Source organism: Actinomadura sp. HBU206391, assembly GCF_014323665.1.
Lineage (GTDB): Bacteria > Actinomycetota > Actinomycetes > Streptosporangiales > Streptosporangiaceae > Actinomadura_C.
Genome location: NZ_JABVEB010000002.1, coordinates 1 through 115,343, shown reverse-complemented (window position 1 = coordinate 115,343; position 115,343 = coordinate 1). Strand labels below are relative to the sequence as shown.

At 70.4% G+C, this 115,343-nt stretch carries 96 protein-coding genes and 1 tRNA gene (1 of these 97 running past the window's edge); 43 read left to right on the top strand and 54 right to left on the bottom strand.

The features are described 5' to 3' along the window. Window positions 1-555, bottom strand: the 5' portion of a protein-coding gene (gene ftsE / locus HKK72_RS02665) for a cell division ATP-binding protein FtsE (RefSeq protein WP_187232580.1). 135 nt of this gene lie to the left of the window's left edge; the window shows 555 of its 690 coding nt (coding positions 1-555); the start codon lies at window positions 553-555; the stop codon falls past the left edge of the window. 189 nt (window positions 556-744) lie between these two features. Between ftsE and HKK72_RS02660 the strand changes: the two genes are divergently transcribed. Next, window positions 745-936, top strand: coding sequence for a hypothetical protein (locus tag HKK72_RS02660; RefSeq protein ID WP_187232579.1), 192 nt, complete (start codon window positions 745-747; stop codon window positions 934-936). Window positions 937-1,003: 67 nt separating this feature from the next. Here the strand turns inward: HKK72_RS02660 and prfB are convergent, their stop codons facing one another. After that, window positions 1,004-2,119: a peptide chain release factor 2 gene (gene prfB, locus HKK72_RS02655; RefSeq protein WP_187232578.1), complete on the bottom strand. Its 1,116-nt coding sequence runs from the start codon at window positions 2,117-2,119 to the stop codon at window positions 1,004-1,006. 137 nt (window positions 2,120-2,256) lie between these two features. Here prfB and HKK72_RS02650 point away from each other — a divergent pair, with 137 nt between their 5' ends. Both HKK72_RS02650 and HKK72_RS02645 read left to right on the top strand, forming a co-directional pair. Next, entirely contained in the window at window positions 2,257-3,420 is a 1,164-nt protein-coding gene (locus tag HKK72_RS02650) for a hypothetical protein (protein WP_315987038.1), read from the top strand. Window positions 3,421-3,505: 85 nt separating this feature from the next. Next, complete coding sequence (locus HKK72_RS02645; protein ID WP_187232577.1) at window positions 3,506-4,525, top strand: hypothetical protein; 1,020 nt, start codon at window positions 3,506-3,508, stop codon at window positions 4,523-4,525. 120 nt (window positions 4,526-4,645) lie between these two features. On the opposite strand, the gene HKK72_RS02640 is transcribed toward HKK72_RS02645, so the two are convergent. The 3 genes from HKK72_RS02640 to HKK72_RS02630 all read right to left on the bottom strand — a co-directional run bounded on the left by HKK72_RS02640 (window position 4,646) and on the right by HKK72_RS02630 (window position 12,257). Then, complete coding sequence (locus HKK72_RS02640) at window positions 4,646-9,607, bottom strand: NAD-glutamate dehydrogenase (RefSeq protein WP_187232576.1); 4,962 nt, start codon at window positions 9,605-9,607, stop codon at window positions 4,646-4,648. Between the two features lie 140 nt (window positions 9,608-9,747). After that, window positions 9,748-11,439, bottom strand: coding sequence for a serine/threonine-protein kinase (locus HKK72_RS39660; protein ID WP_222720243.1), 1,692 nt, complete (start codon window positions 11,437-11,439; stop codon window positions 9,748-9,750). Window positions 11,440-11,537: 98 nt separating this feature from the next. Next, window positions 11,538-12,257 carry a hypothetical protein gene (locus tag HKK72_RS02630; protein ID WP_187232575.1) on the bottom strand — a complete coding sequence of 240 codons (720 nt, stop codon included), beginning with the start codon at window positions 12,255-12,257 and terminating at the stop codon, window positions 11,538-11,540. Window positions 12,258-12,641: 384 nt separating this feature from the next. On the opposite strand from HKK72_RS02630, the gene HKK72_RS41975 reads away from it, so the two are divergent. Continuing rightward, the gene (locus tag HKK72_RS41975; protein WP_187232574.1) at window positions 12,642-14,891 is read left to right on the top strand and encodes a transporter substrate-binding domain-containing protein; all 2,250 of its coding nucleotides are present in this window, start codon (window positions 12,642-12,644) and stop codon (window positions 14,889-14,891) included. 72 nt (window positions 14,892-14,963) lie between these two features. On the opposite strand, the gene HKK72_RS02620 is transcribed toward HKK72_RS41975, so the two are convergent. The 3 genes from HKK72_RS02620 to HKK72_RS02610 all read right to left on the bottom strand — a co-directional run bounded on the left by HKK72_RS02620 (window position 14,964) and on the right by HKK72_RS02610 (window position 16,586). Then, window positions 14,964-15,737, bottom strand: a complete 774-nt coding sequence (locus tag HKK72_RS02620; protein ID WP_187232573.1) for an HpcH/HpaI aldolase family protein — start codon at window positions 15,735-15,737, stop codon at window positions 14,964-14,966. Between the two features lie 115 nt (window positions 15,738-15,852). After that, on the bottom strand, window positions 15,853-16,290 hold the full coding sequence (locus HKK72_RS02615) for an SRPBCC domain-containing protein (protein WP_187232572.1): 438 nt from the start codon (window positions 16,288-16,290) through the stop codon (window positions 15,853-15,855). After that, a complete protein-coding gene (locus tag HKK72_RS02610) occupies window positions 16,287-16,586 on the bottom strand; it encodes an ArsR/SmtB family transcription factor (RefSeq protein WP_410050279.1) in 300 nt (99 codons plus the stop codon). Before HKK72_RS02610 ends, HKK72_RS02615 begins: the two co-directional genes overlap by 4 nt. 41 nt (window positions 16,587-16,627) lie before the next feature. Here HKK72_RS02610 and HKK72_RS39655 point away from each other — a divergent pair, with 41 nt between their 5' ends. Continuing rightward, the gene (locus HKK72_RS39655) at window positions 16,628-18,625 is read left to right on the top strand and encodes a DHA2 family efflux MFS transporter permease subunit (RefSeq protein WP_222720242.1); all 1,998 of its coding nucleotides are present in this window, start codon (window positions 16,628-16,630) and stop codon (window positions 18,623-18,625) included. 102 nt (window positions 18,626-18,727) lie between these two features. On the opposite strand, the gene HKK72_RS02595 is transcribed toward HKK72_RS39655, so the two are convergent. Beyond that, complete coding sequence (locus HKK72_RS02595) at window positions 18,728-20,731, bottom strand: acetoacetate--CoA ligase (protein ID WP_187232571.1); 2,004 nt, start codon at window positions 20,729-20,731, stop codon at window positions 18,728-18,730. A gap of 159 nt (window positions 20,732-20,890) precedes the next feature. On the opposite strand from HKK72_RS02595, the gene HKK72_RS02590 reads away from it, so the two are divergent. Then, entirely contained in the window at window positions 20,891-21,088 is a 198-nt protein-coding gene (locus HKK72_RS02590) for a hypothetical protein (protein WP_187232570.1), read from the top strand. Here HKK72_RS02590 and HKK72_RS02585 read toward each other — a convergent pair. The 4 genes from HKK72_RS02585 to HKK72_RS02570 form a co-directional block, all read right to left on the bottom strand. Continuing rightward, the gene (locus HKK72_RS02585; RefSeq protein WP_187232569.1) at window positions 21,066-21,800 is read right to left on the bottom strand and encodes an HAD family hydrolase; all 735 of its coding nucleotides are present in this window, start codon (window positions 21,798-21,800) and stop codon (window positions 21,066-21,068) included. The two genes, HKK72_RS02590 and HKK72_RS02585, sit on opposite strands and share 23 nt — an antisense overlap. A 186-nt stretch (window positions 21,801-21,986) precedes the next feature. Continuing rightward, window positions 21,987-23,615, bottom strand: a complete 1,629-nt coding sequence (gene pruA / locus HKK72_RS02580; protein ID WP_187232568.1) for an L-glutamate gamma-semialdehyde dehydrogenase — start codon at window positions 23,613-23,615, stop codon at window positions 21,987-21,989. Window positions 23,616-23,792: 177 nt separating this feature from the next. After that, the gene (locus HKK72_RS02575) at window positions 23,793-24,305 is read right to left on the bottom strand and encodes a DUF6912 family protein (protein WP_187232567.1); all 513 of its coding nucleotides are present in this window, start codon (window positions 24,303-24,305) and stop codon (window positions 23,793-23,795) included. A 199-nt stretch (window positions 24,306-24,504) separates the two neighbouring features. After that, window positions 24,505-25,548, bottom strand: a complete 1,044-nt coding sequence (locus HKK72_RS02570; protein ID WP_410050276.1) for a BadF/BadG/BcrA/BcrD ATPase family protein — start codon at window positions 25,546-25,548, stop codon at window positions 24,505-24,507. A gap of 133 nt (window positions 25,549-25,681) precedes the next feature. On the opposite strand from HKK72_RS02570, the gene HKK72_RS02565 reads away from it, so the two are divergent. The 5 genes from HKK72_RS02565 (at window position 25,682) to HKK72_RS02545 (ending at window position 30,591) form a co-directional block, all read left to right on the top strand. Then, window positions 25,682-26,668, top strand: a complete 987-nt coding sequence (locus HKK72_RS02565) for a MurR/RpiR family transcriptional regulator (RefSeq protein WP_410050275.1) — start codon at window positions 25,682-25,684, stop codon at window positions 26,666-26,668. Then, on the top strand, window positions 26,665-27,573 hold the full coding sequence (gene murQ / locus HKK72_RS02560; protein WP_315987037.1) for an N-acetylmuramic acid 6-phosphate etherase: 909 nt from the start codon (window positions 26,665-26,667) through the stop codon (window positions 27,571-27,573). The genes HKK72_RS02565 and murQ overlap by 4 nt, the downstream gene beginning before the upstream one ends. Before the next feature lie 54 nt (window positions 27,574-27,627). Beyond that, window positions 27,628-28,317, top strand: a complete 690-nt coding sequence (locus HKK72_RS02555; RefSeq protein WP_187232566.1) for an HAD family hydrolase — start codon at window positions 27,628-27,630, stop codon at window positions 28,315-28,317. A gap of 104 nt (window positions 28,318-28,421) precedes the next feature. Beyond that, window positions 28,422-30,044, top strand: coding sequence for a glycoside hydrolase family 3 protein (locus HKK72_RS02550; protein WP_261986474.1), 1,623 nt, complete (start codon window positions 28,422-28,424; stop codon window positions 30,042-30,044). 55 nt (window positions 30,045-30,099) lie between these two features. After that, the gene (locus HKK72_RS02545) at window positions 30,100-30,591 is read left to right on the top strand and encodes a hypothetical protein (RefSeq protein WP_187232564.1); all 492 of its coding nucleotides are present in this window, start codon (window positions 30,100-30,102) and stop codon (window positions 30,589-30,591) included. A 36-nt stretch (window positions 30,592-30,627) separates the two neighbouring features. On the opposite strand, the gene ptsP is transcribed toward HKK72_RS02545, so the two are convergent. From ptsP to nagA, 4 genes are all read right to left on the bottom strand, one after another. Continuing rightward, complete coding sequence (ptsP, locus tag HKK72_RS02540; protein ID WP_315987035.1) at window positions 30,628-32,367, bottom strand: phosphoenolpyruvate--protein phosphotransferase; 1,740 nt, start codon at window positions 32,365-32,367, stop codon at window positions 30,628-30,630. Beyond that, window positions 32,360-32,638 (bottom strand): HPr family phosphocarrier protein, encoded by a 279-nt coding sequence (locus HKK72_RS02535; RefSeq protein ID WP_187232563.1) that lies wholly within the window; start codon window positions 32,636-32,638, stop codon window positions 32,360-32,362. Before HKK72_RS02535 ends, ptsP begins: the two co-directional genes overlap by 8 nt. Before the next feature lie 114 nt (window positions 32,639-32,752). Beyond that, window positions 32,753-33,778, bottom strand: coding sequence for an SIS domain-containing protein (locus HKK72_RS02530; RefSeq protein ID WP_187232624.1), 1,026 nt, complete (start codon window positions 33,776-33,778; stop codon window positions 32,753-32,755). A 173-nt stretch (window positions 33,779-33,951) separates the two neighbouring features. Next, window positions 33,952-35,109 carry an N-acetylglucosamine-6-phosphate deacetylase gene (gene nagA, locus HKK72_RS02525; RefSeq protein ID WP_187232562.1) on the bottom strand — a complete coding sequence of 386 codons (1,158 nt, stop codon included), beginning with the start codon at window positions 35,107-35,109 and terminating at the stop codon, window positions 33,952-33,954. A gap of 163 nt (window positions 35,110-35,272) precedes the next feature. Between nagA and HKK72_RS02520 the strand changes: the two genes are divergently transcribed. Both HKK72_RS02520 and HKK72_RS02515 read left to right on the top strand, forming a co-directional pair. Further along, on the top strand, window positions 35,273-36,025 hold the full coding sequence (locus tag HKK72_RS02520; protein WP_187232561.1) for a GntR family transcriptional regulator: 753 nt from the start codon (window positions 35,273-35,275) through the stop codon (window positions 36,023-36,025). Window positions 36,026-36,148: 123 nt separating this feature from the next. Next, window positions 36,149-36,709, top strand: coding sequence for an Rv3235 family protein (locus tag HKK72_RS02515; protein WP_187232560.1), 561 nt, complete (start codon window positions 36,149-36,151; stop codon window positions 36,707-36,709). 64 nt (window positions 36,710-36,773) lie between these two features. On the opposite strand, the gene secA is transcribed toward HKK72_RS02515, so the two are convergent. Then, window positions 36,774-39,590 (bottom strand): preprotein translocase subunit SecA, encoded by a 2,817-nt coding sequence (gene secA / locus HKK72_RS02510; protein WP_187232559.1) that lies wholly within the window; start codon window positions 39,588-39,590, stop codon window positions 36,774-36,776. Between the two features lie 223 nt (window positions 39,591-39,813). Between secA and HKK72_RS02505 the strand changes: the two genes are divergently transcribed. After that, window positions 39,814-40,143: an HGxxPAAW family protein gene (locus HKK72_RS02505; RefSeq protein WP_187232558.1), complete on the top strand. Its 330-nt coding sequence runs from the start codon at window positions 39,814-39,816 to the stop codon at window positions 40,141-40,143. A gap of 135 nt (window positions 40,144-40,278) precedes the next feature. Beyond that, on the top strand, window positions 40,279-41,556 hold the full coding sequence (locus HKK72_RS02500; protein ID WP_315987033.1) for a winged helix-turn-helix domain-containing protein: 1,278 nt from the start codon (window positions 40,279-40,281) through the stop codon (window positions 41,554-41,556). Between the two features lie 18 nt (window positions 41,557-41,574). Here HKK72_RS02500 and HKK72_RS02495 read toward each other — a convergent pair whose 3' ends face one another. From HKK72_RS02495 to mtrA, 6 genes are all read right to left on the bottom strand, one after another. After that, window positions 41,575-42,276: a response regulator gene (locus HKK72_RS02495; protein ID WP_187232557.1), complete on the bottom strand. Its 702-nt coding sequence runs from the start codon at window positions 42,274-42,276 to the stop codon at window positions 41,575-41,577. Window positions 42,277-42,358: 82 nt separating this feature from the next. Further along, the gene (gene hpf / locus HKK72_RS02490) at window positions 42,359-43,039 is read right to left on the bottom strand and encodes a ribosome hibernation-promoting factor, HPF/YfiA family (RefSeq protein ID WP_187232556.1); all 681 of its coding nucleotides are present in this window, start codon (window positions 43,037-43,039) and stop codon (window positions 42,359-42,361) included. 619 nt (window positions 43,040-43,658) lie between these two features. Beyond that, window positions 43,659-44,480, bottom strand: a complete 822-nt coding sequence (locus HKK72_RS02485; RefSeq protein ID WP_187232555.1) for a ComF family protein — start codon at window positions 44,478-44,480, stop codon at window positions 43,659-43,661. Window positions 44,481-44,737: 257 nt separating this feature from the next. Continuing rightward, the gene (locus HKK72_RS02480; protein WP_315987031.1) at window positions 44,738-46,561 is read right to left on the bottom strand and encodes an LpqB family beta-propeller domain-containing protein; all 1,824 of its coding nucleotides are present in this window, start codon (window positions 46,559-46,561) and stop codon (window positions 44,738-44,740) included. Then, a complete protein-coding gene (mtrB, locus tag HKK72_RS02475) occupies window positions 46,558-48,189 on the bottom strand; it encodes an MtrAB system histidine kinase MtrB (RefSeq protein WP_315987030.1) in 1,632 nt (543 codons plus the stop codon). The genes HKK72_RS02480 and mtrB overlap by 4 nt, the downstream gene beginning before the upstream one ends. 31 nt (window positions 48,190-48,220) lie before the next feature. Further along, a complete protein-coding gene (gene mtrA / locus HKK72_RS02470; RefSeq protein ID WP_187232554.1) occupies window positions 48,221-48,898 on the bottom strand; it encodes an MtrAB system response regulator MtrA in 678 nt (225 codons plus the stop codon). A gap of 494 nt (window positions 48,899-49,392) precedes the next feature. On the opposite strand from mtrA, the gene HKK72_RS02465 reads away from it, so the two are divergent. From HKK72_RS02465 to HKK72_RS02440, 6 genes are all read left to right on the top strand, one after another. Then, window positions 49,393-50,610 carry a hypothetical protein gene (locus HKK72_RS02465; RefSeq protein ID WP_187232553.1) on the top strand — a complete coding sequence of 406 codons (1,218 nt, stop codon included), beginning with the start codon at window positions 49,393-49,395 and terminating at the stop codon, window positions 50,608-50,610. After that, a complete protein-coding gene (locus HKK72_RS02460; protein ID WP_187232552.1) occupies window positions 50,607-51,278 on the top strand; it encodes a DUF4129 domain-containing protein in 672 nt (223 codons plus the stop codon). Before HKK72_RS02465 ends, HKK72_RS02460 begins: the two co-directional genes overlap by 4 nt. A gap of 16 nt (window positions 51,279-51,294) precedes the next feature. Then, a complete protein-coding gene (locus HKK72_RS02455) occupies window positions 51,295-52,542 on the top strand; it encodes a DUF4350 domain-containing protein (RefSeq protein WP_261986473.1) in 1,248 nt (415 codons plus the stop codon). Window positions 52,543-52,724: 182 nt separating this feature from the next. Next, complete coding sequence (locus HKK72_RS02450; RefSeq protein WP_187232619.1) at window positions 52,725-53,648, top strand: AAA family ATPase; 924 nt, start codon at window positions 52,725-52,727, stop codon at window positions 53,646-53,648. A gap of 69 nt (window positions 53,649-53,717) precedes the next feature. Continuing rightward, window positions 53,718-55,010 carry a DUF58 domain-containing protein gene (locus HKK72_RS02445; protein WP_187232551.1) on the top strand — a complete coding sequence of 431 codons (1,293 nt, stop codon included), beginning with the start codon at window positions 53,718-53,720 and terminating at the stop codon, window positions 55,008-55,010. 112 nt (window positions 55,011-55,122) lie between these two features. Beyond that, window positions 55,123-55,689, top strand: coding sequence for a Uma2 family endonuclease (locus HKK72_RS02440; RefSeq protein WP_187232550.1), 567 nt, complete (start codon window positions 55,123-55,125; stop codon window positions 55,687-55,689). A gap of 74 nt (window positions 55,690-55,763) precedes the next feature. Here the strand turns inward: HKK72_RS02440 and HKK72_RS02435 are convergent, their stop codons facing one another. Continuing rightward, entirely contained in the window at window positions 55,764-56,141 is a 378-nt protein-coding gene (locus HKK72_RS02435; RefSeq protein WP_187232549.1) for a MerR family DNA-binding transcriptional regulator, read from the bottom strand. Between the two features lie 139 nt (window positions 56,142-56,280). On the opposite strand from HKK72_RS02435, the gene ahcY (HKK72_RS02430) reads away from it, so the two are divergent. The 10 genes from ahcY (HKK72_RS02430) (at window position 56,281) to HKK72_RS02385 (ending at window position 70,318) form a co-directional block, all read left to right on the top strand. Continuing rightward, a complete protein-coding gene (gene ahcY, locus HKK72_RS02430; protein WP_187232548.1) occupies window positions 56,281-57,711 on the top strand; it encodes an adenosylhomocysteinase in 1,431 nt (476 codons plus the stop codon). A 149-nt stretch (window positions 57,712-57,860) separates the two neighbouring features. After that, window positions 57,861-59,159 (top strand): adenosylhomocysteinase, encoded by a 1,299-nt coding sequence (ahcY, locus tag HKK72_RS02425; protein WP_187232547.1) that lies wholly within the window; start codon window positions 57,861-57,863, stop codon window positions 59,157-59,159. A gap of 52 nt (window positions 59,160-59,211) precedes the next feature. Then, complete coding sequence (locus HKK72_RS40525) at window positions 59,212-60,690, top strand: membrane-associated oxidoreductase (protein WP_187232546.1); 1,479 nt, start codon at window positions 59,212-59,214, stop codon at window positions 60,688-60,690. A gap of 75 nt (window positions 60,691-60,765) precedes the next feature. Further along, a complete protein-coding gene (locus HKK72_RS02415; RefSeq protein ID WP_187232545.1) occupies window positions 60,766-61,347 on the top strand; it encodes a hypothetical protein in 582 nt (193 codons plus the stop codon). Window positions 61,348-61,433: 86 nt separating this feature from the next. Beyond that, window positions 61,434-61,509, top strand: a tRNA-Leu gene (locus tag HKK72_RS02410). After that, the gene (locus HKK72_RS02405; protein WP_187232544.1) at window positions 61,509-63,815 is read left to right on the top strand and encodes a hypothetical protein; all 2,307 of its coding nucleotides are present in this window, start codon (window positions 61,509-61,511) and stop codon (window positions 63,813-63,815) included. The genes HKK72_RS02410 and HKK72_RS02405 overlap by 1 nt, the downstream gene beginning before the upstream one ends. Window positions 63,816-63,988: 173 nt before the next feature. Next, window positions 63,989-65,503, top strand: a complete 1,515-nt coding sequence (locus HKK72_RS02400) for a purple acid phosphatase family protein (protein WP_222720240.1) — start codon at window positions 63,989-63,991, stop codon at window positions 65,501-65,503. An 84-nt stretch (window positions 65,504-65,587) separates the two neighbouring features. After that, window positions 65,588-66,448 carry a fused MFS/spermidine synthase gene (locus HKK72_RS02395; RefSeq protein WP_315987029.1) on the top strand — a complete coding sequence of 287 codons (861 nt, stop codon included), beginning with the start codon at window positions 65,588-65,590 and terminating at the stop codon, window positions 66,446-66,448. A gap of 225 nt (window positions 66,449-66,673) precedes the next feature. Beyond that, window positions 66,674-69,775 carry a M14 family metallopeptidase gene (locus tag HKK72_RS02390; RefSeq protein WP_222720239.1) on the top strand — a complete coding sequence of 1,034 codons (3,102 nt, stop codon included), beginning with the start codon at window positions 66,674-66,676 and terminating at the stop codon, window positions 69,773-69,775. Window positions 69,776-69,859: 84 nt separating this feature from the next. Further along, window positions 69,860-70,318: a universal stress protein gene (locus HKK72_RS02385; protein ID WP_315987028.1), complete on the top strand. Its 459-nt coding sequence runs from the start codon at window positions 69,860-69,862 to the stop codon at window positions 70,316-70,318. A gap of 155 nt (window positions 70,319-70,473) precedes the next feature. On the opposite strand, the gene HKK72_RS02380 is transcribed toward HKK72_RS02385, so the two are convergent. Then, a complete protein-coding gene (locus HKK72_RS02380; protein ID WP_222720238.1) occupies window positions 70,474-70,743 on the bottom strand; it encodes an amidohydrolase family protein in 270 nt (89 codons plus the stop codon). 109 nt (window positions 70,744-70,852) lie between these two features. Next, on the bottom strand, window positions 70,853-71,881 hold the full coding sequence (locus tag HKK72_RS02375; protein WP_187232542.1) for an RDD family protein: 1,029 nt from the start codon (window positions 71,879-71,881) through the stop codon (window positions 70,853-70,855). A gap of 74 nt (window positions 71,882-71,955) precedes the next feature. On the opposite strand from HKK72_RS02375, the gene HKK72_RS02370 reads away from it, so the two are divergent. Continuing rightward, the gene (locus tag HKK72_RS02370; protein WP_187232541.1) at window positions 71,956-72,969 is read left to right on the top strand and encodes a stage II sporulation protein M; all 1,014 of its coding nucleotides are present in this window, start codon (window positions 71,956-71,958) and stop codon (window positions 72,967-72,969) included. Window positions 72,970-73,071: 102 nt separating this feature from the next. Here HKK72_RS02370 and HKK72_RS02365 read toward each other — a convergent pair whose 3' ends face one another. Both HKK72_RS02365 and HKK72_RS02360 read right to left on the bottom strand, forming a co-directional pair. Beyond that, on the bottom strand, window positions 73,072-73,746 hold the full coding sequence (locus tag HKK72_RS02365) for a response regulator transcription factor (protein ID WP_187232540.1): 675 nt from the start codon (window positions 73,744-73,746) through the stop codon (window positions 73,072-73,074). Then, window positions 73,743-75,287 carry a sensor histidine kinase gene (locus HKK72_RS02360; protein WP_261986472.1) on the bottom strand — a complete coding sequence of 515 codons (1,545 nt, stop codon included), beginning with the start codon at window positions 75,285-75,287 and terminating at the stop codon, window positions 73,743-73,745. The genes HKK72_RS02365 and HKK72_RS02360 overlap by 4 nt, the downstream gene beginning before the upstream one ends. Before the next feature lie 541 nt (window positions 75,288-75,828). On the opposite strand from HKK72_RS02360, the gene HKK72_RS02355 reads away from it, so the two are divergent. Next, a complete protein-coding gene (locus HKK72_RS02355) occupies window positions 75,829-77,022 on the top strand; it encodes a hypothetical protein (RefSeq protein ID WP_187232539.1) in 1,194 nt (397 codons plus the stop codon). An 88-nt stretch (window positions 77,023-77,110) separates the two neighbouring features. Here HKK72_RS02355 and HKK72_RS02350 read toward each other — a convergent pair whose 3' ends face one another. The 5 genes from HKK72_RS02350 to HKK72_RS02330 form a co-directional block, all read right to left on the bottom strand. Further along, complete coding sequence (locus HKK72_RS02350; RefSeq protein WP_187232538.1) at window positions 77,111-78,076, bottom strand: cation diffusion facilitator family transporter; 966 nt, start codon at window positions 78,074-78,076, stop codon at window positions 77,111-77,113. 2 nt (window positions 78,077-78,078) lie between these two features. Continuing rightward, a complete protein-coding gene (locus tag HKK72_RS02345) occupies window positions 78,079-79,236 on the bottom strand; it encodes an SIS domain-containing protein (RefSeq protein ID WP_187232537.1) in 1,158 nt (385 codons plus the stop codon). After that, complete coding sequence (locus HKK72_RS02340) at window positions 79,233-79,409, bottom strand: Trm112 family protein (protein ID WP_187232536.1); 177 nt, start codon at window positions 79,407-79,409, stop codon at window positions 79,233-79,235. The genes HKK72_RS02345 and HKK72_RS02340 overlap by 4 nt, the downstream gene beginning before the upstream one ends. After that, on the bottom strand, window positions 79,406-80,770 hold the full coding sequence (locus HKK72_RS02335; protein WP_187232535.1) for a phosphomannomutase/phosphoglucomutase: 1,365 nt from the start codon (window positions 80,768-80,770) through the stop codon (window positions 79,406-79,408). Before HKK72_RS02335 ends, HKK72_RS02340 begins: the two co-directional genes overlap by 4 nt. A 101-nt stretch (window positions 80,771-80,871) precedes the next feature. Further along, window positions 80,872-81,246 carry a DUF3499 domain-containing protein gene (locus tag HKK72_RS02330; RefSeq protein ID WP_187232534.1) on the bottom strand — a complete coding sequence of 125 codons (375 nt, stop codon included), beginning with the start codon at window positions 81,244-81,246 and terminating at the stop codon, window positions 80,872-80,874. Between the two features lie 190 nt (window positions 81,247-81,436). On the opposite strand from HKK72_RS02330, the gene HKK72_RS02325 reads away from it, so the two are divergent. Next, entirely contained in the window at window positions 81,437-81,901 is a 465-nt protein-coding gene (locus HKK72_RS02325) for a metallopeptidase family protein (protein ID WP_187232533.1), read from the top strand. A gap of 47 nt (window positions 81,902-81,948) precedes the next feature. On the opposite strand, the gene HKK72_RS02320 is transcribed toward HKK72_RS02325, so the two are convergent. The 4 genes from HKK72_RS02320 to HKK72_RS02305 all read right to left on the bottom strand — a co-directional run bounded on the left by HKK72_RS02320 (window position 81,949) and on the right by HKK72_RS02305 (window position 88,891). Then, a complete protein-coding gene (locus tag HKK72_RS02320; protein ID WP_187232532.1) occupies window positions 81,949-83,754 on the bottom strand; it encodes a DUF5719 family protein in 1,806 nt (601 codons plus the stop codon). After that, the gene (locus HKK72_RS02315; protein WP_187232531.1) at window positions 83,751-87,305 is read right to left on the bottom strand and encodes a glycosyltransferase family 2 protein; all 3,555 of its coding nucleotides are present in this window, start codon (window positions 87,303-87,305) and stop codon (window positions 83,751-83,753) included. Before HKK72_RS02315 ends, HKK72_RS02320 begins: the two co-directional genes overlap by 4 nt. A gap of 167 nt (window positions 87,306-87,472) precedes the next feature. Continuing rightward, entirely contained in the window at window positions 87,473-87,736 is a 264-nt protein-coding gene (locus tag HKK72_RS02310; RefSeq protein WP_315987026.1) for a WhiB family transcriptional regulator, read from the bottom strand. 186 nt (window positions 87,737-87,922) lie between these two features. Further along, a complete protein-coding gene (locus tag HKK72_RS02305) occupies window positions 87,923-88,891 on the bottom strand; it encodes a hypothetical protein (protein WP_187232530.1) in 969 nt (322 codons plus the stop codon). Between the two features lie 139 nt (window positions 88,892-89,030). Here HKK72_RS02305 and cofD point away from each other — a divergent pair, with 139 nt between their 5' ends. Together cofD and HKK72_RS02295 are read left to right on the top strand one after the other, a co-directional pair. Continuing rightward, complete coding sequence (gene cofD, locus HKK72_RS02300; RefSeq protein ID WP_187232529.1) at window positions 89,031-90,032, top strand: 2-phospho-L-lactate transferase; 1,002 nt, start codon at window positions 89,031-89,033, stop codon at window positions 90,030-90,032. A gap of 35 nt (window positions 90,033-90,067) precedes the next feature. After that, a complete protein-coding gene (locus HKK72_RS02295; RefSeq protein ID WP_187232528.1) occupies window positions 90,068-91,408 on the top strand; it encodes a coenzyme F420-0:L-glutamate ligase in 1,341 nt (446 codons plus the stop codon). A gap of 9 nt (window positions 91,409-91,417) precedes the next feature. On the opposite strand, the gene HKK72_RS02290 is transcribed toward HKK72_RS02295, so the two are convergent. Next, a complete protein-coding gene (locus tag HKK72_RS02290; RefSeq protein ID WP_410050278.1) occupies window positions 91,418-93,991 on the bottom strand; it encodes a bifunctional FO biosynthesis protein CofGH in 2,574 nt (857 codons plus the stop codon). Window positions 93,992-94,213: 222 nt separating this feature from the next. Between HKK72_RS02290 and HKK72_RS02285 the strand changes: the two genes are divergently transcribed. Then, window positions 94,214-95,107: a DNA-3-methyladenine glycosylase family protein gene (locus tag HKK72_RS02285; RefSeq protein WP_187232526.1), complete on the top strand. Its 894-nt coding sequence runs from the start codon at window positions 94,214-94,216 to the stop codon at window positions 95,105-95,107. A 378-nt stretch (window positions 95,108-95,485) separates the two neighbouring features. Here HKK72_RS02285 and HKK72_RS02280 read toward each other — a convergent pair whose 3' ends face one another. Together HKK72_RS02280 and HKK72_RS02275 are read right to left on the bottom strand one after the other, a co-directional pair. Then, the gene (locus tag HKK72_RS02280; protein WP_187232525.1) at window positions 95,486-96,613 is read right to left on the bottom strand and encodes a glycosyltransferase family 4 protein; all 1,128 of its coding nucleotides are present in this window, start codon (window positions 96,611-96,613) and stop codon (window positions 95,486-95,488) included. Window positions 96,614-96,689: 76 nt separating this feature from the next. Next, window positions 96,690-97,397: a class I SAM-dependent methyltransferase gene (locus HKK72_RS02275; protein WP_187232524.1), complete on the bottom strand. Its 708-nt coding sequence runs from the start codon at window positions 97,395-97,397 to the stop codon at window positions 96,690-96,692. A gap of 76 nt (window positions 97,398-97,473) precedes the next feature. Here HKK72_RS02275 and HKK72_RS02270 point away from each other — a divergent pair, with 76 nt between their 5' ends. Further along, on the top strand, window positions 97,474-98,421 hold the full coding sequence (locus tag HKK72_RS02270) for a lysylphosphatidylglycerol synthase domain-containing protein (protein ID WP_187232523.1): 948 nt from the start codon (window positions 97,474-97,476) through the stop codon (window positions 98,419-98,421). A 9-nt stretch (window positions 98,422-98,430) separates the two neighbouring features. Here the strand turns inward: HKK72_RS02270 and HKK72_RS02265 are convergent, their stop codons facing one another. From HKK72_RS02265 to HKK72_RS02250, 4 genes are read right to left on the bottom strand one after another with little or no spacing between them, the layout of a single operon-like run. Then, window positions 98,431-99,366, bottom strand: a complete 936-nt coding sequence (locus HKK72_RS02265) for a lysylphosphatidylglycerol synthase transmembrane domain-containing protein (RefSeq protein ID WP_187232522.1) — start codon at window positions 99,364-99,366, stop codon at window positions 98,431-98,433. Then, entirely contained in the window at window positions 99,363-100,223 is an 861-nt protein-coding gene (locus HKK72_RS02260) for a class I SAM-dependent methyltransferase (protein WP_315987025.1), read from the bottom strand. The genes HKK72_RS02265 and HKK72_RS02260 overlap by 4 nt, the downstream gene beginning before the upstream one ends. Beyond that, window positions 100,216-101,334: a glycosyltransferase family 4 protein gene (locus tag HKK72_RS02255; protein ID WP_187232521.1), complete on the bottom strand. Its 1,119-nt coding sequence runs from the start codon at window positions 101,332-101,334 to the stop codon at window positions 100,216-100,218. Before HKK72_RS02255 ends, HKK72_RS02260 begins: the two co-directional genes overlap by 8 nt. A gap of 1 nt (window position 101,335) precedes the next feature. Further along, a complete protein-coding gene (locus HKK72_RS02250; protein WP_187232520.1) occupies window positions 101,336-102,232 on the bottom strand; it encodes a glycosyltransferase family 2 protein in 897 nt (298 codons plus the stop codon). Between the two features lie 144 nt (window positions 102,233-102,376). Between HKK72_RS02250 and HKK72_RS02245 the strand changes: the two genes are divergently transcribed. After that, window positions 102,377-103,894, top strand: coding sequence for an LCP family protein (locus HKK72_RS02245; protein WP_187232519.1), 1,518 nt, complete (start codon window positions 102,377-102,379; stop codon window positions 103,892-103,894). A gap of 375 nt (window positions 103,895-104,269) precedes the next feature. On the opposite strand, the gene HKK72_RS02240 is transcribed toward HKK72_RS02245, so the two are convergent. The 6 genes from HKK72_RS02240 to HKK72_RS02215 form a co-directional block, all read right to left on the bottom strand. Beyond that, on the bottom strand, window positions 104,270-105,766 hold the full coding sequence (locus HKK72_RS02240; RefSeq protein WP_187232518.1) for a polymorphic toxin-type HINT domain-containing protein: 1,497 nt from the start codon (window positions 105,764-105,766) through the stop codon (window positions 104,270-104,272). Between the two features lie 168 nt (window positions 105,767-105,934). After that, window positions 105,935-106,366 carry a hypothetical protein gene (locus tag HKK72_RS02235; protein WP_187232517.1) on the bottom strand — a complete coding sequence of 144 codons (432 nt, stop codon included), beginning with the start codon at window positions 106,364-106,366 and terminating at the stop codon, window positions 105,935-105,937. Window positions 106,367-106,500: 134 nt separating this feature from the next. Continuing rightward, a complete protein-coding gene (locus HKK72_RS02230) occupies window positions 106,501-107,676 on the bottom strand; it encodes a polymorphic toxin-type HINT domain-containing protein (protein WP_187232516.1) in 1,176 nt (391 codons plus the stop codon). A gap of 573 nt (window positions 107,677-108,249) precedes the next feature. After that, on the bottom strand, window positions 108,250-108,474 hold the full coding sequence (locus HKK72_RS02225) for a hypothetical protein (protein WP_187232515.1): 225 nt from the start codon (window positions 108,472-108,474) through the stop codon (window positions 108,250-108,252). 13 nt (window positions 108,475-108,487) lie between these two features. Continuing rightward, on the bottom strand, window positions 108,488-108,721 hold the full coding sequence (locus HKK72_RS02220; RefSeq protein WP_187232514.1) for a hypothetical protein: 234 nt from the start codon (window positions 108,719-108,721) through the stop codon (window positions 108,488-108,490). A 7-nt stretch (window positions 108,722-108,728) separates the two neighbouring features. Further along, window positions 108,729-110,123, bottom strand: coding sequence for a polymorphic toxin-type HINT domain-containing protein (locus HKK72_RS02215; protein ID WP_187232513.1), 1,395 nt, complete (start codon window positions 110,121-110,123; stop codon window positions 108,729-108,731). A 214-nt stretch (window positions 110,124-110,337) separates the two neighbouring features. Here HKK72_RS02215 and HKK72_RS02210 point away from each other — a divergent pair, with 214 nt between their 5' ends. After that, window positions 110,338-111,186: a hypothetical protein gene (locus HKK72_RS02210; RefSeq protein ID WP_187232512.1), complete on the top strand. Its 849-nt coding sequence runs from the start codon at window positions 110,338-110,340 to the stop codon at window positions 111,184-111,186. A gap of 237 nt (window positions 111,187-111,423) precedes the next feature. Here HKK72_RS02210 and HKK72_RS42610 read toward each other — a convergent pair whose 3' ends face one another. Continuing rightward, complete coding sequence (locus tag HKK72_RS42610) at window positions 111,424-111,519, bottom strand: type II toxin-antitoxin system RelE family toxin (protein WP_410050274.1); 96 nt, start codon at window positions 111,517-111,519, stop codon at window positions 111,424-111,426. Window positions 111,520-111,616: 97 nt separating this feature from the next. Here HKK72_RS42610 and HKK72_RS02205 point away from each other — a divergent pair, with 97 nt between their 5' ends. From HKK72_RS02205 to HKK72_RS02195, 3 genes are all read left to right on the top strand, one after another. Then, window positions 111,617-112,486: a hypothetical protein gene (locus HKK72_RS02205; protein ID WP_187232511.1), complete on the top strand. Its 870-nt coding sequence runs from the start codon at window positions 111,617-111,619 to the stop codon at window positions 112,484-112,486. A gap of 140 nt (window positions 112,487-112,626) precedes the next feature. Continuing rightward, on the top strand, window positions 112,627-112,953 hold the full coding sequence (locus tag HKK72_RS02200) for a hypothetical protein (RefSeq protein WP_187232510.1): 327 nt from the start codon (window positions 112,627-112,629) through the stop codon (window positions 112,951-112,953). Then, window positions 112,910-113,248, top strand: a complete 339-nt coding sequence (locus HKK72_RS02195; RefSeq protein ID WP_222720235.1) for a hypothetical protein — start codon at window positions 112,910-112,912, stop codon at window positions 113,246-113,248. The genes HKK72_RS02200 and HKK72_RS02195 overlap by 44 nt, the downstream gene beginning before the upstream one ends. A gap of 1,227 nt (window positions 113,249-114,475) precedes the next feature. Here HKK72_RS02195 and HKK72_RS42605 read toward each other — a convergent pair. After that, window positions 114,476-114,724, bottom strand: coding sequence for a group II intron maturase-specific domain-containing protein (locus tag HKK72_RS42605; protein ID WP_410050277.1), 249 nt, complete (start codon window positions 114,722-114,724; stop codon window positions 114,476-114,478). After that, the gene (locus HKK72_RS39645) at window positions 114,721-115,107 is read right to left on the bottom strand and encodes a hypothetical protein (RefSeq protein ID WP_222720234.1); all 387 of its coding nucleotides are present in this window, start codon (window positions 115,105-115,107) and stop codon (window positions 114,721-114,723) included. Before HKK72_RS39645 ends, HKK72_RS42605 begins: the two co-directional genes overlap by 4 nt. Between the last annotated feature and the right edge of the window lie 236 nt (window positions 115,108-115,343).

Sequence of the window (115,343 nt, the reverse complement as noted above, 5' to 3'; positions counted from 1 at the left end):
GTTGATCCGGTCAAGCACCTTCATGATGCCGATCGAGGTGGCCGGGTCGATGTTCCCGGTCGGCTCGTCGGCGAGCAGGATCATCGGGCGGTTGACGAACGCCCGGGCGATGGCGACGCGCTGCTGTTCGCCGCCGGAGAGTTCATCGGGCATCCGGTGGGCCTTGCCCTCCAGCCCGACCAGGTCGATGACCTCGGGCACGACCTTGCCGATGAAGCGCCGGGGCTTTCCGATGACCTCGAGCGCGAACGCGACGTTCTCGAAGACGTTCTTGTTGGGGAGCAGCCGGAAGTCCTGGAAGACGCAGCCGATCCTGCGGCGGAGGTGTGGCACCTTCCAGTTGTTCAACCGGCTCAGGTCCTTGCCGGCCACGTGGACATGACCTTGCGAGGGCCTTTCCTCCTTGAGGACCAGCCGTAGGAAGGTCGACTTGCCCGACCCCGAGGGACCCACCAGGAACACGAACTCGCCCTTCTCAACGGCGACGTTCACATGCTGGAGGGCCGGTCGGTTCTGGCTCGGGTAAACCTTGGTGACGTTGTCGAAGTGGATCACGAGTGCATCACGGCGTGCCAGTCTAGGGTCTGTTGGACGACGGTGTCCTCATTTGGGACAAATGCCGCCGCGGGCCTCCGGTTTGGCGGTCCGGTTGGCCATGTCGCAGTCTAGAGGGGACACTGACATGGATAGTCCAACTTGGACTTAACCGGTCCCTCGATCGGGGATCCACGAGGAGGGCGCGGAATGAGCTGCGAACACTTGATCTGTGCTCGATGCTCCAGCCCGGTCGTCGAAGGACGCTGCCCCACCTGCCGGGTCGCCCGTGCGGAGATCCACCACCACCACGGCCCCGCGGTGCCGCCGAGTGTGATCCTCATCGCCCTCGTACTGGCGTTCGCCCTGGCCTTCGCCCTCGCGCTACAGCACCTCTCCTAGCCGGTCCTCGGCCGGCCGCGGGCCGGCGCAGGCGCCGACGGCGTCGGCGCGAGCCGGGGACGGCCGCTCACGAGGTGCCGCTCTCCTGCTGGCGCATCCAGCGGATCTCGGCCTCGATGAACTCGTCGATGTCACCGTCGAGCACGGCGGAAGGGTTGCCCGCCTCGACCCCGGTGCGCAGGTCCTTGACGATCTGGTACGGGTGCAGCACGTAGTTGCGGATCTGCGTGCCCCAGCTGCTCGTGCCCTCACCGCGCAACTCGGCCATCTTGTCGGCCTCCTCCTGCCGCTTGCGCTCGAGGAGCTTGGCCTGCAGGACGCCCATCGCCGAGGCGCGGTTCTGCAGCTGGCTGCGTTCGTTCTGGCAGGACACGACGATGCCGCTCGGCAGGTGGGTGATGCGCACCGCCGAGTCGGTGGTGTTGACGCCCTGGCCGCCGGGACCGCTGGAGCGGTAGACGTCGATCCGCAGCTCGCTCTCGTCGATGTCGATGTGGTCGCTCTGCTCCACGACCGGCACCACGTCGAGACCGGCGAAGGACGTCTGCCGCCGCCCCTGGTTGTCGAACGGCGAGATGCGCACGAGCCGGTGGGTGCCGTGTTCTCCGCGCAACGTGCCGTAGGCGTAGGGCGCCCGCACCACGAAGGTGGTCGACTTGATGCCGGCCTCCTCCGCGTAGGAGGTGTCGTAGATCTCGGTGGCGTAGCCGTGCCGCTCCGCCCAGCGGAGGTACATCCGCTGCAGCTGCTGGGCCCAGTCGGCCGCATCGACCCCACCCGCCTGGGCGTTGATCGTGACGAGGGCCTCGCGCGCGTCGTACTCCCCGGCCATCAGCGTGCGGACCTCGAGCAGCTGGATGTCCTTGCGCAGGGCGCCGAGCTCGCTCTCGGCCTCGCCGAGCACCTCGCCGTCGTCCTCCTCCCTGGCCAGCTCGAAGAGCACGCCGAGATCGTCGAGGCGGTTGCGCAACCCCTCGACCCGGCTGAACTCGCTCTCGAGGTAGGACAGCCGGCGGGTCACCTGCTGCGCGTGGTCCTGGTCGCTCCACAGCTCGGGATCGGCGGACTCCTCACGCAGCTTCGCGATGCCTCGCCGCATGCCGTCCAGGTCGAGCACCGCCTCGATGCCGGTGAGCGTCGAGTTGAGGTCCTTGAGCTGTTCTTGAGCATCGATGGCTGCCACAGGTCGAGTTTATCGGCGGAAGAGCACCGGTGAGCGACGGCACCGTCTCCATCCACCGGCGGGGGGTGGCAGAATCACGGATCAGCGAACGTAGATCATGACAAGCCCGGGGGCCTCGGACGGTGAAGCAGAGGACGGTGCGACGGCATACGCTCCGAACGATCGGACTGACGACGGCGGCCGCGCTGGCGCTCACCGCCGTCATGGGGTGCTCGGAAGAGCGCGAACGGCCCACGGCGCCGGCGGCCTTCGCCTCCAGCCCCGCGCCCGAGCGGCTGACCCCCGAGGTCGCCAGGCAGGCGTTCCGCGCGTACGCCATCAATGAGGACGTGGCGCGCGCGAGCGGCGACGAGCGGCTCGCGTTGTCGTGGGCCGGCGACGGTCAGTCGCAGCTGATCGCCGCGGCCTTCCGCAAGGCGGCCTTCACGGGCGAGCCCGTACCCCGCTATGACTACGGCACCCCCCGCCTCTACGTGCCGAGGCTGTCGAACTATCCGCACTGGTTCGTCGCGGTCGCCGACCGGACGACCAGGAGCGGGGACGGCGCAGGCGGCGACGCCGGAGCGGGGAACCGTGACGGCCGGAACGGCTCCCCCACCGCGGGCCGGGCGACCGCCTCGAAGCCGGGGTCCAAGCGCACCGCCCTCATGGCGTTCCACCGCGCGTCCCCGTCCGCCCGCTGGCGGCTCAGCCTCACGACGGTGCTGAACGGGAAGACCAAGGTCCCGCACGTCGCGGTCGACGGCGAGGGCTACGCGACGCCACTGGCGACCTTCGACGCCGGGCTGTTGATCCAGCCCCGCAGCGTCCCCGGCATCCAGGCCACGCTCGCGGCGGAGGGCGCCGGATCGGTCGCCGCGGGGGTGATGCGGACCGGCCCCTACACCTCCGGTTTCTACGCGCAGACGCGCAGGTCCAAGCAGCAGGGCTCGGAGGCCGGGCTCGCCTACGACACCGTCTTCACCGCGACCGGCTTCCCGATCTTTCCGCTGCGCACGACCGACGGCGGCGGCCTCGTGCTGTACGCGCTGAGCCAGAACACCGTGACGTTCCTCAAGAACAGGCAGAGCCACCTGTCCATCCCCCGCGACGCCGCCCACCTGCTGGACACGCTCGTGCTGAAGGACGAGCTCAACGTCACCCAGACGCTGCAGTTCGCCGCCACCGTTCCCGCTCAGGCTCCGGCGCGCACGCCGACCCAGACGCCGACCACGGAGGCCGGGCGGAAGTCGGCCCCCAAGGCCGAGGTCATCGCGCACGACGGCGCCGTCACCAAGGCGTTCACCCGGAAATCCGGGTAATCGCAATCTCCGCATTCACAGAGTGACGGTCCGATCACTCTGCGATGATGCTCCCCGGAATGCTCGTCTTCCCCCGGGGGGTCTCATGCGTCATCGCCAGGCCGTTCTCGCGGCCCTAACCGTTCCCCTGTCCCTGATCGTCGCCCTGACCTCGTGCAGCGGCTCGGGCGTCGGGCCCGGCGACCCGTCACCGGCGCCGCCGCTCACCTTGAGCGAGGCACGCGAGGTGCTCAACAAGTACGAGAGCACCAACAACCAGGCCAACAAGGCCCTGGACGACAAGCTGCTGGCGTCCGCCGAGACCGGCGCGCAACTGGACATGGACACGGCCGCGTACAAGCTGCGCCGCGCGACCAAGCAGAGCTTCACCCAGTTCAACTACGCCAAGCCGGCGTTCTTCATCCCCAGGCTGAACAGCCATCCCCGCTGGTTCGCCGTCGGCGCCGCCTCTCGTGAGGCCCGGACCGGTTCGCGCAAGGGAACCGGCAGGCAGCGTGCGCTCGAGCACCAGCACGCACTGCTGTTCGTCCAGGACAAGGCCGGTGCGGCCTGGCGGCTCGCCGCCGATCCGTACCCCACCGGCGGCCCGATCGGCGGAGTGGCCGTGGACAAGGACGGCTACGCGACCTCCGTGTCCGCCGGCGACCAGCAACTCGCCCTCGCCCCGTCGAAGATCGCCGCCGCACACGCGGCGCTGCTCACGAGCGGGCCCAAATCCCCGGCCGCGGCCGGGATCGGCGCGGGGCCGCACACCACCCAGGCCTACGAGGCGCTCAAGAAGGCCACCTCTCAGTTCTCCCGAGTGGGCGTGGGCCTGACCTCGCTGTTCGCACCGAGCACCGCACCGGTCTACGCACTCCGCACCACCGACGGCGGCGCTCTCGTCTGGTACGTCCTGCAGCAGAACGAGCGCTACACCGCGAAGAAGCCCGGGGCGATCTCCGTCACCGGTGATCTCGTCGGGCTCGCTCCACCCGGCAAGGTCAACGGACGGCTCGACACCACCGTGCTCGTGCAGTACCTGTCCAAGGTCCCGCCCAAGGACAAGGGCGCGGTGCAGGTCACCGGCACCTACCGCAAGGCCGTGCAGGCGGCAGCCTCCTGAACCCCGTTGGGCGCCGGCGTGCTCAGCGCCTCCTTGACCGCTGTGTGCTAAGCACACCGGCGCCCGACGGTGCTCGACTCAGGGCCGTTTCACTCGGGAGTGAACGTTCACTTGGACCCTTCACTTGGGGAGTGAACCGGCGGTGACCAACGTGCGGGTGGCGCCGAGGGCGACCGACAGGGTGGCCAGGTCGAAGCTGTCGCTCTCCCAGATCTCGCTCAACATCTGGCCGGCCCGCTCGACCGCCGCCGCGTTCTTGGCGGTCCACGTGGCCAGCCGCTCCTCGGGTCCCGCGCCGGGTCGGCTCGTGGCGAGGACGTCGCGGGTCAGCGCGGCGTGCGCCGTGTAGAGGTCGTCACGCAGCGCCGACCGCGCCATCGACTTCCACCGATCCGGCCGCGGCAGCGCGATGATCCGCTCCCTCAGCCGGGCCAGTTGCAGCCGCTCGGCCAGGTCGAAGTAGACCTCGGCGGTCTCCTCCACCGACCGTCCGGTGGCATGTGCGATCTCGACGAGATCGAAGGTGGAGTAGGCCGGGACCATCATCGCCACCTGCTCGGCCAGTTCGTCGGGGACGCCCTGCTCGGCGAAGCCGTCCCGGCGCTCTTCGAAGGCGGACAGGTCCCGTCCGACCAGCAGCTTGGGCAGGCTGGGCGCGAGCGCCACGGCGCCCTCGGCGAAGAACTCGATGGTCTGCCGGATGTCGACGGGCGGCCGCCGGTTGCGCAGCAGCCAGCGCGCTCCCCGCTCGGTGAGCTTGCGCGCCTCGAGCCGCATGGACAGCTGGGTCGACACGTCGACCTGCTGCGACAACTCCTCGATCGAGTGCCAGAACCGCGGCATGTCGAACACCTCGCGGGCCACCAGATAGGCCCGGGTGATGTCCTGCGGGGACGCACCGGTCTCCTCGTTCAACCGGAACATGAACGTCACACCGCTGTTGTTGATCAGCTCGTTCACGACCCGGGTGGCGATGATCTCGCGACGCAGCGGGTGCCGGTCCATGTAGCTCCGGAAGCGCTCGCGCAACGGCGACGGGAAGTAGTCGACCAGCCACGACGCCAGGTAGGGATCGTCGGGCAGGTCCGAGTTGATCAGGTCGTGGTCGAGGGTCAGCTTGGCGTAGGCGAGCAGCGTCGCGAACTCCGGCCCGAACAGGCCGGGCCCCGTACCCGCCGCACCCATCGTCGAGTCGCCCGAATGCCGGCGCTCGGCGAGCACCTTGTCGTCGGGCAGGAACTCCAGCCGCCGGTCCAGATCGCCGTCGCGCTCCAGCTTGCGCAGGTAGCGCACGTGAACGTGCATCATATTCGCGGCCTGCTTGCGGGCGGCGGCGAGCACGACGTTCTGCCCGTAGTTGTCGTCCAGCACCAGATCGGCGACCTCGTCGGTCATGTCGTACATCAGTTTGTTGCGCTGCTTGCCGGTCAGTTCGCCGTCGCGCACGACCTGATCCAGCAGGATCTTGATGTTCACCTCGTGGTCGGAGGTGTCGACGCCGGCGGAGTTGTCGATGAAGTCGGTGTTGACGAGCCCTCCGCCCCGGGCGAACTCGATCCTGCCGAGCTGGGTCAGCCCCAGGTTGCCGCCCTCACCGATCACCCGGCAGCGCAGATCGACGGCATCGACCCGGACCGGGTCGTTGGCCTTGTCCCCGACGTCGGCGTTGTTCTCCGACGTCGCCTTGACGTACGTGCCGATGCCGCCGTTCCACAGCAGATCGACGGGGGCGCACAGGGCCGCGCGGATCAGCTCGTACGGCGTCATCGCGGTGACGTCGCTCCCGATGCCGAGCGCCTCGCGGATCTGCGGGGTCAGTTTGATCGACTTGGCCGTCCGCGGGAACACCCCACCCCCGGCGGAGATCAGCGACGTGTCGTAGTCGGCCCATGAGCTGCGCGGCAGCTCGAACAGCCGCTTGCGCTCCTCGAACGACGCCGCGGGGTCGGGGTCGGGGTCGATGAAGACGTGCCGGTGGTCGAAGGCCGCGACGAGCTTGATGTGCCGCGACAGCAGCATCCCGTTGCCGAACACGTCACCGGACATGTCGCCGACGCCGACGACGGTGAAGTCCTGGGTGCGGACGTCCAGGCCGAGGAACCGGAAGTGGTACTTCACCGACTCCCAGGCGCCGCGCGCGGTGATGCCCATCGCCTTGTGGTCGTAACCGACCGATCCGCCGGAGGCGAACGCGTCGCCGAGCCAGTGTCCGTACGCCGCCGCCACCTCGTTGGCGACGTCGGAGAACGTCGCCGTCCCCTTGTCGGCGGCGACGACGAGGTAGGTGTCGTCGCCGTCATGCCGGACGACCTCGGGAGCCGGCGCCACCTCGCCGTCGACCAGGTTGTCGGTGATGTCCAGCAGCCCGCTGATGAACTGCTTGTAGCAGGCGATGCCCTCGGCCAGGAAGGCGCCTCGCTCGCCGGCGTCGGGCAGTTGCTTGCAGACGAAGCCGCCCTTGGCGCCGGCGGGCACGATGACGGTGTTCTTCACCGCCTGCGCCTTGACCAGTCCGAGGATCTCGGTCCGGAAGTCCTCCAGCCGGTCCGACCAGCGCAGGCCGCCTCGGGCGACCGAGCCGAACCGCAGATGCACTCCCTCGATCCGCGGCGAGTAGACGAAGATCTCGAACTTCGGCCGTGGCGCCGGCAGGTCCGGGATCCCCCGCGGGTCGAACTTCAGCGACAGGTACGGCTTGTACCGGCCGCTTCCGACCCGCGCGGACGCCGTCTCGCCCTCCGCCTCAGCGCCGTTGCCGCGGGCGTTCTCTCCGGTGCCGGCGGCCGTCCCGCCGCCCGGCCGCTGAAAGAAGTTGGTACGGAGCGTCGCCTGGATCAGCGCCAGGTAGGCCCGCAGGATGCGGTCCTGGTCGAGGCTCGCGACCTCATCGACGGCGGCCACGATCTCGGTGGCGATCTCTGCGCTGCGCTGCTCCTCCCCCTCGGTGCGGGACGGGTCGAGGCGCGACTCGAACAGCCGCACCAGCAGCCGGGTGATCGGCGCGTTGGCGCGCAGGACCTGCTCGATGTAGCTCTGGCTGAAGGTGATGCCCACCTGCCGCAGGTACTTGGCGTACGCCCGCAGGACCATCGCCTGCCGCCAGTTCAGCTCGGCGTGCAGCACCAGCGCGTTGAACCCGTCGCTTTCGATGTCACCTCGCCACAGCGCGGTGAAGGCCTCCTGGAACAACCGCTTGACCTCGGCCTCGTCGACGCCGGCCGACGGCGCGTAGCGAAGCCCGAGGTCATAGATCCACATCCCGGGCCGGTCAGTTCTGGCGATCTTGTACGGCCGCTCGTCGACGACCTCCACGCCCATGTTCTGCAGCAGTGGCAGAACATGGGAGAGCGAGATCGGCGGCCCGAGCCGATAGATCTTGAGCCGGCGCTCGCCCGGCGCGGCGTTGTATGCCTCGTACAGGTTGATGGAGGTGTCGCCGTCGTCGGTGAGCCGGTCGAGCCGCTTGAGGTCCGCCACCGCCGTACGCGCGGGGAAATCGGCTTTGTAACCCTCTGAGAAGGCGTCGCCGAAGCTGCGGAACAGCGCTGCGGACCGCTCCTCTCCGGTCTGCTCGACCAGCGCGTCGACGAGGTCGTCGGCCCACGACCGGATGGCGGTGGTGAGCTCGGCCTCGAGGTCGTCGGTGTCGACGTCGGGCAGCGGCTTGCCGCGTTCGCCCCGTACGACGACATGCAGGCGGGCCAGCACGGACTCGGAGACCATCGCGCTGTAGTCGACCGTCACGCCGCTGAAGGCCCGGCGCAGGATCCGCTGGATGCGCAGCCTGATCTGCGTGGTGTAGCGGTCCCTGGGCAGGTAGACGAGGCAGGACATGTACCGGCCGTAGTCGTCCTTGCGCAGGAAGAGCTTCAGCTTCCGGCGCTCGCGCAACCGGAGTACGCCGAGTGCGATCGGCACCAGTTCGTCGACCGACGTCTGGAACAGCTCGTCGCGCGGGTATGCCTCGAGGATCTCGATGAGGTCCTGGCCGTCGTAGCTGTCCGGGGTGAACCCCGCCCGCACCAGCACCTCGTCGAGCTTGCGCTTGAGCATCGGGATGTGCGAGATCGACTCGCTGTAGGCCACGTGGGTGAACAGGCCGAGGAACCTGCGTTCGCCGATGACCTCGCCCTCGGGGCTGAACTTCTTCACCCCGACGTAGTCGAGATAGCTCGGCCGGTGCACGGTCGCCCGGGAGTTGGCCTTGGTGAGGATGAGGATCCTCGTCTCACGCGCCTTCGCCCGCACCTCGGGCGGCAGCGCGGCGAAGCTCTTGGACTCCAGTTTGTCCGAGCGCAGGAGGCCGAGCCCGGTACCGGTGACCGGGCGCAGGACCGTCCCGTCATCGGTGAGGTTGTAGTCGCGGTAGCCGAGGAAGATGAAATGATCATCAGCCAGCCAGTCGAGCAGCTCGATGCTCTCGGCGATCTCCGTGCCCGGCAGCGGCGGGGCGTGCTGGGAGATCTCCATGGCGATGGCGCCGGCGAGGGACCGCATCTTCGGCTCGTCCTCGACCGCGACACGCACGTCCATCAGTACCCGATCGAGATCCTTCTCCAGCCGGTCGAGCACCGCGCGGTCGCTGGTGCGGTCGATCTCAATGTGGATCCAGGCCTCGTCGAGGTCCTGCGCGTCGTCCATCGCGCCGCGAAAACCCCTGAGGTGGCCGGCCACGTCGCGGTCCACACCGAACTGCGGGTGCACGATGAGATGCGTCGACAGCTCGTGCCGGCTCAGCTCCATCGTCACCGAGTCGATCAAGAACGGCATGTCGTCGGTGACGATCTGCAGGATCGAGTGGCCCGGATCCCAGCCGTGCTCCTCGATCGACGGGGTGAAGATCCGCACCTTGGCGCGGCCCTGGGGCCGCTCCTCCCCCAGCTGCCGGTGGGCCATCGCGGGGCCGCACACGTCCGCTGGGTCTCGGCCGAGCAGGTCCTCCGGGGCTACATGCCGATAGTAGAGTCGCAGGTAGTCAAAGGTGTCGTGGGCCCAGTCGGGTCTGGCACCGGGACTCTGGGCACAGGTCTCAGCCGCCCGCCGGAGTAGATCGTCCTTGGCCTCGTCGAGCTTCCCGCCCATGTCCCGCTCCCCATCGAGTGACCCCGCCACGCCGTTGTGGCACTTCGCTCAATGCGTCAGCGTAGTGGGGAATGCCGCTTTGTCCGAGCGCCGCCCCGACTCTTGATCATCAGCCTGTGATCAGCGGTGTCTCGACCCGATCATCCGGTTGCGGACTCGACCGTGCACTCCCCGGACCCGCAGGATGCGCCGGCCTTGTCGTCGGCGCCGCCCCAGCCGTCCGTATCGTCGGCCGGGGGCGGATCCGTCCAGGTGGGGGTGGGCGTCGGTGTCCACGTGGGCGAGTGGGTCGGCGTGACGGTGTGCGTCGGCGTCGGGTGCGACTCGTTCGTCGGCCTGGTCGGCACGGGGGCGATGCGCGTCGGGCTGGCCGAGGCCGGCCGCGGCGAGCCCGCACCGGTGTCGGTGGGCACGCTGTTCTGGTTGAGGGACGGAATGCCCGCCTGCGTACCCGGGCTCGACGTGGCGGAGGTGTTCCCCCCGTCCCGGCCCTTCCCGGAGTCCGCGGAGGCGACCAGCACCAGGCACACGGCCGCTGCCGCCGCTGCCAGGCCGCCGGCGCAGACCAGCGCGGCGCGCCGTCGGAGCCCGCCCCCGTGCCGTCCGCCGGTGCCGTACGCCTGATGCGTCTGCTCCTGGTACGCCTGAGCCTGATGAGTCTGAGCGTGATCTGTCTGGTCTGGGAAGGCCCGTGCCCACTGAGCGGCCGCATCGTCATGAGCGGCCGCGCTACCGGCACCGGCCGCGCTTCCAGGGCCGCCAGAGCCACCGAAACCGGCCGCGCCACCGAGACCGGCCGCCGCCGCATGACCGGCGACCGCCTCATGACCGGCCATCGGCCGGGTCCGGCCGATGGGCGCCGCGCCCGCACCCTGGGCCATCGGGGTGGTCGCTGCCGGGCCGAGCCCGGGGGTGAAGGGCATCCGGGGGGCGGCGAGGGTCGCCGCCTGAGCCAGCACGTCCGCACCCACCTCGCCGGAGGTCGCGTCCGCAGCCGCCGGCACCGCGTCCTCTTCGGCCAGCAGCCGCAGCAGGATCTGACGGGCCGACGGGCGTCGCTCCGGGTCCTTGGCCAGGCAGTCGTTCACCAGCGCGCGGACCGGGTCGGACAGGTCGCCGAGATCGGGTTCGTCGGACAGGATCCGGTTCACCACGAGCGGGATGGCGTCCGCGCCGAACGGCGGGCGACCGGTGCCGGTGAACACCATGGTGGCGGCCCAGGCGAAGACGTCGACGGCCGGCGTGATCGAGTCGCCCTGCAACTGCTCGGGGGCCATGTACGCCGGGGTGCCGATGATCTGGCTCGAGACCGTCGAGGTGCCGCTGAGCGCCTTGGCGATGCCGAAGTCGATGACGCGGGGGCCGTCGGGGGCCGCCAGCACGTTCGCCGGCTTGAGGTCGCGATGCACGATCCCGGCCTGGTGGATGGCGACCAGTGCCGTCGCAGTGCCGATCGCCAGCCGCTCCAACGCGGCGCCCGAGACCGGCCCCTGCTCTCTGACCAGGCGGAGCAGTGAGGGCCCCTGGACGTACTCGCTGACGATGTACGGACGGTCGCCCGCCACGTCGGCGTCCACCACCTGGGCCGCACAGAAGCGGGCCACCTGCCGAGCCGCCATCGCCTCACGGACGAACCGGCCCCGGGCGTCGGTGTCCTCGGCGAGGTCGGCGCGCAGAAGTTTGATCGCGACCAGGTCCCCGGAGGGCCCCCGGCCGAGGAAGACCGCGCCCTGACCGCCGGCGCCGAGCCGGCCGATCAGTTCGTAGGCGCCCAGCGTTCGCGGGTCGCCCGGCTGCAGGGGGTCGGCTGTCGTGTCGGCGGTCGCTCCCATGGCGAACCGTTCCTTTCAAAATCTCCGTGGCCGCGGTCGGAATGACCGTTCGGTCCCGTACGCAGTGAGATGCACCTGCCGACGTACGGGTTCGCGGCTTACGCCGGTTCTGCGACGGAGGTGAGGCGGAGCTGCGACTCCAACCGGCCGAGCGGGTCGGGAATGCCGGAGACGGTCATCCACGCGTTGACCGCCGACCCTTTGACCACGGCCGTGATCTGCCGGTAGCCAGCGGCGTCCATGGGCTGCGGACCGTGCCGGATGACGGACTCATACACCGACTCCGACGCCAGGAACACCAGGTCGGCCCCGGAGGCGGCGAGCGCCTCGCGGGCGGGCTGCGCGTCGACGAGGCGGGCGGCATGGATAACGGCCTGTCCGGATATTCCATGTTCGTCGCGGTGGACGGGGCCAACGTGCAGCGCCGCGCGCAACTGAATGCGGGCGACCGGGCTTGCGCACTTGTTGTACCGCCTGATCTCGGCCTGCAGCCAGACGGGCAGGGCGACGACCCGGTCCATCGGGATGGTCGGCGGGATGACCGACAGCGCCCCGTCACCGCGGTCCTCGTGGTAGCAGGCGTCCCAGGAGATGCCGGCCCGGTCGAAGGCCTTTCCGAGGATGCGATAGAGGCCCCAGCGCGCGAACATCTGAACGTCGTCGTCCCGGTCCGGGTCACCGAATCCGGCGATGTCGAAGAACAGGATCGGGCAATAGGCGCCCGAGGGAACCGGCTCTGGGCGGCCGGAGGTGCAGCAAGAGACGCAGTGCGGTCGCGCCGTGGGGAATGGCGGGGCCTGAGGACGAGAATGTTCCATTGGTACGACCTCCCGGAGACCCGTTCCGTGGGGGGTGGGACAATGCCGGCCGGCCGCTCCGGCGATGCCCCCGCAGACGCCGATGGCTTCGTGCTGGTGGTTTCTTGCCTTGTCGCACGAGTATGCGCAGGTGGTCATCGCGGGAAACGCGAGCTTCCCCACGGGTTCAGCCAGCTTCATCCGCGACTTTCAGCGATTGCCCGCAGTTGTCGCGACGCCTCCCAGTCCGTCCCGGGTTTACCCACCTTTACGAGCGCCGGGCGTCGGGCGGCATTTCGCCATCACACCGGTTGACGCCCTGGCTATCCTGCTTTTATCTGACCATCCCGATGTCTCCCATATTTCAGGGAGCAGGATCCGGGAGGCGGCGGGAGGTGTCGGGAGGTGCCCAGGACCCGGAGGGATGCCAAGCCGTCGACCACGCGGTTCATCGCCCTCCTGCGAGCGCTCGGGCTGGCCGTGAGCTCGTTCGGCGTGTCCCACGCGCAACTCGAACGGCGCCTGTGCGACCGGATCTCGGCTGGCCACCGCGCCCTGCGGGCCATGCAGGACGACCCGGCCCAGAACGAGCGCGAAGAACTGCGGCGCCTGATCACCCGTAAGTCCGCCGCCGAGGAGAGCGGGCTCGCCCGGTCCGACGGTCGTCGCGACAGAGCGGGCGGGCAGCGGATCGGCGAGCTGCTGGCCGGCAAGTACCCGCGGGACGCGATGCCGTCGCGACGGCGGGTCGAGGTGTGCGTCGACGTGCTCCTGGAGGTCGTCGAGGAGAAGGATCCCGACGGCTATGCCGATGGCCGGTACGGAACGCGGCAGATGTGGCAGGAGCTGTGGCTCGAGGCCGACCAGGGCCGGGTGCCCGCGATCGGTGCGGGGATGGCCAGGACGGTCGCCGGTTATCTCGACGTCGCCATCGAGCAACTGGCCAGAACGGCCGGTGTGAACGGCCCGCCCGGCACCGCACCGGCCGAACCGCCGGCCCTCCGGGAAGCCACGGACGCTCCGGCGACGCGACCGCCGGAGGCCTTGGGATCACGACCGGACCCGGCCACACCGGCGAGAGGCGACACCACCGAACCGAGCATGGCATCGGCTCCGGCCACCGGCACTCGCCACGAGACCGTCCACCGTCAGGACACTCCGCGGCTCCCATCGCAGGCCGCTCCTCTGGACTCACCGCAGGGCGCTCCGTCCGATTCGACGCAGGGCGCTGTGCCGGACTCGACGCAGAGCGTCCTGCCCGCCTCGACGCAGGGTGCTGTGCCGGACTCGACGCAGAGCGTCCTGCCCGCCTCGACGCAGCGCTCTTCGCGGCGTCCACGAAAGACGGCGCTCATCTGGCGGCCGGCGCGCATGCGATCGCCCGTACGGATGCGCACCTGGCTGGTGCTGGCGGCCTGCCTGGCATGCTTCATCGCCGGCGGCTTCGTAGGGCGGATTCCCACGTCCGCCGCACAGCCCGCGCAGTTGATCAGCACGCAGCCGTACCCGATCGTCGCCGGGCAGCCGATCACCATTCCGATCCGGCCGTCCTCGCGGCAGGACTGGTATCTGGACCTGCGCCTCAATCTCGGCCACACCAAGGAGCAGGGTCTGCAGTTCTGCAGTTACCGCGGCACGCTGACCTACCACGTCGAGGTGGACGGCAAGTCGTTCCCCACCGCCCGATCGCCCCGTGGCCGGCGCGACGTGGCGGTGAACGGCGTCCACGTCGGCCCGGTCACGAGCATGAACATCGTGGTGACGTTCGACACCGAGAAGCCGTACCGCACTCCCACGGCGCGCCAGGTCGCCGAGCCGCCGCGGTGCGAGCTCACCCTCGACCTGACCGGCTCGGTCCTGCGCACCGCCGACCACCCGGAAACCCCGATTCCGAGCCACGAGGTGCAGGGCAACGGGCCGCTCGCCGGGAAGAAACGACTCAAGATCGCCGTGAAGATCGACCAGCCGGGCATCGGGGAGATCGTCGACTACGACCGCCGGGGCATCGACATCGACGTCGCCAACTACATCGCCCAGAAGCTCGGCGCGATGCCCGAGTGGCACGACGTGACGTCACAGAACCGCGAGACCCTCATCGAGTCCGGTCAGGTCGACCTGGTCATCGCCAGCTACTCCATGAACGAGGACCGGCTCGACAAGATCACATTTGCCGGGCCCTACCTCATAGCCGGCCAGGACATCCTGATCCACAAGTCGGACGCCGACGCCATCACGGGCAGGGAGAGCCTCAAGGACCGGAAGGTGTGCGGCGTGTTCAACTCCGCGTCGACCGAGCGCCTCATCCGTCGGTTCGGGACGAGCTGGAACAGTCCTCGGCACCTGATCTGGCGGAACGGGTACGGAGAGTGCGTCAACGAACTCCTGGCCCGCAAGGTCGACGCCATCTCCACCGACAACTCGCTGCTGGCCGGTTACGTCGCGAAGTACCCGGACCGGCTGCAGCTGGTCGGACGCCCCTTCTCCACCGAGGAGTACGGCATCGGCCTGCCCAAGAACGCCACGCGTGACGCGAGCCGGATCAACGCCATCCTGCAACAAATGATCAATGACGGGAGCTGGGCCGAGAGCATCAGGCACCATCTCGGCCGCGAGGCGGAGCCCTTCGTCGAGACCCCGCCCAACCTCTACCCCTGACCCGGGCCCCTGACCCGGGCCCCTGACCTGGCCGCCCCTGAGCTGGCCACTTCTACCTGGCGCCCGGCGAGATCAGCCCGGGTCGCCGAGGGCCTGCCGCAGGTGTGCGGCGGCGGCCAGCTCCAGATCGCCCAGGTCGCTGCTCACCGTGGCGAAGGTGAATCCGGCGTCGAGCCGCTGCACCGCCGTCGCGCCGTCGCCGCAGTGCATCCCGCAGGCGATGCCCGCCGCCTCGGCGGCGGCCACGATGGTCTTGAGCGCGTCGGCGAGCGGGGCGGCGACGGCGAGATCACCGGGGGTGCTCCCACCCAGTGCCAGCGTGAGGTCCGACGGGCCCACATAGAGGCCGTCGAGCCCGTCGACCGCACAGATCTCCTCGACGTTCGCCAGACCGTCCGCCGTCTCGATCATCACGACACAGGCCACCTGCTCGTTGGCCTCCGCCGGGTCCGGCCCGACCCGCAGCGCCGACCGCATGGGCCCGAAGCTGCGCACCCCGTGCGGCGGATACCGGCAGGCCCCTACCGCCGCCGCGGCCTCCTCCGCGCTGTTCACGAGCGGCACGATCACCGCTCGCGCACCGACGTCCAGAGCCCGCCCGATCCACGTGGGGTCGTTGGCGGGTACCCGGACGATCCCGGCCGCCCGGCCGCCAGCGTCGATCGCCGTCATGGCGGCGAGCCAGCCGGCGTAGTCCAGCAGACCGTGCTGGCCGTCCACACAGACGTAGTCGTAGCCCGCCCGTGCGATCCGCTCGGTGCCCACCGGGTTGTCGCAGACGATCCAGTAGCCGAGCAGCCGCTGCCGCCCACGCAGCCTGCCCGCGAAGTTCTCCGCCGTACTCATGTCACCTGCCGAAGTCGATGCCCGCCCGATCGCGACGCCCGTCGCACTCACACCCTCCCACCCACCGGGGCGGCGTCGTGACCGCCCGCCCGTCCCGCGCCGTTCCGCGCGTACGTCATGGCCGCTCGGCGGTGGCGGCGAGGTGGCCGTCGAGTCTCCCGGCGATGCTCGCCCAGGCGGATCGGGCACCGCCTTGGACGCCGAGGTTCGGGAGCCGTTCGTGGATGATCGTCATCTCGGTGGTGTCATCGTCGGGCCGGAGCGTGACGGTGACCTGGGTGGTCTGGTCGTCGGTGCTGCCGGCCGACCAGGTGAAGACGAGCCGGCGGGACGGTTCGACGACGAGGTATTCGCCGGTGACCTCGTCCGCGCCGCTTTCGAAGATCTTGACGATCCGGTAGCGGCCGCCCACCACGGGATCGCATGAGGCTTCGGCGACGATTCCGGGGTCGGGGCAGAGCCACTGCTGGAGCCGGTCCGCGTCGGTCCAGGCGTCGAACACCTCCTCCGGCGAGGCCTTGAGAATGCGTTTGACCTGAACGACGCCGCTCATTTCTCCCCCTCGGCCGCGCGCTTCTCCACGTGCTCGACCAGTGCGTCCGCACGGCGCTCCCAGAAGCCGGTGTAATCGGCGATCCACTGCTCGGCCTCGGTCAGCCGCTCGGTCTCGGCACGCAGGTAGTGGTCCCGTCCCCTGATCTCCCGCCGCACCAGGCCGGCGCGTTCGAGCACCGAGATGTGCTTGGAGACCGCGTTCAGCGACATCGGCAACGGCCGGGCGATGTCCGTGACCCGGGCCTCGGCGTGCCGCAGCCGATGCAGGATCGCGCGCCGGGTGGGATCCGCCAGCGCCGCGTAGGTCAGGTCCAGGGGCGCCTGAGAACCTGCCGGTGCTGCGTACCGATCTCGGCGCGAGCCTGTCGCATCTGGAATGGACGATCAACGCCTACAACCTGGCCCTCGCGTGCCTGATCCTCACCGGGTCCTCGCTCGGCGACCGGTTCGGCCGCCGCCGGATGTACGTCATCGGGCTGGGGGTCTTCACCCTCGCCTCGGCGGCCGCCGCGCTGTCGGGGAGCGTCGAGGCGCTCATCGTGGCCCGCGTGGTGCAGGGTGCCGGGGCGGCCGTGGTGCTGTCGCTGACCCTCACACTGATCAGCGATGTCTTCCCCGCGGAGAAGCGCGGAGCGGTGATCGGGATGTGGGGAGGGGTCTCGGGTCTCGGCGTGGCCGCCGGCCCACTGGTCGGCGGCGCGATCATCGAGGGCATCTCCTGGCAGTGGATCTTCTGGATCAACATGCCGATCGGGCTCGTCCTCCTGCCGCTGTCCGCACGCCTGCTCAGGGAGAGCCGCGGTCCCCGCCCCCAGCTCGACATCACCGGCCTGGGTCTGATCGGCCTCGGGATGTTCGCGCTGACCTGGGCGCCGGTACGGGCGCCCGCGATCGGCTGGGACAGCGCCGAGGTGATCGGGGCGCTGCTGATCGGCGTCCTGCTCGTGGCGGCCTTCCTGGGCTGGGAGCGGCGGGCGACCCACCCGATGCTGCCGCTGCGCTACTTCCGCCTGCGCGGGTTCTCCACAGCCGACGGGATGGTCTTCTGCCAGTTCCTGTCGCTTCTCGGCGCCCTGTTCCTGATCACCCAGCTGTTCCAGATCGGGCTGGGCCACTCTCCGCTGGAGGCGGGCCTGCGCATCCTGCCCTGGACGGGCATGCCGATGCTGGTGGCTCCGCTCGCCGGCGCGCTCGCGGATCGGTTCGGCAACCGGCCCTTCATGGTCCTCGGCCTGTTCCTGCAGGCGGCCGGCCTCGCCTGGGTCGCGGCCGTCGTCGAGCCGGGAACGGGATACGGGGAGCTGGTCGGCGGCCTGATCGTGGCCGGGATCGGCATCGCGATGTGCTTCCCCACGGTCGCCAACGCCGTGGTCTCCTCGGTCCCGCTCGATGACACGGGCTTGCCCTGGGGCACCAACAACGCGCTGCGCGAGGTGGGCGGCGTGTTCGGCATCGCGATCGTCGCCGCGGTCTTCGCCGGCAACGGCGGAGCTCACCGGCCGCGTTCATCGACGGGTTCAAACCGGCGCTGTGGGTCTCGGCCGCCCTGGCGGCAGCGGGCCTGGCGGCCGGGCTGCTCGCCCCATCACATCCACGCCGCAAGCCCCCGGCCACCACGGTCGCCGCACCGGCCGCGGTGTCAGCGGGGGGAACGCGATGACCACGCTCTCGGGGAGCACCGCACTGGTGACCGGCGCGAGCCGCGGCTTCGGCCGGGCCATCGCCCGCGCGCTCTGCGCGGCCGACGCGGACGTCGTCGGCGACGCGGCCGATCCCGCCGTCGCGTACCGGCTCCTCGACGACCACAGGCCCGGCATCCTGGTGCTCAACGCCGGAGCGGCGCCGGTGTCGGTACCACTCCACGAGCACACCTGGGAGACCTTCGGCCGGCACTGGGAGGTCGACGTCCGGCACGCCTTCCACTGGACCCCGTCAGGCGACTGCTCCGCCCGCTCTCCCCCGGCAGCGTGGTGGTCACGATGTCCAGCGGCGCCGCGCTTCACGGGTCACCTCTCAGCGGCGGCTATGCCGGAGCCAAGGCCGCCATCAGGTTCCTGACCGCCTACGCGGCGGCCGAGGCGCGGCGAAGCGGGCTCGGCATCAGGTTCGTCTCCGTGCTTCCGGGGCTGACACCGGCGACGGAGCTGGGCCTGGACGCGGCCGCCGCCTACGCGGCCAGGGAGGGCGTGGACGTCCAGACCTTTCTGGAGGCGCGTGGCCCGGCACTCACCCTCGAACAGGTGGGAAAGGCCGTCGTCGACCTGGTCACCGACACCGGCCACCACCACGACGCCTACCTGCTCGGGCCTTCCGGTCTCTCCGTGGTGGAGTGATCGTGGTGGAGTGACCGTGGTGGAGTGATCGTGGTGGAGTGACCGTGGTGGAGTGACCGCGACGAAGGGACGGGTCGGTGCCGCGGCGGCCGACGGCCGAGATCACTTGGCCGGCATGAAGTGCGCGAGGACCTCGGGGTTGGCCAGGGCATCGAGGTTGGCGGCGCGTTCCACGGGGGTGCCGAGCAGGATCTTGCGGACCGGGACCTCCAGTTTCTTGCCGGACAGCGTGCGCGGGATTCCGGGCACCTCGGTGATCTCGTCGGGCACGTGCCGCGGAGACAGGGCGGAGCGCAGGGACCCGCGCAGCCGCCGCACCAGATCGTCGGAGAGCGTCGCGTCCGGGGCCAGCGTGACGAAGAGGAGGAGCCGGCCTTCGCCGCCCAGTTGCCCGGTGTCGACGACCAGGCTGTCGGCGATCTCGTCGAACGCCTCGACGACCCGGTAGAAGTCCGACGTGCCCATCCGCACCCCGCCGCGGTTGAGCGTGGAGTCGGACCGGCCGTAGATCACACAGCCGCCGTCAGGAAGGATCTTGATCCAGTCGCCGTGCCGCCAGACACCGGGATAGGTGTCGAAGTAGGACTCACGGTAGCGCTCGCCCTGCGGATCGCCCCAGAAGCCGACCGGCATCGACGGCATCGGCTCGGTGATGACCAGTTCCCCGACCTCGTCGATCACCGGCTCGCCGGTGGGCCCATAGGCCTCGACCTTGGCGCCGAGGCCGCGGCACTGGATGATGCCCGCCCGGACCGGGAGCAGCGGGGAACCCCCGACGAACCCGCTGCACAGGTCCGTGCCTCCGGAGAACGAGCCGAGCGGGATGTCGCCGGCGACGGCGTCGTACACCCACGCGAAGCCCTCCGGCGGCAGCGGCGAGCCGGTCGAGCCGAGACCGCGGAGCCGCGACAGGTCCAGCTCCTCGCCGGGGCGCAGGCCCGCCTTCATGGACGCCACGATGTACGGCGCGCCGACGCCGAAGTAGGTCACCCCGGTCTCAGCGGCGAGCCGCCACAGCGTGTCGCCGTTCGGCGCGCCGTCGTACATCACCACGGTGGCACCGACCAGGAGGCCGCCGATGAGGTAGTTCCACATCATCCAGCCGGTGGTGGTGAACCAGAAGAACACATCGCCCGGCCCGAGATCCTGGTGGAACGACAGTGCCTTGAGATGCTCCAGCACCACACCGCCGTGACCGTGCACGATCGGCTTGGGCAGCCCCGTCGTGCCCGAGGAGTAGAGGATCCAGAGCGGATGGTCGAAGGGCAGCGCCTCGACGTCGAGCCCGGCCGCCCCGGGATCGTCGACCGTCGCCCCGGCCAGTTCCGCGTACGTCATCGCGCCCTCGGCCAGGCGTGCGCCGGGGTCGAGATACGGGATCAGCACCGTGGACTCGAGGGTGGGCAGCGCCGCTCGAATGTCGCCGACGACCGGCAGGCGGTCGTGCTCCCTGCCGTTGTAGCGGTAGCCGTCGACGGCCACCAGCACCTTGGGCTCGATCTGGGTGAACCGGTCGATGACGCTGGGCGCGCCGAAGTCAGGCGAGCACGACGACCAGACGGCGCCGAGACTCGCCACCGCGAGGAAGACGATCAGCGCTTCGGGGATGTTGGGGAGGTAGCCCGCGACCCGGTCGCCGCGCCGTACGCCGAGACCGCGCAGGCCCGCCCGCACGGCGACGACCTCGTGGGCGAGCTCGGCCCAGGTGAGCGTGCGTTCCACGCCACCCTCGGCCCGGAAGACCACGGCCGTACGGTCCCGGACCGCCGGATCACCGGCCCTGCGCAGCACATTGCCGGTGTAGTTGATCGTCGCGCCGGGAAACCAGCGCAGGGGGTCGGGCGAGGTCGGCATGGGACCGGCGGAGCGGACCGGGCCGTCGCCCCTCGTGCCTCGCACATCGAAAAAGCTCCACAGCGAGTCCCAGAAGGCGTCCACCTCGGTGACCGACCAGCGCCACAGCTCCTCGTACGACCGGGCCCGCACGCCACGGTCCGACAGCCAGGTCATGTAGCGGGTGACCCGGGCGCCGGCGATGACCTCGGCGGACGGCTTCCAGAGCCGGACACCCTCCGGTACGGATGCGAGCTCGTTGTCGGCGGTCATGGCGTCTGCTCCCCGTGTTGTCGCTGCGGCAGTCCCAGCATCGGACTCCAGTCGTGATCATGCAACGGCCCTATGCCCGGCGGGGCGGGCAACTGCATGATCGCGGCGGTGGAGGGGCCCGCCGGGAGGCACGGCCAGGGTCGTGCCACGTTATCCGGCATGGCCAGGGTCTTGGGGGTGTGTCTCCTGGCCCGGCCCGAGGGGGTCGCCCGTCATCTGCTGGACGATCTTCTCCAGGGCGGTGCGCATGTGGTGTCGTTCCTCGGCGGTGACCGACTCGGTGAGGCGCGGGCCGCACGGTGGGAGGCCTCACACCACAAGCCCCGGGACGTCCTCAGGCGGCGGAAGGGGTCGTGAAGTGGCCGATCGCGCGGATCACCGTCTGGGTGTCGGCGAGCGTGGGCAACACCAGGTCGGCGCCCGCCGCGCGCAGCGCGGCCTCGTTGGCGGTGCCGGTCGCGACCGCGATGACCTTGATCCGGGCGATCTGGGCCGCCTGCACGTCCCGTGGTGAGTCGGCGATGAGCACGGTGGCCGGCTCCCCGATCGGCAGGCCGAATCGCTTCTCGATGTACTTCTCCGCGGTCCTCGAACGGGCCAGCCCGATCAGCGCGCTCTTGGGATAACTCTCCGAGCCGTATCCGCCGACCTCGAAGTCGACGTACTGGTCCAGGCGGAGCTCGGTCAGCTTGACGATCGCGTTGGGCCGGATCGAGCCGGTCAGCACGGACTGCACGACACCAGGCTGTCTGTCGACCCCGGCGAGCGCCTCCCGGGCGCCGGGCAGCACCCGGCCGTGCGTGCGGACGTCACGCTGGCGAACGCGGAAGGCCTCGGCCAGCGCCGCGATGAACTTCGGCAGGTGCTCGTCGTCGGTGATGACGTCGTTGAACGCCAGCGTCTCAAAAATGATCTCGGACTCGGAGCGGCCCGCGGTCGCGGCCAGCGTGACCAACTGGCGTCCCGTCACTCTGCGGAAGGCGTCGGCGTAGGCCTCCCTGGTCACGCGTCCCACGTCGACAAGCGTGTGATCGATGTTCCACAGCACCAGACGCTGAATCGTCGACATTCACGTTCCCATGCATAAAGGCACCAGTGACGGTGCGGGGGTGCACCCATCGTCGGGCCTGGCCACCGGTCCTGGCAACCGCTCCCGGCAAGCGGTCCTGCGACCGGTGCCGGTCGCAGGACCTGGTCGCTCCTACGCGTTCCCCGGCCGCCGGCGCCCGAGGCGCGCCGGCGGCGGAACCGCCGGTCATCCCATGTGCGGATACCGGTGGTCGGTGGGCGGTACGAAGGTCTCCTTGATCGTCCGGGTGTTGACCCAGCGGGTCAGGTTCCAGATCGATCCGGCCTTGTCGTTGGTGCCGCTCGCCCGGGCGCCGCCGAAGGGCTGCTGCCCGACCACGGCGCCGGTCGGCTTGTCGTTGATGTAGAAGTTCCCGGCGGCGAACCGCAGGGCCTCGCTCGCCGCCGCGATCGCCGCACGATCCTGCGCGATGATCGCCCCGGTCAGGCCGTACGGCGCGGCGCTCTCCATCTGCCGGAGCATCGCGTCGTAGTCGCGGTCCTCGTAGACGTGCACGCCGAGGATCGGGCCGAAGTACTCGGTGGTGAAGATCTCATCGGCCGGGTCGGCGGACACGAGCACGGTCGGCTCGACGAAGTATCCGGTGCTGTCGTCGGCACCGCCGCCGACGAGTACGTCGACTCCGTCGGCCGCCTTCGCGCGCTCCAGCGCGGCGCGGTGCTTGGCGAACGCCCGGTCGTCGATCACGGCTCCCATGAAGGCCGACAGGTCGTCGGCGACGTTGCCCATGGTGAGCGAACCGGCGGTCGCCAAGAACTCGTCGCGCATGCCGTTCCACACCGAACGCGGGAGGTAGGCCCGCGACGCCGCCGAGCACTTCTGCCCCTGGTACTCGTACGCGCCCCGGATCAGCGCCGTGGCCAGGACGGCGGGGTCGGCCGAGGGGTGGGCGACGATGAAGTCCTTGCCGCCGGTCTCTCCGACCAGCCGCGGGTAGGACGCGTACCCGGCGATGTTCTCGCCCACGGTCCGCCACAGGTGCTGGAACGTGCCGGTGCTGCCGGTGAAGTGCACACCGGCCAGCTCCGGGTGCCGGAGCGCCACGTTGGAGATCGCCTGGCCGTCCCCTGTCACCATGTTGATCACGCCGGAGGGCAGCCCCGCCGCTTCGAACAGCCGCATGGTGAAGTGGGCGGCGAACTGCTGGGTCGGCGAGGGCTTCCAGACGACCACGTTGCCCATGAGCGCGGCGGCGGCCGGCAGGTTGGCGGCGATCGCGGTGAAGTTGAACGGCGTGATCGCGAGGACGAAGCCCTCCAGCGGGCGGTACTCCATCCGGTTCCACACGCCCGGAGACGACAGCGGCTGCTGGGCGTAGACCTGACGGGCGAAGTCGACGTTGAACCGCAGGAAGTCGATCAGCTCGCAGGCGGCGTCGATCTCGGCCTGCTGCACGGACTTGGACTGCCCGAGCACGGTGGCCGCGTTGAGCGTCGCCCGCCAGGGGCCGGACAGCAGCTCGGCCGCCTTGAGGAAGATCGCGGCCCGGTCGTCGAAGGACATCGCTCGCCAGCCCGGGGCGGCCAGGCGAGCGGCGTCGATCGCGGCGCGGACGTCGTCGTCGGTCGCGTTCCGCGCCTGGCCCAGCACATGGGCGTGGTTGTGCGGCTCCACGACGTCGATCGGGGCGCCGCCCCCGAGACGCCGCTCTCCGCCCACCGTCATGGTGAGATCGATCTGCTCGTCGCCAAGTTGCTTGATCTTGGCCTCGAGCGCGGCGCGCTCCGCGCTGCCGGGCGCGTAGGTCTTGACCGGTTCGTTCGCCGGTGCGGGCACGTTCGTGACGGCGTCCATCAGCCTTGCTCCCAAAATTCCGACATCGATGTCGATACGCGCATCGTCGCATGCCTTGACCAGGCCAGCGAATCCGGCTTCGACCTGGCGTCACCCCCGCTCAGCGAACCCTCTGGAGCGGGCCACACCGCCCCGGCGGACGCGGATCAGTACGCAGCGCGGACCAGGACAGGCGGATCAAGGCAGTAGGTGCGACAGCTCCTGGGTGGCGTACCACAGGAGCTCGTGGCCCTCTGCGCCGTCGACGGTGAAGCGGGCGTCGTCGTCACCGGCGTCGGCGGCGGCCAGCGCGGCGGCGGCGGCCCGGACGTCGTCCGCGGCCCCCGGGTCGTCGACATGCCCGGAGGCGATCTTCTTGGCCGGGACCGGCGCGGTCAGCCGTACGGCCGCGCGTTCGTCCTCGTCGGCCACCCCGGCGTCGCCCGGCACTCGGCCCACCGCCTGGTCGGGCACCTCGACGGCGAGCACGACCCTGCGCGGCGGCGCCGCCGGGTCGTCGGCGAGCATCCGCAGCGAGGCCCGCGCGGCGGCGGTCAGCGCGGCGTACTCGAGTTCCTCCAGGTCACCCTCCGCGTACCACTCGCGTAGCTCGGGGGTCACCGCGTACGCGGTCAGCGGCACAGGGCCGATCTCGCCGGCGGCGAGGGCGCGGCCGAGCGAGGGAAGCGTTGAGGGAAGGTAGACGCGCATGCCTTCTCGAGGGTAGGAGCAGACGGCGATCAACGGGACGCGATCGCTCCGAGTGTGCCAGCTATGGAGCGTAGACCTTCACCCGGCCCGACCGCCCCGAAGCGCGGACCGGCTGCCTCCGGCGTGTCGCAAGGGCGCATGACGCGGGTTCCGCCATGTCGCGGGCACGAACCTCGCTCGCGCCCGCGACACACCGGACTCAGCGCATGCCCAGGCGCCGCAGGGCCAGCCCGGCCGCGCCGAGCGCGCCGTCGCCGGCCCGGGTCGGATCAACGGCGAACCGTTCGCGCAGGCCGGCGTGCACGGCGTCGCTCACCGGCCCGCTGCCGAGCACCGATCCGGCCATGACCACCGGAGGGGAACCGACATCGATCGCGGAACGCACCGCCGCCACGTCCATGAGCAGCCATTCGGCCGCCTCGTCGGCGATCCGCCGGGCGACGGGGTCGCCGGCGAGGGCGGCGGCACTGACCACCGGCCCGAGCCGCCCGAGTGCCGCGGGTGGCCGCCCGTACACCTCTTTGATGATCGCCTGGGTCAGCGCGACATTGGGCGTGACGATGGGCCGCTCCAGCGTCGCGGTGGGTCCCGGCTGGACCTGCTGCACGCCCCCGCCGCCCAGGCCTGCCATGACCATCGCCGGTGTGCGTCCACGGGAGGTCTCCCTGGACGTACGGAAGCCATGACCGTGCCGGGCCGAGCGGACGACCGGAACGCCCAGTGCGGTGAGCCTGGCGGCGCCGAGCAGCGCCCGTGGAACCGACTCGGCCAGCAGGGTCGGGGCGCCACGGCCGTCGTAGGCGGCGAGGACCGCCCGGACCGCCTCTCTGCCCAGCCAGACCGCCGAGCCCTCGTCACCGACCAGCCAGCCATAGCCGTCGGCGCGCCGCTTGATCGCGCCGTCGCTGATCGCGGCCGCCCCTGCCCCGGTGCCCGAGAAGACCACGATGCCCTCGGGCGCGGACGAGCCGGCGGCGAAGGCGACGGCGATATCGGTCACCACGGCCGGGGAGCCGCGAAGCCCAACGGCGCGCCATGCCCGTCTGGCCGCGGTCACCGCCGCGGGCCGGCCGGCGGCTCCGGCTCCGGCGATGCCGAAGACGCCGTTGAGGATGAGGGAACGATCGAGGTCGCCCACCGCGGCACTGAGCGCGGTGGTCAGCGCGCCCGCGGTGTCGCCCCCGGAGTTGGGGTTGGCGCCAGGCCCGGAGCCGGAACCGGCCAGGGCGCCACTCAATGTCATTACGGCACAGCGGGTACTTGTGCCACCCGCGTCAATGCCGACCACGAAGGGACCGGCCAAATGGGTCAACACAACGTGACCGTAGACCCTTTCGAGATTGACACCATATGGGGCCCGTAAGAAACTTTCCTCCATGAGGAAACCTGCCGGACAGGATCCGGGGGACGGGGAACCGATGGGAGCGGCGTTCACCGCCGTGTTCGGCGGAAGCGACACCCCCGCGCCCCCCACCGCAACACCACCGCTCAGCACCGTCGTGCGGGTGCGGTCGCTACTGCCCTCGCTGCCGCCGGCCGAACGCCGGGTCGCGCAGCGGGTGATCGACGACCCCGAGGGGGTCGCCAACTCCACCATCACCGAACTCGCCCACGCGTGCGGCACGTCGGAAACGACCGTCATCAGGTTCTGCCGGGCCATCGGATTCACCGGCTACCCGGAGCTGAGGCTGACCCTGGCGACCGAGGTGGGGCGAGCACAGATCTCCTCCGGCGGCAGGATCGTCGGCAGCGACATCAGTCCCGACGACACTCTCGAACAGATCGTCGAGAAGGTCACCTTCGCCGACGCCCGGGCGGTGGAGGAGACCGCGGCCCAGCTCGACGTCAAGAATCTCGAACAGGTCGTCGACGCCGTGGCCGGCGCCCGGCGCGTCGACATCTACGGGGTCGGCGCCAGCGCCTTCGTCGCCATGGATTTCCAGCAGAAGCTGCACCGCATAGGACGGATCTCCTACGCCTGGTCGGACGCGCACATCATGCTGACCAGCGCGGCCGTGATGGGGCCTGGAGACGTCGCCGTCGGCATCTCCCACACGGGGGCCACCGTCGACACCATCGACGCGCTGACCGTCGCCAAGCGCCGTGGGGTCACCACGGTGGCGCTCACCAACTTTCCCAGGTCCGCCATCACCGAGGTGGCCGACCTCGTCCTGACCACCGCCGCCCGCGAGACGACCTTCCGATCCGGTGCGACCGCGAGCCGACTGGCCCAGCTCACGGTCATCGATTGTGTGTTCGTCGGGGTGGCACAGCGGACCTTCGGTTCGACCCGTGGCGCCCTCGAGGCGACCTACGAGGCGGTCCGGGGCCGAACCATGCGCACTGACCGGAGGCGTCGGTGATCGAGCAAGAGCGGTGTGACATCCCCACCGAATGGCGTAATCCCCGGACCATGGAGGTCGACACCCTCCCGACGATCGACGTGCTGCGCCTCATCAACGCCGAGGACGAGCGCGTTCCCCTCGCGGTGGCCGAGGTACTGCCGCGTGTGGCGACGATCGTGGACCTCGCGGTCGAGAGCCTGCGCGGCGGCGGCCGGGTCCACTACTTCGGGGCCGGCACCTCGGGACGGCTGGCCGTGATCGACGCCGCCGAACTGCCGCCGACCTTCGGTATCGACGGAGGGCATGTGGTCGCCCACCAGGCCGGAGGGGAAGGCGCCATGTCCCATGCCGTCGAGGACGTCGAGGACGATCCGGATCTCGGCGCCCGCGACGCGGCCGACGTACGGCCCGGTGACGTGGCGATCGGGATCGCCGCGAGCGGCCGCACCCCGTACGTCGTAGGGGCCTTGCGCGCGGCCGCGCGGGCGGGGGCGCACACGGCACTGATCAGCGCGAACCCGCTGGCCCCGTTCGGCGCCGAGGTGGACGTGCACATCGGGCTGTCCACAGGCCCGGAGGTGATCAGCGGATCCACCCGGATGAAGGCGGGCACGGCCACCAAGCTGGTCCTGAACGCCTTCTCCACGACCGTGATGGTCCAGTTGGGCCGCACCTACTCCAACCTGATGGTCAGCGTCAACGCCCTCAACTCCAAGCTGAGAGGACGGCTCGTCCGCATCCTGATGGAGGCGACCGACATGGACGCCCGGACGTGCGAGACGGCGCTGGCCGAAGCGGGCGGCGACACCCGCGTCGCGCTGGTGTCGCTGCTCGGCGAGGTGCCGCCCGAGCACGCGGCGGCCGCGCTGCGCGACGCCCAGGGCTCGGTCCGCGCGGCCCTCCGCAGGCTGGGCACACCCTGACTCCTGCGAACCCGTCGTTCACCCGCCCCGGCCGTCGTTGCCCCGTCCGGACCCATGGCCCGGGCATCCCCTACCATCGGGCACGTGACCGAACCGGATTCAACTGTTCGTGGTGTGCTCACCGACTGGGGCGGCGTCCTGACTCCGCCGCTGAAGGACTCCGTCGCCTCATGGTTGGCGGCGGACGGCCTCGACGTCGAGCACTACCGCGAGGTCATGCGGGCGTGGGTGGGGCAGGCCTATGACGGAGGGGCCGTCAACCCGATCCACGGGCTCGAGGACGGCACGCTCGAGCCGGCCGAGTTCGAGCGGCTGCTCGCCGCCGAGCTGCGGCTGGCCGACGGCGGTCCGGTGCGCGCCGAGGGGCTGCTGCGCCGGATGTTCCACGGCTTCCAGCCGGTCGAGGCGATGTACGAGGCCCTGCGCCGCGCCCGGGCCGGTGGGGCCCGCACCGGCCTGATCTCGAACTCCTGGGGCAACGACTACCCCCGAGAGCTGTGGGACGAACTGTTCGACTGCGTCGTGATCTCCGCCGAGATCGGCATGCGCAAGCCCGACGAGGGCATCTTCCGGCACGCCCTCGAATCGCTCGGGCTGGAGCCGGACGAGTGCGTCTTCATCGACGACATCGAGCACAACGTCCGAGCCGCCGAGACCATCGGCATGATCGGGCTGCACCACACCGACGTGGCGACGACGGTCGGCCGGCTGGAAGGGCTCCTCGAGATCTCCCTTAGCGGCTGATCCGCCCGGGGTGACGCCGTCCTGATCGGCATGCTCATGTCCGTCGTATGGCCGGAGCATCCCCGCACCGGTGTTAACGTCGGGTGCTCATCATGCTTCGCATCATGCCGCGTCCCGTTCTCGTGCTCATCGTCGCCGCGGCGGCGATGGCACCGCTGATCTCGTGCACCTCCGAGGGCACGAGGGGGCCTGCGCCGGTGCGCACCCCCAGCGGAACGCCCACTCCACCGTCGGCGGTGCCCGGGCTGGTCGCACGGATGTCCGTGCGGGAGAAGGTCGGCCAGCTGTTCGTCCCGACCTTCCAGACCCAGGCGCAGGCCGTCGCCATGATCAAGCGCTACCACGTCGGCGGGTTCATCTACTTCCCCGTCAACACCCGGGCCCCACGGCAGACCGCACAGCTGTCCAACGCACTGCAGAAGACGGCGAAGGTGCCGTTGCTGATCAGCGTCGACGAGGAACAGGGCCTGGTCACCCGGCTGCCGTACATCACCCACTTCCCGGGGAACATGGCGCTCGGGGCCACCCGGAGCCCGGGCGACGTCCGCGCGGCCGCTCGGGTGACCGGCGCCGAGCTCCGGGCGGTGGGCATCAACCAGGACTTCTCGCCGGTCGCCGACGTCAACGTCGACCCCGCCAACCCGGTGATCGGCACCCGATCGTTCGGCTCCGACCCCGACCTGGCGGCCCGGCTCGTCGGCTCGGCGGTGGACGGCTTCCGGGACGCGGGCGTGGCGGCCACCGCCAAGCACTTCCCCGGCCACGGTGACACCTCGACCGACAGCCACACCGGCCTGCCCGTGATCAGACATACCCGGGGGGAGTGGGAGAAGGTCGACGCCCCGCCGTTCCGTGCCGCGATCGCCCACCACGTCGACTCGATCATGTCGGCGCACATCGTGGTCCGCGGGCTCGACGACTCCGGCGATCCGGCGACGTTGTCGCCCAAGGTGCTGACCGGCGTGCTCCGCGGCGATCTCGGCTATCAGGGCGTGATCATCACCGACTCACTGCAGATGGCCGGTGTACGGCGGAAGTACGGCGACAGGGGCGCCCCGGTGCGCGCGATCAAGGCCGGAGCCGATCAGCTGCTCATGCCGCCGAGCCTGCCGAAGGCCTACGACGCGGTGCTCGACGCGGTGCAGGCGGGGTCGATCCCCAAGCGGCGTCTCGACGACGCGGTCACCCGCGTGCTTCGGCTCAAGGAGCAACGTGGCCTGTTCGCCGGCACGGCGGCCGACCCGGCCGCGGCCGACGCCGTCATCGGCTCGGCGCAGCACCGGGCGACGGCCCGGCAGGTCGCCGAGCACTCGATCACGCTCGTGAAGAACGAGGGCCGGCTGCTCCCGCTGCGCGCGAAGAGCGTGTACGTCACCGGCACGGACGCCCCGTCGGTGGCCGGTGCCCTGCGCAGGCAGGGCGTACGGGTCGTCGGCACCGCGCGGTCGGCCGACGTCGCCGTGCTCACGACGCGGAACACCGGAGCCGCCACCGCGGCGCGGGTTCGGGCGCTCGGCACCAAGCCGGTGATCGTTGCCGCGCTGGGCCTGCCGTACGACCTCCGCCACGCCGGAGGCGCCAAGGCCGCGCTCGCGACCTACTCCGCCGGCTCGGCCTCCGTCACCGCTCTCGCCAGGGTGCTGACGGGCTCGGCACGGCCGACCGGCAAACTCCCCGTCGCCATACCGAAGACGTACGGCTTCGGCCATGGACTGACGTACCCGTAGACGGCGTCATATCCGGCCTGGGAGGATTCCGGCACGGCAGGTGAGGAGGTCCCGAGTGCGTGTCAGGCTGCCCATCGCAGCTCTGGTGCTCGTTCCGTTGCTCGCTTCGTGCGGGTCCGGCGGCGACATCGAGACCTCCATACCACCGCTGACCCCAGAGCCCACAATCACGCTGCCGCCGCAGGACGCCGCCAGCGAACGGCGTTCCCTGCCCGCCCGCACCGTCCTTTACCGCTACCTGCGGAGCCTCGCCGCAGGCGACCCCCGGGGCTGCGGCCATCTCGCCCCCGCCTACGACCGGGCCACCTTCGGCAGCGGCGGCTGCCGGAACTGGATGCCCCAGGCCGCACGGCGGCTGACCGCCGGCGACCTCAACGCGCTGCGGGGGGTCACCGTGCCGATCGCCAGCGAGGGCCCCGGACGGGCCGACTACACCGTGCATTTCACCGATCTTCAGTGGCGCACGGAGCCGGCCCAACCCGGCGACGTCCTGGCGTCGAGCTACGTCATCCGCCGCACGGGCACCCGCTGGCTCATCGTCGCGTGAGCGGGCTGGGCGGCCCCGCCAGATGCCCCGTGCCTCCTAGATACCCAGTGCCTCGTGGGCGGCCGCGCGGGCGCCGGCGGCCGACGAGGCCGAACGGGCCGCGGCCGCGGCCTGACGGCATTCGCCCAAGGTCTGCCGGGCCAGCGCGGCTCGTACCAGCGGCAGCGACGGCGCGCTCATCGACAGCGATGTCGCCCCCAGGCCCGTCAGCACGCACGCGAGGACCGGATCTCCGGCCGCCTCTCCGCACACCCCGCACGGTTTGCCGGCCTTGCGTGCCGCGTCGGCGGCGATGGCGACCAGGTCGAGCAGGGCGGGCAGCCACGGGTCCTGCAACCGGGCCAGCCGGCCAACCTGCCGATCGGCGGCGCCGGTGTACTGAGCGAGATCGTTGGTGCCGATGCTGAAGAACTCAACCTCATCGGCGAGGTCCCCGGCGCGCAGCGCCGCGGCCGGTACCTCGATCATGATGCCCGGCATCTCGACCCCGGCGTCGCGGCAGGCCTCCGCGAAGAACCTGGCGTCGTCGAGGTCGGTCACCATGGGGGCCATGACCTGCAGGATCGCGGTGGTACCGGCGGCCGCCCGGGCGAGCGCGCCGAGTTGCTCGGCCAGCAGTTCGGGGTGGCGGCGCAGCATCCGCAGGCCGCGCTCGCCCAGCGCCGGATTGGGCTCCTCACCGGGCGGCGACAGGAAGCCGAGGGGCTTGTCCGCGCCCGCGTCGAGGACTCGTACGATCACCCGGCCCTTCGGGAACGCCTCGAGAACGCGCCGGTAGACGGCCTCCTGCTCGTCGCCTCCGGGCCTGTTGGAACGATCGAGGTAAAGGAACTCGGTGCGGAAGAGCCCCACGCCCTCGGCACCGGCGGCCACCGCCGCCTCGATGTCCCTGGGGCCACCGATGTTGGCGAGCAACGGCACGGCGTGGCCGTCCCTGGTCGCCCCGTGCTTCACACCGGGCCCGGACGCCTCCAGGGCGGCTCGGTCCCGCTCCGCCGCGGCGGCTCGCGCGAGTACGACGTCCTCCTCCGCCGGGTCCGGTCGTACGACACCGGACGTGCCGTCGACCAGCACCGTGCTGCCGCCCGGCAGCGACGCGCATCCGGGACAGGCCACCACGGCGGGGACGCCAATGGCGCGGGCCAGGATCGCCGTATGGCTGGTCGGCCCGCCCTCCTCGGTCACGAATGCGACCACGTGGGAGGGGTCGAGCAGCGCGGTGTCCGCCGGAGCGAGATCGCGTGCGACCAGCACGAACGGTTCATCCGACACCGGCAGTCCCGGCATCGGCCGGCCGAGCAGCCGCGCGACCGCCCGGTCGCGCACGTCGTCGAGGTCGGCGACCCGGCCGGCGACGTACTCCCCCGCCGCGCCCAGCACCTCGCGGTAGAAGGCGAACGCCTCGAAGACGGCGCGAGGTGCGGAGATGCCGTCGTCGATCTTCGCCGAGACGAGGTCGGCGAGGCCGGGGTCGCGGGCCATCATGGCCTGGGCGTCGAGCACGTCCCGGGCCTCGGCACGGCCGGCGGAGGCGGCCTGCTCACCACGGGACCGCAGATCCCGCGCCACGGCGTCCAGCGCGCCGGCGGCCGCCTCCTTCGCCCGGCGGGCGTCACCGTCGTGGCGCTCCGCCGGTGGCTCCGGTACGGCGCCCGCGATCACCCGGACCGGGCCGAACCCGATCCCGGGGCTGACCCCGATGCCGCGCAGCCCGGACTCCCCGGCGACCGGCCCACCGGTCCCCGAACCGCTCAGACCGGATGCGCCATCAGGCACCCTCGGGCTCCGACACGAGCTCCTCCAGCTCGTTCAGCACGACGTCGGCGTCGGTCGTGTCCTCACCGTCGCCGACGATGATCAAGATCTCCTCGCCCTGCCGGACGTCGAGTCCGAGCACCGCGAGGATGCTCTTCGCGTTGACGGGGTCGCCGTCCGGCCTGGCGATGCCGACGTCCACCGGCACTCTCGCGGCCGCCTGCACGAACAGCGCGGCCGGTCGGGCGTGCAGCCCAACCGACGACGCTACCTTCACCCGGCGCTCAGCCATGCTTGCCTCCTCTGTCGCAGGCCCTGGGCCAGGTCGGCGCGCAGGGCATGTCCACTGTCCCCAACGTGGCACGACCTCCAGGAAGTCCCACGGCGCCACGACGGTCCGGGCAGGTCAGCCGGTCTGGGTCACCTTGTTGAGGCCACGTGGGACGTCCGGGTCGATGCCGAGCCGGCGGGCCAGTGCCTCGACCAGGAGCTGCCCCGGAACGATCAGGGCCAGCGGAGCGACCCACTCGGGCAGGTCCGGGCCGGGCAACGTGTGCGAGCACACCTCGGCCAGCGCGTGCCCGCCCACGCCGTACGCCCGGGAGCCGGCCCCCGTCACCCGGCCCGCCAGCGCGATCGTGCCCGCCAGGTTGGGCCCGGAATCGGCCGCCAGCAGGATCGCCGGGGTGCCCGAGTCGACGACGGCGATGGGGCCGTGCAGCAGATCGGCGTACGAGAGGCCCATCGCGTGCAGGTAGCACGCCTCCTTGAGCTTGAGTGCGAGCTCCAGCGCGGTGCCGAAGACCATCCCCCGTCCCGACACGACCGCCCCGGGGACGCCGGCCAACTCCTCGGTGATGGCCGGGAGCGCCTCGGACGACTCCGTCGCCTCGATCACCCGGGCCACCTCGTCCGGCACCCGGCGCAGGTGGGACAGGTCCACGTCGGCGCCCAGCCCCAGCCCGATGACGGCGAGCGCGGCCAGCTGTGTGGTGTAGGTCTTGGTCGCGGGCACGGCCAGCTCATCACCGGCCTCGGTGATCAGCGCGACCTCGGCGGCCTCCGCGAGCGGCGAGCCGGCGCCGTTGGTGACGGCGATCGTACGGGCACCGCAGTCGGCCGCCCAGCCGAGCGTCTCGACGATCTCCTCCGTCTTACCGGACTGGCTGATCGCGACGGCCAGCACGCCGGACAGGTCCAGCTTCTTCTTGTACGTCGTCGCGATCGACGGCGCGGCCAGCGTCGCCAGCCGTCCGGCGTGACTCTCGACGAGGTAGCGCCCGTAGACGGCGGCGTTGTCGGAGGAGCCGCGCGCGATGAAGAGCACCTGACGGGTGCCGCGCGCGACCAGCCCGACGTCGGACATTCTCGGCAGCAGGACGTCGAGCGTGCGGCGCAGCGCCTCGGGCTGCTCACCGATCTCGGCCCGCATGCGCGTGGCGCCCCTGCTCGCGCTCTCGGTCATCTCTGCTCCTTTGCGTGTCACCGAACCGCGCGGCCCTGCTCTACGGCCGGTGTCCTGCTCGGCGATGTCTCGATGGTCCTGGCTTCTCGCCCTCGGCCTGCCGGTCGTGGCCTGCCGCCCACGGGGTCGGTAACGAGTGCTCACGTCCGCTTTCGGAAGACGGCCCGGCCGGCCACCCAGGTCGCCCGCGTACGCAGATCGTCCCCGAGCCAGACCAGGTCGGCGGCGGCCCCCGGTGCGATCCGGCCGAGATCGACGCGGCCGATCAGGTCGGCCGGAATCCGGGTGGCCGCGTCCACGGCCGTCGTGAGGTCGACTCCTAGTCCCACGGTATTGCCGATCGCCTCGTCCAGCCGCAACGCGGAACCGGCGAGCGTGCCGTCCGCCCGTAGCGGCGGGCCGCTCTCGGGGAGCACGATCGGCTCACCGCCCAGCTCGTACCGCCCGGGCGGCATGCCCGCGGACGCCGCCGCGTCGGTCACCAGCACGATGCGGTCGCCGGCGGCGGCGAAGGCGAGCCGGCACACGACCGGTGAGACGTGGTGCAGGTCGACGATGAGCCCGGGACTCAGCCGGGGATCGGTGAGCGCCTGCGCGGCGACGCCGGGTGCGCGGTGGTCGACGCCGGTCTGCGCGTTGAACAGGTGCGTCACCTTGCGCGCACCGGCGGTCACGGCCTGCGCGACCTGGTCGGCGGTGGCGTCGCTGTGCCCGACGCTGACGACCACTCCCGCCTCGGTGAGCGTGCGCACGGCGTCGAGACCGCCGGGGCGTTCCGGCGCCAGCGTCATGAGCTTGACCAGCCCCGTCTCCAGCAGCGCCGCCAGTGCCCGCGGCGTCGGATCGGTGAGCCACTCGCGATTGTGCGCGCCGCGGCGCCGCTCGGACAGGAACGGCCCCTCGAGGTGGACGCCGAGCACCCGGGAGCCCTGGGACAGCCCCGGCAGCACCTGTGCCGTCCGGCGCAGCGCGGCCGTGAGCCTGTCGACGGGAGCGGTGATGAACGTGGGCAGGAAGGCGGTGACCCCGGTCTCCGGCAGCCGGCCGACCACGGTCTGCCAGCCGGCCTCGTCTGCGTCGGCCAGATCATGGCCGAAATATCCGTTGACCTGCAGGTCGACCAGGCCGGGCGACAGCGTGCCACCGGTCAGCGTCACGTCGGGCGGATCACTCGGGCTGCCCTCGACCACCTCTGTGATCACGCCGTCGGTGATGCGTACATGACCCGGGCCGATCAGCCGGGACTCCTTCTCGCCGACGATCAGGCGGTCCGCCGCGATGACTGTGGTGGGGCTCATGAGCTCGCTGACGCCATTCGTTCGCCTCTGGGTCCTGTAGCGATGAGATCGCGTCACCGGTCGTCCCGGTCCGCGTTGACATGACGGTGAATGCTGTGGTCTAGTCCGGCCTAGACCAGTACGCACCATACCTCCCCCGCCGCCCAGTCACCAGAGGTGGTCCGTGGGCGCGATCGATCCCACCAGTCCCGTACCGAAGTACCTGCAGTTGCGAGCGAGCCTCGTGGCGCTCATCGACGCCGCGGAGCTGCCCGTGGACGCGCCGATCCCGTCCGAGCGGGAACTGGGCCAGGAGTACGGCCTGTCCCGCATGACGGTGCGTCAGGCCGTCGAGCAGCTCGTCTCCGAAGGGCGGCTGCGCCGTGTCCCGGGCCGGGGCACGTTCGTCGCCCGGCCCAAGATCGAGATGCCGCTGCGGCTCGTGTCGTTCACCGCCGACATGCTGGCCCGCGGGATGCGGCCGGGCGCCCGCGACCTGAACCGGCACACCGTACGCGCAACCGCGCACCTGGCACGGATCTTCGACGTCCGGACGGGCACCGACCTCCATGTCGTCGAACGACTCCGCACGGCCGACGGGGAGCCGATGGCCATCGAGCGGGCGCACATCCCGGCGTCACTCGCCCCTGATCTGTTCGACCGGCCGCTGGCCGACCGATCCCTCTACGAGGTGCTCGAAGCCGACTACGGCATCGTGTTCGACGCGGGAGAGCAGACCATCGAGGCGGGGCTCGCCGACGCCGCCGACGCCGAACTCCTCCACATCGCGCCCGCCGGCGCGGTGCTGCTGCTGGAACGCCACTCCTACGCCGGTGACGTGTGCGCCGAGGCCACCATGTCGACCTACCGGGCCGACCGGTATCACCTCTACACGGCGCTGGAGAACCCGCGTCGGGGCCGCACCTCCACTCGCTGATCCCGGACCCATGGTGGCCGGATCCGGCCGCGACGTATCAGAAGGCCTGCCCAGCGCCTCTGTTGTGTGCCGTCCCCGCCCCCTGAGGGCGCCGGGAACCGAACCACCGCAGAGGAGACGCCCATGAGCGCGCGCACGTCTCGCCGATCCGCCGTCCGGCTGTTCGCCTATCCCGCCGGCCGCACGACCGGACCGGGCCACGAGGCGATCGCCGTCGACGGGTCGCTCGCCCTGACTCCCGGACACGCCCCGTCCACGGGGCCGCCGCGCCGGCCCCGCACCGGCGGGCCGCCGACCGCGTCCGCGAGGGCCCGTTCGGCGCTTCGCTCCGTACGGCAGCGCGACGGCGGGCCGGACGACGGACTGGCGACGGCGGCCGAAGTCATCATCAGGCTGGCCCTTGAGGCGTTCGCCGGACGGCGACCGTTCCATCATCTGGCCCGATGGGTGACGCTCCGCGTGGCGGAGGAGCTCTCCTGTCACCGCCCGCCGGCTCCGGCCACGGGCCGCGTGTCACCGCCGCGGATTCTCAGCTCGTGGATTCAGACGCCCGCCGCCGACCACGCGGAGGTGGGCGCCGTCGCGCTGCTGGGCGGCGAGGTCCAGGCGATCGCGCTTCGGCTGGAGCGGTTCCGCGGCCGCTGGCGGTGCCGGGCGCTGGAGACGACGATGCGCCGCCGCTGAGACGGCCGGTCGAACACCGCACCCCGCCATGATTCACGTGATCATGGCGGGGTGCGGTTACGGTTCAGGCGTTGCGCGGGTCGCCGTGGCAGCGCTTGTACTTCTTGCCCGAGCCGCAGGGGCACGGGTCGTTGCGCGACACGTCGGTGAACTTGTCCGGGCCGGCCTCGGTGTGCTGCTCGACGCCGCCGCCCTCGCTGGGCGCGGAGTACTGCAGCTTCGTCGGCCGCTTCGGCTCCTCGAGGCCCTTGGCGCGGATCTCGGGCTCCTCGGCGGAGTCCTTGACGTCGCCGTCGGCGGAGTCCTTGACGAGGGACGGCGCCGCGCCCACCGTGGGCGCGGCCGGCTGCTCCTCGACCTCGACCTCGATGCGGTAGAGGTGGCCGACGGACTCCTCCTTGATGGCGTCCATCATGGCGGCGAACATGTCGTAGCCCTCGCGCTGGTACTCCACCAGCGGGTCGCGCTGCGCGTAGGCGCGCAGAGCGATGCCCTCCTGGAGGTAGTCCATCTCGTAGAGGTGCTCGCGCCATTTCTGGTCGAGGACCGTCAGCACGACCTGGCGCTCGACCTTGCGCACGATCTCGGCGCCGAGATCCTCCTCGCGCTTGTCGTAGGCGGCCTGCGCGTCCTTCTGCACCCGCTCGGCGATCGTCTCGGCGTCGAGCGAGGACAGCTCGCCGCCGACCTCCTCGACCAGCTCGTCGACGGTGATCGAGATCGGATAGAGCTGCTTGAACGCCTTCCAGAGCCGGTCGAGATCCCATTCCTCGGCGAAGCCGTCGGCGGTGGCGCCCGCGACATAGCCCTCGACGACCTCGTCGATCATCGAGCGGATCTGGTCCTCGAGGTCGGCGCCCTCGAGCACCCGGCGGCGCTCCTCGTAGATGACCTTGCGCTGCCGGTTGAGGACCTCGTCGTACTTGAGGACGTTCTTGCGGATCTCGAAGTTCTGCTGCTCGACCTGGTGCTGGGCGGACCGAATCGCGTTGGACACGATCTTGGACTCGATCGGCACGTCGTCCGGGATGTTCAGCCGGGTCATGATCGCTTCGACCCGGGCGGAGTTGAACAGCCGCATCAGGTCGTCCTCGAGGGAGAGGTAGAACCTGGACTCACCGGGGTCGCCCTGACGGCCGGACCGGCCGCGAAGCTGGTTGTCGATGCGCCGCGACTCGTGCCGCTCGGTGCCGAGCACGTAGAGCCCACCGGCCTCGGTGACCTCCTCGTGCTCGCCCTTGACGGCCTCCTTGGCCTTCTCGAGCGCCTCGGTCCAGGCGGCCTCGTACTCCTCCGCCGTCTCGAGCGGCGACAGCCCGCGCTGGTGCAGTTCGAGGTCGGCCCGGAAGTCGGGGTTGCCGCCGAGCATGATGTCGGTGCCTCGCCCGGCCATGTTGGTCGCGACCGTGACGGCGGCCTTCCGGCCGGCCTCGGCGATGATCGCGCTCTCTCGCTCGTGCTGCTTGGCGTTGAGGACCTCGTGCTTGATGCCGCGCCGCTTCAGCATCTTGGACAGCTTCTCCGACTTCTCGACGGAGGTGGTGCCCACCAGCACCGGCTGGCCCTTGTCGTACCGCTCGGCGATGTCGTCGACCACGGCCTCGAACTTGGCCTGCTCGGTCTTGTAGACGACGTCGGCGACGTCCTCACGGACCATCGGCCGGTTCGTCGGGATCGGGATCACACCGAGCTTGTAGATCTTGTTGAACTCGGCGGCCTCGGTCTGGGCCGTACCGGTCATGCCGCTGAGCCTGTCGTACAGCCGGAAGTAGTTCTGCAGAGTGATCGTGGCGAGGGTCTGGTTCTCGTCCTTGATCGTGACGCCCTCTTTGGCCTCGATCGACTGGTGCATGCCCTCGTTGTAGCGACGGCCGTGCAGGATGCGCCCGGTGAACTCGTCGACGATCAGGACCTCGCCGTTCATGACGACGTAGTCCTTGTCCTTCTTGTAGAGCTCCTTGGCCTTGAGCGCGTTGTTCAGGAAGCTCACGAGCGGCGTGTTGACCGAGTCGTAGAGGTTGTCGATGCCGAGCCAGTCCTCGACCTTCTCGACCCCGGACTCGAGGATGCCGACGGTGCGCTTCTTCTCGTCGACCTCGTAGTCGCCGGTCGCCTCGACGCCGTCCTTGGCCGCCTCACCGCGGCGCAGCCGGGGCACGATCTTGGCGAACTCGCCGTACCAGCGCGTGTTCTGCTCGGCCGGGCCGGAGATGATCAGCGGGGTACGGGCCTCGTCGATGAGGATCGAGTCGACCTCGTCGACGACCGCGAAGTTGTGGCCGCGCTGCACGCACTCGTCGAGGCTCCACGCCATGTTGTCGCGCAGGTAGTCGAAGCCGAACTCGTTGTTGGTGCCGTACGTGATGTCGGCGTTGTAGGCCTTGCGGCGCTCGTCGGGCGTCATCTGCCCCAGGATCACGCCCACCTCGAGACCGAGGAACTGGTGGACGCGGCCCATCCATTCGGCGTCGCGCTTGGCGAGGTAGTCGTTGACCGTGACGACGTGCACGCCCTTGCCGGACAACGCGTTGAGGTACGCGGGGAGCACACAGGTGAGGGTCTTGCCCTCACCGGTCTTCATCTCCGCGATGTTGCCCATGTGCAGCGCTGCGCCACCCATGACCTGCACGTCGAAGTGCCGCTGGCCGAGGGTGCGCTTGGCCGCTTCGCGAGCGGTCGCGAAGGCCTCGGGAAGCAGGTCATCAAGGGACTCGCCGTCGGCGAGGCGCTCCTTGTACTTGTCGGTGAGCTCGCGCAGTTCGGCGTCGCTCATCTCGAGAAAGTCTTCTTCGATCGAGTTCACCTGGGCGGCGATCCGCTTGAGCTTACGCAGGATCTTGCCCTCGCCCGCGCGAAGGATCTTGTCGATGACTTGTGGCACTCTCGGAGGCTCCTCGCAGATCGTGGGTCACCGCGGACCGGCCGCGCACACACCACCCGTACGCTGCCATCGTAGGCGAATCTCAGGATGCTGGAGGCCACCCTCCGATGCAATCCATACTGATCTGTTTCGCTTGTGTTTCAGTTCAAGCTCCAGCGGAAGGTCTCCCAAAGAGCCCATATCACTTGTCCTCAGGGGCTCCCTCAACGTTCAAGGAGCAGTGATGGCCCGAGGTTCACACGGCGGACGTCCGAGTTCATGGATCGCGGTGGGCGTCATCATCCTGGGGTTCACCATCGGCGGCGCCGGACTGACCATGGGCCCGTCCTGGCCGATCTTCTGGGTCGGCGTGGCGGTGACGGTGGTCGGTGGACTCATGGCACTCGCCGCCGATGTCTTCGCCGACGTGGTCCTGGACGAGACGCGGGTGGTTCCGGAGATCGTGGACTATTCGGCGATCGGCGGTCCGGGCGAACAGCGGCGTGGCGGACCGTACGGCGAGACGACCGACAAGCCCACGAGGCGCGAACCAGAAGAGTTCCCCCACGGGTGACGGGCGCTCCGAAGGCGCACGACCTGCTCTCACACCCGGCGTGTCGTCCCGGCCCACCGGCCGTCCGGCGGGCCGGGACGATCGATCGACACTGACGTAACCGGTTTGTCGGTGTCGCCGCATACGATCGGCGGCGTGGCAATCCCCTCGCATGAGAACACCGGCCCCTCGCGTGAAAACACCGTCGAGATTTCAGCCGACGACGCCCGGCGTGCCCAGCTCCGAGCCCAGGGACTGGTCGGCGCCGAGGGCCGCCGGGGCGGCGTGCCCGGCATGCTGGCACGGCTCGGCGCCGTGCAACTCGACACGATCTCGGTGCTCGCCCGCTCTCACGAACTGGTGCCGTACGCCCGGCTCGGCCCGGTCGGCCGCGCCCGGGTCGAAGGGTCCTACTGGGGCCCGCGCAAGGGCGGCGCGACCACCTTCGAGTACTGGTGTCACGCCGCCTGCCTGCTGCCGGTGCGGGACTGGCCCTACTACTCGTTCCGTCGGCGGGCCTTCCGCGAGCGCGAGTACCGCTGGCACAAGGTCCCCGAGCACGCCCCCGCCGAGGTCCTCGCGCGGCTGAAGGGCGAGGGTCCGCTGACCGCCACCCAGCTGGGCGGCGCGCGCGGCGGCGGGGAATGGTGGGACTGGTCCGACACCAAGATCGCGGTCGAGTGGCTGCTGGACATCGGCGAGGTCGTGTGCGTGCAGCGGGTCGGCTGGCGGCGGGTCTACGACCTGGCCGAGCGGGCACTGCCCGCCGGGCTGGCGGGCCAGGAGCCCGATGACGCCACCTGCGTGACGCACCTCGCGGGGGTGGCCGGGCGCGCGCTCGGCGTCGCGACCCGCGCCGATCTGGTCGAGTTCCTGCGGCTGCGCCGCGAGCAGGCCACCGTGCTGGACGGCCTCCTCGCCGACGGCGCCACGGGCCTCGTCCCGGTGCGCGTCACCGGATGGCGCCCGGACGGGGCGCGTGTGCAGGCGTGGGCCGACCCGGCCGCGCTCGCCTCGCCGGTGCGCGGCCGGCACCGTACGACGCTGCTCTCGCCCTTCGACTCGCTGATCTGGGACCGCAAGCGCACGTCGCGGGTGTTCGGCTTCGACCATCGGCTCGAGGCCTATGTTCCGAAGGACAAGCGCGTGCACGGCTACTTCACCATGCCGCTGCTGGCCGGCGGCGACCTGATCGGCCGTGTCGACCCGGCCCGGGAGGACGGCACGCTCGTGGCCCGCCGGGTCTCGTTCGAGCCCCGGGCCACGCGCACGCCCGCCCGGGCCGAGGCCGCGCTGGCGGCGCTGCACACGGCACTGTGGGAGGCGGCCGGCTGGGTCGGCTGCGAGGACGTACGGATCGAGATCGTCGATCCGCCCGCGCTCGCCGAGCCGACACGCCGGGCGATGCACCGCACCCTGAAGGGCACACGCTGACCCGCCGGCCCGCCCTCGTCAGGTGATCTCGAGCAGCTTCTCCCGCACGGCGTAGACGACGGCCTCCATCCGGGAGTGCAGCTGCAGCTTCTCCAGGATGTTGCGGATGTGGTTCTTCACCGTGTTCTCGGAGATGAACAGCTCCTTGGCGATCTCACGGTTGCCGAGACCGCGGGCCACGAGGCGGAGCACCTCCATCTCACGATCGGTGAGCTTCGGGGCGGGGACCTGCTGCTGGCGTTCCTCGCTCCGCTTGGCCAGCGACGCGAACTCGGTGATGAGCTTCGACGCCATGGACGGGCTGATCAACGACTGCCCACCGTGCACGGCGCGTACCGCCTGCGGGACCTCATCGATCGAGATCTCCTTGAGCAGGTATCCCGTGGCACCGGCCTTGATCGCCTCGAAGAGGTCCTCCTCCTCGTCGCTGATCGTCAACATGACTATCTTGGCGCTGGGGACCGCGTCCTTGATCGCTGTACATGCCTCAATACCGCTGCGGCGGGGCATCCGTATGTCCATGAGGACGATGTCCGGTAGCAGGTCGCCGGCCATCTCGACGGCCTCAAGCCCGTCGCTACCCTCACCGACCACCTCGATGCCGTCTTCCCCCGCGAGCACCATCTCGAGACCGCGGCGGAACAAGGCGTGATCGTCCACGATCAGCACGCGAATCGGGTCGGTGGCCACCGCGCCGCGAGTCTCGGGGTTCTCGCTCACTCGTCCTCCCTTGCCGAGTGGCCCATGCCGGACTTTCTAGATCATGACATGGCCGGAGTAGTGACATGACGCATGCGCCGTATCACTCTTCGACAAGGCGGATGACTCCGTAGTCCCATCCACGCCTGCGGTAGACCACGCTCGAATGGCTGGTCTCCTTGTCACGGAACAGAAAGAAGTCGTGTCCGACAAGCTCCATCTCTAGTAGAGCCTGCTCGATGGTCATCGGTTCGGCCTTGTGGAACTTCTCCCGCAGGACGACCGGCCCGTCCCCGTCCATCGGAATGGGGACGAGGTGACCGTCGAGGTCCGGCGGAGTCTCATAGTCGCTGTCGACCTCGTCGGCCAACGCTGTGCCGGCGGGCTCGCGCCGCGCCTGCGGAACGGGTTCCGCGATCTCGGCGCCGGTCTCCGCGAGCGGCTCCATCGTCGCCAGCTTCGCGGTGGCCCGCTGGCCGTGGTGCACCTTGCGCCGATCGCTGGTGCGGCGCAGCCGGGACTCCAGTTTGTCGAGGGCGAGATCGAGTGCCCCGTACCTGTCCTCGGCAGCCGCCTCGGCCCGGATGACGGGGCCGCGCGACTGGATCGTCAACTCGACGCGCTCGCGTCGGTCGGCCTGCCGCGGATTGGGTTCGCGAGACACCTCCACATCCACCCGGATGACTTTTTGGTCCAGCTTTTCGATCTTGGCCAACTTGGTGCCGACGTGCTGACGGAACCGGTCGTTCACGTCCGTGCGACGGCCCTTGACGATGATGTCCACGCAACACCCACCTTCTCTCGGAAACTACGGGCTCCCGATGTGCGGGGGCACCCGCCCGGCCGACCTGGTCTTCGTCCCCACATCCGCCTGCTGAGGATCTCGCGGCGCTCTCGCCACTACTGTCCTTCTCTCCGGCTGGGGGATATCTGATCCCCCGAGGAGGCAGGACTTACTTCTAAGCCGCACCGTGATCGGTCGACGAGAAGTCGCCTTACGTGGGCCGTTTCGCCTGCGGCTGGCATCGGCTAGTCGGACCTGGTTCGGCCTGACGCAACCACGGACCCGGGCGGGTGCCATGTCAGGAACGCTAACCGCTCGCGTCTCGAATGTCAGGGGGGTGGCCGGAGGAAATACTCACGGACTGTGACCCATCCTTCCCGTTGCGAGGCGGCGGAGCCGTTCACATGCGGTGAAACCCTTATGTGGCAGAGCATACGGTGTACGTCTCCCCACTGGCCACGATCGTGTGGCCACATGGCAAGTTTCCGATGTCAAGCCCGGGAAGATGACTCCATGTAACCAATTTCGATGATCATTCCCCGTGTGTAGGGGAAGGTCATGACGATCATCATCACGCAGCGTGATTATGTGCCCGATAATCTCCGCCTAGTGAAAAAACTCACCATGGACGGGCGTTTCCCGCCCGCCGCGGCGTGGCGGCCACGACCGCGGCGCCCGCGACCGTCGCGCCGGCCGCCCGCAACGAGCGCGCCGCCTCGGCGAGCGTCGCCCCGGTGGTGAGAACGTCGTCCACCACGATCACCCGCCGGCCCTCCACGACCCCGGGCCGCGCGACCGCCAAGGCGCCGGAGAGGTTCTCCGCGCGCTCGACCGCCGTCAGCGCGGACTGATCGGCCACCGGCCTGACCTGCCTCAGCACGCTCAGCGGACGCGCGGGCACGCCGCTCAGGCGCAGGCCCTCCACCGCCACAGCGGTGATCCCGCGAATCGGGTCATGCCCCCGCCGCCGCGTCGCCGCCCGAGCGGAGGGCACCGGCACCAGCCACACCGGCTCTCTCCTCCTCACCCGGCCGCCCACTCCCCCGAGCCCACCCGCCAAGTCACCCGCCACCCCAACGCCCGCCCCCACGCCCGAGCCGCCGGTAACCCCGCCGCCCGCCACCGCACCACCCGTCACCCCGCCGCCCGCGCCGCCCGTGATCGCCGCGAAGGCACTGCGCGCGAGCGCCGACCCGAGGGGACGAGCCAGCCCAGTGCGGCCTGACTCCTTGTACGCGAGGATCACCGCTCGCACGGCGCTCTCGTAGGCGGCGACGGCCCATGGCCGCGGAAGCCCTACGGGCGCCGGCACCGGCCGAGCCGGCCACGCCGCCCCGCCCAGCCGGCCGGAGCACTCCGGGCACAGCAGCCCGCGCGCCGCCTCGCATCCGGCACAGCACTGCGGCAGCACCAGCTCCAGCAGCTCACCAAGTAACCCCACCCGGCGACCCTGTCACGCTCACCACCCCTCGGCGCCCCACCCGAAGGAATGTGGAAAACCCCCCGCGTGATCATGCAGTTGTCGCTCCTGAGGCCCCCTGGAGCGAAGCCACCAACGAGCCTGCTCTGCGAGGGGCGCGGCGGCGTCTGGACTGAGGAGCGCAGGGAGCGAGGTACGAGCGACCGGAGCGACGAGGGAAGACGCCGCCGCCAAAGCGCCCCGAGCCGCGCGAGCGGAGCGAGCGCAATGAACAGAGCTCAGCCGGGGTAGAAGGGGTTGTAGCCCTCCACGAAGCAGTCCCATTCGCTGAGCCGGTCCTGTTGATCGCTCAGCCGGCACACCTGGTCCTTCTTCGAGTCCTTGCCGGGGACCTTCGCGCTCACGAGCACCGGGGAGTTGGGCGCCGCGCTGATGGAACCGATCTCGCCCTGGGCGCCGAAGCCGATCCCGCCTATCTTTCCGCCGCTGACCGGTACCCAGTACGGCAGCATCTGGGCCGTGATGCGCTGGAGCCGGCCGAGTACGGCGAGTTCGTCGGCGTCCTGCCAGGCGAGGTGGGCGACGTCGACGAGCTCCGAGCTGATCGGCAGGAACTCCCCGGCGGTGATCACGGCGCCGTTTCGCACGATGCGGCCGATCCGGATCTGCGCATGGCGGCCGCTGTCCACGACGATCGCGGCGGCGCGTACGCCGTCCAGAGCGATGCGCAGCTCTCGCACCCGGTAAGCGCTCAGCCCCCAGTAGGCGTCCGCTACGCGTACGGCCGGTTTGCCGCTGGTCTTGATCCACAGCCAGGATCTGTCCCTGGTGGACTCGACCGTCCACATCGTGCCGTTGCGGTCCCAGGACGGCGTGGTGAAGGTGCCGCCGCGGTGGCTCGCCGACAGCGCCGTGCGCAGTCGCGTCGGCCCGCCGCCCGTGACCAGGTCGCCGGTCAGGACCTCGTCACGTTCCTGGTTCAGGCCGGCGACGACGCGGCGGTCGAGTGAGATCGAGGGGTCGAGCAGCGGGCCGTTCTCCAGGGTGCCGACCTGGCTCTTGCCGTCGGCGTACAACTGGTCCAGGCGGCCGCCGGCGCTCTGCAGATAGGCCTGCTGCGCGGCGCTACCCGTCACGCCGTCGGGGTTGTTGACCTGCCAGTCCCCCGGCGACTGGGTGGGACCGACGTCGTCGCCGGGAGACCTCGTCTCGCCGTCTATCTGGAGCTTCATGAGCTTGACCTCGGCGAGCTGCCGCAGGGTCCACATCAGCTGTGCCGACATGCCCGCGACGTTGCCCCGGTCGGCCTCACGGCTGAGGTTCACCGTCGCGACGCCCTCGGTGATCTGCACGCCGTCGCCGAGCAGCTTGGTGCCCGGCGGGAACGAGTTGTGGACCGCGTCGCGCAGCCAGACGGTCGGCCCGCTCAGCAGGGCGTGCACGAGCTGGCTCGGCAGATCCTGCCGGTTCACGAGCGGCAGGAAGATCGCGTTGGGCACGAGCACCCGGTCGTCGGGCGCGAAGAAGTACAGGTTCATCGTCCGGAAGGCCCGCTCGACGTCGCGGCGGCTGAGCAGCAGACCGCTGGCGAGCGAGTCCGGCAGCTGGGAGATGCGCCACTGGTTCTGCGCGTTCCTCGCGAGGTGGAAGGTCTCGTTGACCGCCCTCGGCTCGGCCTCGTACTGGCCGTCGGGGCGGATGATGCCGAGCTGGCTCCCGGTCACCTGCACCCTGGCCTGCCTGTCCTCGGTACGGAACAGCATGACCTCCAGGCTGCCGCTCTCGTAGACCGTGACGCTCGGCCACGGGTCGGGCCGCCACTGGGCGTCGGGGAGGAGGTACTCGCGGGCGATCCCGTGCCTGTCGTCGAAGCTGGCGGACGCCGACAGGAATCCGTTGACGATCTCGGAGGGCTGCCAGTCGCGGCCCGGGCGCACTGGCACGAGCCGTACGTAGGGGTCGTCGAACGGCTCGGCCCGCGCGGCCGACCGCCCGGTCGACACCCGCCCGCCGGTGGGCACGCCCGCACACGAGGCGAGCAGACCGACGACCGACAGCAGGGCCGACACCCTGGCGCACCGACGCATTCTTGTGCAGATCACTCGCCCATCTCCAAGTGTGCGAAGGGCGTGGGGGACAGCTCGTCCCCTGGCGGAACCAGGGGGAGCGGGGAGCCGCGCAGTTCCGCGCCGGCCACCCGGGGCAGTGAGAGCCGGAACTGCGAACCGGCGCCGGGCTCGCCCCAGGCCTGCAGCCAGCCGCCGTGCAGCCGGGCGTCCTCACGCGAGATCGCCAGACCGAGCCCGGTGCCGCCGGTCGTACGGGCCCGGGCGGGGTCTGCGCGCCAGAACCGGTCGAAGACCATCTGCGCCTCGCCCGGCTTCAGCCCGACCCCGTGGTCGCGAACGCCCACCGCGACGGCGTCGCGGTCGGCGACGACGATCACCACGATGTCCCTGCCCTCACCGTGCTCGACGGCGTTGACCAGCAGATTGCGCATGATCCGCTCGACCCGGCGCCAGTCCACCTCGGCCATGCAGGGCTCGCCCGGCAGTTGCAGGACGAGTTTGCTGCCCTTGCGCTCGGCGAGCCCCTCGGTGTCACCGACCGCCCGCAGCACCAGGTCTCGGACGTCCACCGACTCGGCGTCGAGCGTGGCCGCGCCCGCGTCGTACCGGCTGATCTCGAGCAGGTCGGCGAGCAGGGACTCGAACCGCTCCAGCTGGTTCTGCAGCAGCTCGGCCGACCGGCCGACCGCCGGGTCGAACTGGTCGCGATGCTCGTACAACAGGTCCGCGGCGATCCGGATGGTGGTCAGCGGGGTCCGCAGCTCGTGCGAGACGTCGGACACGAACTGCCGCTGCACCTGCGACAGCTCCTCCAGTTGGACGATCTTCTCCTGGAGGTTCGCGGCCATGTCGTTGAACGAGGTGGCCAGCCGCGCGAGGTCGTCCTCGCCGCGCACCTTCATGCGCTCTTCGAGCCGCCCGGCCGCGAGCCGTACGGACGCCTGCGCCGCCAGCCGTACGGGGATCACCACCTGCCGGGTGACCACGGCCGCCACCGCGGCGAGCAGCAGGACGAGCGCCGCGCACACCCCGATCAGCGTGCGCTGCACGAAGGTGAGCGTCTGCTGCTCCTGGGTCAGCGGGAACAGGTAGTAGAGCTCGAACCGCCCCACGTTGCTGCCCACGATGAGACCGGGCACCGGGGCGTGACCGATATAGGTCAGTTCACCGTACGTGCGCTCGGGGGTGCCGGCCCGGCCCTGCGCCACCTCGCGGCGCAGCCGGTCGGGGACGCTCTGCTGGCGGAGTTCGTTCGTGGTGAACCCGTCCGAGAACCTGTCGCCGGTGTCCCGGATGTAGACCTCGTAGAGCCCGGACGGCCCGCTGCGCGACTTGAGGTTGTTGGCGACGTCCTCGAGCTTCTCGCGGCTGTCGGCCGCGGCCGGGCTCACGGAGACCAGTTGCTGCTGCACCACGCTCAGGCCATCGTCGAGCTGCAGCATCGCCGCCTTGCCCTTGGCGTCGAGCAGCGCCTTGGTGATCTGCTGCATGAGGAAGACGCCGAGAACGGCGACCACGATCGCCGAGATCAGCAGCGTCGTCGCGACCACCCGGATCTGGATGGAGCGCCGCCACCGTGCGTACGACCGCCGCAACCCGCCGCGGACGACCCGGCGCAGCCGGATGAGGCAACGGCGGACGAACCTCTTCCACGCCTTCACGGGGCCTTCACGGGGGGTATCGGGCGTCAGGTCATGCGGGCCCGGCCTTGTAGCCGACCCCGCGTACGGTCACGACGATCTCCGGGTGCTCCGGGTCCTTTTCGATCTTGGCGCGCAGTCGCTGCACGTGGACGTTGACGAGCCGGGTGTCGGCCGCGTGGCGGTAGCCCCAGACCTGTTCGAGCAGCACCTCGCGGGTGAACACCTGACGCGGCTTGCGGGCCAGCGCCACCAGCAGGTCGAACTCCAGGGGGGTCAGCGGGATGCTCCGGTCGGCGCGCTTCACCGAGTGACCCGCGACGTCGATCGCGATGTCGCCGATCTGCAGCGTCTCGGGGGCCGGCTCGTCGGTGCGACGGAGCCTCGCGCGGACGCGGGCCACGAGTTCCTTGGGCTTGAACGGCTTGACGATGTAGTCGTCGGCGCCGGACTCCAGTCCGAGGACCACGTCGACCGTGTCGCTCTTGGCGGTGAGCATCACGATCGGGATCCCGGACTCGGCGCGGATCTGGCGACACACGTCGATGCCGTCGGCGCCCGGCAGCATGAGGTCGAGAAGCACCAGGTCGGGCCGGGCCTCCCGGAACGCCTCCAGTGCCTTGTCGCCATCGTGGACGAATGACGGCTCGAAGCCCTCGCCCCTCAGCACAATGCCGAGCATCTCCGCGAGCGCAAGGTCGTCGTCGACGACCAGTACACGTCCTCTCATGACCCTCATCGTTACACGTAGTCACGGGCACAAGCGCCCTGGCGAGATAGGTTACCCGCGTTTGCCCTGCACATGACCCGGCCGCGCATGGCGCAACCCGGGACGTGGCCCCGCCGAACGTCGGATTGTAAGTATGACTCCTGAACGACACCTCTGGTTGCCCTGCGGTTCACCGGAACTTGCCGCCCCTGCTCATCCGAACCCGCTCACCCGAACCTGCGCCGTCGGCGAGGCGACACGCGCCCCCGCGCGCCCGGAACCGGCGGAACCATCCGGCGAAGCCGGTCGGTTCCGTCCGTGACCGGTAAGCTCGATGTTACTTTACTCACATCATACGGTTCCCATTCAAAGCCGGGAAGATCGCATGGGAATCTCGTGGATTCGCCACAAGACCAGCTTCGGCTGACGCGGTACGGGACGGGCCGGGCTTGAGGATTCCCGGGACTCACGCCGTGACAGGATGACCTGAGGCAGTCATCGCGCGGGGAGCAGTCATGACGGACGACCCACAGCCCTGGACCACACCGGGCTCCGGCCTACCCTCGGGTCCTCCCGCGCCGCCCTCCCCCGCCTCCGCCGGGCGCCCCTCGGCGGCCCGGCGGGCGCTCATCGACTCCTCGGAACTGCTCGGCGGCGACATCCCGCTGCGACCGCTCGGAACCTCAGAACTCCTCGACGGCGCCATCACCAGCATCCGCCGCAACGCCCGCCCGGTGCTCGCGGTCTCGCTCGCGGTCGCCTGCGTCATCCAGGTGCTGGTCACGATCGCGACGTACTTCTTCATCGGCGGCGACGGCGGCGACGAACTGACCCCCGTGCCGGTGATGCGGACGCTCGGCACCCAGCTTACCGTGGGCGCGGTGGGGCTGCTGCTGTCCGCGTTGGGCGTGCTCGTGCTCGCCGGGCTGCTCGGCCCGGTCATGGGCCGCACGCTGTTCGGCATGTCGACCTCGCTGCGCGAGGCGTGGAGCCATACCCGGCCGCAACTGCCACGGCTGCTCGGCGTGTCTCTGATCATCATGGCGATCTCCCTGCTGGCCATGACGCTGCCCCTCGTACCGTTCGTGCTGCTCGCGGCCACCGACGGTCCGGCCGTGGCGGGCGTGCTGGCGGGGATCGTCGGCTTCCCGGCCGCCATCGTGGCGACCCTGTGGCTGTACGTCCTGTTCGTCCTGGCCGCCCCCGCCGTGGTGATGGAGCGGCGCGGTGTGATCGATTCGATGCGGCGGGCTCACCAGCTCGTACAACGCAAATGGTGGCGAACCTTCGGCACCCTGTTCGTCACGGCGCTCATCACGGTCTTCATGGGCTTCCTCGCGCTGCGGGTCCCCTTCACCGTCGTGCAGTTCGCCGCGTTCGGAACGGATCCGAGCGGGGTCGCGCTCGTGCTGTCGCTGGCGGTCGACACACTGGGCCGGATCATCGCCTGGACCCTGATGAGTCCGTTCGACGCGGGCGTCATCGCACTCTTCTACATCGACCAGCGCATGCGGCGTGAGGGGCTCGACCTGGAACTCCAGACCCGTCCGAGTGACGAGCCTCCGCCCGAGGACTTCCTCGAGCTGTGGCGGACCAGCCCGCTCGTGCCCTCGCCGGGCCGCGCCGGCCGCTCTCGGCCGCCGGCCCCGCCCGCCGCCGTGCCGGCGCATCCGGCCGCCGCCGCACCGGCGCATCAGGTCCCCTCCCCCGGCTCAGGATGGAACGGCTCATGATCCTTGGGGAGCCGATCGGACGTGATGAGGCGCGTGAGCTGGCCCGCCGCGAGCTGGAGGACCCGGCCTACCACCGCGACCAGCCGTCCCTGGTCGAGCGGCTGATCCAGCGGATCAGTGAGTGGTTCCAGGAGATCTTCAACAAGATCTTCGATTCGAGCCGAGGCGGCAGCGGTGGCGGCTGGACCGCCGTCATCGTCTTCTGCGTGATCTTCTTGGTCATCGTGGGGATCGTGTTCTGGGTGATGCGGGGACGCAGGAACGTCAAGTCCGATCGAGCCGACGCCCTGCTGGGGGCGGAGCACTCGAGCGCGCGCGACCACCGGGCCGACGCAATGCGCCTCGCGGCGGCCGGCCAATGGGCCGAGGCCATCCGCGAACGGCTCCGTGCCGTCGCCCGTGACCTCGAGGAACGCGTCATCCTCGATCCCCGGCCCGGACGGACGGCCGACGAGCTCGCGACGGAGGCCGCACAGGCGCTGCCCGACATCGCCGAGGCCTTCCACGCCGGTGTCCGGGTCTTCGACGATGTCTGGTACGGCGACCGGCCGGGCACCCGGGAGGGGTACGAACACTTGGCCGTGCTCGACGAACTCACGCAGGCGGCCACACCCCGTCCCCTCGAGGCGGGCGAACTCGCGGACGCGAACTTCCGGAGCCCCCAGTGAGCGGGTGCATCAGGTCATGAACGCCATGAACGCCGACACCACGGTGAGCGCGCCGGCGGCCGACGCGGCCGCCGGCGAGAGGGCCGACGCGCCCGCCGCCGGAGAGCCGGCGAGCGCGGCCGAGGTCGCGAGGCGCCGCTGGCGCGCCTCGCGCTACGTGCTGCTCACGGCGCTGGCCCTCCTGACACTGGTGGTGATCCTCGCGGCGCTGCGGCCCACCGTTCAGCCCCAGTACCTCGACCCGGAGTCACCGAGCCAGGGCGGCACACGGGCGCTCGCCCAGATCCTCGGCGACCGGGGCGTCGGGGTGAACGTGACCCGCGACGCGTCGTCGGCGGCCGCCCGGATGGGATCCGACTCGAACGCGACCCTGGTCGTCGTACGGTCCGAGCGGCTGACGCAGGCCGACCTCGACACGCTGAGCCGCGCACCCGGCGACCTGCTGCTGGTCGAACCGCGCCAGCTCGCCCTCGATCGGCTGGCGCCCGGGGTGCGCCTCGCCACGCAGAGTAGCGAAGATCGCGCCACCCCCCGCTGTGACCTCTCGGCCGCGGCGATGGCGGGTGAGGTCGGGTTCCAGGGTTCGCACACCTACGAGGCGCCGGCCTCCGCAGTGAAGTGCTATACCGCCGAGGGACTCCCGCGGCTGGTCCGGCTGCCCGTGAACGGCCGTACGGTCACGGTGCTCGGCTCCGGCTCCCCGCTGACGAATCAGCATCTCGCCGACGACGGCAACGCCGCCCTCGGGATGAACCTCGTCGCGGAGCGGCCCTCGGTGGTGTGGCTCATCCCGAATCTGCCGCCGGTCGGCGGCGACGGGGAGAAGACGTTCACGGAGCTGCTGCCGGCCGGCGTGAAGCTGGCCGTCCTGCAGCTGCTCATCGCCGTGGTGATCACCGCGCTGTGGCGGTCGCGCCGGCTCGGCCCCGTCGTCGCCGAGCCGCTGCCCGTGGTCGTACGCTCCGCCGAGACGGTGGAGGGCCGCTCCCGGCTCTATCGCGCCCAGCACGCCAGGGACCGGGCCGCCGACGCCCTCCGGGCCGGAGCGCGCGAACGGCTCGTGCCCATGCTCGGCCTGCCGCGCAGCAGCGCGCAGGACCCGGCCTTCGCCCAAGAGGTGGTGGCCGCTCTGGTGAGCCGGGCTCCGTGGGACGCGACGGCCATAGGCATCGCGCTGTACGGTCCTGCACCAGCGGACGACGCCGAGTTGGTCCGGCTGACCGACTTCCTTGATGACCTGGAAAGGCAGGTTCGCCAGTCTTGAGTACCGAATATCCGCCGGCGCCCGTGAACTTCGGCAAAGAAGCCGACGATCCGGCGCACGCGGACCACACGCCCGCAGGATCCTCCTCCGCGGGATCCGCGGCCGCGGACTCTGCCGCCTCCGCGCCCGCTGGCCCGTCTCCGGCGGTCGCCGGCGAAGAGGAGGTCGCGGCCCGCAAGTCGCTGACCGCGCTGCGCGGCGAGGTGGCCAAGGCCGTCGTGGGCCAGGACGCCGTGGTCACGGGTCTCGTGATCGCCTTGCTGTGCCGGGGCCATGTCCTGCTGGAAGGCGTGCCGGGCGTCGCGAAGACGCTGCTGGTGCGCACCCTGGCGCAGACGCTGTCGCTCGACTTCAAGCGCGTGCAGTTCACCCCCGACCTGATGCCGGGGGACGTGACGGGTTCGCTCGTCTACGACAACCGCACCGCGGAGTTCGAGTTCCGGGAGGGGCCGGTCTTCACGAACCTGCTGCTCGCCGACGAGATCAACCGCACCCCGCCGAAGACCCAGGCGTCGCTGCTGGAGTCGATGGAGGAGCGGCAGGTGTCGGTGGAGGGCATGCCGCGGCAACTGCCGGACCCCTTCATGGTGTGCGCCACCCAGAACCCGATCGAGTACGAGGGCACGTACCCACTGCCCGAGGCCCAGCTGGACCGGTTCCTGCTGAAGCTCACCGTGCCGGTGCCCGGTCGCGACGAGGAGATCGCCGTCCTGCAGCGGCACGCCTCCGGCTTCGACCCGCGCGACCTGTCCGGGGTGAACGCGGTGGCGGGCGCGACCGAACTCGCCGCCGGCCGCGAGGCCGTACGCCGGATCCACGTCGACCCGAAGGTCGCCGGCTATGTCGTGGACCTGTGCCGCGCCACCCGGCAGTCGCCCTCACTGCAACTGGGAGTGTCGCCGCGTGGCGCCACGGCGCTGCTGGCCACCGCCCGCGCGTGGGCCTGGCTGTCCGGGCGCGACTACGTGACCCCGGACGACGCCAAGGCCCTCGCCCGGCCGACGCTGCGGCACCGGGTGCAGTTGCGCCCCGAGGCCGAGCTCGAGGGCGCGACGGCCGACGGCGTGCTCGCCGGCGTTCTCGCCACCGTCCCCGCCCCGCGTTGACGCCGTGAACAGACGGAGGCCCGTCCACCACTCGCCGCGTCACCTCGCGATCGCCGGTGGGAGGGCGGCATGGCACTGACCGGGCGGCTCGGGCTGCTGGCCGCGCTCGCCGCGATCATCTTGATCTTCGTTCCGAGCTGGTGGGCGCTGCTCGCCATCGAAGGCGTCCTGCTGGCCGGGGTGATCTTCGACCTGGCCATGGCGGGCAACGTACGGAGTCTGCGTCTGCACCGTGCGGGCGACGCCAACGTCCGGCTTGGTGAGACGGCCAAGGTCTCGCTGACCCTGGAGAACCTCGGCCGGCGCCGTGTGCGGGCCGCGGTACGGGACGCCTGGCCGCCGAGCGCCGCCGCCGAGCCTCGGTCGGCCGACCTGACGATCCCCGCCGGCGAACGGCGCCGGATCGACATGAAGCTGACGCCCACACGGCGCGGCGACCGCTCGGCCGCCACGGTGACGGTGCGGTCGACAGGGCCGCTCGGCCTCGCCGCCCGGCAGTTGTCCCGGCCCGCGCCGTGGACCGTGCGCGTGCTGCCCGCGTTCCCGTCCCGCCGGCATCTGCCGGCCAAACTGGCCCGGCTGCGCGAGCTGACCGGGCAGCATGTCGCGCTCATCCGCGGGCAGGGCACGGAGTTCGACTCGCTGCGCGAGTACGTGGACGGCGACGATGTGCGGTCGATCGACTGGCGGGCCACCGCGCGCCGCGCCGACGTGGTCGTACGGACGTGGCGGCCGGAGCGGGACCGGCGGATCTACCTGGTGCTCGATACCGGCCGTACGGCCGCCGGACGGGTCGGCGACATCCCCCGGCTGGACTGCTCGATGGACGCGGCCCTGCTGCTCGGCGCGCTCGCGTCGCGGGCCGGCGACCGTGTGGACCTGCTGGCCTATGACCGGCGCGTGCGGGCGCGGGTCGAGGGCACCTCCCGCACCGATCTGCTCACCTCGATGGTGCAGGCGATGGCGCCGCTGGAGCCCGAGCTCATCGAGTCCGACGCCGCCGGCATGGTCTCGACCCTGATGGCCCGGGTGCGGCAGCGCTGTCTCGTCGTGCTGCTCACCGAACTCAACACGGCCGCGATCGAGGAGGGCCTGCTTCCCCTCCTGCCGCAGCTCACGTCACGGCACCTGCTCATGATCGCCGCTGTCTCGGACCCCCGGGTGAGCGAGATGGCGGCGTCGCGCGGCGATCTGGCGGCCGTCTACGACGCGGCGGCGGCCGAACGGGCCCGCGCCGAGCGGCAGCGGCTCACCGCCGAGCTCCGCAAGTACGGCGTGGAGGTCGTGGACGCTCCCCCGGACGACCTCGCCCCCGCGCTGGCCGACGCCTATCTCGCCCTCAAGGCGGCCGGCCGGCTCTGAGCCGCGCACATCACCTCGGCCGGAAGATTCGTCATCCGGGCGACACCGTTAGGTCAGGTTACATTCGGTGATATGGCCGACCCCTGCCTGCGTCGAAGCGGGAGGATGAAAAATGACCGCTTTGCCGGAATGGATGTCGACACTTCCCGAGGAAGGTGTCACCGCAGAGGAATACGATCGGATGCCGCAAGAAGTCTGCCGACGCATTGAAATCGTCGACGGGAGCATCATCGTGTACCCTTCCGCGACTCCGCGGCACAATCGGATCGCCAGGCTGCTCGCCAATGCGCTGGAGGAGGCCGCGCCGTCCCCCTGGCAGGTGACAACGGACGTAGATCTCCGTCTGGCCGATGTCCCATTGCATAATAGACGGCCTGATATTGTTGTCTTCCGGGGCGATCCCGACCATCTGCCGATTCGGCCGCCGCAGGTACTGCTTGCGGCCGAGATCATGAGCAGGGTCAGCGTGAGCGCCGATCGGATCGATAAACCGGCCGAATATGCGATAGCGGGACTTCCGCATTATTGGCGCATCGAACAAGAAGAATCCACATTGATCGCGTACACCTATGCACTCGATCCGACCGGGCGATCCTACGAATCCGCGGGCGTGCACTCGGTCGTTCTCAAAATGGACGACCCGTTCCCGGTCACCGTCGATCTCGACGCTCTGCTCTGACCGATTCGGTCCGGCACCGCCCTCCACCGCCGCTCTCCTCTGGCCGACTCATCTGGCCGACTCATCTGGCCGACTCATCTGGCCGGCGGCCTGCCGCGAAGGGCCTGCGACGGGAGCGGTCGCTGCCGCAGGAGGCGGAGCGCCTTCTCCTTCTCGAAGTCGAGGGCGCGCACGGGCGGGGCGGACAGCCGGCCGATACGCTCTCCGAGCTCTCGGACGCGAGCCTGCACGTCGGGCTCGGCCAGCACCCGTAGCCCGAAGGCGAGCTCGGCGGGCCCGATGTCATAGCGCTGCTCCAGCGCCAGGCCCAGGGCCACCGCGCGCAGCTCCGGCTCGCCGAAGCGCCGGTGACCGGTGCGTTCCCGGGTGGCGGGCAGCAGCCCGAGAGCCTCGCGGTAGCGGAGCATGCGGGGTGAGGTGCCGAGCCGCCGGGCGGCCTCCGTGATACGCATGGGATGATTCTGACAAATCAGTGTTAGAAACGCATGGCCGACCGTGCAGTCGCCGCGTTGCCCTGCCTAGACTCGCTGTCGTACACCGCCGGCGAGGCCGCGGCGAAGCCCGAAGAAGCGCATCGAGGAGCCACGAACGATGGACTACAAGGTCGCCGACCTTTCACTGGCGGCGTTCGGCCGCAAGGAGATTCAGCTCGCCGAGCATGAGATGCCCGGGCTGATGGCCGTGCGCCGTGAGTTCGCCGACGCGCAGCCGCTGCGCGGCGCGAAGATCATGGGCTCACTGCACATGACGATCCAGACCGCCGTGCTCATCGAGACGCTGGTCGCGCTCGGCGCCGATGTCCGCTGGGTCAGCTGCAACATCTTCTCCACCCAGGACCACGCCGCCGCGGCGACCGTCGTCGGCCCCGAGGGCACCGTCGAGGACCCCAAGGGTGTTCCGGTGTTCGCCTGGAAGGGCGAGACGCTCTCGGAGTACTGGTGGTGCACCGACCAGGCGCTGGCATGGCCGGACGGCAGCGGACCCAACATGATCCTTGACGACGGTGGCGACGCCACGATGCTCGTCCACAAGGGCGCCGAGTACGAGAAGGCCGGCGCCGTCCCCTCGGCGGCCGAGGACGACCCCGAGGAGTGGGGCATCGTGCTCGAGACCCTGCGCCGCACCATCGGCGAGCGGCCGGGCCGCTGGACCGCCACCGCCGAGGGCATCAAGGGCGTGACCGAAGAGACCACGACCGGCGTGCACCGTCTCTACGAGATGGCCAAGGCCGGCACGCTCGCCTTCCCGGCGATCAACGTCAACGACTCGGTGACGAAGTCGAAGTTCGACAACAAGTACGGCTGCCGCCACTCTGTCATCGACGGCCTCAACCGGGCCACCGACGTGCTGATCGGCGGCAAGGTCGCGGTCGTCGCCGGCTACGGCGACGTGGGCAAGGGCTGCGCCGACGCGCTGCGCGGCCAGGGCGCTCGCGTCATCATCACCGAGATCGACCCTATCTGCGCCCTTCAGGCGGCCATGGACGGCTTCCAGGTCACCACGCTGGAGGACGTCGTCGGAATCGCCGACATCTTCGTCACCACAACGGGCAACTTCAACATCATCCGGGCCGACCACATGGCGCGGATGAAGCACCAGGCCATCGTCAGCAACATCGGCCACTTCGACAATGAGATCGACATGGCCGGGCTGGCGAAGACCGACGGCATCGTGAAGAACAACATCAAGCCGCAGGTCGACGAGTGGATCTTCCCGGACGGGCACTCCATCCTGGTGCTCGCCGAGGGCCGGCTGATGAACCTCGGCTGCGCCACGGGCCACCCGTCCTTCGTGATGTCGAACTCCTTCACCAACCAGGTGATCGCGCAGATCGAGCTGTTCACCAAGACCGAGGAGTACCCGGTCGGCGTCTACGTGCTGCCCAAGCACCTCGACGAGAAGGTCGCCCGGCTGCATCTCGACGCGCTCGGCGTCAAGCTCACCGAGCTGACGAAGGAGCAGGCCTCCTACATCGGCGTCGACGTCGAAGGCCCCTACAAGGCCGACCACTACCGCTACTGATCCCTCCCCTGTCGTGATCATGCAGTTGTTCCCCTCGGGTTTCCGCCTTCCCGGGGCCGGGCTCCACGCGCGCGCGTTGGACGCGCTCACGGTGGCGCGAACAACTGCATGATCACGGCTGGTCATAGGGGGCGAGGAGTGCTGACGACGTGAGTGCGCAGGGCTCGTACGACACATGCGACTCGGACGGCTCGCACGACATCGCGGACGCCGGGCTGGCGGGCGCGGGGGTCCGTCGCATCGAGTGGGCCGACCGCTCCATGCCGGTACTGCGCCAGATCCGCGCGCGCTTCGCCGAAGATCGGCCGCTGGACGGGCTCAAGATCGCGGCCTGCATGCACGTCACCACCGAGACGGCCAACCTCATCCGCACCCTGCAGGCCGGCGGCGCGCGGGTCTCACTGGCCGCCTCGAACCCGCTGTCCACCCAGGACGACACGGCCGCCGCGCTGGTCGAGGAGTACGGAGCCTCGGTCTTCGCCCGCGCCGGCACCGACCGCGCGGGCTACTACCGGCACATCCACCAGGCGCTGGAGATCGAGCCGGATCTGGTGCTGGACGACGGCTGCGACCTGGTCAACACCCTGCACACCGAGCGCACCGACCTGCTCGGCTCGGTGAAGGGCGGGTGCGAGGAGACCACCAGCGGGGTCATCAGGCTGCACCAGATGGCCCGTGAGGGCGTACTGCGGTTCCCGATGGTCGCGGTGAACGACACCTACACCAACCACATGTTCGACAACCGGTACGGCACCGGTCAGTCCACACTGGACGGCATCATCCGGGCCACCAACACGCTGCTGTCCGGGAAGACGATCGTCGTCGCCGGCTTCGGTCACTGCGGCAAGGGCCTCGCCGAGCGGGCCCGGGGAATGGGCGCCCGCGTGGTGGTCACCGAGATCGACCCGGTCAAGGCGCTCGACGCGACGCTGCAGGGCTACCGGGTGCTGCCGATGGACGAGGCGGCCCGGCACGGGGAGGTCTTCATCACCGTGACCGGCAACCGTGAGGTGATCCGGCCGGAGCATTTCGCTGTGATGAAGGACGGTGCGATCCTGGCGAACTCCGGGCACTTCGACGTCGAGATCGACGTACGGGGACTCACCGACCTCGCCGTCGAGGTCCACCACGGCATCCGGCCGCACACCGACGAGTACGTCCTCGCCGACGGCCGCCGTCTCGTCCTGCTGGCCGAGGGCCGCCTGGTCAATCTGGCGGCCGCCGAGGGTCATCCGGCCGCCGTCATGGACATGTCGTTCGCCGACCAGGCACTGGCCTGCGGCTGGCTGGCGAGGTCGCACCAGGACCTCGGCCCCACGGTCCACCGCGTGCCCGCCGAGATCGACACCGAGGTCGCGCGGCTGAAGCTGGACTCGATGGACATCGCGATCGACGTCCTGAGCGCCGCGCAGGAGGAGTACCTCAGCTCCTGGAGATCCGGTTCGTAGGCCGCGTCCCCGCCCATTGACAGGATGACGACGGCCACGAGAAGGTCCCGCGATGGAGATCGCCGATCTGACGCCCGCGGAGCGACGGGTGTGGCGGGCGTTCCCCCGCGGCGAGGTGGTCGACTTCCGGGAGTCCACCGACGAGGATCCCGCGCACGGCGGCGGCTGGGGCCCGGACCGCACCGTACGGGCCGAGGCACTGAGACCCCTGTTGCTGGGCGGCGTCACCGGCGACGGTGAGATCGCGGCGCTGCGGCTGGTCGGCGCGCGTATCTCCGGCCCACTGAACCTGCAGTACGGAACCGTCGACCACGCCGTTCGGCTGACCGCCTGTCATCTCGACCACGCGGCGATCCTGTACGGGGCCGAGGTACGCCAGCTCAACCTGAGCGAGTCCTACCTTCCCGCGCTCGACGCCGCGACCATCCGCATCGGCGGCGTCCTGCGGATCACCGACTGCCGCATCCCCGGCCACGTACGGCTCGGCGGCGCGAAGATCTCCGGCGCGATCTTCTGCGACCGGGCGCACCTCGGCGACGAGCAGCGGGATCGAGGCGACGGGGGAGAACCGGCCCTGCAGCTCAACCAGGCCACGGTCGGCGACGACCTGTACGGCCGCGGGCTGGTGGTCCACGGCCAGGTCCGGTTGAGCGGAGCCAGGATCGCCGGGTCTTTGAACCTCGACGACAGCGAGCTGAGCGATCCCGGCGGCACCGCGCTGAACGCCGAGACCCTCACCGTGGGATCCGATCTGCACGCGATGCGCCTGCGCGCCGAGGGCAGGGTCAACCTCAGAGGCGCCCATATCCCCGGGCAGCTCAACCTCGCGTACGCGCGGCTGTCCAACCCGGGTGGGGTGGCACTGCGCGCGAGCAGTTGCACGGCCGGGGAGTTCTGGCTTCGCGAGGCCGCCCCGATCGAAGGCTCGGTGAACCTGCGCCGCTCCCAGTTCGATCTGCTCCACGCCACCCCCGACGTGTGGCCCGACCAGGTCAGGCTCGACGGGCTCGCCCACGGCGTCCTCGCGCCGCACCTGCCCGCCGGACGGCGGCTGGACCTGCTGGAACGCGACGAGGACGGCTACGTGCCGCAGGCGTACGAGCAGCTCACCGCCGCCTACCGCCAAGTGGGCGACGACGCCGGAGCCCGTACGGTCCAGCTCGCCAAGCAGCGCCGTCATCGCACGACCCTGCCCTGGTACGCCAGGATCTGGGGGTACCTGCAGGACGTCACCGTCGGCTACGGCTTCCGGCCGATGCGGGCGGCGGCCTGGCTGCTCGCCCTGCTGCTCACCGGAGCCGTCGCGTACGGGCTGCACCCTCCGGCCCCGATGAAATCTGGTGAGACGCCCGACTTCAACGCGCTGTTCTACGCCCTCGACCTGCTGCTGCCGATCATCGACTTCGGCCAGGAGAAGGCCTTCAACCCACGCGGCGGGTACCAGTGGCTCTCCTATCTCCTGATCGCCGCCGGTTGGATCCTCGCCACGACGATCGCCACGGGCATCACGCGAGCCGTCAGCCGCCAGTAGGTGCGTGGCCCGCCGACGACACTGCCCGTGAGCCCCGGATGGCGCGGCGACCTCGTCCTCTGAAAGGCTGATCACGTGCCGCGCGGAACGTATGCCGACCCGCAGAGCGGGACCGAGGAGGCCTTCCAGTGCGCGCCCGGCGTGGGCGGCTGGCGGTATGTCTCCGAACGCTCCGACGGCCTGCGCACCGACCTCACCGTGGACAGCCGGTGGCTGCAGATCCGCGTTCAGGTCGGCGCCGGTGAACTCCTCATCCGCGGCGGGCTGGCCGGCAGGGAACTGCTGTGGGTCCGTTCCGCCGGAAAGTACGGCGAAGAGCACTCGGCCGAAGCGGCGGGGTTCCTCGGTGACTCCCCCGGTTTCCTGGTGGCCGTGGCCAGGTCTCTGCGACTGGAGCCGGGTTCCCATGCGGACGTACGGCTGGTACGGCTGAGCGCGCCGGCGCTGTCGGCGCTCACGGTGACGCAGCGGTGGCGGCTCACCGACGTCACGACGTACGACACCGACCTGGCGCCCCTTCCGGTGGAGCGCTACGAGGTCACCGACCTGGCGACCGGCGAGGCGAGCGCCGTTCATCTCGCCGGGGACGTCGTCCTGGACGCCCAGGGCGTGGAGCTGGTCGACCTCGAACGCCCTCCCACGCTCCCGCAGCATTGACCCACAACCCCGCCGTGGACCGCCAGGCGAAACGACGTCTTTATGGCGTTGCGGGTCGGCTAGGCACCCCTAGCCTGAGGCGTCACCAGCGTGTAGCTCAGTCAGTAGAGCGCCGGGCTCAAAACCCGTAGGGCGCGGGGGCGGAACCCGCCACGCTGGCCATGAACCACGATGACGCACAGATGCGGGTGGAGACCGGATACGTCAGCGGGCAGATGGCGAAGGCCTTCACCACCGCCTTGAGCCATGCGGACGCCGCCACCCGCAGACGTGCGGAGGAACGGCTCCGCCGCTGGGAACAGGTCCTCGCCGGCATGTCCGACGGGACGCTCGCCATCGGGTCGAGGACACCGGTCGACGGCCTGCCGGCGTGGGTGACTCCCGAGGTCGTACGGGGCGGGTTCGCCACGGGCGAGGCGGCGGCGGGCGGGCCGCTGACATCGCACGAGATCGAGGCCGCCCGCCGGGCCGGAGTGCCCGCCGACCGCCGGGCGCTGTTCCTCCATCACCTGACCGACGCGGGCATGGCCGAGCTGGGCGCGTTGCTGGACAGCGGCCGCTACGAGATCACCGTGCCCGAGACGGCGGCCCTGCTCACGGTGGCGTGGCTGCTGCGGGCGGGCGACGGCGACGCGGCGCTGACCCTGCTGGAGGAGATCGAGCCGTTCGCCGGCCGGCTGCGCTTCCTTCCGCAGCCGAGCGACGCACCGCCACCGGACGGGACTGTCGTCCACCGCGAGACGGTCGGCGAGGTACACGACCGGCTCGGCGAGCGCCGCCCGAATCAGGCCGTCGAGGCGATGAACGAGGCGTTGGCGGTCTGGAACCCCTTCGCGGACGAGCTGCTGGCGCATTGGCTGGAGACCGTCGAGTCCGGGCAGGTCGCGAGCACAGAGCCGGAGGGCTGGCGAGAGCGCGGCTCCGAGCTGCTGGAACGGTACCGGCGTCTCGCCGCCGCCCACACCCTGTGCTCCAAGCACCGCAGGCCCAAGGAGAACCTCGCGGTTCTGCGGACGGCGCTGGAGGAGATCGTCGCCGGGCGCGGCCTGAACCAGCGGCGGCGCGGACTGGTGCAGCACGCCATGGACTCGATGGTCTCTCGGCGGGGCGCCCCCGGATCGCCGCGGCACACCGGGCTGCGCGACGGCCAGTCCCTGGTCGCGGCCCGGCCGACGCACCACGCCCTGGCGCAGGTGCTGATCGCACGCATGTCGGCACTGCCGCGGGACGCCGGCCTGCCCTCGACGGACTGGCTGACCGAGCCGGTGACCGAGGACGAGGAGGACCGTACGGGGGTGGCCGCGGGCAGTGAGATCCCCGGCTCGCTACGGCGCCCGGTCGACCGGGCGCTCAGCGCGCCGGCCGCCGTCCTGGTCGAACGTGGCGTGATCCCGTCGGCGGAGGTGCTGGCCGCGCTCGTTCCCCGGCTGGTCGCCTCGACGACCCCGCTGGCGTATCGGGACGACACCCTGCGTTCGCTCATGGCCGCGGCCTACCGGGCCTTCCGCAAGCGGCGGTCACTGCTGCTCCTCAACCTGGAGCACCAGGTCCGGCTCGAGGAGCTGCCCTGGGTGCGGGCGGTGTCCGGGTACCGCCGTGAACCCGGCGAGGCCAGGCGGCACGCGCGCGTCGCCCTGGTCGAGCTCGGGGAGGTGGCGCTGCGGGGCTTCCCGGCGACCATCCTGCCCAACCCGCTGATCCAGGAGCTCGGCGCGCTGGCCACGCGGGCGGGCGTCGAGGTGCCGCTCGTGGAGGAGCTGGCAGCCGACATCTTCATGGGCGCCTTCTCCGGCAAGTTCCTGCGGGCGGCGCAGCTCGCCGCCGACGTGCTGGAGGGGACGCTGTACGAGCGCTACTACGGAATCGACTACGCGGCGATTCGCGCCATCGACGACACGGCCCAGCACCGGGGTTTCCAGGCGCGTACGTCCGAGACGTTCGCCGCGCTGTGCCGGCGTCGAGCCGGTGATCCTGGGGGCCGCTGGGTGGCCGCCAACGGAATGGTGATCGAGCAGGCGCAGATCCTCACCTCCCACAATCTGGCCGCGCTCGTGCACCCGATCGGGGTGGACCCCGCTCCGGGCCGGTCCGACCTGGCCCGCCGCGCGTTCGTGACCGTCTGCCGCCTCGTGACGCGGGTGCACGGCAATCCGCGCCCGTTGGGGATCATCAAGGACGCCGCGTACGCCTGGCGGCAGATGCTGTTCTACATGGCGTTGTGCGGTCTGGAGGACCAGATCACCCTCACCGCGTGGATCCAGGACGAGGCCAAGCGGCACCCCGAGCACGCCGTACGGCGGCTCGCCCCCGTGCTGGCCGGGCTGCGTCACGTTCTCGTCGGCGGCCGCCTCGACGGCGGAGGCGCTCCCGAGACCCGCCCGTTCCTCGGATGGAGCTCCGACGGCCACTGGATGCGCCACCTGCCCGCCCGAGCCCGGGGCATGGCCGCTCGTTCCCACCGTGCCTGACCTGGATCGCTGTGCCATCGCGGCCGGCGGCACAGCCGCATCGCCGGCCCGGCCGCGTACAGGTGCGCATGGCAAAGAGACGTACATCTTCACGCCAGCCGACACCGGAGATCCGTTCAACGTGCGTGCCTAGCTTCTGCCACATGCCTGGATGTGATTTCACCCGTAGGGACATGCTTCGCTGGTCGGCGGTGGCCGCGGCCGCCGTACCCTTGGCCGCCGTCGATCCGGCGCGAGGTCACGCCGCTACGGGTTCGGGGCGACCCGACGCCGTGCTGCCCGTCAATCTGGAACTCGTCACGCTCACCGAAGACCGCGCCATCGTCACCTGGTACACCGGCGTACCCGGCACCGACGACGGCCTCGGACGAATGGTGCCCGCCCCGGCCGACGGGGAGGTGCGTTACGGCACCCATCCCACGCGGCTGAACCGGGTGGCGCATGGGATCTCCTCCCACACGCCGTACCACCATGTCGAGCTGACCGACCTCGAGCCCGGGCAGACCTATTACTACCAGGCGCGCTCCAACGGCAAGCCCGTCTCGCCGATGCGGTTCACCCTCATCTCGGGCAACGCCGTGGGCACCTCCGACCATGGCCTCGGCACGACCGGGCCGTTCTCGTTCACGACGCCGCAGCCCCCGCCGGGACGCTTCCTGTTCTCCGTCGTCCTCTGCAACGACCTGCACATGGGCGAGACCCAGGCCGGGCTGGTCGGGGGCCAGCCGCAGTACATCGGGATCTCCCAGGTTCCAGGCCTCCCGCCGTACCCGGAGGTGATGCTCGAGTCCCTGGTCGAGGACGTCGAGAGGCTCAAACCGACCTACCTGCTCGCGGCCGGCGACATCTCCGCCGAGGCCGTGCCCGCCGATCTGAGCCGGTCACGGCGACTGCTGAACAGGTTCGGCGAGTACCGCGAGGACTACTTCGTCACGCGCGGCAACCACGATCGCGCGCACACCGGTGACCCGTACGCCGCCTGCCGCGCCGGGCAGTGGCAGGGCAACGACTGCTTCCACGACGCCTACTTCGCTAAGGACGAGCTCACGTACTTCTCCAGCGACCTGTCCGGCCTGCGCGTGATCGGGCTCGACACCTATGACAAGCCGGGCGGCGGTGGCGATGCCGGCGGGCTGTCGCCGGAACAGCTTTCCTGGTTCCGCTCCACCCTCGCCGCGCACAAGGACCAGCCCACCCTGGTGTTCGGGCACCACCCGCTCGTCATGGCCGACTCCGCCTTCCCGATCACGGCCGGCAACTCCCTGGACGCCGCTCAGGCCGCGTCGATCCTCGACACCTACAAGCGGACTCCCGGAGTCTTCCTGCACCATGCCGGCCACACCCATCGCAACCACCGGACGGTCAGCCCGGCCGCACCCGGCGTGACGCTGCAGGAGGTCGCCGCGGTCAAGGAGTACCCCGGAGGCTTCTCGCTGCTGAGACTGCACACCGAGGGCTACGCGCTGAACTTCCACAAGTCACGCAGTGAACTGGCCCGCGCGTGGAGCGAGCGCAGCCGGCAGGAGATCATGGGGTACTGGCCGCAGTTCGCCCTGGGCAACAACGTCTCCGACCGCAACACCGTCGTCAGACGGGACCTGTCGGGCCTCCGTCGGCCGCACCGTCACCGGGGACACGGCAAGGGCGATCACCACCCGCGGGGCCACGCCCCGCTCGCCACGGACTGAGGTACGGCAGAGTAGTGCCCAGGTCGACGGTGATGCGAGACGCGGTATCCGGCCAGAGGGGCGAGCGAGCGGAGGTGGGCACACGTGCGAGGCGAGCCCATGCCCGGCCGGTATCCGATCTCCAGTGGAACGGCCGAACTGCTGCAGGACGCCGACCGTGAGAACGGCTGGGTACTGAACGTCGGTGGCGTGCCCCAGTCCTATGTCGACCTCTCCGAGCCGACGTATCTGGACTTCGGGTACATGGAGATCATGGGCGGCGTGGTCGACCGTCTCGGTCCCCGGCGGGCGGCCATCGACGCCGTCCACGTGGGCGGAGCCGCCTGCACGCTGCCGCGGTACGTCGCGGCCACCCGGCCGGGGTCCCGCCAGGTGGTGTTCGAACCGGACGCCGGGCTCGTACAGATGGTCCGTGAGCAACTCGCCCTCGACACGGTCCCGCGGCTCGACGTCCGGATCGTCGACGGGCGGGCCGGGGTGACGGCCCTTCCCGGGGACTCCGCCGATCTGGTGGTGGTCGACGCCTACACCGCGGCCACGATGCCGATCGAACTGGCCACGGACGAGTTCACGCGTGAGGTCGCACGCGTTCTCCGCCCGGGCGGGGTGCATCTCACCAACGTGTCCGACGGGTCCCGGCTGGCCTTCGTACGGCGGGTCGTCGCGACGGTGTCCGGTGTGTTCCCGCACGCGATGCTCCTCGCGGACCCGGACGTGCTGAGCGGGCGCCGGTTCGGAAACCTCATCGTCGCGGCCGCACCGGCGCCGCTGCCGGTCTCAGGCCCTGTGCCGGGTCCGCTCCGGGCGGCCGCCGGTGCCCTGGTACGCGCCGGCCGACTGGACGGCGACGATCTCGCCCGCTTCCACGCGGGTGCCCGGCCGCTGCACGACGGCGAGGAGACGCCCACGTCGACGCCACCGCCTCAGGTCTTCGGCCAAGACTGAGCCCGGCGGCGTCGCGATGATCACCACCGACGGCCGTACAAGCTCATGGCGGCGTTCCGACGCAACGGCGCGAGTGACCGAAAGAGCGGCACCAAACGGCAAATATCGACAAAACCGACCTACGGCGTTGACCTGATCATCGCGGCGACACGAGGCTGATCCTTCCCGTCGTGGAGTTCTCGCGTGCTGCGCGAACTCCGCCACACCCCTCATCCAGGAGCCGCGATGACGCGCGTTGTTCCCTCCTTCCTCGCCGCGATCACCTTGGCGGCCGGGGTCGCCATGGCCGGTCCGGCCATGGCCGCCGCCCCGCCGGGCCAGGACCGCAGCAAGGACCGGCTCGAAGTCTTCTCCGGACAGATCACCCCGGATCAGCTGAAGACACTCCGCGAACTCGGTCTCGATCACGAGGACATCGCCCTGGGCAAGTCCGTGAACGGCAAGGCCAGTGTCGAAGTCGTCATGAGCCGTGCGCGGGGTGACGCCCTGCGCGCGAAGGGCATTCCCCTCCAGGTCAAGAAGGTCAAGGGACAGACCGCCGCTGAGCGCTCGAAGGCCCTGGCCGCGGAGGGCACGGTGTTCCGCCCGTACAGCGGACCCGGAAACCTCCGCGAGGAAATCGTCAACGCGGCGAACGCGCACCGGTCGATCGCCGAGCCGATCGACATCGGCAAGTCGCTGAAGGGCAAGCCGATCACGGCCATTCGGGTGACGAAGGGTGCCCGCACCCTGCACGCGAACGGCAAGCGCCCGGCCGTCGTCTTCCAGGCGGCGCAGCACGCTCGTGAGTGGATCACACCCGAGACGGTCCGCCGAGAGCTCCACCACTTCCTGAACAACTACGGCAAGAACGCCGAGATCACCAAGATCGTCGACACGACCGACCTCTACTTCATCCCGGTCGTCAACGTCGACGGTTACGACCTGACCTTCAACCCCGACTACCGGATGTGGCGCAAGAACCTGCGCGACAACGACGGGGACGGGCAGATCACCACCGTCGACGGCGTCGACCCCAACCGCAACTTCAGCTACAAGTGGGGCTACGACAACGAGGGCTCCTCCCCGGCGCCCGACAGCGAGACCTTCCGCGGCGCCTCCCCGGGCTCGGAGCCGGAGACGAAGGCGCAGGACGCGTTCGTGAAGCGGCTCCGGCCCAAGTACATGATCAACTACCATTCCGCCGCCGAACTGCTGCTGTACGGCGTGGGCTGGCAGACGCAGACCCCGTCGCCGGACGACCACATCTTCGAGGCACTGGTCGGCGACGACCAGCACCCGGCCGTGCCCGGGTACGACCCCGACCTCGGCGCGGAGCTCTACACCACCAACGGCGAGACCGACGGTCACATGACCGAGCGGTACGGGACGTTGACGGTCACGCCGGAGATGTCGACCTGCCAGACGGCCAGCGCCGTCGACCCGAACGACCGGTGGAAGCCCGAGGACTGCCTCAGCGTCTTCCACTTCCCCGACGACGAGAAGCTGATCCAGCAGGAGTTCGAGAAGAACCTCCCGCTGGTGCTCGCCACCGCGAAGTCGGCGCACACGCCGGACCAGCCCGTCTCGGTCGTCGACAAGGCCACGCCGGACCTGGACGTCGACGCCTTCCCGGTGTCGCACGGCCGTACCCAGCCGGTGGCGGTCGACGCGCGCCGCTCGCTCAAGGGCCTGACGCTGCGCTACCGGATCAACGGCGGCCGTACGCACAGCACCGGCACCCGCGAATGGCGGGGCGGCGAACGCTACGGAGACGAGGGCGACGTCTACTACGGCGAGTTCCGCGGCACCGTACGGGACACCAGGCCCAAGGACAAGGTGGAGGTCTGGTTCGAAGCGGTGAAGAAGGGCAAGCGGATCTCCAGTGAGCGCTTCACCTACACCGTCGCGAGCGACATCGGCGGCAAGGTGCTCGTCCTCGCGGCCGAGGACGTCACGGGCGCCAGCCCGGCGCAGGGCGTGACGACGGCGAAGTACGCCGGCGCCTACACCAAGGCGCTGACCGCCGCCGGCCACAGCTCCGACGTCTACGACGTCGACGCCAACGGCCGTACGGCACCTCACCACCTCGGCGTGCTGAGCCACTACAAGGCCGTGGTCTGGGAGACCGGCGACGACATCATCACCCGGGCGGTCGGCCAGCCGGGCGGCACGACCGCGAAGCTCGCCGTGGACACCGAGCTGAACGTCCGCGACTATCTCAACGAGGGCGGCAAGCTGCTCCACACCGGCAAGTACGCCGGGCTGGCGCAGGGCGCCAACGGCGCGTACTTCTATGAGCCGGACGTCCCGGCCCAGCCGGAGTGCGCGGTCCTGTCCGACCCGCCCTGCCTGCCGATCCTGAACGACTTCCTGCAGTACTACCTCGGCGCCTACTCGTACGTGGACGGCGGGGGCACCGGTGCTGACGGGAAGCCGTATCCGGTCAAGGGCGCCGGCGGTGCGTTCACCGGCTTCCAGAGCACACTGAACGGAGGCGACTCGGCGAACAACCAGGATCACACCGCGTCCTTCCTGACGACGTCGAGCTTCCTGCCGAAGGCGCAGTTCCCGCAGTTCGGCAGCTCCGCGCCCATCGCATGGGACCGGCCCGGCGGAGCACCGTTCGACCCGCGCACCGGTGCCTGGTACGCCTACAGCCAGTCGGCCGACATGTCGTACAAGAGGCTCACCCGGACGGTCGACCTGACCGGCAAGAGCGCCGGCGAACTGACCTTCTCCGCCTCCTACGACACCGAGGCCGGCTGGGACCACCTGTTCGTCGAGGCGCACACCGTGGGCGAAGACGACTGGACGACACTGCCGGACGCGGGCGGGCACACGAGTCAGGAGACCGGCGACAGCTGCGCCTCCGGCTGGCGTGACATCCACCCGTTCACCGCCCACTACCAGGGCGCGGACTGCTCGCCCACGGGCACGACGGGCGCGTGGCACGCGGCATCCGGCAAGTCCAACGGCTGGCAGGACTGGAAGATCGACCTGTCCGCGTACGCGGGCAAGCAGGTCGAACTCTCGATCACCTACGCCAGCGACTGGGGAACCCAGGGCATCGGCGTCTTCATCGACGACACCAAGGTCACCACGGACGGCGCGGCGGTCGCGGAGACCTCCTTCGAGACCGACCTCGGCGGCTGGACGGTGGCCGGCCCGCCCCCGGGTTCGGCGGCGGCCGCCAACGACTGGACCCGGTCGCAGCGGGCGTTCGAGGAGGGCGCGGGCGTCGCCACCAAGGACACCGTGTACGTCGGTTTCGGCGGTGAGGGCCTGAGCACCCAGGCCGCTCGGAACGACTTCGTCAGGAGGGCGATGAAGCACCTGCTCGGCTGATCGGCGAGTACGCGCCGACAAGGGCCCGCCCGGCACCGGGCGGGCCCTTCCGCGTCTCCCGGCAAGTAGCGGCATACTTCTCACGTGGGTACAGATTCGGAAGAGTCATACGAATTCTGGACAGATGGCCCTCGTGTCATCGTGGCCGGCGTGGACGGTTCGACCACATCGATGCGGGCGGGCAGCTATGCGGCCGGGCTGGCACGCCGGCAGAACGCACGCCTGGTGATCGTCTACGTGGCCGGCAGGAGCAGCCTCGCCGACATGGCCCCGGGCGGCGCGCTGGTGACCGAGCAGACCATGGACGAGATCGCCGACGACCTTCGCCGCGAGATCACGGACGGCGCGGCGCGTCTGGGCGTGCGAGCGGAGTTCATCGTGACCCACGGCGATCCGCTCAGTGAACTCGCGCGCATCGCCGACGAGGTCCACGCCGACGGTGTCGTGGTCGGCGTATCCGAGAAGATCGGCCACCGGCTCGTCGGCTCACTCGCCGTCCGCCTCGTCCGCATCGGCCACTGGCCCGTCACCGTCGTGCCCTGACCGTCCGCGCCCCGCAGGCGGCGTCATCGCCCGGTCACATGGCGGCCGACAGGTACCTGCCCCACGAGGACCTGGCAGCCGACGTCACGATCGAGCAGATCTGACCGGACAGGTGCCCGGCGCGGGGCCACACGGAGTTCGGCGCTGAAGGCGGTTCAGCCTCCCGTGCTCGTGCGGCCGAGCCGGGCCCGGGTCGCCTCGACGTCCATGCCGTGCAGGCGCAGCAGGTTCTCTCCCAGGATCTTGCGCTTGGCCTGGTCGGTGAGCTGCGAGTAGCCGTACCCGTCGCAGAGGTCCTGCGGGATCTGGAAGTCCATGAAGACCCGCAGCGCCCACTGCGGATGGAAGATCGGCGCTTCGGACCCGTACACGATCTTGTCCTCGCCGCGCCAGAAGAGCAGCTTCCCGATGATCTCGGCGAACATCCGCGGGGCCCGTACGAGGAACAGACGCTGCTGGCCGCGGCCGACCTCGGCATGCCGCGTAACGCCCTCTTCCTTCCGGCCCGTCCCTACCGTGCCGGCATCGAGCCGGTCAGTGGGAACGCGGTGGCACGCCCCCCGGTGACCGCTGCTGCACACCCTGCATCGGTGGCTGTGGCGCCCCGTACTGCTGCGGCGCCCCGTACTGCTGCGGCCCGCCGTACTGCTGCGGTGCCCCGGATGGCCCGGGCGAGGGAGGCATCGGACCGGGAGGCATCGCACCCGAAGGCATCGAACCGGGCCGAGGCTGCGCGGGCGAGCCGGCCGCGACGGGGACCTGAGCCTGGGTTCCGGTGAAGGAGCGCTGCAGCAGAGCCGTCCGGCGGACCAGGCGCTGGTGCAGCCGCCACTCCTCGCGGCGGCGGCGCTCGGCGAGCACCGCCGACAGCAGGATCTCCGGACGGACGCCCCGGGGCGGCGGCGGGCTGACCACGGCCACCACCTGCTCGGCGATCCGCTGCCCCATCGCGTCGCGCACCTCGGGCATCAGCTCCCAGAAGCGGGTGAGGTACTGCCGGGCGGTGAGCGCGAGACCGTCCGAGACCCTGGACAGCTCCAGCGACTGCCCCCAGCCCGCCAGTTGCTGCGGCATCACGGCGACGGGGCCGAACAGCGCCGAGGCGGGCACCCGGTCCTGGATGACGATCGTGCCCGCGAAGATGTCGCCGATCCGCTTGCCGCGGAGGTTGAGCAGCGAGGCGATGAGCGCGGGCGAGCCGAAGAGCAGCCAGAACTCCACGAACCCGGCGAGCGCGCGCACCAGCGCCTGCCGGAAGCGGACGGGGCCGCCGTCGTCGCTCACCACGCGCAGGCCCAGCGCCATCTTGCCGAGCGTACGGCCACGGGTCAGGGTCTCGAGCGCGGCCGGATACCCGATGATGACGGCGGCGAGCGCGACGACGGAGAGCCCGGCGCCCCACGCCTCGTCGGCGACGAGCGCCGTCATGCCCGTCAGGTAAAGCACGACGTTGAGGATCGAGGCCTGGAAGAGCAGATCCAGCAGGAGCGCGATCGCCCGGCTGGCCAGCCGGGCCACCCTGATGTCGAGTGCGACGGCCTCGCCGGTGACGAGTTCGGCCATGGATCTCCTCCGGATGCAGAACGGGCTACCGTCTAGTTTGCCCGGTAAGTAGTCCGAGAGGTTAGTCTCACCCGGTGGACGTCGATGCTTTCGTTGCCGCGCATCATCAGGATTGGCTGCGCCTGGAGAGCCTGATCAACCGTGGCCGCAAGCTGACCGGTACGGAGATCGACGAACTGGTCGAGCTCTACCAGCGCACCGCCACCCATCTGTCGACGGTGCGTTCCAGCTCGCCCGACCCGGTGCTCGTCGGCCGGCTGTCCTCACTCGTGGCGCGCGGCCGGGCCGCCGTCACCGGCGCGCGGGCACCGCTCTGGCGCGATGCCGGGCGGTTCTTCACCACCTCGTTCCCGGCGGTCGCCTACCGCATGCGGTGGTGGTGGCTGGGCACCACGGCCATCAGCCTCGGCGTGTCGCTCATCATCGCGATCTGGGTGGCCCGCAACCCCGAGGTCCAGTCCTCGATCGGCACGCCCTTCGAGATCCGGCAACTGGTCGAGCACGACTTCGCGAACTACTACACCGAGCACTCGGCGGCGTCCTTCGCCTTCCACGTATGGACCAACAACGTCCTGGTGTCGGCCATCAGCCTCATCGGGGGCGTGCTTCTCGGCATCCCGGTGATCCTCGGCGTCCCTCCTTTCGGCGGTCTGCTGGCCCTTCAGGCGAACCTCGGCGTGACCGCGGGGCTCATGTTCGCCTATGGCAAGGGCGACATCTTCTTCGGCCTGATCCTGCCGCACGGGATGCTGGAGCTCAGCGCGGTCTACCTCGCCTCCGCGACCGGCCTCAAGCTGGGCTGGACGATCATCGACCCGGGCAATCGGCGGCGCGGCCAGGCGCTGGCCGAGGAGGGCCGGGCGGCGATGGGCGTCGCGCTGGGGCTGGTCGTGGTGCTGCTGGTCTCGGGGCTGATCGAGGGGTTCGTGACCGGCTGGGTGCACACCACCTGGCTGCGCATCGGCATCGGCGTCGTGGCCGAGGCCGCGTTCCTGTTCTATGTGATCGCGCTGGGCCGCAAGGCCGTCCGCGCGGGCGTCACCGGCGACGCCGAGCTCAAGCCCGACCTGGCCCCCGTGGCGGGCTGAACGTCACACCCGTACTGGCGCATCCGCCCGGAGGGGAGTGTCGGCGTAGGCCTCGAGGGCCGGGGCGACGTCCATGGAGATCCCGAACCGGCGGCGAGCGCGTCAGACCGTCGTGTTGTCGCCGGGGGTGACCAGGCCCGACTCGTAGGCCAGCATCACGGCCTGGGCCCGGTCGCGCAGGTGCAGCTTGGTGAAGACACGGGCGACATGGGTCTTCACGGTGTGCTCGCTGACCACCAGCCGGGCGGCGATCTCGCTGTTGGACAGCCCCCCGGCCATGAGCATCAGCACCTCGGTCTCGCGTGCCGTCAGGCTGGCCAGCTCGGCGGGCGGCTGCGGCTGGTTACGGCGCTGCCTGGTGAACTCGCGGATCAGCCGCCCGGTCACCTGCGGGGCCAGCAGCGCGTCCCCGCGTGCGACCACCCGCACCGCACCGACGAGGTCCTCGGCCGTGGCGTCCTTCAGCAGGAATCCGCTGGCGCCCGCGGCGAGGGCCGCATAGACGTACTCATCGACGTCGAACGTGGTGAGCACCAGTACGCGCAGGGCGTCCGCACCGGGCCGGGCAAGGATGCGGCGGGTCGCCTCGATACCGTCCATGCCGGGCATGCGGATGTCCATGACGACCACGTCGGGCGAGGTGGCCGCCGCCAGCCGCACGGCCTCGCGCCCGTCGCCCGCCTCCCCGACGACGCTGATGTCGGCCTGGGCGTTCAACAGTGCTGCGAACCCGGCGCGCACGATCGTCTGGTCGTCGACGATCAGCACTCGGATCACGACCGGGGGGGCTCCTCACGTGTGACGGGCAACTCGGCCTCCACCATGAACCCGCCCTCGGTCGCGGGCCCGGCGGAGAACCGTCCGCCGAGTATCGTCGCACGTTCCCGCATTCCGACAAGCCCGTGTCCGCCCCCTGTTTCATTGCGGTCGAGGATCTTGGTGGCCGCCGCCGCGTCACCGTTGTTCCGTACCCGCACCGCCAGCCGGTCGGGCAGATAGGTCAGTTCCACCCGCACCTGGGCTCCGGGGGCGTGCCGGCGCGCGTTCGTCAGCGCCTCCTGCACGATCCGGTACGCCGACAGCTCGATGGTCGCCGACAGGTCGCGTGGGGCGCCGTGCACGGACATCTCGGCCCGGCCGCCCGCTCCCCTGTGCTGCTCGATGAGGTCGGGCAGCCGATCCAGCCTCGGCTGCGGGGTCACCTCCGCCTCGGTCTTCCCGTCGGCCCTCAGCACCGAGAGCAGCCGGCGCATCTCCACGAGCGCCTCACGGGCGGTACGGGCGATCTCGGCGTAGCCGCGCTCGGCCTCCGGTGACAGTTTCGCCATTGTGTACGGCGCCGTCTCGGCCTGAACGGCGATCATGGAGACCGAGTGCGCCACCACGTCGTGCAGTTCCCTCGCGATACGGGCCCGCTCGCGCAGGATCGCCTGCTCACGCGTCACCTCGTGGAGCTTCGTCAGCGTCTCGGTCGTACGCTCCCGCGCCTCGGCGTTGGTGCGCTCGGCCGTCTCGACCACCCGCCGGGCGTCGCCGAGCCCGATGGCGGCCAGCACGGCGATGATCCCGGCGGGCCACGGAATGTCGCTCAGGCTGCCCGACGCCAGGTAGACGACGATCAATGCGGCCACGCTGCCCACCGCAAGGACGCCGGCCGACTGCCGGGGCATGTGCTGGGCGAGCAGATAGAGCGTGTACAGCGCCGCGAACGCGGTGGTCACGAGCAGCTGCTGGCCGGAGAGCAGGCTCGCCGCGAAGGCCCCGAGCACGATGGCCGCGACCGGGCGCAGCGACTCCCTGCGCCACACCAGGGGAAGCGTGGCGGCGACCGCGAAGGCGCCCGCGAGGCTCACCGGGCGCACACCGTGCGGCGCCAGCTCGGCGATGGCCGCGATGGTCAGCGCCAGCCCGGTCAGCGGGGCGAAGAACCATGACTCCGCGAACTCCCGCCAGCCGTTGATCCACCGGGGCATCGGCGCCGTGGGCGGCTCCGTCCGGGTGAAGCCGTCCCGCCCCGCCGCCCCAGGCGGCCCGTACGGGCCGGGGGCGCCGCGAGGCATCTGTGGCCCCGCGGGTCCGTGCGGCCCCTGGGGCCCGAACGACCCGTAGGGCCCTGGCGGACCCTGCGGTCCAGGCGCCCGGGGTCCCTGTGGCGACGGTGTCGCGGGACCGTACAGGCGCGCGTTGATCCGGGCCGTCAGCGGCCGGAGCAGCCGGCCGATGCCGGTGAGGATCCACAGGAGCACTTGGCCCACGCCCGCCACGATCCGCCCGGACAGCCTCCAGGCATGCTGGGCGTAGCGTTCCGATCCGGACATCCCTCCGTGCTGTGCACCATGAGGTGGATCGGTGGGCTCATCACGGGTCATCGCCCCATTTTCCCCCAAGGTCATGGCGGACCGCCTCACCGCCCGGTGCCATACCGGTCGCGAGCATCCCCCTAGAGAACGACGTCCGGTCCCTCCTCGGGGGGGACGCCCGGCGACCTGCGTGGACGTAATGTCATCAACGTGACGAAAGCGGTGGTGCTTTCGGCGAGGGGGTTCGGACGCGCCGCCGCTGTCACACAACGCCGCCCGGAACAGGGGGTTCCGGGCGGTGCGTGAAGGAGACGCCCCTCGCCGGTTCGGCCGTCGTCGTGTCTCCTGCGGAGGGACGGCCGGTCTCGCCTGGGCTGGGGCGGATGACCGGATCGGCCAACCGGCGGGGGTGTCCCCCTCCCATGCGTTCCGGCGACCTTCACGGCCGCCCACGGGTGATCTGTACGGAAAATTTACCGCCGGCTCGCCCTGACCATCCCAGGACGCGGGCGTCCACTTGGTAGATCTCCCTGAAGGACGAGCTCAGGGGGCCTCGATCATGACACGACGTCTCACCGCATCGGCGCTGGCCGCCTGCGCGGTGGTGCTCGGCACACCGGCGCCGACCATGGCGGACTGTGAGTGCTGGCACTACGTGCGCGCCGAGGGCTCCACCGAGAACACCACCTTCAGCGAGGTCTCCGCCCCGTCGTTCACCACCGCCCTTGCCGCCGGCAGCCGGGGCAGCACTCCACTGCTCGCGCACTGGAACGGCGTCCGCTGGCGCGAGGCGGTCCTGCCGTTGCCGCGCGACACCGCGATGGAGGGCGTGGCGGCCTCGTCCATCCGGGACGCCTGGGCCGTCGGCTACACCCCGGGCGGCACGGCCTACACCGCCCGCTGGGCCGGCGACCGTACGTGGGAGGCGGTGCCGATGCGGGCCCGGGAGCCGAGCTTCCCACGGGCCGTCGACGCCCGGTCGCCCCGGGACGCCTGGATCGTCGGCAGCAGCGGGCATCCCCACGCCCGGGCCGCGTCCTGGCACTGGAACGGTCGCCACTGGCAGGCCGTACCGGTCCCGGACCTCTCCGAGATCCCCGGGCAGGGCCACAGCGAGCTGGTCGCCGTCTCGGCGCTCGCCGCCGACGACGTCTGGGCGGTCGGCAGCGGCGGGACCACCCCGCCGCACTCCCGGTCCATCGCCGACCGGGGCGACGGTGCCGTCCCGCACGCCCTCATCGCCCACTGGGACGGCCGGGCGTGGACGTCGGTACCCGCGGAACCTTCAGCGGGCGGCGGCCCCTCAGCGAGCGTCCTGGCCGATGTGGTCGCGCTGTCGGCCGACGACGTATGGGCGGTCGGCACCGCCTGGCCGGGCACCGATGTGCCGATGGCGTGGCACTGGAACGGGACGGTCTGGCAGAACGTGGCCATTCCCTGGAAGCGGGGCCGGCTCTACTCGGTGGCGGGTGACGGGCGCGGCGGCGTCTGGGCGGCCGGCGAGAGCGCCGCCGGCACCGCTCTGCTGGCGCACTGGAACGGCGAACGCTGGGACGTCTCGGGCGCCCCGACCCCCGGCGACACCGAGCCCGGCGAGGGCGCCCCGACCGGGCACGGGGCAGGGGCCGTCCGCGGTCTGGCCAACGCCCGCGGGACGTCGTACCTCTGGGCGGTCGGCGCCTACGCCCGGCCCGGCCCGAACGAGCCGGTCCCCCACCTGCTCACCTGGACCAACGCCCCGCACCACCGCTGAAGGCGCCTGCGGGCACCGGTTCGGACGGTGACGGTCGGCCGCGCCGATCCGGCGCGCCGGTCAGGAGATGCCGGTCAGGGCGTGTCGGTCAGGGCGTGGAGGCCTCGGTCCGGGTGGTGTGCTGCTTCCTCGGCGGCTCGTCGAGGGCCGGCTCCAGGTAGATCATGCGGGCGATCGGCACGGCCTCGCGCACCTTGGCCTCGGCGGCGTCGATGCCCCGCGCGACCTCGGCGGCGGTGTCGTCGTGGTTGACCGCGATCTTGGCGGCGACGAGCAGTTCCTCCGGCCCGATGTGCTGGGTGCGGATGTGGATGACGCGGTCGACCTGGTCGACCGACTCGAGCGCCTCGACGATCTTGCGCTCGTTCTCGGGGCCGGCGCCCTCGCCGATGAGCAGGCTCTTGGTCTCGATGGCGAGGATGACCGCGATGACCCCCAGCAGGACGCCGATGCAGAGCGTGCCGATGCCGTCCCAGACGACGTCCCCGGTGATGACCGCCATCGTGACGCCGCCCAGCGCCAGGATCAGGCCGACCAGCGCTCCGAGGTCCTCCAGGAGCACCACGGGCAGTTCGGGCGACTTGGACCGGCGGATGAACGCCACCCAGGACCGGTCTCCGCGGACGTGGTTGGACTCGACGATCGCCGTGCGGAACGAGAACGTCTCCAGGACGATCGCGATGATCAGCACGCTGAAGGCCCAGGCCGGCTGGTCGATGCCCCCGTGGTGGTGGGCCGCTTCAGAGATCTTGTGATAGCCCTCGTACAGCGAGAAGACCGAACCGACGGTGAAGAGCACCACGGCGACGACGAAGGCGTAGAAGTAGCGTTCCCGGCCGTACCCGAACGGGTGCTCAGGCGTCCGCGCGCGCTCCGATCGCTTGCGGCCGACCAGCAGCAGCCCCTGATTGCCGGAGTCCGCGACCGAGTGGATCGATTCGGCCAGCATGGAGGACGAACCGGTGAACGCGAACGCCACGAACTTGGCGACCGCGATCCCAAGGTTGGCGGCCAATGCGGCGACGATCGCCTTGGTCCCACCCTCTGCACTCATAGTTACGCAATCCTCGCCTTGAGCTCTTGAATGGCAGACACCGGTGTCGGGTCGACACCGAGCGCGATAGCCAAGTAAACCGTGGCGTAGTCGACCAGTGCGATCAAAGTGGCGATCCGCTCCAGTGGGTGGTCGCCTTCCGCTGTGATCTCGGTCACAGGCACGCCCCGCATCCGGGCCAGCTCGACCGAGGCCTCGCGGCGCTTGATGACCTGCGAGTGCTCGCGGGTGTCCCGCAGCACGAGCAGGTGCAGCCGGGAGTCGGGCTCCTCGGAACGGTCGCGGAAGAAGTCGCCGCCGTCCTGCGACCCGCCGGCGAGGCGGCCGAAGAAGCCGTCGAAGGCGACGACCTGGTTGTGGTCGGCCTCGGGCAGCTCGCCCCAGACGGCCGGGTACTTGGCGTTCTCGTTGCACTGGCAGGCGAACCGGTAGGCGGCCACGCCGGCGAGCGCGGAGGTGCCCCAGACCATCGGCACCGCCCCGGCGAGATCCAGGGCCAGTTGCTTGCCGGGATTGAGGAACGACTCACTGCTCGGCCGGCAGCGGTTGCTGATGTCCTCCAGCCGGCTCGCGGTGGCCTCGAAGACCTCGTCCGGGGCCTCGGTCAGCCCGAGTTCGCGCGCGGCGAGAATCAGCGGAACGGTCAGACCCCACAGCGTGGCGCGTGGCTGCCCCACCGAGCGCACCGGCACGAACACCGCCTTGACCTGCGCCGCGAGTGCGGCCAGCGGGGAATCCGCAGCACCGACGCACAGCAGCCGGCAGCCTCGGCGAATCGCCTCGGCGGCGACCGCCAGGGTCTCCTCGGTGCCGCCCGAGCACGACACGGCGATGACCAGATCGGCGGCGCCCACCCAGCCGGGCAGCTGATAGCCGCGTACGGTCATGATCGGCACCGGGCAACCCGGCCCGGCGACGGCGGCCAGCACGTCACCCGAGATGGCCGACCCGCCCATGCCCACGACCACGACGGCCCGGGGACGGCTCTCGCCGGCCAGCCGTGCGATGCCCGCCTCGGCGGTCATCAGCTGCGCCTCCCGGATCTGCGCGGCCGACGAGGCGACCTGCCGCAGCATCTCGCCGGGATCCGCCGCCGTCAGAGCCTCGAAGTCCTCGAGCACGCCGGCGTTCACCCGCGCGCCGACGTCCGGACCGCTCATGTGGCCGGTGCCCGGGCCTCGTCGACGAGGAGGACCGGGATGTCGTCCCGCACGGGGTAGGCGTAACGGCACTCGCCGGCGCAGACGAGCTCGTCCGCGGCCTCGTCCGGCGTCAACGGACCGCCGCACTTGGGGCAGGCCAGGATCTCCAGCAGCCAAGAGTCGATCTTCATTGTGTCTCCCTCACGATGGCCAGCACCTCGTCGCGCACGGCCGTCATGGTCTCGTCGTCAGCGGCCTCGGCGTTGAGCCGCAGCAGCGGCTCGGTGTTGGAGGGCCGCAGATTGAACCACCAGTCCTCGGCTTCGACGGTGAGGCCGTCGAGGTCGTCGATGGTCACCCCCGCTCGGCCGGCGAAGGTGGCGCGGACCTTCTCGGTCGCCGTCGCCTGGTCGGCCACCTCGCTGTTGATCTCGCCTGAGGCGACGTACCTGCTGTACTCCCGCAGCAGTTCCGACAGCGGCCGCGCGGCCGAACCGGGCTGCTCCCCGAGCGCCGCGAGCACGTGGAGCGCGGCCAGCATGCCCGAGTCGGCGAACCAGAAGTCGCGGAAGTAGAAGTGCGCGGAGTGCTCCCCGCCGAACACCGCACCGGTCTCGGCCATGGTCTGCTTGATGAACGAATGCCCGACCCGGGTACGGACGGGCTCGCCGCCGTGCTCCCGGATGATCTCCGGTACGGCGCGGGAGGTGATCAGGTTGTGCACGATGCTCGCGCCGGGGTACTTGGCGAGTTCACGTGCCGCGACCAGGGCGGTGATCGCCGAAGGCGGGACGATCTCGCCGCGCTCGTCCACGACGAAGCAGCGGTCGGCATCGCCGTCGAAGGCCAGCCCGACGTCGGCGCCGTGCTCGCGCACCGCCGCCTGGAGATCGCGCAGGTTCTCGGGCTCGATCGGGTTCGCCTCGTGGTTCGGAAAGGTCCCGTCGAGCTCGAAGTACAGGGGTACGAGGTCGATCGGCAGGTCCTGGAACACCGTCGGCACGGTGTGCCCGCCCATCCCGTTGCCCGCGTCGACGACCACCTTGAGCCGCCGGATCCCCGACAGGTCCACCAGCGTCTTGAGGTGATCGGCGTAGCCGGACAGCACATCGCGCTGCGACACCGTGCCGGGAGCGCCGTCGTAGGCCGGAACGCCGTTCGCCACGAGGTCGCGAATCTCGTTCAGGCCGGTGGCACTGCCGACCGGCCTGGCCGCCGAGCGGCAGAGCTTCATGCCGTTGTACTTCGCGGGGTTGTGGCTGGCGGTGAACATCGCGCCCGGCAGGTCCAGGCTGCCGCTGGCGTAGTAGAGCATGTCGGTGGAGCCGAGACCGGCCTCGATCACGTCGGCGCCCTGGCCGGCCGCGCCACGGGCGAACGCCGTGGCGAGCGGCACCGAGGACGCCCGCATGTCATGCGCCGTGACGACCGCCGACGCCCCCGTCACCCGCACGAACGCCGCACCCACGGCCTCGGCCGTTTCGGCGTCGAGTTCGTCCGGCACGATCCCGCGGATGTCATAGGCCTTAAAGATCTTGGCGAGGTCGCCCAACTTCCGCTCCCTGCTCGTCGCAAGCCTCCGGCGACGTGCATCGGCGCACATCGCCGCGTCGCATCGTTGACCGAGCCTACCGGGACCGGCGCGGCCGACCTCTACTCGGACGGCTCGTCGGTCGGCCGTGGGGACGACGATCTCAGGACGCGGAGATGGCCTCGGCGGCCGACCTCGATGCCCTGGCCCACCGGCTCCTGACGCGTCACCGGCCTGGCGGCCTCGCGCACCGCGTCGGCGAGCGCCTCGAGATCGTCACTGCTCGGCTCGCCCTCCTCGGCCGGCAACCTGACGAGCTCCCATCCCATGGGAGCGGTCAGCCGCTCCGCGTGCGCCGCGCACAGGTCATAACAGTGCGGCTCGACGTACGTGGCGAGCGGGCCGAGGACCGCGGTGGAGTCGCGGTAGACGTACGTGAGCGTGAAGACTGCAGGCTGCTTGCACGCGGTGCGGGAGCAGGTGCGGACGGGGCTCACGATGGCCGACCGTACCTCCCCTGGCCCCCCTTCGCCACCATCTCGGCGCACGTGTCGCCGTAAACAGCTCATTTACCTAACAAACCCCGCATTCCAGCCGCCCCTCGGACACGGGGAGGTCCCGGCCGATGACGGCTCGTGGCCGAGACCGGCGGGAGTCCGATATAGGCCCCTGTGATCGAGAAGCCTGATGGCTTTGCGCACGGCGGACGGTAAGCTGGACGACGTGCGATCCCGCGTGGCAGGCGCCCGACGCCGCGACCGGCATGGCCGCGGTCTCCGAGGCCCTCTAACACCTCCGGAGGCGCCGGTCTCCCGCACCCGCGCCGAACGTTTCCAAGATCTCGTCCGAGACGAGGTACGCCGACTCGGCCAGCGATGGAGCCGAGAGCTCGCCGGGGTCGAGTTCGCCGTCGAGGAAGTCCCCCCGGTCCAGGCATGGGCCGACGGGGCGGATCCCGTCGTCCTCAGCCACACCCGTACCGCCGAGCCCGGCCGGCCGCCAAGGGTCGTGGTCTACCGGCGGCCGGTCGAGGCCCGCAGCGGCGGTGACGAGCGCGACCTCGCCCGCCTGGTGCGCGACCTGGTCGTCGAGGAGGTCGCGGAACTGCTCGGGCTGTCGCCCGAGTCCGTCGACCCGACCTACGAGGACTGAGCCGACCCGCCCGTGACGGCCGACCCGCCGTCACGGGATCAGGGACGTCACGGGATCAAGGACGTCATCGAGTCGCCTACCGGCGGACGCGGCGCCAGGACGGGCGCTGAGACGATCGGCAGGACGGTGAACAGCCTGCCTCCTCCCTTGCCCATCGAGAGCACCCGCGCCGCGTGGACCGGCCCTGAGCCCGGCAGCGGCGTGATGATCAGGCCGAACCCGTCCTGCCCTCCGGAGGGGACGGGGACCTGCACCTCCAGGGTCCGGCCGGCCGCGACCTTGACGTCCTGAGGCGTCCCGGCACCTCCCTGACCGGTGGCCGCGGCGACCCGTACGGTCGCCGCTTTGGCGGGGGCGGTCAGCAGCACCGTGGTGCCGGACCGGTTGTCGGCGACCACCCCGCCGGGCCCGAGCGGAAGGGTCGCCGAGCCGTACGCCACGTCGGCGCCCTGCTGGGCGGTGAAGCCGACCGTGATGGGCCGGTCGGAGCTGAGCCGGATGGCGGCCGGCTTACCCGACAGGGCACGTTCGAGGTCGATCGGCGTGACGGTCTGCGCGGGCGCGTCCAGCGTGTCCCTGCCCTCGGGGGCGAAGCTGCCCGCGGGCGTCATCACCCACATCCTGACGCGGGCGTCGGCGTCTCCGGGTACGGCGACGAGCAGCTGGCGCCGGCCGCTCCCTCCGGGGATGCCCGGCACGACGACCTCGGTGGCGGGCGGCGCGGCGACGGGCAGCCAGTCGACGCCCTTGCGATCGCCGACGCGGACCCGTACGGCCGCCGCGACCCGCCCCGTCGTCACCCGTACGTGCAGCGCGAGCACGCGGGCCGTGTTGACGATGTCGCCGAGGCCCTCGGTGGTCTTGCCGATCCGCACGGACAGATCGGAGTGCGGCGGCACCGAGGTGCCGCGGCCGTCGGTCGTGTCGAGGGGGCCCTCTCCCGACATCGCCAGCATGTCGACGGCCGCCGGCTGGTCGTCGACGTTCGTGAGATAGAGCTCGATGTCGTCGGCGTCCACCGGGCCGGGGCCGAGGAACCACATGTCGGTGCCCGGGTCGGCGCAGCGCACCCCGGCCAGGCCGCGATCAGCGCCCTTCGTGACCGCGCTCGTCTGCTCGACCTCCAGTCCGCCCGCGAGCGGACCATTCGCCCGGACGGTGTACGACCCCGTCTCGCCGCGCCGGGCACGGCCGCCCGACGTGGCCGCGCCGGCGCGCAGGTCCTGTGTCCAGGCGGTTCCGGCCACCGTCCCGGCATTGATCGCCGCGCCGCCCCGCGTAGGGGCGAGGTCGACCCGTCCCGCACTGCCGGGCCGCGCCGCGCTGAGCGCGCTGAGCCTGGCGCCGGCCGGGGCCGGGCAGCCGAGCACGGCGGACGTGACCGGGGCGTTTCCACCCTGCGCCCGCGCCAGGTCGGACGGCCGGGAGAACTCCGCCACCCCGTACAGCGCGAGCAGCGCCAGCAGGACGAGCAAGGCGGTCGCGTAGCGGTATCCGGCGATCCGGATCACCCTGTCGAGGTCGAGCCGTCCCCCACCGGTACGGACGCGCGCGGCGGCCCGCCGGGAACGTCCGGACGCGCGGGTCCTCCCGCCACCGGTCTCGTCGTTCTCTTCGGCACCCGCCGCCTGGGCCTCGCCGGTGCGGTCTGCGGTCTCACCGTTGGGCTGTGTCTCACCGTTGGGCTGTGTCCCACCGTTGGGCTGTGTCCCACCGTTGGGCTGTGTCCCACCGCCCGGCCGTGCGGTCTCGCCCGCCGCCTGCCCGGTGGATTCGCCGGTGGGCTCGCCTGTGGCGTCCTCACCGGCCGCGCCGGCGGGATCGCTCTCGTCTCCGCCCGTGGCGGCGTTCATGGTCTCGCCTCTCCGGCCGGCTCGGCCCGCTTACCGGTCGCCGTCCGCTCCTGCACGCCCACGCCATCGACGTCGGCGCCCTCGGCCGACTGGACGCTCTCGGCGCCGTCGGTCCGGTCGTCGGCCTCGGCCGCACCGGCGCTCGCGTCACCGTCGCCCGCCTTGGCCCGCCCGGCGAAGCGGCCCGATGCCCGGCGGGTCCCGGCTCGCCGTCGCGACCTGACGACGACCCGCTCCACGGTGCCACCCGCGGGGCTCCCCCCGGGGCTCTCCGCAGGGTTCTCGCCCGTGCTCTCGCCGACGCTCTCCACGGTGCTCTCTGTGCCGCTCTCAGCGGTGCTCTCGGCGGTGCGGACCCGGCGCCCGCGAGACCGGTGGCGCTCCCTCGCGGCTGCGACGCTCTCCTCCATCTGACCGCCGGGCAGCGCGAGGACGAGGACCAGGAGCACCCCGGCCGCCTGCAGCCAGATCCACCCCTGGCGCGACACCGTGCCGCGCGACAGCGTGAACTCGCCTCCCGAGGCCGGGACCCGGTAGCCCTGTGCCCACCCGTCCACGACCCGGCCCTTCGCCTCGGAACCGCCGATCCGCGCGTGCCAGCCGCCGTCGGCCGGCTCGGCCAGCAACAGGGTGCGCGTGGCGGAGCCCGGCGGGATCCGCACCAGAGCCGTGGTGTCCCTGGCGGGAAGCACAGTGATCACCGGGCCGTCGACGAGCATGAGCCGGCCGCCGGGTGTCAGCAACCGCCAGATCGCGAACCCGGTGGTCCGGCCCAGCCTGGTCAGCTCGGGTGCGGCGTCGAGCACCTTCGTCACCGGGTCGCCGGCCGGATCCGGCACGAGGACGTACGCGATGCCCATCCGGGTCAGAGCCTGACCGTCGCCGGCACCTCGGCCGGAGGCGAGCCCGGCGACGAGCCCGTCCATGCGCCGCCTGGCGGCGTCGGCGGTCGGCAGCTCGGGCTCGCCGAGCCTCGGCTCCGTGCCGCGCACCACGGTGTAGGACACCCGTCCGTGGGCGTCGCGGCTCAGCACGAGCGTGCGCGGCCGCGTGGCGCTGCTGGACAGCCCGGGTACGGCTTCGGTGCTCACCTCGCTCAGCGGCCCCGCGGCTCCGGTCACCACCCAGCTCGCGGCGGCGAGAACGGGCGCGGTGAGCGCGACGAGCACGACGAGCGCCGCACCCGCCCGGTACAGCAGATGCCGCCCGGCGAGGATCTCGATGGCACGCAGCAGCACCGCCGTCGCCGCGACCATGACTCCGGCGGCCGCGAAGGTGAGCGCCGTTCCCGGCCACGCCGGCGCCCGGTCGGCGCCCTTGGTGACCATGAGGGCGCTCATCAGGATGGCGGCGAGCAGGCCGAACAATGCGAGCATCCAGCCCGCCAGCACGGCCGTACGGCGGCTGCGCAGACGCAACCCGAGGACGGCCACCACGAGCAGGCCGAGCGTGACCCACATCGTGGGGGTGCCCGGCCCGCCGGGGTCGAGTGCCAGCATCGATCCCGCCGGCAGCGGGGTCTCGACGAGTTCGGGCCGGTGCAGCCCCGCCTCGAGCAGGAACCGCGACGGGTGCAGGATCAGGCCGATCGTCCAGGGCAGCACCAGCAACGGCGGCACGCCCAGCGCGATCAGCAGGTTGCGGTTCGTTCCCGGCCCCGCGCTCCCGAAGGCCACCCATGCCAGGACGCCGACGATGACGGCGAGCAGCCAGATCAGCGGCACGAACCCCATCGCCACGGCGAGGAGCAGCGCGACGGCCCAGGCCGCGCGCCGTGCCTGGGCCGCCGGTGAGACGGGCCTGGCCCCGGAGGCCGCCCGGCCCGCGCGCGAGACCCCTGCGCCGCCCGTGGCGGCGGCCTTCGTGCGATGCGGCAGGCCGAACAACCGCGCGCTGAAGAGCCCGATCAGCGGGAGCAGCACTATGACGACCGCGGTGCCCAGCCGGCCGGCTGAGACGGCCCCGGTCACGGCGGGCAGCAGCGCGTAGGTAACGGCGATCCACAGCCGCACCGCCGTGACCGGGATCCGCCGGCGCGCGGCGAGGGCGCGACGGCCGCTCGGCGGCGGGTCGAGCACGACCGAGCGCGCGGCGACGTACGCGGTGAGGCCGGCCAGCGGCACGCAGCCGAGCAGCAGCACCATGACGGCGACCCATGGCTTGCCGAACAGCAGCGTGGACAGCAGCGCGAGCACGCCGATGTACGGAGGTGAGCCGGTGTCGGAACCGAGCCCGACCGGATGCCAGCCGGCGAGGTACTGCGCCCACAGATCGCTCGCACCGCCCCACGCGGGGACGAGCGCACCGCCGCCGAGCTGCCCGGCCGTGGTGAGCAGGGACCGTTCGGCGGCGACGGCCAGCGCCGCGAGGGCCAGCACGAGCAGCACCCCGGGGTGGCCAAGGAAGCGCCGGACGAGGCCGGGCGTGTCCGTGAGCGGTTCCGCCTCCTCGTCGGCGCCGTGCCGTCCGTGGGAGTCGGGTGCCGCCAGCGCGGCCACCTGCTCGGCGAGGCGGCGCAGCGCCACGCGGCGGGGCTGGAAACGCTTGATGCTGCGGTAGACGCGCTTGCGATTGTGCGCTCGTCTCGACCGGGCCCGGCGCAGTCGGCCGGGAGCGCTCAGCACGTCCCCGAGCGCGCCGAGTTCGTCACGGGCCGCTACGGGCTGCTTGGCGAGCAGCAGGAACAGAGCGCGCAGCAGCGAGCCGACGGTGTTGCGCACGAGGGCCGCCAGCATCGCCGGCAGCGGCAGATTGGCGAGCAGGACGTACAGCGCGTTGCGCCGGTCGCGGCGCCGGCCGTGCTCGGCGGTCATGCCGGTCTCGCGCAGGCCGCGCGCCGACGCCTCGGCGTGATAGGCGACGGCGTCGGTCACCACGACGACGCGGTGGCCGCTCGCATGCGCCCGCCAGCCCAGGTCGACGTCCTCGCGGAAGAGCCCGAACTCCAGGTCGAACCCGCCGAGGTCCTCCCACACGTCCCGGCGGATCAGCATGCCGGCCGTGCTGACCGCGAGGACGTCATGGACGCCGTCGTGCTGGCCCTGGTCGAACTCGCCCCGGTCGATGCCGGTCCATCGGCGGCCCGCTCCGTCGATGCTCACACCGATCTCCAGCAGCATCCGCCGGTCTCGCCAGTCGCGCAGCTTGGGCCCGAGGATGGTGGCGTTGGGATCGGACTCGGCCGTGGTCAGCAGCCGGTCGAGCGCGTCGTGGGCGGGCGCGCAGTCATCGTGGACGAGCCAGACCCATTCGACCTGCGGCTCGTTGGACTCGCCGGGAGGAACGGGGATCGCGGCGGCGGGATGCCGCAGCGCCTCGGCGATCGCCTCGCCGTATCCGGTCGTACGGGGCAGCCGCAGCAGGTTCCCCGCGCCGACGACCTCAGAGAGCACGGCGGGGCCACGGTCATGGCTGCCGCTGTCCACGGCCACGAGCCGTTGCACCGGCCGCGTCTGTGTGAGCAGCGCCTTCAGCGTCTCGGGCAGCCAGCGCGCACCATCATGGGCGACGAGAACTGCCGTGACGACATGGCGTTCTAGGGAGGGCGACAATGGTCCGCTCGAACTGTGTCTCAGGCTGAGCGTCAGCCTGTGCGAGGCGCGTCAGTGGTCGGCCGTGCCGACCGAACCGGTCGGCACGGCTGACCACTGTACGCCAAGCACCCTGGCGGGGGTGGCGCCCCCGCCAACCCCTGTGTCACCCGGCCGACCGACTCCGGTCAGCCGACCTGCCGTTTGAGCTTGCGGCGCTCCCGTTCCGACATCCCCCCCCAAATGCCGAAACGCTCGTCGTGCTGGAGCGCATATTCCAAGCACTCCGCACGAACCTCGCAAGCCCGGCACACTTTCTTGGCCTCGCGGGTCGAGCCGCCCTTCTCCGGAAAGAAAGCCTCCGGATCGGTCTGCGCGCACAGTGCGCGCTCCTGCCAGCCCAACTCTTCGCCATCTGTGCCGTGCGCCAGCGGGATGAGCACCTCGCTCACAGCGCACCTCCTAGCCCCCTGGAGCCCCATGGTCAGCCTTCCCCCGAGCTCCGTCCCCCTGGGAAGGCGTAGAACTACACCACTGAAATTACACGCGTGTGGTGCACCAGCCGTCAAGCCGGAAAGAATTTCGGGGGGTACGAAAGGGGTGTCTAGCCGTGATATTGACCGTGCACTGAGCTGAGATTACTGACGACCACGGTCATCGCGGTACCAGGTGCCCTCATCGGCCTCGCGCTGCTCCGGCTGAGAATACCGCTGGCCGTAATCCTGACCCGGCTGCGCGCCGTGCTGCGGGTCGTCGCCGGCGCCGTACGCCTGGGTCCACTGACCGGGGTCATTCTCGCCCTCTGCGCGGCCTTGCGGCGCGAAGCCCTGTTGGCCGTACCCCTGCTGCGAGGGGTACTGCTGGTCGTAGCCCTGCTGCGCCTGTGCGCCCTGCTGCGGGTACTGCTGCTGGTCGTAACCCGGCTGCTGCTCGTAGCCCTGCGGTGCCTGCGCGCCCTGCTGCTGCTCGTAACCTTGCGGGTACTGCTGCTGGTAGTAGCCCTGCTGCTGCTGCTCATAGCCCTGGGGGTACTGCTGCTGGCCCTGCTGTGCCTGGCCCTGCTGGCCCTGCTGGTACCCGTACTCGCCGTAACCCGGCGGCACCGCTCCCTGAGGCTGCGCGGGGCGGGGCGGCTGCAGCGCCTTGAACACGGTCAGGATCAGCCATCCGCCGATGCCCACCACGGCGAGCTTGGCCGCGCCGTACAGGAACGCCGAGAACTTCACCATTGCGGCGACGTCGGCGAAGACGGCGGACAGCCAGACGATCACGCCGAACAGCGCGATGCCCCCGATGACCCCGAGTGCGCCCATCACGATGGTGCGGGCGTGCGGGGAGGGCGCCTCGCCGTGCGTGACCAGCAGGACCGCGATGACCAGCAGCCCGACGACGGTCACGCTCGTGAACAGCTGCCCGCCGGTCAGTTCGGTGATCACGCGCACGCCGTACGGGGCGCCCGTCGACACCTCATCCCCTCCTGGCAGGGTGACCTTCTTTCCACCCCCGAAGAGCAACGCCACTATCCCGGCGAGGAGCTGCAGGCCGGCTGACGCCAGGAGAGCCCAGGCGGCCGGTTCGCGCAGGCGCTGGACGGCTTCCTTGTTCACGAGAGACTCCAGAGAGAGATAAGCAGATTTCGGCCCCAAGCTTTGCATATCGCATCCGCACCCGTGGCCCGACCGACGCGCCGATCGAACCGGGCACCGGCGTCCGGCCACGTCAGGACGAGATGCCAGACTGACACGCATGCGCAAGGACACGAGCCCCATCACGAAAATCGTGGTGCCGGCCGGGGGCATCGGTGGGGCGCGCTTTCTGCGCGGACTGCTGCGGGCCGCCCCGGAAGCGGACATCACGGTCATCGGCAACACCGGCGACGACATCAGCCTTTTCGGTCTTCGTGTCTGCCCGGATCTCGACACGGTGATGTACACGCTCGGCGGCGGGATCAACGAGGAGCAGGGCTGGGGACGGGCGGACGAGACCTTCTCGGTGAAGGAGGAGCTCGCGGGCTACGGCGTCGGACCGGACTGGTTCGGTCTCGGCGACCGCGACTTCGCCACCCACATCGTGCGGACCCAGATGCTCGATGCCGGTTATCCCCTGTCGGCGGTGACCGAGGCGCTGTGCGAGCGCTGGCTCGGGCCGGCGGGCGACCGGCGCCTGCGCCTCGTCCCGATGACCGACGACCGGGTCGAGACGCACGTCGTCATCACCGACTCCGAGGGCCGGCGGGCCGTGCACTTCCAGGAATGGTGGGTGCGGCTGCGGGCGTCGGTGCCGGCCGAGTCGATCGTCGCGGTGGGCGCCGAGGAGGCCAAGCCCGCGCCGGGCGTGCTCGACGCGATCGCCGAAGCCGACGCGGTGATCCTGCCGCCGTCCAACCCGGTGGTGAGCGTCGGCACGATCCTGTCCGTGCCGGGCGTCCGGTCCGCGTTGGCCGAGAAGACGGTCGTCGGGATCTCACCGATCATCGGCGGCGCACCGGTACGGGGCATGGCCGATGCCTGCCTGACCGCCATCGGGGTGGAGACGTCGGCCCGGGCGGTCGCCGCCCACTACGGTCCCGAACTGCTCGACGGCTGGCTGGTCGACACGGCGGACGCGGCCGACGCGGCGGACACCCCCGTGCCGGGCACCAAGATTCTGGGCACCACCGTGCGAGCCCGCCCGCTGCTGATGACCGATCTCGCCGCCACCACCGACATCGCCCAAGCCGCCCTGGACCTCGCCGCCGACCTGCGGTGACCCCGGTGCGTTTCTCATTCGAGGAGACACGGCCGTTGACCAGACATTTGGAAATCTTCGGAGTGCCCGGCCTTCCGGAGGTCGGCGCGGGCGACGATCTCGCCGCGCTCATCGCCGCCGCCCTGCCGTCCTCGCCGCCGGCGCCCGGTGAGCCCGTGGCCGCCGGCGGAGCGCTGCGCGACGGCGACGTCGTCGTGGTGACCTCGAAAATCGTCAGTAAGGCCGAGGGGCGCCTCCTCCAGGCCGACGACCGCGAGAAGGCCATCGACGCCGAGACGGTGCGAGTCGTCGCGCGTCGCACCCACCCGGGCGGCGAGACCCGGATCGTCGAGACCCGGCATGGGCTGGTCCTCGCCGCCGCCGGCGTCGACGCGTCCAACACCGTGCCCGGCACCGTGCTGCTGCTGCCCGAGGACTCCGACGCCTCCGCACGGCGACTGCGCGCGGGGCTGAGCGACCGGCTCGGCGTGAACGTCGGCGTCATCGTCTCCGACACGCTCGGCCGACCCTGGCGGATGGGCCTCGTCGACGCCGCCATCGGCATCGCCGGGGTACGGCCGCTCGACGACCTGCGCGGTCGCACCGACTCCTTCGGCAATCGCCTCGACGCCACGATCACCGCGACCGCCGACGAGATCGCCGCCGCGGCCGAACTGGTCAAGGGCAAGCTGTCCGACGTACCGGTCGGCGTCGTGCGCGGCCTGGGCCACCTCGTGACAGAGGAGCCCGGGCCGGGTGCCCGCGCGCTCGTCCGGCCCGCTGCCGACGACATGTTCCGGTACGGCTCGGCCGAAGTGATTCACGCTCGGCGGACGGTGCGGGAGTTCACCGCCGACCCGGTCGACCCGGGCGCCGTACGGCGGGCGGTGGCGGCGGCCATCACGGCACCCGCGCCGCACCACACCACGCCATGGCGGTTCGTCCTGCTGGAGTCGGCCTCGGCGAGGAACGACCTGCTCGATGCGATGCGCGATGCCTGGATCGCCGACCTGCGCCGGGACGGGTTCTCCGAGGAATCGATCGCACGGCGGGTGAAGCGCGGCGAGGTACTGCGGCGAGCGCCGTATCTGGTCGTCCCATGTCTGGTGACCGAGGGCTCGCACGCCTACCCGGACGCGCGACGGGCGCGCGCCGAGCGGGAGATGTTCCTCGTGTCCATGGGCGCCGGGGTGCAGAACCTGCTCGTCGCGCTCGCTGTCGAAGGGCTGGGCTCCTGCTGGGTGTCGAGCACGATGTTCTGCGCCGACGTCGTACGGGAGGCCCTCGACCTGCCGGAGGCGTGGGACCCGATGGGCGCGGTCGGCGTCGGCCACGCGGCCGCCCCGCCCCGCGAGCGCCCACCGCGCGAACCCGACGCCTTCATCGAGGTCAGGTGACGAGCGGGGTCAGGTGACGAGCGGGAGGAAGTGGCCGACGCCGTCGGTGCGCCGTGCCGCTTCGATCCGCTCCTGCGGCACCTCGCCGTACGTGGTGGTGCGCTGCCGGGCCGGCCGGCCGGCCCGCGCGGCGAGCTCCTCCAGCGAGCTCATCGTCTTGAACGAACCGTTCTCCGAGCCCGCCATCCGGCTGATCGTCTCTTCCATCAGCGTGCCCCCGAGGTCGTTGACGCCGCCCTGGAGCACCTGGGCGCAGAGTTCGTCGGCGAGCTTCACCCATGAGCACTGAATGTTGTCGATGGCACCGTGCAGCAGGATGCGCGCGAGCGCGTGCACGGCCCGGTTCTCCCGCGCCGTCGGGCCTGGGCGGGCCAGCCCGGCCAGATAGATCGGCGAGTTGTGGTGGACGAACGGCAGCAGCACGAACTCGGTGAATCCCCCGGTGCGCTCCTGGATGCCGCGTAGCAGCCTGAGATGCCCGACCCAGTGCGCCGGGGTGTCGACGTGGCCGTACATCATCGTCGACGTCGTCGGGATGCCGAGCCCGTGCGCGGTGGTGACGACCTCGACCCACTGCTCGGTGGGCAGCTTGCCCTTGGTGAGCACCCATCGCACGTCGTCGTCGAGGATCTCCGCGGCGGTGCCCGGCAGTGAGTCCACGCCCGCCTCCTTCGCCGCCGTCAGCCACTCCCCGATGGACAGGTCGCTGCGGCTGGCGCCGTTGACGACCTCCATCGGGCTGTAGGAGTGCAGGTGGATCTCAGGCGCGCGGCGCTTGACCTCACGCGCGAGATCGAAGTACGCCGTACCAGGAAGATCCGGGTGGATGCCGCCCTGCATGCAGATCTCGGTGGCGCCCGCCGCCCATGCCTCCTCGGCCCGGTCTCCGACCTGCCGCATGGACAGCGTGTACGCGTCCGCATCGGTGCGGCGCTGCGCGAAGGCGCAGAACCGGCAGCCGGTGTAACAGACGTTGGTGAAGTTGATGTTGCGGGTGACGACGTAGGTCACCTCGTCGCCGACCGCGTCCCTGCGCAGGTCGTCGGCGAGCCGCGCGACCGCGTCGAGCTCCGGTCCCTCCGCGTGCAGCAGGGCCAGGGCCTCGTCGTCGGAGATCGCCCCGGGGTCGCGCTCGGCGCTCGCCAGCGCCGCTCGCACGTCGCCGTCGAAGCGGCGTACCGCTCCCCCGCGGGCAGCCGCGAGATCACGACCGTCGTGGGGGGCCGGCTCCGAGGCGCCGGGGAGCCGGGCGCGGAGGGCCTCCCAGTCTCCGTAGACCTCGTCGAAGTCGTCGCGCCGGTCGCCGGTGCGGCCGGTGGTGTCGATCTCGACGTGCAGATCCGTGCGGCCGCTGGACTCCAGAAAGCCTCCGTCCGGCTCCTGCCAGGGCAGCCCTTCGGGTCGTGCCTCCTCGCGCGCCAGCCCTCGCTCGTCGGCGAGCGCGGCGACATGAGCCGACAGCCGGGGGTCGAGCCAGGGCTCGCCGCGCCGGACGTACTCGGGATAGATGGTCAGGCGCTCGCGCAGCGTGAACCCCGCGGCCGCGGTGCGGCCGGCCAGATCGTCGATCTGCGGCCAGGGTCGCTCGGGGTTCACGTGGTCGGGGGTGAGCGGGGAGACCCCGCCCCAGTCGTCGATCCCGGCCCGCAGCATCAGTTCGTACTGTGAGTCGACCAGGTTCGGCGGCGCCTGGATCCGTGCCTTGGGGCCGAGCACCAGCCTGGCGACGGCGATGGTCGCGGCGAGCTCCTCGAGCTCGGCGTCCGGGGTGTCGCGCATCTTCGTGTCGGGCTTGGCGCGGAAGTTCTGGACGATGACCTCCTGGATCGCGCCGTACTCCCGCATGGTGCGGCGGATCGCGAACAGGGCGTCGGCACGCTCCTCGACCGTCTCGCCGATGCCGATGAGGATGCCGGTGGTGAACGGCACGTTGCAGCGGCCCGCGTCCTCGAGCACCCGCAGCCGTACGGCCGGGTCCTTGTCCGGCGAGCCGAAGTGCGGGCCGCCCTTCTCGGTGAACAGCCGCGTCGCGGTGGTCTCCAGCATCATCCCCATCGAGGGGGCCACCGGCTTGAGCCGCTGGAAGTCGCGCCAGCTCAGCACGCCGGGGTTGAGGTGCGGCAGCAGGCCGGTCTCCTCCAGCACCCGGATGGCCATGGCCCGCACGTAGGACAGCGTGTCGTCGTAGCCGCCCGCGTCCAGCCACTCGCGGGCCGCGCTCCAGCGGTCCTCGGGCCGGTCGCCGAGGGTGAACAGCGCCTCCTTGCAGCCCATGGCGGCGCCCTGGCGCGCGATCTCGAGCACCTCGTCGGGGCTGAGATAAGGGGCCTCGACGCGGTGCGGCACCGTGGCGAAGGTGCAGTAGCCACAGCGGTCCCGGCACAGCCGCGTCAACGGGATGAAGACCTTGCGGCTGTAGGTGATGACACCCGGCCGCCCGGCCGCCTCCAGTCCGGCGTCCCGGGTGCGGGAGGCGTGTTCCAGCAGCGTGTCGAGCTGCTCACCGCGGGCGTGCAGCAACGTCGTGGCCTCGGAGAGGTCCAGGGTCTTTCCGTCCCGGGCCCGGGCGAGCGCCCGCCGCAGGGCGTTCGCCGACGGAAGTGCGGTCGCCGACGTGGGATTCGACCGGGAGTTCTCGGCGAGATCGCTCATGTCGGAACCATACGCCGCAGGTAGTGGATCTATTCCCGGCAGGGCACCCGACCACGCCGCCTTGACCATGCCGCCATGGCCATGCCGCCTGTCCACGGCACCTGTCCACGGCACCTGTCCACGGCATCGGCCCGCCGGCGGCACACTGAACGCATGCTCTCGAGGGAATGGCGGCCGCCGTGGCCGGTCGACATCCGGCTGACGCTGTCACCGCACCGGCGCGGCTCGGGCGACCCCGCGTTCCGCATCACGCCGGACGGTGCGGTCTGGCGGGCCGTCATGAGCCCCGACGGCCCGGGCACGCTGCGGCTCAGCGCGCGCCCGGACCTCGGGGTGATCGAGGCGGCCGCCTGGGGCCAGGGAGCGGAATGGCTGCTCGACGGAGTGCCGGAGCTGCTCGGCGCCGAGGACGACCCGGGCTCCTTCGCACCCGCCCATCCGGCCCTACGGGACGCGACGGACGGGCGGACCGGCCTGCGGATCGGCCGCACCCGGCGGGTCTTCGAGGCCCTCGTGCCGGCGGTACTCGAACAGAAGGTGGTGGGGGCCGAGGCATGGCGGGCATGGCGCCATCTGCTGTGGCGCTTCGGCGATCCCGCACCGGGCCCGCCGAGCGCACCCGGCATGAGGGTGCCACCGCCGCCCGCCGTGTGGGCCCGCATCCCTTCGTGGGAGTGGCACCGGTCGGGCGCCGAGGCCGTACGGGCTCGCACCATCATGAACGCGGCCCGGGTGGCGTCACGCCTCGAGGAGGACGCGGGCGAGGGGCGCCTGCGCTCGCTGCCGGGCATCGGGGTGTGGACCGCTGCCGAGATCCGGCAGCGGGCGGTCGGCGATCCCGACGCCGTCTCGGTCGGCGACTACAACCTGCCCGCGCTGGTGGGCTGGTCGCTGGCCGGCCGCAAGGTGGACGACGCCGGGATGCTGGAGCTGCTGGAACCGTATGCGGGGCACCGTTACCGGGTCACCCGGCTACTGGAGCTGTACGGCACGCGGCCGCCGAGGCGGGGTCCGCGGATGTCGATTCGTGACTACCGCTCGTTCTGACGGCGGATGCGCCCGAGGATCGGCGGCCCGAACGGCGGCGGAGCCAGAAGTTGCCGGAGGTCCAGTCGAGGCCGTCTCGGCTGTCGGCGCCGAAGATCGGGGCCAGTGCGGCGAGCACGACGAAGAGAGCGAGCATGAATGACATGGGAGGGTCCTTGCCGGTCGAAGTGACGGTCTAGGCCGTGGGCCGTGGCCACGGCCCGGGACGTTCCCGCGGGGCGACACCGAGGTCAGGTGGCCCGATCGGGCCCTTTCCTCGCTCGCATATTCAGTGTGCGCCTTCCGACCGTTCAGGTCCAGCGAGAAGTTGTGGACCGAATTGATAAGCAGCGCTGAACGGTTGCGCGTCTCGGGCGCCGCCCGAGGTCCTGCTCGAAGCTACTGTTCGACGGCCCGCTGGTAGGCGGCCAGATGGGCCTCCGCCGAGGTCGCCCACGTGAACTCCTGAGAGCGCGCGTAGGCGGCGTCGGCCAGGGTCTTGCGCTGCGCCCCGTCGTCGATCAGCTCCCGCAGCGCCGTGCCGATGCCGGCGGCGTCGGGCTCGGTGTAGGCGACCGCGTCGCCGCCGACCTCGGGGAGCGAGGCGCGCCGCGTGGTCAGCACCGGCGCGCCGCATGCCATGGCCTCGAGGACCGGCAGCCCGAACCCCTCGCCGCGGCTCGGCAGCGCCACCACGAGGGCGCCGCCGAAGAACCCGGGCAGTGACGACGACCGCAGATAACCGGGCCGGATCACCTGTAGTTCCAGTGGCACCGTCGCCATCGCGCTGTCGACCTCGTCGTCCCAGCCGCCGCTGCCGGCGAGGACCAGCACGGGCGGGTCGGGCTGCCGCGTCACCGCCTGGACCCAGCCGCGGATGAGGTTCGGCACGTTCTTGCGGGGTTCGAGGGCTCCGAGGAAGGCGATGTACGGGCGGCCGCGCAAGCCGAGCCGGTCGGACAGCCGCCGCCGTTCGTCCTCGCTCGGCCGGTGGAAGGCGTCATGGTCGACGCCGTGATAGGCCACGTCCATCCGGGTCGGGTCGGCGCCGAGCAGCCGTACGAGATCGTCTCGTGTCGCCTTGGACGGCACGATCAGCCGGGTGGCGCGGCGGCACGCCGTACGGGTGGCCGACTTGATGTAGGTGGACTGCACCGGGTTGTGCGCCTCGGGCTCGGTGAAGAACGCGGCGTCGTGGATGGTGACGACCGTGGGCCGGCCCGCCTGGATCGGCATCGAGTAGTAGGGCAGGTGGATCACGTCGGCGCCCACCTGCGCGGCGATGCGGGGCAGGCCGGTCTGCTCCCAGGCCAGCCGCGTCGCCCGATGCACTATCGCGGGCGGGCCCGCGACCACCCGGGCCGGGGGTACGAGCCGCCCGTACCGCTCCTCGTCGGACCGCTGGCAGGCGACGGTGAGATCGGCACCGGCGGCGCAGAGGGCGACGACCAGACCGTCGACGTAACGGCCGAGCGCCCCACGATCGGCGTGCACGACAGTGGCGTCCACGAGAACCCCAAGCGCCACGATCCTCCCCAAGGCTCGGTCGGTGGGGGATCACTCCCCAATCCGGCAGCCTACGCCGGTCGCCAGTTTTGTGGGGTCAGAAACGCCTCCGCGCGCGGATCAAGACAATGCTGCCCCGCTCGTTGGGCGCCCGCCGGTCGGCCAGCGCGACCAGCGGAGTGAGCGGCGCGGCCGCGTTGAACCCGATCCTGCCGCCGTAGGCGGACAGCGAGAGGTAGAGCCGCTCGGCCGCCCTGCCGCGGAACTGGTAGGAGTGGTCGACCAGGTCGAGACCACGGTCGCCGAGCAGTTCGCCGAGGCTCTCGTGCGTGTAGGTGTGCTTCACGGAGTACTTGGACCGGTGCGCGTCGCGCAGCTTCGGCCACTCGTCGGCTCGGCTCAGCACGTCGGCGGACATGAGGATCTCGCCGCCCGGCTTGAGCACCCTGCCCATCTCGTCCAGCGACCGGCCGCCGTCGTCGAAGTGCTCGATCGCGCAGACCGACAGGACCGCGTCGAAGGCGGCGTCGGCGAAGGGCAGCGTCAGCGCGTCGGACTCGATGAGCGGCGGCGCGTGGGTCAGCGTCCGGCCGTACAACATCTTGCGTCGGGCGAGGTCGATCGAGACCGCCTCGGCACCGCGCTTGGCGGCCCGTCCCGCCCAGTAACCGTCGCCGCCGGCCACGTCGAGGACCCGCTTGCCGCGCAGGTCCTCGCCCATCCAGCGGAGCAGGGTGCCCGCCTCTCGGTAGCGGCATACGTGCACCTGATGTCCCAGAAACGCCTTGGCATCGCTCAGCTTCACGCTCCAGATCTGGCGGCTCCGGCGGCCCGAGCGCGCGCTCGCCGCGCGGCTGTGCCCGAGCCCCTACTCTGAGTTGATGATTTCCTGGTCATCGAGCCGCCTGGCGCGCGCGGCGTTCGTCCTCGTCGCGCTGGCGTTATGCGCGTACGGGCTGGTCTCCCGGTGGGCCGAGATCGGCCACGCGCTGGCCCGGCTGTCGGCGTGGACGGTCACCGGCGCGCTGGGCGCCGGTCTCGCCGGGCTGGGCGCCTCGATGCTGGCGTGGCGTGCGCTGCTGGCCGGCCTGGGCTCACCGCTGCCCGTGCCGGCCGCGATCCGGGTGATGTTCCTCGCCCAGCTCGGCAAGTACGTCCCCGGTTCGGTGTGGGCACTGGTCGGCCAGGTCGAGCTGGCCCGCGAGCACGACGTCCCCCGGCGCCACGGGGCGGGCGCCACGCTGCTGGCCATGGCCGTCACGATCGCGACCGGCTGCGCCGTGGCGGCCGTGACGCTGCCCCTGACCTCGGCCGAGGCGACGAGGCGCTACTGGTGGCTGCTGCTCCTCGCGCCGGCCCTGGCGGCGTGCCTGCATCCGCGCGTGATCGTCGCCCTGCTCGACCGCACGCTGGCCTTCGCCCGGCGGCCGCCGGTGACCGGGGCCGTCCCCCTCGGCGCGATGGCGCGGGCGGCCGGCTGGAGCCTGCTCGCCTGGTGCCTGTTCGGCGCGCACGCCTGGCTGCTGACCCGCTCGCTGGGCGACGCCGGGTTCTTCCTGTCCACCGGGGCCTACGCGCTCGCCTTCACGGCCGGCTTCCTCGTCGTCATCGCGCCCGGCGGGCTCGGCGCCCGCGAGGCCGCCCTCGTGATCGCGCTCGCTCCCGGTCTGCCGGGCGGGGGTCCGCTCGTGGTGGCCCTGGCCTCGCGGGTCGTGCTGACCGTCGCCGACCTTCTCTGGGCGGCGGTGGCCGTCGCTCTCAGGCGTACGGCACCGCGAGCCGGCTCCGTGCGGGCCGGCGGCGCGGCCCCGACCGGCCCGGCCGGCTGAACCGGCCGATCACTTTCGCGCCCCGCCGGTCTCCACCGGAGCGACCTTCGCATGGCGGGCGGCCAGGCCGGCGAGCCCGGCGCAGACGAGATCTCCCACCGACACGACGATCCGCGAGCACAGCGCCGCCGCGATCGCCGTCCCTCCGTCGAGAACCGGCGCCAGTGCCGCCACCATGGCGACCTCGCGCACCCCGGCCCCCGCCGGGGCGACGACCACGATGAACCCCAGGCACCAGGCGAGCGCGAACGCCCCGAACGACAGGGTCATGGCCTTGGCCCCGGTCGCGCCCAGCCCGGCCACGATCAGCGCCAGGTGCACGCCGTACGCGGCCCAGCCCGCGAACGCCCACCCCACGGAGGTCAGCACGCCGCGCCGGGTCAGCGGGCGCTCCAGGGGCGGCCGCTTGAGCAGCCTGAGCCCGAATCCGAGCACGGCGTTGACGACGCGGGGGTGCAGTCCCACGACCAGGACCGGCAACAGCAGGAGCAGCCACGCGTAGCGCGCCACCGAGTCACCCGCGAACGCGGGCAGGGTGACGACGGCCACCGACAGACCACTGGCCAGATAGATCGGATAGGTCAGGAAGAACGCGGCGGCGCTGCGGGAGCGCGGGACGCCGAGATCCTTACCCATCTCCATCTGCGCGAGCACGGGCCAGAGCGAGCCGGGGATGTACTTGCCGAGCTGCCCCACGAAGAACACCTTGGCCGCGTCGGCGAACGGGAGCGACGAGCCGAGATCGGCCAGCAGCGCCCGCCACATCAGCATGCCCGCCGTCAGCGAGGCCAGCACGGCGACGAGGGAGCCCGCCAGGAGCGGCCAGGACAGCCTGGCGAAGCCGTCGGCCACCTCCGACCACCGGCCCGCGATCGCCCAGACCCCGAATCCCAGGGCGACGACGAGGAACCCGAGCCGGATCAGCCTCTTCCGCGTGCCGTTCACGGGGTGCGTACGGGCTCGGGGGGCTGCGGGAGCGCCGGCCCGAGAGGCCTCCGGGGCGACTTGGTGGCGATCCACAGGTAGGTCGGCACGACCGGCAGGACGGCCCGCAGCGCGGCGCGCGGTGTCCGCGCGAGGCCGCCCTGGGCCGCCCGTCCGGCGGCGCCGGCGAACAGCTCCCCACCGGCGAACCGCTCCGGCGAGGCCAGCACGGGGAAGGTGTAGTCCCAGATGTGGAAGTCGCCGAGCATCCGCCGCAGCCCGCGCCTGGTCCGGTAGCGCTCGTAGTACTGGTCGGCGCGGCCGGACATGCTGACGTACCGGTCGGCGAGCGAGGGCGGTAGGTACGAAAGGAACGGCAACTTGTAGTGCGGCTCCATCACGCCCAGCCGGTTGCCGAGGCCGAGGTACAGCACGCCGTCGTCGGCGAGCACCCGGTGCATCTCCCGCACGACGGCATCCGGGTCGACCACGTGCTCGTAGATGTGGTTGAAGACCAGGACGTCCATCGACCGGTCGGGAAAGGGCAGCGCGGTGCCGTCGCCGCAGACGAAGGCCACCCGCTCGCCGAACCGCTCGGCCGCCTTGCGCAGCCCGGGCACGTCGATGTCCACGCCGAGCGCCCGCCGGGCGCCCGCCGAGGCCAGCTCGTCGGCGATGAACCCGGCCGAGCACCCGATGTCGGCGACGATCAGCCCGTCCAGCACCGAGGACGCGTCGCCCTCGGGGCCAGGGTCGCGGCCCAGGAAGTGCGCGAGCACAGCGATGATCTTGGCGGCCTTGCGGCGGCGCTTGGCCTCGTCGAGCATCGCGGCCTGGAACTCGGAGTACTCGAGCTGCGCCGCGCGTTCCTTACCCACGCCGCCTAACACTACTGGGCCCCTGAGGCCCACCAGGCTCGCCGGAGGACAGTAGTGCGGTGGCGTACGCCGCCCAGAAGGGGTCGGGGTCGACGGCCTTCACGCCCTGACGCAGCCGTTCCGGCTCGCCCTCCGCGTAGAACCGGTCGACCGCCTCGGTGAGCGCCTCGACCGAGCCCGGCTCGACGAGCAGCCCGTCCACACCGTCGGTGACGTGGTCGGCCAGGGCCCCCACCCGGGTGGCGATGACCGGAAGGCCGTGCTCGTGGCCGAGCCAGGCGTTCTGACTGGCCGTGGCGGAGCGGTAGGGCAGCACGAGCGCGTCCGCCTCGGCGAACAGCCCCGGCACGTCCTCGGAGGCGACGTACGCCGGCCGCAGCTCCACCCGCTCGCCGAGATCCAGCTCCGCGATCAGTGCGCGGGTCTCGTCCAGGCCGCCCCAGAACTCCCCGGCCACCGTGAGCGACACGCCCGGCACCCGGGCGAGCGCGCGCAGCAGCAGGTCGAGGCCCTTGTACGGGCGGACCATGCCGAAGAACAGCAGCCGGTTCCGTACCCCTCCGGCGGACTTGACCATGGCCCTGGCCGGCAGGTGCGGGGGCAGGGCGGCGACGTTCACCGGCGCGGCGGCGAGCCCTCGGGCGACCTCGGCCTGTTCCTGTGAGTGCGCCAGCACCTGGTCGACCCGCCGGAGCAGGGCCTTCACCAGCGGCCGGTCGTACGGCTTGCGCTCGTGCGGCAGGACGTTGTGACAGAGCGCGACCACTCTGGTCCGCCGGCGCAGGCCGTACAGGATGCCGAGGTAGGCGGGCACCTGCACCGGGCTGAGCAGCACGAGCACGACGAGGTCGGCGCCGCGCAGCCGCCGGCCGCAGCGCACCCAGCCGTCGGGGCGGCGCCAGTCGAGGTCGCGCCGCGCGTTCGGGAACGGCTCGCCCTCGGGCTCCGAGATCGTCTGGCGGCCGGGATAGAGGAAGGACGGATACTGCGCGCGCCACGACTCGATCACAACGTCATGGCCCAGGGCGGTCAGCCTGTGGGCCAGCTCCGTGGTGTGCTGCGCCCCGCCGCCCTTGTACGGATGGGTCGGGCCGACGATCCCGATCCGCACGTCACGCGCCTCGGGAGCGAACGATCAGATCCGCCAGCAGCGCGAGCGACCCGATGATCAACCCGGAGAGAATGACCATGACCGTGCTGGCCGGGAAGTAGAACGGGTGCCGGAACATGTCCACGACGCCCTTCACCGTGCCGATCACGATCAGCCAGATCGCCGGCGGCATGAGCACCTTGAGCGGATTGAAGTACATGACCATCCGCAGCACCTGCAGGATGTAGCGGTAGGCGTCCTTGGTGAAGTGGAACTTGGACTTGCCCGCCCGCTTGAAGTAGTCGATCGGCACGTAGCGCACGGTGTGCTGGTTGGACAGGAAGGCCAGCGTGATCGTCGTGACGCAGGAGAATCCGGGCGGCAGCAGCTTGAGGTAGGGCTCCGCGACCGGACGCCGGAACGCCCGCAGGCCGGAGTTGAGGTCGGGGATCTCGGAACCGGCCAGCCGCTCGGCGACCTTTCGGATGAACCACTTGGCCGGCACGCGCAACGCCTTGTGCGACCCTTCCTCCGAGGTCCGCGCCCCGACCACCTGGTCGACCGTCGGGTCGTCGTCCAGCATCCCGACCAGTTCGGGGATCCGCTCGTTCGGGTAGGACATGTCGGCGTCCGTCCACACGACGATGTCCCCGCGGGCCTGCTGGGAACCGATACGCCGTACTGTGCCGGACCCGCTGTTGTGCCGGAACGGGATCACACGCATGTTCGGGAAGCCGGGAGCCGCGTCTTCCAGTCTGGCCAGGGTCTGGTCGGTCGAGCAGTCGTCGACCGCGAGCAGTTCATAGGTCATGTCGCTCGCGTCCATGGCCTTGCAGATACGCTCGACCTCGTCGATGACATGATCTTGCTCGTTGTAACAGGGCAGGATGATCGTCACGTGCACGGCGTCGGTACTCACGGTGGGGCAGGATACTCGCCATGAGCATGCGCCCGGGTGACGCACGTCCGGCGACGTCCGGGGCGGGCGGATGTTCCGGCATAATGCGGCGGAGCGTTCTACACCGGGGAGCCACTGTGGAAGCGGCGATCGAGCGGCACTCGCATGTCTGAATCATCGAAGCACGGGGGCGGCGGACCCGAGGGCGGCGAGCCGAACGGTGGCACGGCCGCCGAGACCGGTTCGGGCCCGGCCGACCAGGCCGCCGCCGAGTCGACGCCGCCCGGAGACGGCGAGGCCCCGCCGAAGAAGCGCAGCGGGCGAAGGCGCGTCCTCAAGTGGACCGCGTTCTCGATGGTGGCGATCCTGATCGCCGGAGCCGGTGCCGGCTATGCCTATTACCGGCAGCTCCAGGGGAACATCGACAAGCAGGACATCAACGGCCTGCTCGGCCAGAACCGGCCGAAAAAGCAGAGCAAGGCCGTCAACATCCTGCTCATCGGCTCCGACAGCCGGGCCGGCGAGAACGCCGCCTACGGCACGCTGGACGGGGCGCGCGCCGACACCACGATGCTCCTGCATCTGTCGCCGGGGGGTGACGAGGCGATCGGGATCAGCTTCCCGCGCGACCTGATGGTGAACATCCCCTCGTGCAAGAGGAAGAACAGCTCGGCCACCCCCGCCCAGTTCGGCATGATCAACTCCGCGTTCGCCTTCGCCGGCCCCTCGTGCACCTGGCAGACGATCGAGGAGCTCACGCAAATCCACATCGATCACTTCGTCGTGATCGACTTCGTGGGCTTCAAGCAGGTGGTGGACGCGCTCGGCGGGGTCGAGATCTGCCTTCCGCGCGCCATCAACGACCGTAAGGCCAGGCTGAACCTCCCCGCGGGCCGCCAGACCGTCAAGGGCGACGCGGCCCTCGGCTACGTGCGCACCCGTACCGGCGGGCTGGGCAACGGCTCGGACCTCGACCGCATCGACCGGCAGAAGAAGTTCATGTCCGCGGTGGTGCAGAAGGCCGGCAGCTCGGACATGCTGACCGATCCCGGCAAGTTCGTCCGCTTCCTCAACGCGGCCACCAAGTCGATCAGCACCGACAAGGACTTCAGCGTCGGTGACATGCGCAAGCTGGCGGGCAGCATCAAGGGCATGGACGCCGGCGGAGTGCGCTTCGTGACGGTGCCCTTCGGCGCCTACGCACCGGATCCGAACCGGGTCGCACTGGACCGCGCGCAGGCCGAGCCGCTCTTCGAGGCCATCCGCAAGGACACCAAGGTGCCCGATCCGGTGCCGACGCCCACCACCGGAAAGTCCGCCGCCGAGAAGTCGGTGAACCGCAGCGTCCTGAGGGTGCGCGTCGACAACGGCGCCGGCCCCGCCGCCCAGGCCGCGGAGGTCGCGGACCGGCTCAAGGCGAAGCGGTACAGGATCGTCGGCACACCGGGCGCGCTGCGGAGCGGCACCGCGGCCAAGACCCGGATCCTGTACGGCGCCGGCGCCGCGCGGAACGCCGCCACGCTCGCCGAACTGGTGCCGGGCGTGAAGCCCCAGGCGAGCAAGTCGGTGTCAGCGGGGGTCGTCTACCTGATCCTCGGCAAGGACTGGAAGGGACTGAAGGGCCAGGGCCCCACCGGCGCCCGCGAGGTCCGCGCCGACCAGAACATCTGCAAGGGCGCCTGACCCCCTGCTCTGCGGCGGACTTACGACTCATCGTCGACAGGCTCGATCTGCTGCCAATCCGTCGGTGTCCCCGGGCCGGCATATCGCTCTACGTACATGTAGAGGTTACTGTCGGGTGGAGCCAGTATCTGGTCGAGCTCGAGGTCTGGAGCCCCCAGGCTCACCCCTTTTCCCGTTCTCCGGTCGTCCAGCCAGAGCGAATCGCACTCCTCGCAGACCCACACCATGAGGCCTGTCCGGATGATTCGATACCGGCCGGCCCAACCGGCTCGGCATTGCCCGCACAAGTACTTCTTCATGGCCGGCTCGTCGAACGTTCGAAGGGCTCGGACGGTTTAAAGGGTTCGCAACACATCATGCACCGCACTTAGGAGATCAGATCGGCGTGGGATGCGCCGTCAAGATTCTATTCGAGTCCTTCTCTACGATGATCTTGATGAACCTCTCTCCGCGCGTACCGACGTCCTCACCCATGTCGATCACATACTCGTCGGTGCGATCAGTGCTGTGGGTCGGCTTTCCCCTCTTCGCCCATGCCTTGTCAACGGTTTGCAGCAGATCTCTGCCATACGTCTTGAACTGAGTGTTGATCAGTTTGCCGGGATCCGGCTGCGAACGTGAGCCATGGGCCAGCAGGTGCCGCAACCGATGACCGTGGACGGACCCGGGGTTGTACACCAGGCCGGCGGGGGACTGCATCGACCCCCCACCGAGGGGGATCATGTTGAAACAAGCGGCGTTGTGCACCAGGACCGGTGTGGTCCCGGCTTCCACATAGTACGTGTGGAGGTCGCCGACGGTCAGGTTGTACACCCGCAGGACCCGGGAGCGTTCGCGGGTGACCAGCACCGACGCCGGTCCGCCGTCCGAAGTGACCAGGGCGTCGCCGTAGGACAGATCACGCGCGTCGACCCATGCGGCCGCGTTGGCGACCCAGAAGGGATGCCGGTCCGTCGCGGTGAGCGTGACGCGGGGCCCGCCGGGAAGCCCGTCGGGATCGACGGTGATGTCGACCAGATTCTTGCGGCCCGCCCCGGTGATCAGCGCGGTCACCGCCCGGGGCCCGCTCCGCCCGAGCACTGGATCGGTCGCCCATACGCGATCGCCGACGGCGACGTCCTCGATCGGTCTTCGCGAACCATCGGCCAGCAACACCGACGTGCCTGGCACGAAGCTGTTGCCGGTGCCCGCCGTACAGACTCGTGCTGCTTTTTCCAGCCGCGTCGTGGCGGCCTGGTTACGCCGGCGGGCGGCGCTGACCCGGTCCCAGAGGCTCTTGAACCTCTTCCACAGTTTGTACGCCTTGGGAATCGATTTAAGGATCTTGAACGCCTTGCCCCACGGCACCACCCCGGCGGCGGCCGTCAGGCAGGCCCCGATGTCACCCTTGGTGAGACAATTCTGGGCATCGGTGATACCGATCAGGTCCGCCAGGAAAGCCTTGATCTCCTCGTCGAACCGGCCGAACTCTCCGTCGGCGGCGCCCATCTCCAGCTGCGCCGCCCCCGACTCGTCGATGGCGTTCTGGAACTCCAGCTCCGCGGGATCATTCGGATCGGTTCCACCGGGACCGCCCCCGGTATCCCCCGGCGCGGTGGGCGGGACGGCGGGTGCCGAGGAACCGGGCGCCGGCACCGCCGGCCCGGTCGACCCACCACCGCTCGGAGTCGCCGGAGGACTGACCGCGGAATCGGTCCCACCGCCCTGGTCGCAGTCCCTGTCACCGCCCACCCGGCACACCGCGCCGGAGATCCCGCCCGTGACCTTCTGCGGCACGCCCCCCGCCACCAGCGACGCCGCCACAGCGGCGACCAGCAGGATCACCGCGAGGTAATTGACCGCGCCCTCGCCCCGATCCAACCGCACACGCACCGAGGCCCCCTGCCGTCGACGATCCTCCACCCAATCAAGGGCCCGGATGGGAAGAAAGAGCCTAAAGGCCCAATCGCACTACACGAGATCCGTTGAGTCCCACCCTTGACAACGACAAGGACTGTTCAGAAATATGCGAGTGGGCAACGCCGAGAAGCCGGTGGGCCGTCAACTCACGTCCTTGGCGTCGTGCGAACGAGACCAGGAGACCTCACGCATCCCGCGTGCCGGGTCGAAATGATCGCGTCGCCACCTCTGGAGATGCTCGGCGGTGCCGAGGTGGATACCGAAGTGCCAGGTGGGGTCGGCGAAAATCGTATCCACGTCGTCGATCTCGATCCCGAGACACTTGACGACCCCCGCGCCGGGGTCGGACCTCTCATCGGTCCAGTAACGCAGGCCCGTACAACGGGGCTCCGTCGATCCGAAGGTCAGGAACGTCCGTTCGTATGAACCGACCGCCGGTTCATCGTCCTCGTCGACGACGATGTCCTCCAGCGCGATCTCGGCCACGTGAGAGAGCTTCAACTGGTCGTACTGGCCGATCGCGTCCATCCGGAGAAGGCCGTGGCCGAGTTCGAGGTACACCGTGTCCGGCACCGGCCGGAACTGGGGAATTCGCTCAGACCGATCAACATATCCGGTGACCAGTACGTTATTTATGACCTCCTGCCGAAGCAACGAGACAAGCCGATCCAGCGCGTTATCGACCATGAGATCTTTCCGTTCCCCCGTCACGCCTTGTCGATGATGATGCTCAGATCGATGCCCTTCCCGCGCTCCAGGAGCGTACGGAACGAGCCATCCTTGTTCAGCACCAGCGTCACCTGGTCATTGCGGAACACGTACCCCCACTCGGTGCCCTTCTTCATGCTCCCGGGTCCCTCGTACTTCAGCGTCCCGTTCTTGATCATGTCGTCGAGGTCCTTGAGGAAGGTCGGCCCGTCCTCCTTGAACTTCTTGTATTTCTTTCCGGTGATCGCTTCCAGCAGTGCCTTGTGCCGCTGGAAGTGATCCCTGAACTTGGCGGGGACCCCGCCGGTGATCGGCCCGCTCGGAGGATCGACGGGGAAGTCGTCGGGTCTCTTGACGGTCGGATCGCCAGGGCCGCATTCGTCCTCTGGTCCCTGGTTGTGGACGAGAACGTCGGTACCGCCGGCGGTCACATGGTAGGTGTGCAGGCCGGCGACGGTGAGGTTGTACACCCGTTGCACCCGGGTGCGTTCACGGATGCCCACCACCGAGGCCGAACGCCCGCCCGGAGCGATGAGGGTGTCGCCGTAGACCAGGTTCTCGGCGTCGATCCACGCCGCGGCGTTGGCCACCCAGAACGGGTGCCCGTCGGTCGCGGTCACGACCACCCGCGATCCGCCCGGAAGGCCGTCAGGGGCGACGGTGACATCGACCAGGTCCTTGCGCCCCGATCCGGTGATCAGAGCGGTGACCGGGCGGGAGCCGCTGACGCCGGTGACGGGATCGGACGCCCACACCCGGTCACCGACCCGCACATCCTCGATCGGTCTTCGCGAACCGTCGGCCAGCAACACCGGCGTGCCCGGCACGAAGCTGTTCTTCGGACGGGTCTTGCACGCCTGAAGCGCCTTCTCCAGCCGGGACTCGGCCGCCTGACGACGCTTACGGGCCGCGTTGACCCGATCCCACAGACTCTTGAACTTCTTCCACAACTTGTAGGCCTTGGGCAGCGACTTCAAAATCTTGAAGGCCTTACCCCACGGCGCCACCTGCGCGGCAGCCGACAAACACGCCCCGATATCACCCTTGCCCAGGCAGTTCTTCGCATCCGTCAGACCGATCAGATCGATCAGAAAACTCTGGAGCTCCTCATCCAGCGTCCCGAACTCGCCCTCGGCGGCCGAAGCCTCCTGTTTCGCCTCATTCGACTCACGCAAAGCGTTCTGATACTCGAGCAGCGTCGGATCGTCCGTGTCACCACCACCGGCACCTGCACCCGGTGGAGAACCGGCCACATCCGGCGAAGAAACCGGCACACCGGGCGAACCGCCACCCGGTGTCGGCGAAGGACCCCCATCCGGGCCACCAGAGTCACAACCCTCGTCACCGACCCGGCACACCGCGGCCGAGATCCCACTGGTGACCTTCCCCGGTACTCCCCCCACCACGGCGGCCGCCGCGACCACCGCCACCAGCAGGACCACCGTGACGTAATTGACAGTCCCCTCGCCCCGGTCCCACCGCCCACCACGCACCCCGAGGTCCTCCTTTTGACGCAGAGCGAAACTCCACCCAACCAAACAGCACGACCGAGCAAAAGGCCCCGAGGAGACAATCCGGCGGATCTGTCGGTCACGGCCGCGAACCGAATTCGACCACCGCCGACATGGGTCGCCATCCGTGAGCGTGGGAATGCTCTTCGTCAGCTCACGACTTGGACGTGGGCTCGCACGTCACGGTTCCATGGATCGCGCCGCGGAACCGTCCGCGCGCAGGCTCGCGGACAATGATCAGTCAGCATCCCGGATGCCGGGCAGCTCCTCCATCAGCGTTTCCAGGCGACCGGCGAAGTCGCTGAACTCGGGGAAGTCGATACCGAGTATCGTGTCCATGAATTCATCATGAAACCGGGGGACGAAAGAAAGCACGCCGCCGACGATCGCCCGCGCCTCGGCCATGCTCAGATGCAGGATGATCTCGTCTCTGCTCTCTATGCTCCAGTCGGCCACGGTCACCGCTCTCCCTTGGTCACGACAACTCGACCTGGGGGCCGCCACCGAATTTCCGGTGATAGTCGCCCTGAGCCATCGACATGTTCCAAGAGAGCGCGTCGAGCTCGTCCCTAGACATCTTCAGCGCCTGCTCCAGTTGCTCGGACGTCAGGACATGCTTCAGCCGGGAAAGACAGACCGCGATGATGGCGAATTCCTCGCGATCCACCGACAGGTCGACCCCGCCGCTCTTGCTGATTTCCCAGTTCATGTGAGAATCACGTCAACTTGAGTAGGTCGTCCAATGTTCCCCGATAAACAGTGCTGCGCGTGGGATCTTGCGTGTTACGAATGATGACAAGCCCCTTGCTCTCATCGTACCAAGCCTCCCGGCCATTCTTGAGATCGCTCCGCTTGATGGCTCCGGATCCCGGTTTCATCACGTTGGTGAGGTGGTCGGCCATATCGTCGACGCTCGAGAAGCCGAGTTCGTCCGCCCGGCCCGAGTGCCGGGCCATGAGCGCCGCGTCCTCCTCGAGGTCGGCCAGGTCGTCGGGCGAGAGACCGCATTCGTCCTCGGGCCCCTGGTTGTGGACGAGAACGTCGGTACCGCCGACTGCGACGTAGTAGGTGTGCAGGCCGGCGACGGTGAGGTTGTACACCCGTTGCACCCGGGTGCGTTCACGGATGCCCACCACCGAGGCCGAACGCCCGCCCGGAGCGATGAGGGTGTCGCCGTAGACCAGGTTCTCGGCGTCGATCCACGCCGCGGCGTTGGCCACCCAGAACGGGTGCCCGTCGGTCGCGGTCACGACGACACGCGGCCCGCCCGGAAGGCCGTCGGGATCGACGGTGACGTCGATGAGCTCCTTGTGGCCGGACCCGGTGATCAGAGCGGTGACCGGGCGGGAGCCGCTGACGCCGGTGACGGGATCGGACGCCCACACCCGATCACCGACCCGCACATCCTCGATCGGTCTTCGCGAACCGTCGGCCAGCAACACCGGCGTGCCCGGCACGAAGCTGTTCTTCGGACGGGTCTTGCACGCCTGAAGCGCCTTCTCCAGCCGGGACTCGGCCGCCTGACGACGCTTACGGGCCGCGTTGACCCGATCCCACAGATTCTTGAACTTCTTCCACAACTTGTAGGCCTTGGGCAGCGACTTCAAAATCTTGAAGGCCTTACCCCACGGAACCACCTGCGCAGCCGAGGACAGACACGCCCCGATATCACCCTTGGTCAGACAATTCTGCGCATCCGTCAGACCGATCAGGTCAATGAGGAAGGCCTGGATCTCCTCGTCGATCGTCCCGAACGCGTTCTCGGCCGCCGAGGCCTCCTGCTTCGCCTCATTCGACTCACGCAAAGCGTTCTGATACTCGAGCAGCGTCGGATCGTTCGGATCACCACCGGTCCCGCCACCGGTCCCGCCACCGGTCCCACCGCCGGTGCCACCCGGCGAGCCGGGCACGGTCGGCACCGGCGAACCGCCATTCGGAGTGGACGAACCGCCATTCGGGGCCGGCGAGGCACTTCCCGTCCCGCCCGCGCCGGGAACACCGTCCGGACCGCAGTCCTTGTCATCGCCCACCCGGCACACCGCAGCCGACACCGCACTGACGACGTTCTGCGGGACCCCTCCCACCACGGCCGCCGCCGCCACCAAGGCCACCAGAAGAACTACGGTGACATAAGTGACCGCGCCCTCGCCCCGGTCCCGCCGTGTACCACACACCCGAGGCCCCCCTCTAGTCCTGACAAATCCTCCACTCAACCAACCGGCTGGGCCCAGAAAAAGGGCCCACGGGCCCAAGATCGGACCCAAATATCAGACTCAAGACCGTCGGCACCGGGGCGCCGGCGCGCTCGGCGTTAGGCTGCCGGACATGAGGCGTTTTGCAGCGATCGGCATCACCGGTGTTCTCATCGTCATGGGGTCGGCCGCATGCTCCGGTGACGATAAGCCGAAGGAGAAGCAGACCGCCGCTCCGGTCGCTGCGCTCTCCCCGGTCACCCTGCCCGATCAGCCCGCCGCGCTGGTCGACGTGATCTCTCGCCAGGTGAAGGCCGCCCGTACGCTCCACGCGGAGATCGTCGTGTCCGCCACGGCCGGGGACAGACAGCAGCAGGAGAAGGTGACGGCCCAGGTCCGTACAGACACGCCGTCGCCGAGCGCACAAATGACGATCATCGAGTCGGACAAGGCCGAGCCCACCACCACCGAGGCGGTGGTGACCGACGGCGTCATCTACACCCGGGTCGAGGGCGAGGAGCAGGCGCCGGGCAAGCCCTGGATCCGGCTCTCCCGCCAGGACCTGAGCAGCCCCGAGCTCGGCCCGTTCGCCAAGGTCTTCACGACCATCTACAACCAGACCGAGCAGTCCCTGCGCGAGGTCTCCGCCGACACCGGGCTCGCCCTCGTGCGAAACGGCGCGTTCACCGGAACGCCGACCACGGAGCCCCTGGACGGCGCCCAGGTCCGCCGCTACACCGGCCGCACCAAGACCGCGACGATGGCGACCGATCCCACGTTCGACCAGATGGCCAAGAACGGGCTGGCCGAGCTGTCCTGGCGGCTCTGGGTGGACGACAAGGGGCTGCCCCGCAAGTACGAGGTCACCATGCTGACCCCGCAGAGCACCAAGGTGCTCCACACCGCCTCTTACACGCAGTGGGGCGGGCCCGTGCTCATCAAGGCCCCGCCGGCCGCCCAGGTCGCCACGCTGAACGACTGATCGCTGGCTTCCGGCGCGATCCGGTGAGGCCCGGCGGGCGCATGCGCAACCCCGGACCGGGCTCGCCCCATCCCGGCCCGCGCCGGACCGCCTACCAGCCGGCGGACGTGCTGCTGATGGTCGAAGTCGTCTCCCCCGACTCGCAGGAACGCGACCGCAAACGCAAACTGTACGCCGAGGCCGACACCCGCACTTTTGGCGGGTGGAGGACATCGCCCGCCACCCCACCGTGTACGTCTATGAACTCGACGCGGGCGTGAAGTAAGCGTCGGCGCGGTGCTCGATCATGATCACGATGACCAGCCGGTTCCCGTCGTGGATCTCGTAGAACACTCAGGCGACCCAGGGTGCAGCACGAACTTCATGGTTAACCTCATGCAGTCGCTTGATTACGGATAGTTTACCGATCGTGCCGTCTATCGATCACGAGATGCCGCTGGAGCTCTTCCGTAACCGGCCTGAACTCGCCGCCGAACTGCTCCAGACGGTCTTCGGCTTCAAACTGCCCGACTTCGCACAGATCTCCTTGGGATCGGAGGTGTTCAATGATTGCGATCCCACTGAGTTCCGGTGTGACGGGACGATCATCGTGGGCGACCCCAATTCCCCCGATCTGGGGATTGTTCTGGAGCGGCAGCTCCGTTCGGACAGGCGCAAGCGCTTCACCTGGCCGGTCTACCTCGCCACGCTGCGTGCTCGCCATGAGTGCCCGGTGGCGCTGTTAGTCCTGTGTCCCGATGAGGCGATCGCAGACGCCTGTGCGGAGCCGATCGAGACCGGTCACCCAGGTTGGGTCCTCACACCCTTGGTTCTGACCCCGGCGCAGATCCCGCCGACCACGGAGCCCGCCGAGGCACGGCGGTTGCCCGAGCTCGCGGTGCTAAGCGCGCCCGCGCACGCGGACGGCCCCCATCAGGAAGCCGTCTTGGATGCGATGTGCGCGGCGATCGATGCCGTCACGGAAGGCGATGAGGACAGGGGCCTTCTGTACTATGAATACGTGCGGTCGCAACTCTCTGTAGTCGCCCGTCACTGCCTGGAGGAGATCATGAAGGCGAGCACCTACGAGTTCGAGAGCGACTTCGCCCGCCGATTCATCACCATAGGGGAGGCCCAGGGTGAGGCGCGGGGCGAGGCGCGGGGCGAGGCCAAGGCTCTCCTCTCTTTCCTGGAGGCCCGCCATCTGACGGTGTCCGACGAGGCCCGCGAGCGCATCATCTCCTGCACCGATCTGGACCAGCTCGAGACATGGATCCAGCGTGCCGCCACCGTGGATTCCGTTGAGGAGCTGTTCGGCTGATCAGCCCGGCTGGCTCCTCCGATCACCACTTCGCACTCCGCGCCGAGCGTCACAGCTCGCGAAACACGGCCGATGGGTGGGTCCAACCCGAGAGGCCGAGGCCAAGCGGTAGGAAAAAGGCCGTGCACTTTGGTGGGAACATGACCGTACAGAAGCTGTCGATCTCGGTACCGCCCGAGATCGTGGAAACGATCAGGGCGGCGGCTGCGGAAGCGGGCAAGCCGGTGTCCGCATGGCTGGCCGAGGCCGCTGTCGAGAAGGCCCACCTTGCGACCCTCCACGCGAAAGGCCGCGCCGCCGCACGTGAGCTCGTGACCGAGTACGAGGACGAGCGCGGTGAGCTTCCCGAAGTGTCTCGGCAGCGTGCCCGGGAGTTCCTGATGGAAGCCGGGCCGCTTGATGACGAGCCCCTGCGGCCGAATAGTGCGCACGATCGTCTACGACACCGGCGCGCTCCTGGATTCTGAGTGGCGAAGCCCGGACTTCCTCGCTCTGCATGATGGGCTGACCAGAGCGCGCATCCGCCCGATCGTGCCCGTGGTGGTCCTCGCCCAAGCCTGGCGCGGCGGACCCCAGCACCAGATCTCCCGCGTCCTCAAGGGCTGCGACATCATCCCCGACGACCAGCGCACCGGCCGCGCCGCTGGCGTCGCCTGTGGAGCCTCAGAGACCGCCGACGTCGTGAACGCGATCGTCGTCACCACCGCCGTCCAGTACCAAGCCTCCGTCGTCACCAGCGCACCAGCGACCCCGATGACCTGACCAACCTCGCCGACTCCATCGGCGTCAAACTCCGGCTCTTCACAGTCTGACCACCCTGCGGTTACATGACCGCGCGGCGTCGTGGCTTGGAACCTGGGGGCGGACATCCGCGGTAGACCGCGCCGTAAACGGGCTGTGGACCGCGCGTACGGTTTCGACTTCACGCCGGAAGCGCACCAGCGCATCGGCCCTCGAATTCATCCCTGATGACCTTGACCGCGCCATGCTGCCCGCCAACCGACCGAGATACACCTGAGCCATGCCGCCGGCGCCCAACCGGCCGAGCAATCTATATCCGCAGCCGAGCTGCTGTAGGCCCAATGAGGCATAATGACCATATGACAGCAGATGACGGGCAGCCCCTGGGGGTCACGCGGTCGCAGCCGAAGGACCGTTCACAACTTACACCTAGAACCATAACCGTCATCTGGTCCGTTATCGTCGTTGCAGGCGAGGGTGCGGCTGTCTGGGCGGCGATCCATAGATACTCGATAGCGCTTCTCTGGGGTGCACTTGGGATATTGCTTATGCCATCGCTGTTCTGGCGAGTGCGCTATGACTTTCAGCGAGCATGGCTCAACGGCACCGTGCTCATTGTCAAGGACTTGACGGGCATACGACGCTGCGACCTTGCGACCACACGTCAGGTCAAGCTGGGCTGGTACCCAGCTATGCGTGGCGAGGATCCGCCTTCGGTGCTCGTCGCGCGCGATGCCAAAACGGGAGTCATGGTGCGTTTTGTACTGAGAGGGGTAGGGAACAGTAAGTTGCACCCCCGCGAGCTCCACCTACTCGCTGATGCGCTCGAAGCGGGACCGCGGTGCGATCCGGGTCACGAGCGTGTTACCTATATGGTCCGCAAGTTGCGGCAGATGGCCGAGTACGGTCGGTAGAAAGTGAGCGCCTTCCTGTTTCCACGACCGATGCCATGAGCATCATCCAAATAAGGCAGCACAGCCCTCAAGATAAGACCAATCTATGAGCCTTAAAGAGATTCGAGCGACAGACGGCGTGTGGAACTAACTAAGTGCTATAGCGAAGTTAACTGTAGGGTCGGGAGCTGGCGCGGCGGCGTTTCCAGACGGTAGGGCTCGGGGCCTGTCTTCCGCCGGTTTCCCGGTCGGTTGTTGCTTTCCCCGATGGCCGTGGCCTGGGTGCTCCGTTTTCCAGCTCACACCGATTCGATCCGTGCATGCGATTCTCCCGCACACGGCTCACCGACGTCGTTCACCGTCGGTATTCGGTTTCACCCGCCAGGGCTTTCCCCCCTGGGTGCGACGGTGATTCCACAAGCTGATCAGGCCGAGGTCGATCGGCTGGGAACAGATCAGCACCTGCCAGCCGAACGCCGGAGCTGTGGCGTCTGCGGAGGAACTGAGCCAGCCGCCACTGGGCATATCGTCTGATCTTGCTGAGGCGCTGGGCCGAGTATCCATAGCGGAAGTACGCAGCCCAGCCGCGAAGGAAGGCATTCAGCTCTCTACGATCGCCTCAGGCAGTAGCAGCATCCAACGCCGGGAGGTGATCTCCCGGATCCGGTCACGAGCATGCTGCATTGCCTTGTCCGCGGGCCAGCGAGCCAGGAACGCCACCTTCGGCTTGCCCCGATCCCCTCCGGAGCACACCAGCCAATGGTGAAAGCCCAGGAACTCAAAGCCGTCACCACCGACTTGAAGGTGAATGATGCGGGTCTTGGCCTGCTTCGGCTCCAAGCCGAGCTCGGCTTCGACCGGCTCCTCGGCGAGGAATCTCCGTCCGGGATCGACCTTGGCCGCCCGGTGAAGCGCATGCTGCAAGGCAGGGACCGGATCACGCGGACGTGATCCCTTCGCGGCGGGACTAGCCTGACCGGCACTCACCGGACCCCTCCTTAACAACGCTGCGCATCGACGAAGCAGCGGCCCTTCCCATCACCGCCGGTTATGTTGTCCGGCCGGCTCAACCGGTACTACGGCCGCCTCCGACGCCCACCCGGCACACCACCACTTCCCGGGTTCACCGGTTATAGGGCGCGACGCTCCGGCTACAACACCGCGGGACCCCTCCCGCTTCCGTAGACACCGTGCCAAGTGGTACGACGGTCTACGAGGAGATA

What these genes read in the sequence shown, in the direction of transcription:
- HKK72_RS39660 (WP_222720243.1), bottom strand. Translation starts at nt 11,439, where the DNA reads ATGGGAGCGACCGCCGACACGACAGCCGACCCCCTGCAGCCGGGCGAC.
- HKK72_RS02505 (WP_187232558.1), top strand. Translation starts at nt 39,814, where the DNA reads ATGGCCCGAGGTTCACACGGCGGACGTCCGAGTTCATGGATCGCGGTG.
- HKK72_RS02660 (WP_187232579.1), top strand. Translation starts at nt 745, where the DNA reads ATGAGCTGCGAACACTTGATCTGTGCTCGATGCTCCAGCCCGGTCGTC.
- HKK72_RS40525 (WP_187232546.1), top strand. Translation starts at nt 59,212, where the DNA reads ATGGAGATCGCCGATCTGACGCCCGCGGAGCGACGGGTGTGGCGGGCG.
- ahcY (WP_187232548.1), top strand. Translation starts at nt 56,281, where the DNA reads ATGGACTACAAGGTCGCCGACCTTTCACTGGCGGCGTTCGGCCGCAAG.
- HKK72_RS02355 (WP_187232539.1), top strand. Translation starts at nt 75,829, where the DNA reads ATGACACGACGTCTCACCGCATCGGCGCTGGCCGCCTGCGCGGTGGTG.
- HKK72_RS02575 (WP_187232567.1), bottom strand. Translation starts at nt 24,305, where the DNA reads ATGCGCGTCTACCTTCCCTCAACGCTTCCCTCGCTCGGCCGCGCCCTC.
- pruA (WP_187232568.1), bottom strand. Translation starts at nt 23,615, where the DNA reads ATGGACGCCGTCACGAACGTGCCCGCACCGGCGAACGAACCGGTCAAG.
- HKK72_RS02380 (WP_222720238.1), bottom strand. Translation starts at nt 70,743, where the DNA reads ATGTTCGCCGAGATCATCGGGAAGCTGCTCTTCTGGCGCGGCGAGGAC.
- HKK72_RS02570 (WP_410050276.1), bottom strand. Translation starts at nt 25,548, where the DNA reads ATGACATTGAGTGGCGCCCTGGCCGGTTCCGGCTCCGGGCCTGGCGCC.
- HKK72_RS02555 (WP_187232566.1), top strand. Translation starts at nt 27,628, where the DNA reads ATGGCCCGGGCATCCCCTACCATCGGGCACGTGACCGAACCGGATTCA.
- HKK72_RS02585 (WP_187232569.1), bottom strand. Translation starts at nt 21,800, where the DNA reads ATGTCGACGATTCAGCGTCTGGTGCTGTGGAACATCGATCACACGCTT.
- HKK72_RS02350 (WP_187232538.1), bottom strand. Translation starts at nt 78,076, where the DNA reads ATGAGTGCAGAGGGTGGGACCAAGGCGATCGTCGCCGCATTGGCCGCC.
- HKK72_RS02550 (WP_261986474.1), top strand. Translation starts at nt 28,422, where the DNA reads ATGCCGCGTCCCGTTCTCGTGCTCATCGTCGCCGCGGCGGCGATGGCA.
- HKK72_RS02465 (WP_187232553.1), top strand. Translation starts at nt 49,393, where the DNA reads ATGACGGACGACCCACAGCCCTGGACCACACCGGGCTCCGGCCTACCC.
- HKK72_RS02345 (WP_187232537.1), bottom strand. Translation starts at nt 79,236, where the DNA reads ATGAGCGGTCCGGACGTCGGCGCGCGGGTGAACGCCGGCGTGCTCGAG.
- HKK72_RS02285 (WP_187232526.1), top strand. Translation starts at nt 94,214, where the DNA reads ATGCTCTCGAGGGAATGGCGGCCGCCGTGGCCGGTCGACATCCGGCTG.
- HKK72_RS02595 (WP_187232571.1), bottom strand. Translation starts at nt 20,731, where the DNA reads ATGACCGCCGACAACGAGCTCGCATCCGTACCGGAGGGTGTCCGGCTC.
- HKK72_RS02640 (WP_187232576.1), bottom strand. Translation starts at nt 9,607, where the DNA reads ATGGGCGGGAAGCTCGACGAGGCCAAGGACGATCTACTCCGGCGGGCG.
- mtrA (WP_187232554.1), bottom strand. Translation starts at nt 48,898, where the DNA reads ATGAGAGGACGTGTACTGGTCGTCGACGACGACCTTGCGCTCGCGGAG.
- HKK72_RS02535 (WP_187232563.1), bottom strand. Translation starts at nt 32,638, where the DNA reads ATGGCTGAGCGCCGGGTGAAGGTAGCGTCGTCGGTTGGGCTGCACGCC.
- cofD (WP_187232529.1), top strand. Translation starts at nt 89,031, where the DNA reads ATGCGCAAGGACACGAGCCCCATCACGAAAATCGTGGTGCCGGCCGGG.
- HKK72_RS02460 (WP_187232552.1), top strand. Translation starts at nt 50,607, where the DNA reads ATGATCCTTGGGGAGCCGATCGGACGTGATGAGGCGCGTGAGCTGGCC.
- HKK72_RS02435 (WP_187232549.1), bottom strand. Translation starts at nt 56,141, where the DNA reads ATGCGTATCACGGAGGCCGCCCGGCGGCTCGGCACCTCACCCCGCATG.
- HKK72_RS02220 (WP_187232514.1), bottom strand. Translation starts at nt 108,721, where the DNA reads ATGAACTGGGAAATCAGCAAGAGCGGCGGGGTCGACCTGTCGGTGGAT.
- HKK72_RS02645 (WP_187232577.1), top strand. Translation starts at nt 3,506, where the DNA reads ATGCGTCATCGCCAGGCCGTTCTCGCGGCCCTAACCGTTCCCCTGTCC.
- HKK72_RS02630 (WP_187232575.1), bottom strand. Translation starts at nt 12,257, where the DNA reads ATGGAACATTCTCGTCCTCAGGCCCCGCCATTCCCCACGGCGCGACCG.
- HKK72_RS02530 (WP_187232624.1), bottom strand. Translation starts at nt 33,778, where the DNA reads ATGCGGGCCGAGATCGGTGAGCAGCCCGAGGCGCTGCGCCGCACGCTC.
- HKK72_RS02440 (WP_187232550.1), top strand. Translation starts at nt 55,123, where the DNA reads ATGACCGCTTTGCCGGAATGGATGTCGACACTTCCCGAGGAAGGTGTC.
- HKK72_RS02615 (WP_187232572.1), bottom strand. Translation starts at nt 16,290, where the DNA reads ATGAGCGGCGTCGTTCAGGTCAAACGCATTCTCAAGGCCTCGCCGGAG.
- nagA (WP_187232562.1), bottom strand. Translation starts at nt 35,109, where the DNA reads ATGAGCCCCACCACAGTCATCGCGGCGGACCGCCTGATCGTCGGCGAG.
- HKK72_RS02620 (WP_187232573.1), bottom strand. Translation starts at nt 15,737, where the DNA reads ATGAGTACGGCGGAGAACTTCGCGGGCAGGCTGCGTGGGCGGCAGCGG.
- HKK72_RS02200 (WP_187232510.1), top strand. Translation starts at nt 112,627, where the DNA reads ATGACCGTACAGAAGCTGTCGATCTCGGTACCGCCCGAGATCGTGGAA.
- HKK72_RS02245 (WP_187232519.1), top strand. Translation starts at nt 102,377, where the DNA reads ATGTCTGAATCATCGAAGCACGGGGGCGGCGGACCCGAGGGCGGCGAG.
- HKK72_RS02210 (WP_187232512.1), top strand. Translation starts at nt 110,338, where the DNA reads ATGAGGCGTTTTGCAGCGATCGGCATCACCGGTGTTCTCATCGTCATG.
- HKK72_RS02400 (WP_222720240.1), top strand. Translation starts at nt 63,989, where the DNA reads ATGCTTCGCTGGTCGGCGGTGGCCGCGGCCGCCGTACCCTTGGCCGCC.
- HKK72_RS02375 (WP_187232542.1), bottom strand. Translation starts at nt 71,881, where the DNA reads ATGGCCGAACTCGTCACCGGCGAGGCCGTCGCACTCGACATCAGGGTG.
- HKK72_RS02205 (WP_187232511.1), top strand. Translation starts at nt 111,617, where the DNA reads ATGCCGCTGGAGCTCTTCCGTAACCGGCCTGAACTCGCCGCCGAACTG.
- HKK72_RS02565 (WP_410050275.1), top strand. Translation starts at nt 25,682, where the DNA reads ATGAGGAAACCTGCCGGACAGGATCCGGGGGACGGGGAACCGATGGGA.
- HKK72_RS02445 (WP_187232551.1), top strand. Translation starts at nt 53,718, where the DNA reads ATGGCACTGACCGGGCGGCTCGGGCTGCTGGCCGCGCTCGCCGCGATC.
- HKK72_RS02270 (WP_187232523.1), top strand. Translation starts at nt 97,474, where the DNA reads ATGATTTCCTGGTCATCGAGCCGCCTGGCGCGCGCGGCGTTCGTCCTC.
- HKK72_RS02515 (WP_187232560.1), top strand. Translation starts at nt 36,149, where the DNA reads ATGAGCGCGCGCACGTCTCGCCGATCCGCCGTCCGGCTGTTCGCCTAT.
- HKK72_RS02590 (WP_187232570.1), top strand. Translation starts at nt 20,891, where the DNA reads ATGGCCAGGGTCTTGGGGGTGTGTCTCCTGGCCCGGCCCGAGGGGGTC.
- HKK72_RS02405 (WP_187232544.1), top strand. Translation starts at nt 61,509, where the DNA reads ATGAACCACGATGACGCACAGATGCGGGTGGAGACCGGATACGTCAGC.
- HKK72_RS02390 (WP_222720239.1), top strand. Translation starts at nt 66,674, where the DNA reads ATGACGCGCGTTGTTCCCTCCTTCCTCGCCGCGATCACCTTGGCGGCC.
- HKK72_RS02340 (WP_187232536.1), bottom strand. Translation starts at nt 79,409, where the DNA reads ATGAAGATCGACTCTTGGCTGCTGGAGATCCTGGCCTGCCCCAAGTGC.
- HKK72_RS02325 (WP_187232533.1), top strand. Translation starts at nt 81,437, where the DNA reads ATGGCTTTGCGCACGGCGGACGGTAAGCTGGACGACGTGCGATCCCGC.
- HKK72_RS02320 (WP_187232532.1), bottom strand. Translation starts at nt 83,754, where the DNA reads ATGAACGCCGCCACGGGCGGAGACGAGAGCGATCCCGCCGGCGCGGCC.
- HKK72_RS02360 (WP_261986472.1), bottom strand. Translation starts at nt 75,287, where the DNA reads ATGTCCGGATCGGAACGCTACGCCCAGCATGCCTGGAGGCTGTCCGGG.
- HKK72_RS02455 (WP_261986473.1), top strand. Translation starts at nt 51,295, where the DNA reads ATGAACGCCATGAACGCCGACACCACGGTGAGCGCGCCGGCGGCCGAC.